We start from the raw sequence: 115343 nt of genomic DNA, 5'->3' as shown, positions 1-115343 counted from the left end.
GCAGCGCCACCCCGGCCGCGATCAGCGCGCAGGAGGCGGCGAAGGGCAGCAGCGGCCCGCTCACCCTTCCTCCCCGGCGTCCGGCTCCGCGCCCTCCCCGGCGTCGATCTGCCGGTCCAGCTCCGCGCCGAGGCCGCGCAGCACGTCCTGCACCATCCCGATGACCGACAGGTAGACGCCGATGTCGAACAGCAGCCCCGTCGACAGGTGCACGTGCCCGAGCACCGGCACCGTCACGTCGGTGTCCAGCATGTCGAGCGCCGCCCGCCCGGCCAGCAGGCCGATCAGCGCCGTCGCCGCCGAGAGGGTCAGCCCGACGCCCATGAGCACACCCGCGTGCACCGGCAGCGCCACGGCCAGCTCGTTGCGGCCGCCCGCCAGGTAGCGCACGGTGATCGCGAGCCCGGCCACGATGCCGCCGGCGAACCCGCCGCCCACCCCGCTGTGCCCGATGAACAGCAGGAACACCGACAGCAGCAGCACCGTGTGGAAGGTCAGCCTGGCCGCGATCTCGAACGGCACCATCCGCCTCTCGGCCGGCCGCGTCGAGGCCAGCCAGTGCGTACGCTCGGCGGGAGGCTGCTCGCCCCGCTCGATCGCGTACGTCCGCCGCCGCAGGAACACGAGGCTCGTCACGCCCAGCGTGAGCACGATCAGCACCGAGCTCTCGCCCAGGGTGTCCCAGGCGCGGAGGTCGAGGATGACCGCGCTGACGATGTTGGCGATGCCCGCCTCCCGCGCCGCGGCCTCCATGAGCCCGCCCACCGGCGCGGCACTGCGGGCGCTCATCGCCTCCATGCCGGCGCCGGTCGCCACCACGGCCACGGCCAGGCCGAGCGCGGCGCGCAGCGGCAGGGACAGCCGCCCTCTGACCGGGTCGATCGGCAGCCGCCGCAGCACCAGCGCGAAGATCACCAGGGCGAGCGTCTCGGCCAGGAACTGGGTGAGCGCCAGGTCGGGCGAGCCGTGCACGAGGAACAGCAGCGCCGTGCCGTACCCGGTGAAGCCCACGATGACGGCGAGGAAGATGGACGCGCGGGCGAACAGCGCCACCACCGCCGCCGCGACCGTCAGCACCGCGACGACGAGCTGCTCCGGCCGCTCCCACCAGACGACCGGCGACACCAGGCGGGGCGTGTCGCCGTAGATGACGGAGAACACGCCGACGCCGATCGTGGCCAGCAGCGCGAGCAGCAGGTAGTCCGGCACCGAACCGCGCTGGATCATGCCGGTGACCTGGAGGGCGAACCGGTCGAGGCGGCGGATCAGCGCCCAGTACGCCTGCCCGGAGTCCAGCAGGTGCAGCCGCGCGCCCATCCTCGCGACCGGCTCCCTGGCCAGGAACAGCACCACGCCGCCCGCCAGCGCCGCCGCCGACAGCAGCAGCGGCAGGCCGAACCCGCTCCACACCACCAGATGGGCGGCGTGCCCCGGGTCGCGGAAGAAGGCCGCGTAGCCGGTCTCCATCGTGTGGCCGTACCAGGACGAGAACGGCACCAGGACCAGCCCCAGCGCCGCCAGCAGCGCCGCGGGCACGAACGTCGCCGCGGCCGGCCGCTCCACTGGCCTCCCCTCGACCCCTGGTTTCGTGGCGAAGGCCCCCCACAGGAAGCGCAGCGTGTACGCCGCCGTCAGCGCCGACCCCGCCACCACGCCCGCCAGCGGCCACGGGGCGCCGCTCAGCGCCTCGAACGCCGCCTCCTTGCCGACGAACCCCGCGAGCGGCGGCACCCCCGCCATCGACGCCCCGGCCAGCACCGCCGCCGCGCACACCCACGGCATCGACCGTCCGAGCCCGCTCAGCTCGCGCAGGTCCCGGGTGCCGGCCGCGTGGTCGATCACGCCCACCAGCAGGAACAGCGCCGCCTTGAACAGCGCGTGCGCGAGCAGCATGCCCGCGCCCGCGAGCGCCGCCCCCTGCGTGCCGTACCCGAACAGCGCGGTCAGGAAGCCGAGCTGGCTGACCGTGCCGTAGGCCAGCAGCCGTTTGAGGTCGCTCTCGCGCAGCGCCCGCCAGCCGCCCAGCAGCATCGTCAGCAGCCCGAGCGCCACCGCCGGCGCCCGCCACCCCGTCAGGTCCCCGGCGGCCGGCCCGAGCCGCGCCACCAGGTACACGCCCGCCTTCACCATCGCCGCCGCGTGCAGGTACGCCGAGACCGGCGTCGGCGCGGCCATGGCCGCGGGCAGCCACGAGCTGAACGGGAAGATCGCCGACTTCGCGAGGGCGCCGGTCAGGATCAGCCCGATCGCGGCCGGCCCGATGTCGCCGGGACCGACCTCGGAGATCCGGTACGTGCCCGCCGCCGCCCCCACCAGCACGAACCCGGCCAGCATGGCCAGGCCGCCGAACGTGGTGATCGTCAGCGCCTTCATCGCCGCCTGCCGGCTCATCCGGCTCTCCGGGTCGTGGCCGATCAGCAGGTACGAGAAGACGGTGGTCAGCTCCCAGAAGACGTACAGCAGGAGCAGGTCGTCGGCCGTCACCAGCCCCAGCATCGACCCGGCGAAGGCCACCATCACGCCGCCGTAGCGGCCGAGCCCCTCGTCGCCGGCCGAGAAGTAGCGGGCGCTGTAGACCAGCACCAGCACGCCGACGCCGGTGACCAGCGCCATCATGAGCATCGCCAGCGCGTCGGCGCGGAAGGCCAGCTCCAGCCCCGTCGACGGCGCCCACCGGGTGACCTCTTCCGCCGGCACCCGCCCGCTCAGCCCCAGCCACACCGTGTACCCGAACCCCGCCGCCGGAGCCAGCGCCAGCACCGGCAGCGCGCGCCGCCCGCCGATCCGGCGGGCCAGCCAGGGAGCGCACACCGCCGCCACCGCGTGCAGGATCAGCAGCGACTCCATGGGCTCCTCGGGCGGGGGCGGGCATACCGGTCTCGTCCGCCCAATCTCGCCCACGCCGCGACCCCGGCCGCGCAGGCACGGCCGAGGTTGACCAGTCCCTCACCAGCGGGAGGGGCTGGCGGCATCAGACCTTGGCGGAAGCGTGGCAGGCTCCGCGGACCGGCGCGCGGCCGGTGATCAGGTAGCGGTCGACCTGGCGCTCCACGCAGGACGAACCGCCGTGGTAGGCCGTGTGGCCGTCGCCGTCGTTGGTCAGCAGCACGCCGTTGTCGAGCTGCGCGGCCAGCGACCTGGCCAGCGCGTACGGCGTCGCCGGGTCCCGGGTCGTGCCCACCACCACGATCGGCGGCGAGCCGGGCGCCGTGACCTTCTTGGTGAACTTCCGCCCCTTGACCGGCCAGTACGGGCACGGCGTCTCGGGGTGGTCGACGCAGGAGATGGCCAGGCGGGCCATGGACTCGTTCTTGTAGGTGCCGTCCTGGTTGCGGCCGTTGTAGAGGTCGGCGAGGACCAGCAGGGCCGTGCCGTCGCCCTTGAACGCCATCGCCAGCGAGCCGCGCAGATACTTCCAGGAGTCGGCCGAGTAGAGCGCGGCCATGATGCCGGTGCGCACGATCGACTCGGTGACCTGCCGCCCGTCCATGGTGTTGCGCAGCGGGGCGCGGTCGGCCCGCCGCAGCAGCGTGTCCAGGCGCCTGCCGGCCGCGGTCAGGGCGTGCTTCTCGAAGGGGCAGTCCGCGCGCTTGAAGCAGTCGCGCAGGAACGCGTTCATCGCCACCTGGAACCCCTGCGCCTGCGAGCGCTGGAACTCGGCCCCCGTCTGCTGCGGGTCCTCGGCGCCGTCCAGCACCATCGCCCGGATCCGCCTCGGGTAGAGGTCGGCGTACCTGGCGCCCAGGTAGGTGCCGTAGGACCAGCCCAGGTACGTCAGGCGGGCGTCGCCGAGCGCGGAGCGCATCACGTCCAGGTCGCGGGCGGCCTCGTAGGTGCCGACGTGCCGCAGCAGCTCCTTGCCGGAGCCGGCGGCGCAGGACTTGGCCAGCGCCTTGCTCCACTCCGTGATCGCGGCGCGCTCGCGCCGGTCGTCGGGGGTGGAATCGGCGGCGTGGTAGGCGTCCATGCCGAGCGTGCCGAGGCAGCGCACCGGGGCCGACCGGCCCACGCCGCGCGGATCGAACGACACCACGTCGAAGCGCTGCCGCAGCGCGGCCGACAGGACCGTCCGGTCGGCCCGCAGCAGGTCCACGCCGGACGCGCCGGGGCCGCCGAAGTTCAGGACCACGGAGCCGATCTTCTTCCCGGTGGCGGGCAGCCGGATCAGACTGATCTTGATCTGCCGGCCGCCCGGCTTCGCATAGTCAAGCGGGACCCGCAACGTGGCGCACTGGAAGCCGCCGCCGCACGACGTCCAGGCCGGTCGCCGGCCGTAGGAGGTGGGGGCGCTTGTGGCGCCGGCCGCGCCGGCGAGACCGGTCATGGCGAGCAAAGCGGTGAGGGCCGCTGAAATGACAAGGATTGAGCGTCGCATGCTCAAACGCTGAACGTGAAAGCTTGCGATGCCCTTTAATAATGCTGTATTAGATCATTTGCAAGAATAAGAGCAGTGATCGGAAAAATCCGGCGGTGCGGCGAAAACAGGGATTTCGGCGCTCAGCCGGAGCCTGGTCTGTGAGCTCAGCCGGAACCCTCGACCCGCCGGTTCACCTCGTCGGCCAGCCGGTCGAGCGAGCGGTCCAGCAGCTCGCGGACCTCCGCCGACCGCTTCCCGCCCTCGGGCTCGTCCAGCAGCGAGATGTGCACCGTGACCTCGCTCGTGCCGCTCGCGGAGTCGGACACCTGGAGCCAGCCGGCGTAGTTGGGGTGGTCGCGGCCACCCCATTCGACGCGGAGCTGGTCCTCCTGGGCGCGGAACAGCCCCTCGTGGGTCCCCTCGCCCGGCACCAGATCGCCCTCGGCCTCCACCCGGTCGGGGCCCGCGTCGGAGACGTGCAGGCCGCGCGGCAGCCAGCGGTCCATCACGGCGACGTCGGAGGCCACGCCGAACACGATCGTGCTCTCGGCGGGCATGCCGCGAGATGCCTCGAATTCCGCCATTTCGACCCTCCGATATCCGTTCCCGGGTTGTTTCCAATCTGCCGCAGTACCCGGGTGATCCGCTCGCAAACCGGGGCCTTACTCCGGCCGTTCCCCGCTACCGTTTGCGGGGTCCGGAAATCGCGCGAGGGGAGCGGGGCGATGGCTGAGCCGCCGAGGATGCCGCCGGAGCTTTTCCGGTTCGCCACGACCGAACGGGCGGACCTGCACACCGCGGTCCTCCACGCCTTCGCCGCGGCCGCCGGCCGCCTGGAGACCGCACTCACCCCGGCCGGGCTGCGTGCCCTCCTGCCCGCCGGGGCCTGCGAGGAGCGGGACCTCGCCGCCGCGCTCCGCAGACTCACCGCCTGGGGGCTGCTCGACGTCGTCTTCGACCACGCGGGCGGCTTCGGCACCGCCGAGGCGTACCAGCGCGAAAGCATCCAGTACGCCCTGACCCCGCGTGGCGAGGCCGCGCTCGCCGGGCTCCGGCACGCCACGGCGGCCCTGTCGTCGCCAGGGTCGTTCTCCGGCGCTTTGCACACCGCCGTCCTCGACGCCGTCGCCGAACGCCTGCGCGAGCTCGACGACCTGCTCCGCGACCCCGACCCCGGCCGCGACCGGCGCGTCTTCACCGCCCTGCGCGAGCTGGAGTGCCACTTCGACGATCTCCGGGCCGACGCCGGCCGCTTCACCGCCGGCCTGCGCCGTCTCCTGCGCCCCGGCGAACCCGTGCCGGACGCGGACGTCACGTACCTGCGGGAGACGGTGGCGTACCTGCAGGAGTACGTCACCGGCCTGGACCGGCGGCGGGACGCTGTCACACGGGCCCTGGAGGCCGTCGCCCGGCACGGCGCGCACCTCCTGCACACCCGCGCCCTCGCCGGCGCCGACCTGTCCCCGTCCCAGGCCGGTCGGGACCCGGTGGCTGCGTGGCTGGAGGAGCGGGCCGTGCGGTGGGAGGAGCTGCGGGGGTGGTTCGCCGCCGCGGACGGCGGGGCGCGGCGGCTGCACGACCAGGTACGGCAGGCCGTCGTCGCGCTGCTGGAGTCGCTCGACAGGATCGCCGACGCGCACCGCCGCCCGGCCGGCGCCGCCGCCGACTTCCGCGCGCTGGCCCGCTGGTTCGCCGCCGCCCCCACCGAGGAGGACGCCCACCGGCTGTGGGACGCCGCGTTCGGGCTCGGCCCCGCCCGGCACGCGCACCTCGGGCACGCCGACGCCGAGGTCGTCCCCGCCGGGGTGCCGTGGGCGCGGGCGGAGCCGGTCGAGGTGTCGGCGCTGCTGCGGGCGCGGGGGCGTACCGAGCGGGTGGGCCGTACCGGCAGGGTCCGCGACGTGACGGCCCTGCGCGCCGAGCGCCGCGCCCGCGCCGCCAGGGAACGCGCGGCCCTGGAGGCCGCCTGGTCCTCCCTGACCACCACCAGCAGCTCCACCCCACCCTCCGCCACCGCCCCCGCGTCACCGAGCCCCGACGGGCCACCATCGTCCGGGGCCGGCGCGCTGGAGGCGGCGAGAGCCGACGGGGCGGGGTCCTCCGGGATCGGTGGGTCGAGACTGTCCGGGGCCGGCGCGCTGGGGGTGGCGGGGGCCTCCGGGAGCGGTGCGATGCGGTTGTCGCGGCTGGGCGGGCTCGACCACGACGGTCTCGGGCGCCTGCTCGACCTCCTCGGCCGCGCCCTAGCCGAGCGCCCCGACTCCACCGGGTTCCGCCGCGCCGCCACCGCCGACGGCCGGATCGAGATCGTGCTGCGCGACCCGGAGGACGGCGCGACGGCGGAGCTGCGTACCCCGGAGGGCTGCTTCCGGGGCCCCGACTACCTCATCGACCTCCGCACCCCCGGCCAGGGCCGCGAGGCGACCCCGACCGTCCACGGCCGGGCGGTCGGGGCGTGAACGGCCGCGCCAACCAGCTCGTCCGGGCCGAGAAGGAGGAGATCGCACGGGCGGTCAGGACGCTGCTCGGCCGCCCCCTGGTGTCCCGGCACGCCGACCCGGCCGCGTTCGACCTGGTCAGGAAGCGCCGCAGGCCGCTCGTCCAGTGGTTCGACTACTTCTGCGGCTGGCGGCTGGTCGTCGAGCCCCGCCAGGGGTACGCCCGGCTCGCCAAGGTCTCCCCGCGCGCCGACGCCACCCGCCCGGCCCGGCGTACGCGCGGCTCCGGGGCCCCGTTCGACCGCCGCCGCTACACGCTGCTGTGCCTGTGCGCGGCCGAACTGCTCGCCGCGCCCGTCACCACGGTCGGCATGCTGGCCCGGCGGGTGGCGCGGGCCGCCGCCGCCGAACCCGGCGTGCCGCCGTTCGACCCGGTACGGGGGGAGGAGCGGGCCGCGTTCGCCGACGCGCTCGCCCTCCTCCAGCAGTACGGCGCCCTCACCCCCCTCCACGAACCCCCCACCGACGACGCCGACGTGCTCTACCGCGCCGACACCACCCTGGTGACCCGGCTGCTCACCACCCCCGTCCCGCCCTCCACCCTCCAGGCCGCCGACCTCGCCGCGCTCACCGCCGAGCCCCGTTACGGCGGGGACGACCCGACCGAGATCCAGCGCGTCCTGTGGGCCCGCCACTCCCTCGTCCGCCGCCTCCTCGACGAGCCGGTCGTCTACCACGACGACCTCACCCCCGAGCAGTACGCCTACGCCGCCTCACCCACCGGCCGCCGCACCATCCGGCGCGCCGCCGAGGAGGCCGGTTTCGTCCTGGAGGAACGCGCCGAGGGCTTCCTCCTCGTGGACCCCGACGCCATCGCCACCGACGGCCGCTTCCCCGACGACGGCAGCCCCGCCAAGGTCGCCGCCCTGCTCCTGCTCGACCCGCTGATCACCGGCGGCCCCCTGACCGCCGCGCGACTGGCGGACGAGGCCGCCGGCCTGCTGCGCCGCTTCCCCCAATGGGCCAGGTCCTACCAGTCGCGGGACGGCGCCGCCCGCCTGGCCGCCGACGCGCTGGAGGTGCTCGCGCGCTTCGGGCTGGCCCGCCGTACGGGCGACCGGGTCACCGCCCTGCCCGCCGCCGCCCGCTACCGCGTCGCCCCTGACTACCCGGAGGACGCATGACCGTCACTGAGCTGACCAGGGCGCGGGCCGCGCGCGGCGGGGAGGCCCGCTGGACGCCGGAGCGCGCCGGGATACTCAACGTCTGGCGTTACTACGACGAGGTGTTCGAGTTCCACCGTGGCCGGCTGCTGCTGCGCGGCCCCAACGGCAGCGGCAAGTCCAAGGTGCTGGAGCTGCTGCTGCCGTACGTGCTGGACGCGAGCCTCAAGCCGAGCCGGCTGTCCACGTTCGGCGGCACCGAGCGCACCATGCATTGGAACCTCATGGGCGACGGCGCGGGCGGCGTCACCCGGGCGGGCTTCGTGTGGCTGGAGTTCCGGCACGCCGACGGCCGCTGGTTCACCTGCGGCACCCGGCTCCAGGCCACCGTCCACACCAAGAACGTCACCGCCTCCTACTTCACCCTCACCGACGCCAGGATCGGCGTGCCCGGCGGGATCCGGCTGACCGGCGACGGCGGCCACCCGCTCACCCGGACCCAGCTCGCCGAGGAGCTGGGCGCGGCGGGCACGGTGTACGAATCCGCTGAGGCGTACCGGACCGTGGTGCGCCGGACCCTCTACCCGGGACTGAACGAGCAGCGCTACGACACGCTCCTGACCGCGTTGCGCCAGCTCCGTACCCCCAAGCTGTCCGAACGCCTCGACCCCGGCCTGCTGTCCGACCTGCTGTCCAGCGCGCTGCCGCCGCTCGGCGAGGACGAGCTCCGCGACCTCGCCGAGGGCTTCGAGCGGCTGGAGCGGCAGCGCGAGGAGCTGCGGCGGCTCGACCGGGATGTGACGGAGACCGACCGGCTCGCCGGCCGGCAGCGCGACTACGCCCGCCGCGTCCTGCGCGCGGCCGCCGCCGGCGTGCTGCAGAGCCGCGCCGAGCTGGACGCGCGGGCCGAGGAGACCGCGGCCCGGCGCGCGGCGCTGCGCGAGACCGAGGAGGAGCTGCGGGCGGCGACACTGCGGCTGGGGGAGGAGGAGGCGCGGGAGCTGGCGCTGGCGGCGCGGATCGACGGGCTGAAGGAGAGCGAGGCATACCGCGGCGGGAACGGCCTGCACCGGCTGCGCGAGGAGGCGCGGCGCGCCCACGAGACGGCGGCGGCGCTGCGCGACCAGGCGGGCGCGGCGGCCCGGGCGGCGGCGGCCAGGGAACGCCTCTCGCTCCGCGCCGGCACGGCCGCCCGCGCCGCGGCCGCGCTGGCCGACCGGGCCTGCGCCGAGGCCCGCGACGCCGCCCGGCGAGCCGGTCTCCTCAGCGCCCACGACCTGGACACCTGCGAAACGAGCACCAGGGAGGAGGCGTGGGCGGCGCGCGAGCTGGTACGGGTCGCGGTGAGCAGCCGGGCCGCGCAGATCCGCGAGGTCAGGGCCGCGGCGCTGGCCCACGAGGAGGCGGTCGATCGGCGTACCGCCGCCGAGCGGGACCGCGACCAGGTCAGGGACGCCCTCGACGCCGCCCGCGAGACCGGCGAACGCACCGGCCGCCTGTGCGAAGAACGCCTCAAGGACCTGGCCGCCGCCCTCGCCGAGTGGGCCGCAGGCTGCCTCCACCTCCGCCTCGACCCCGGCCGTCTCGCCGCCCTCGCCGGCGACCCCGCCGCCGCCGACGAGGCGGTGACCGAGGCCAGGATCGGCGCCGCCGTACGGATGGCGGCCCGCGAGCACCAGCTCACGACCGTACGCGACAACCTGGCGAAGGAGCGGGCCGAGCTGACCACGGAACGCCGCGGCCTCGACGAGCGGGCCGTCCTGGAGCCACGCGCCCCCCGCACCCGCGCCGGGTCCGCCCGCGAGGGACGTCCTGGTACGCCGCTGTGGCGGGCGGTCGGGTTCCGGCCGGGCGTCGATCCCGGCGTCCAGGCGGCGGTGGAGGCCGCGCTGGAGGCGTCGGGCCTGCTCGACCTGTGGCTGCTGCCGGACGGCGGGTTCGCCGCGGACGAGCACGACGCGTTCGCCGTGACCGCGCTGTCGCGTCCCGCGCCCGGCCCCAGCCTCGCCGACGTGCTGCTCGCCGAGCCGGGCTCCCCGGCCCCGGCGGAGGTGGTGCTGGCCGCGGTCGCGTACGCGCCCACCGCGCCGGGCGCCGACCATCCGGCCGTCATCGGCGCGGACGGCACCTGGCGGCTCGGCCCCGCCGCCGGCCGGTGGGCCAAGCCGGAGCCCTCGTACGTCGGCGCCGCCGCCCGCGAGCGGGCCCGCCGCCGCCGGATCGCCGAGCTGGACGAGCGGCTGGGCGACGTGGCGGGACTGATCGCCGAGTGCGGCCACCTGCTCGCCGTGCTCGCCGGCGACCGCGACGCCCTGGCCGCCGAGCTGCGGCGCAGGCCCGACCGCGAGCCGTACGACGCCGCCGCCCGCGCCCTGGACGCGGCGGTCGCGCAGGTCGCGCTGCTGGAGGACCGGCTGCGGGCGGGCGAGGAACGGCTGCGCGGGCGCGAGGCGGAGGTCGTCGGCGCGCTGCGGCGGGTCACCGAGCAGGCCGCCGCGCACGCCCTCCCGACGGCCCTGCCCGCCCTGGACGGCCTGGAGGAGGCGCTGCGCGCCGCCGAGACCGCCGCCGCCGTACGGCACGAGCGCCGCGCCGACGCCCGCGCCGCCCACGAACTGGCCGCGTACGCCGCCGAGACCGCCCGCGAGTACGAGGATTTGGCGGTACGCGCCGTCGAACGCGCGGAGGAGGCGGCGGCGTCGGCCGTCACCCTGGCCGAACGCCTGTCCGCCATCGAATCCGCCGTCGAACGCGCCGCGAGACCCGCCGGGGATTCCGCGGCCGGTTCCGCCGTCGAACGTGCGGTAAAGCCCGCCGGGGAACCCGCGTCCAGGCCCGCCGTCGGACACGCCGCGAGGCCCGCCGGGGAATCCGCCGTCGAGGCCACCACAAGACCCAGCGGGGAGTCCACCGCCGGGTCCGGGAGCGACGCCGACCGCCTTCGGGTGCTCGAACAGCTCCACGACATCCAAGCCGCGCACCGCTCCTCCCGCCGCCTCGTCAAATCGCTCAACGAGGGCCTGGCCCGCCTCAACGCCCGCCTCGGCCGCCTCCAGGGCGAGCTGGCCGCCGCCGAGGAGAAACACGCCGGGGCGGAACACGCGTACGACGCCGCCCGCGCCCGCCTCCACCGCCTCACCTCCGGCCACCTCCCGTCCGACGCCGCGCTGCCACCGGGAGCGGCCCCGGACCCGGCCGGGACATCGGTGGAGGCGGCCCGGCGCCTGGCCGAACACCTCGACGCGGTGCCGTACCAGCCGCGCCACCTCCGGGAGGCCGAAACCCGCCTGCGGGACGCCGTCCACCACGCCCGGGAGGCCCTCGCCCACCGGGCGACCCTGGAGCTGGCCTGCGACGACGACGTACAGGTGCTCACCGCGAGCACCGGCGGCGCGCGGACCGGCGTGGCCGCGCTCGCCGACACGCTCCGCGCCGAGCGGGACGCGCGCAGGTCGGGCAGCGGCCAGGCGGAACGGGACCTGTTCGACCGCATGCTTAGCGGCGGCGCCCGCCGTCACCTCGCCGACCGCATCAGGCAGGCGACCGCCCTGGTCGAGGACATGAACCGGCGCCTGGAACGGGTCCGCACCGCCTCCCGGCTCGCGGTCCGCCTGGCCTGGCAGGTGGACCCGGCTCAGCCTGCGAGCACCAGGACCGCCCGCGACCTGCTGCTGCGCGACCCGGCCGGCCTGGACGAGGCGGCCCGCGAGGCCCTGTACGCCTTCTTCCGCGACCGGGTGGAGGAGGCTCGGGCCGACGGCTCCCCGGCGAGCTGGGAGGACCAGCTCGCGACGGTGCTCGACTACACCTCCTGGCACCGGTTCACCGTCCGGCTCGACCGCGGCGACGGCCAGGGCTGGCAGGACCTCACCAGGAAGCTGCACGGCGCGCTGTCGGGCGGGGAGAAGGCGATCGCGCTGCACCTGCCGCTGTTCGCCGCCGTGGCCGCGCACTACCAGACCGACCCGGGATGCCCCCGGTTCATCCTGCTGGACGAGGTGTTCGTGGGCGTGGACCGGACGAACCGCGGCCAGGTCTTCGAGCTGCTGGTGGACCTGGGGCTGGACCTCGTGCTGACCTCCGATCACGAATGGTGCGAATATCGCGAGCTCGACGGGATCGCCATCCACCAGCTCATCACCGGCGACGGTGACGACGCCGTGACGACGGCCCGCTTCGTCTGGAACGGCCACCGCACCGCCCCCACCGATCTCAACCGGCCGTGACCTGGCGATGCAGGCGGCGGGCCTCGTACACGAGAAGGCTGGAACCCTTGCGGGCCGCCACCTCCGCCAGCCCGGGCACATCCCCGCGCCCGCCCGCCAGCTCGGCGGCGTCCGCGGCGACCTTCAGCAGGTCTCCCAGCCCGGGACGGGACCGTTCGCCGCGCGCGGGCAGCAGCGGCGGCAGCGCCGCGGCCAGGGCCGCCCACACCTCGGCGTACGCGCCCATCGCGGTCAGCTCGGCCAGCGCCCCGGTGACCCGCTGGAGCCTGACCATCCCGGCGCCGATCAGCCGGGCCAGGACGTGACCCAGCTCGGCGGCCGGGAGCTGCCCGCGTACGGCCAGGGTGACCAGCGCGTCGATCGCCGAGGCCCGCTGTCCCGGATGCTTGTGTCCCAGCCCGAGGGCGATCGTGCTCACCACGGCGCGCCCCACCGGCCCGTCGCCGTGGACCATGACAGCCACGTGCTCCACCAGGCCGTCCCTGCTGTCGAGGCGCACCGGGAGGCGGAGCAGCAGATGAGCGGCGACGAGCTCGCGGTGCGAGGGCAGCACGTACGGCAGCCACACCTCCTCCGGGGCGTGGTCGCGCAGCGGATCGATCCGGCACAACCCGCGCAGCGGCTCGGGCAGCTCTGGGTCGGGCTCGATCCGGGCGTGCACCTCCACGCGCTGCCAGGTGGCCCAGCCGGGGCCGGCGTTGTGCTCCACCGTCTCCACGCTCCACGCCACCTCCGGATCCGGCAGGCCGCCGCCGCGTACCCACGCCGCCAGCGCGCGCCCCGCCTGTACGGGCAGCCGTTCGGCCCGCGCCGCCACCTCCGGGTTCACCCGGCGGGGCAGCCGTAACAGCGCCTGCTGGAGGTCGGCCGCGAGCGGCTCCCGCTCGCCGAGCCGCGCCAGACGCTCCAGCAGGGCCTCGGGATCGACGTGGCCGGTCGGGGAAGTGGGGGTGGCCAGCAGCACGGGCACGGCCTCGGCACGCCGCTCGAACATCGCGACGACCTCCCGGAAGCGCTGCGCCACGAACCGGTCGAGCCGGGAACCGACGTACGGGGGCGTGTTCGCTCCGGCCAGCGCGGCGGTCAGCGCGAGGCTGTCGGCGGGCGAGACGATCGCCAGCCCGCAGCGGTCCAGCAGCAGGCGCCGATCCTCGTCGTAGCCGCTGACGCACAACGCGAGCTGCACCGGGTCGAACGGCTGCTTCGGCCAGCGCTTCCGACGCCAGCTCCGCAGGCCCGCGGCCACCGCGTCGCGGTCACGGCCGGCCAGCTCGACCAGCGCGGTGAGGAGCCATTCGAACTGCAGCGGCTCGTCCGGCCAGCGGCGCAGCTCCCATTCCACGACCAGCTCCGCCACGCTGCCGATCGGCGGCGCGAGCGCAATCGGCTCCGCCACCCACAGCTCGGGCACGGCTGGCCTCTCGTCCGGGGCCGCCGTGGCCGCATCCGGCCAGGAGAGGGGCGGCCGTCCGTCCGGAACCACCGTCATAGCGCTCAGCTCGGGGAGGGGCGGCTGCTCGCCCGGGACCGCCGCGGTCGCACCCGTCCGCGGGAGGGGCAACTGCTCGTCCGGGGCCGCCGTAGTCGTACCCGTCCGGGGAGGGGGCGGCTGCTCGTCCGGGACCGCCGTCGCCAGGCCGTAGGCGGCCGACATCTGCTCGCGCAGCTCGGCGGACAGCCGGGCCGCCGCCTCGCGGACGGCCTCCCGGCCCTCGTCGTCCGCGTACGGGGCGAGCCGGACCGCCAGCCGCGCCGCGCGTTCCCGCACCGCCGGCGTCTCGACGTCGAACGCCACCGCCAGCGCGTCCACCACCGCGCCGCTCCGGGCCGGGGGACCGGCCGCCAGCCAGCGCACCGCGTGCGCCACGTGCTTGCGTTCCGGCCGGAACACCAGCGCCCGTACGGCCTCCGCGAACAGCTCCGCGCTCAGCAGGCCTGCGTCGTCGGCCCGCCGCAGCTCCGCCACCGCGACCTGTACGACCGGCGAGGGCGCCGACGGCAGCAGTCGGACGAAATCGCGTACCGGCACGTCGTCGAGGCCCGGCCCCAGCAGCCGCCACAACGCCACGAACGGCGCCACCTCGGCCGCGTCGCCGCCACCGGCGAGGAAACGCCGGGCGCAACCGTCGATCAGCGTCCGCCGCGGCGCCAGGCCCGCCTCCGCCAGCTCGGCCAGCTCGGTGACGATCGTCTCGGAACGCCAGATCGACCGCCACACGCTCGCCATCCGCCCGCCCTCCGCGAGCCCCCGGAAGAGGTACGGAACGACGTGCCGGAGCAGTGGATCGGCGGGGAGGAGCGCGTAGTGGGTGAGGCCGTCCGGGGCGAGGAGCGGCGAGCCGGGGTACAGCCGCGCCCGCCGGGCCCGCCACAGCGCCCACCCGGCGGCGAACCCTTCGCCGGCCGGCTCCACGCCGGTCTCCAGCACCAGCGCTGCCGTCAGCTCCCAGTTCGGGCAGGCGTTCCACGGGTCGTCCCACGAGGCGTCGACCCCGTCCGCCAGCCTCGTCGCGAGCTCCGCGCGCCAGTGATCGGACCGGGTACGCAGCAGGGCCGCGAGCCTGGACGCGTCGGCCTTGGCCGAGAGGTAGAAGCGGCGCAGCTCCGGACGGGCCAGCCAGCCGGCCACCTCCGCAGGACTCTCCAGGCAGGCCGCGCCCGCCAGACGGTAACCGGCGGCCCTCTCCTGGCGCGCATTTCCAGGGCACGCGGCGAGATGTCCAGGCAGGCGCGTGCCCACCTCCTGGCGGTCCGCCTCGTCGAGCCGGGCCAGGACCGTGTGCAGGTGACGTTCGTCGCCCTCCTCGACCAGGTCGAAAACCCGCCGCCAACCGTCCGCTGACGTCCGCGCCCATCCGATCATGGGCCGGACCATAACAACCCCCGCCGACAATCCCGGCCTTGGTCCGGAGCAGGGGTCCCAGCCCGCGACACAGGGTCCCAGCCCGGGAGCCGGGACCCCGTGAGCGAGGACGCCGCCAGCTCGGACACCCGCCAGCCAGGACCCCCGGCCGGTGGCGGCGTTCACCCTGGGTGGTCAGGGTGGGAGGTCAGGGTGGGCGGTCCAGGGTGGGCGGCGCAGGGTGGGTGTCAGGCGGGCGGTTCACGGTGGGAGGTCAGTTGGGCGGCCCAGGGTGGGTTGGCGCCGGGGACTGAGCAGGTCAGGGCGGCCACGTGGGCTGCGAACGCCGCCGCCTCCGTCGCCGTCCCCAGGTCCAGGCCGTCCAGCCGGCCGCCGAGGTGGCCGCCGGCGTGCAGGCGGTGCAGGAGGCCGGCCGTGAAGGAGTCGCCCGCGCCGACCGTGTCCACGACCTCGACCTCGGGGGCGGGCACGGTGGCGCGCTCGCCGTCCAGCGAGACCAGCGCCCCTGCGGCCCCCCTCGTGATGACCACCAGGCGGGCCCCCGCCTCGTGCCAGGTGTCGCAGGCGTGTTCCTGGGACACCCCCGGCAGCAGGAACTCCAGGTCGTCGTCGCTGAGCCTGAGGATGTCGGCCCACGAACACCAGCGCGCCACCTGGTAGTCGTCCTTCGCGGCGAGGCTGGGGCGGACGTTCGGGTCGACCGAGATCGTGGCGTGCGCGGACGCCGCCCGCGCGAACTCCTCGACCGCCGCCCGCCCCGGCGCCCTGACCAGGGCGAGCGAGCCGGTGTGCAGGCAGGCGGCGGCGCCGAGCCTGGCCGGGGCCAGCTCGTCCCGGCTCCACTGCCAGTCGGCGGCGCCCTCGGCGTAGAAGGTGTAGTCGGCCCGTCCGTCCGCGTCGAGGGCGGCGACGGCGAGCGTGCTCGGCTCGGCGGCCTCGACGCAGCCCGACAGGTCCACGCCCGAGGCCGCCAGGTGCCCGCGGAACAGGTCACCGAAGACGTCACCGGAGAGGCGGCCGAGGAAGCGCGCCGGGGTGCCGAGCCGGGCGAGCGCCACGGCCGTGTTGGCGGGGCCGCCCCCTGGCAGCACCCGCAGCTCCAGGCCGTGCCCGCCCCTGCCGTCGCGGTCGAAGCCCCTGCTGTCGCCCCCGCTGTCAGGGGAGGCGGAGGGGCGACTGGTGAAGCCCGGGTCGGCCTCGGGCTCCGGCAGCGCGTACGACCCGCCGTCAGCGGAGGCAGAGGGGCGGGTGGTGAAGGCGTCCGCGACGCACTCACCCAGAACAGCGATCATCGGCCGCCTTCCTCACCGGCTAGTGGCGCAGGCCCGTGAACAGGTCCTCCTCGTGGGCGGGCGTCCGCACCTTGGACAGCACCCGCTCGAACGCCTCGTACGAGAACGCCCGCTGCTGGGTCTCCTCCGGCATGCGCAGCAGGAAGATGTTCTCGCCCTGGCTCTCGTGCGCCCGCAGCGCCTTGAGCTTGCGCTCGGTGTAGGGGGCCACGTCGACGACCGTGGTCACCCGCTCGTCGGGGGTGCCGAAATCGTCGGGGAGCTCGAAGTCGCCCACGTCCATGCCGCTGTCGCGCATCATCTCGAACATCTGCTTCATCGCCGAGCGTGGCATCGCGGTGTAGTAGAACTTGTCGGGGATGCCGGTCGACTCGACGGCCGCCGCGGTGATCCGGTGCGTCTGCACGTGGTCGGGGTGGCCGTAGCCGCCGCCGCCCGTCTCGTCGTACGTCACCACGACCTGCGGCCGGTAGCGCTCGATCAGGGCGGCCAGCCGGCCCGCCGCCTCCTCCACCGGGACGTTGGCGAACGCGTCGGGGTGCCCGTTGCCGGCCCATCCGTCCATGCCTGAGTCGCGGTAGCCGAGCAGCTCCAGGTGGTCGATGCCCAGGTGGGCAACCGATTCGCGCAGCTCCTCAAGGCGGCGGGCGGCCACCGCCGCGTCGTCGTGACCGTCCTCGCCCGGTTTGACGCCGCCGTCGCCGTCGCCCTGCTCGCCGTTGGTGCAGGTGACCAGGACGGTGCGGACGCCCTCCTCGGTGTAGCGGGCCAGGATGCCTCCGGTGCTGAGGCATTCGTCGTCGGGGTGGGCGTGGACGACCATGAGCGTGAGTTCCCGATCCATGAGCCGAAACCCTACCCGGCCCCACCGACATTCCCGGCTCAGAGGCCCCGCCCCGTCTCCCCCAGGCCAAGCCGGGGGAGACGGGGCGCACGGGGTTATCGGGCGTTGAGGAGGTCGGTGACGTTGGTGGCGCGGAGCATCGCCGGGGTGAGCAGGCGGGCGCGGTGCTCCGGGACGCCGCCGGCGCGGGCGGCGGCCGTGAGCGCCGTGCCCAGCCAGGCGGTGTCGAGGGCGCGGCCGTCGGGGCGGCGGATCAGCGGCTCGCCCGGCGGCCGGCTGGCGCACAGGACGCGCAGCAGCGGGCGGGCCAGCGGCGTCACCAGGAAGGCGGCGACGTCGTCCCGGCCGTGGTTGACGGTGACGACGGCCGGCTGCCCCACGGTGCCGTCGGGCACGGTGCGTACGTCCTGACGGGTCAGCCCGGCCAGGGCCTCCACGGCGGCGCCGGTCAGCTCCAGCAGCGCGACGGCCGCCGCCTCCGTGGTGCGGCCGTCCGCCGCGAGGCGGGCGACGCCCTCCCGGAGCAGCCGCCGCTCCTCCGGGGTGACCGCGTCACCGTTGCCCGAGCGGGCCGGCTTGGCCGGCGTGGCGCCGGCGACCTGGTTGTGCCGGACGACGCCGCAGCGCCAGGCGTAGGTGTAGAACGACAGCAGGGCGGCCCGCTTGCGGCTGACCGTCTTGCTGGTCAGCGGCCTGCCGGGGCTTCGGGGGATGCCGCCGGTGCGGGCGGCCTCGCAGAACGCCTCCAGATGGGCGCCGGTGACGGCCAGGAGCTCGACGCCCGGCTCGGCCGCCTGCAGCCAGCGCAGGAACGACGCCACCACCTGCAGGGCCACCTGGCGGGCGGCGGCGGACGGCTTGTCGCACAGCCAGGCGGACACCGTACGGCGGGCGAGCGGGTCGAGGGCGTCCACCAGGTCCACGTCGGCGCCGGGCACCTCGCCCCCGTCCTTGGGACGGCGGCGCGGCCGGAGCCCGGGGATCTCCCCGACGCTCCCCGGCGCGGCGTTCTCCGCCCGGCCGCGGTCAGGGGTCGCGGCCGGTAAGCGGTGGTCGTGCGGCGCGGGGCCGGCGTCCGGCGACGGAGTGACCGGCGTCACCGGCGAGGCCGGCGTGACGCGGGGGACGCCGCGTACGGTCTCCCGTCGCGGCAGGCCGCTCTCCCGGCGGACCGGGGCGTCCTGCTCGCCGGCGGGAGCGGGGGAGGGGCTGGTGAGGGGATCGCCTTCGCGCATGGTCAGCATGTGATCGGCACCGGCCGGGTACGCGCACGAAGGGCACGACCGGGTGGGGCGTCGGCGACGGCGGGCGTCCATGGGCACGGCACGAGCATCACGGGGGTGGCCGTCGCGGCGGCACGGCGAGCGCGACGACCCGAGCCTGGCAGACCGATCATGATCTCGATCTTCTCACGAACGCCGCCTCATGAAGACCTCTACGGCCCCGGCAGTCCCTTGCGAATCGGCGGTCACACGCCTTGCTCCTGAGTCATGACTCAGTCGAACCGCCCGGTCAGAGGGCGCGGGCGAGCTCGCCGGCCCGCGTCCGCGCGGCCGCCGCCGCGGCCCGGTCGCCGAACGCCTCGGCCACGGCCGCCTGCTTCAGCCAGTTGTACGGGCTGCACGGCCGCACCTCGATCCGCTCGCTCACCAGCGTCCGCGCGACGTCCCGCGCCCCGGCCCGCAGCGCCGCCTCCAGCAGCGTGCGCTGCACCGCGTCGCGCTGGGCGTGGCTGCCGCCGAACTCGTTGACCCGGTGCCGGATCGGGTACAGCAGGTCGAGCGCTGCCCGGTGGTCGCCCCGCCCGAACGCGACGAGCGCCCGGCACACCGGCAGCCCCACCCGCAGCGTCATGTCCACGTTGGTCACGCCGGGGCGCGGCGCGGCCACGTACGCCTCCCGCGAGGCGATCAGCTTCTCCGCCTCGCCCAGCCGCCCCGCGCCCACGTACGCCATGACCGCGTGCATGTCGTTGAAGGCGTAGAACGGCTCGGCCACCCGCGCCGGCCAGGCGTCGGCCAGCGCCCGCCACCGCTCGGGCTGCTCCGACCCCTCGAGATGGAGCCGCCACAGCAGGGCGGCGGCGTCCAGCAGCTCCAGGCACGACTGCCCGTCGGCCAGCGCCGCGTCGTAGATCGCCAGCACCCGCGGCACGTCCCCGGCCTCCAGCGCGAACAGGCAGTAGTGCCACCAGGCGTGCACGTTGAGGAACGTCCCAGAGGACCAGTCGGGCACCCGCGCGTCGAGATAACGCAGCCCGTCGCCGAAACGGCCGCGCATCTCGTACGTGTGCGTCACCGCGTGGATCGCCCACACGTCGCGCCGGTCGAGCTCGACCGCCCGCAGCCCGACCTCCTCCGCCCGCTCGTAGTCCCCGGCCTCCTCCAGCCCGAAGGCGTACATGCCGAGCACCTGCCCGTAGTGCGGGTCGCCGGGACCCCAGGCGGTGAGCGCGCCGCCGACGCGGTCGCGCAGCGAGCGGGCGTCGCCGGTGAAGAAGTCGACATGGTGCCCGGCGATCAGCGCCAGCGCGTCGCGCGGATGCTCGGCGGTGATCTCGGCGAGCAGCGCCCCGCAGGTCAGGAAGTCGCCGTCGAGCAGCGCCCGTACGGCCGCGAAGTGGGCCCGCTCGCGCGGCGGCAGGGACGTCTCGCCGGCGCGCCGGAGGAAGGCGTGGAAACGTACCCGCGCCGTCCGCGCGTCCTCGGCCTCGGTGGTCAGCAGCCCGAGATAGGCGGCGAGCACGTGGCCCATGGGGAAGTCGGGCGACTCCTCCAGTGCCGCGTTCGCCTCGGCGTCGACCTCGGCCCGGAAGTGCAGCAGCTCGTCGATCGCGCGGTCGTAGTGGCGGGCCGCGGCGGCGCTCGCCCCGCTCATGGCGAGTCCGTGCTGGTCGGTCCTCACCCGATCATCGTAACGACGGCGCGGCCCGGGGCCGAGGTCTGCAACGCCGTTTTCCGGGCACTTCGTAAGTCCTCCGAACACCCCTCTGGAGGGATGATGAGCACGGCGGGACAAGAGGTACGCGGCGCGGCGCGGAGAGCGGCCCGCCACCCCGTCATGGACGTCGCCACGCGGATCGGCCTGGCCTGCCGCGGCGTGCTGTACGCGCTGGTCGGCGCGGTGGCGGTGCAGATCGGCCTGGGCGAGCGGTCGAAGGAGGCCGACAAGGCGGGCGCCATCGAGGCGGTCGCCGAGCTGCCCTTCGGCGCGGGACTGCTGTGGATCATGATGGTCGGGTTCGTGGCGCTGGCGCTGTGGCAGGTCTCGGAGGCGCTGTTCGGGGGCGGGGAGACGATCGAGCGGGCCGAGGCGGTCGCCAGGGTCGCGGTGTACGCGCTGGTCATGGTCAGCCTGATCAGCGTGCTGACGAAGGGGAAGGCGTCGTCCGACGACGAGAAGTCCCGCGACATCACGGCGACGCTGCTCGGGCTGCCCGGCGGGCCGGTGATCGTGGGCGCGATCGGGCTCGGGCTGGTCGTGCTCGGCGGGTACTGGGTGCGCCAGGGGCTCACCAAGGGGTTCAGGGAGGAGCTGGACCGGGCGAGCATGCCCGCGCCCGCCCGTACCGTCATGGACCACGTCGGCCTCGGCGGGTTCGTCGCAAGGGGCGCGGTCGCCGCGCTGGCCGGGATCCTCGTCTGCCGGGCGGCGGTCACGTTCGACCCGGACGAGGCGGGCGGCATCGACGCGGCGCTGCGCGAGTTCGCCGGCACGCCCGCCGGGCCGTGGCTGCTCGTGGTGGTGGCGCTCGGGCTGCTGCTGTTCGCCGCGTACTGCTTCGGCGAGGCGCGCTGGCGTCGTACGTGAGCCGGTCAGCGCCGGCGTCGTACCTGAGCCGGTCAGCGCCGGCGTCGTACCTGAGCCGGTCAGCGCCGGCGGCGGGCCCGTTCGGCGAGCACCGCGCGGGCCGTGCCGGGGTCGTCGCAGAACGCGCCGTCGATCCCCGCGTCCAGCAGCTTGGCCAGCCAGCCCGTGACGTCGCCGGTCGCCCGCGGGTGGGCCGGGCTCGCCGGGTCGCCCGCCCGGTGGTCGGCGGGGAGCTGGGAGTTCTCGCCGCGTACCGTCCACACGTGCACGTGGAGGCCGTGGCGGTGGGCGTCGGCGACGAGCGTCGTGGGCGGCAGCGTCCGGCCGGCGGCGTCGCGCGGCACCACGAGCCGGGTGTCGACACCGATGCCGTCGGCGTACCCGGCGATCTCGCGCAGGCCGTCCGGCGTCACCAGGTCCTTGGAGGAGCGGGGGTCACCGGCGGCGATCCAGTCGTAGGGCGCGCCGTCGTACGCCACGAGCTGGATCAGCGGCAGCTCCGTCCTGCCGCGCAGCTCGCGCAGGTTCGCCGTCTCGAACGACTGGATGTACGCCGCGCGCACCCGGTGCCGGCCGAGCACCTCCAGCAGCGGCTCCTCCAGCGGCAGCCCGAGGGAGGCGAAGTACGTCGGATGCTTGGTCTCCGGGTACACGCCGACGCCCGCCCGCAGCGCGAGCCGCACGACCTCTTCGAACGTCGGGATCTCCGCCAGCCCGTCGAACGCCGTGTTGCCCGGCCGCAGGTCAGGCACCCGCTCCTTGGCGCGCAGCGTCTTCAGCTCCGCCAGCGTGAAGTCCTCGGTGAACCAGCCGGTGACCGGCCGGCCGTCGATGGTCTTGGTGGTGCGCCGGTCGGCGAACTCGGGCCGCGCGGCCACGTCCGTCGTCCCGGAGATCTCGTTCTCGTGCCTGGCCACCAGCACGTGGTCCCTGGTGGCGACCAGGTCGGGCTCGATGTAGTCGGCGCCGAGGGCGATGGCGGTCTCGTAGGACAGGAGGGTGTGCTCGGGCCGGTGGGCACTCGCGCCCCGGTGCCCGATCACGATGGGCGGTGTCTGGGTCACGAGGGCGACCGTACCGTCGCGCGGCATGCACGGTGTCAGGCGGGCAAGGGGATCTCGTCCGTGGCGCCGTCCGGCCAGGTGATCACGTCACCCTTCACCACAGGCGGCTCGCCGCCCTCTCCGAGCAGGAGCGCGGCGGTGTACCAGCGGCCGGGCCCGGCCGGGTCCGGGGTGGCGCACCACGGGACCAGCGTGCGTCCGGCGAGCGGCGTGGCCGCGACCGCGACGCCCCGCTCCGTCAGCCCGGGGCCGCCCACGACGCGGGTCGCGGGCCCGCCCTCGGGCGCGGGCCACCCACCGAGACGCAGCCGCCCGCCCGACTCGGAGGTCCGGGCGGCCGGTTCGGCGTGGAGGCGGGCGAAGCGGACCTCCCAGGCGCCGCGCACCGCCGAGACGACCTCCACCTCCGGCCCGTCGCGCAGCTCGCCGCCCGGCCGGCTGTACCCGTGGTCCGGGCCGGGGCCCTGCTCGCCCCAGCGGGCCCGCCAGCGCGACGAGCCGACCAGCGTCCCGGACGGCAGCGCGGACACCGGCCCCGCCGTGAACCCCGTCCGGTGGGAGGCCCGCCCGTCCTCGTCCAGCACCGCCACCGACTGGTCGAGCGGATCGCCGGACAGCAGCGGGAAGGTGGCCGTGGAGTAGCCGAGGCGGGCGTAGAGCGGCGCGTCGGCGAGGCGCGCGCCCGGCCGCGCGTGGTCGGTCCCGTGGTTGACGACCCGGACGATCCCGTCCGCCCGCGTCCCGCTGACCAGCCAGCCGGGGGCCCGTACCACCCGCGTGAAGTCGCCGGTCTCGACCGGCAGCGGCTCCTCGACGGCCGTCCACACCGGATGACCGGCCGGCAGCGACAGCCCCAGCAGGCCCTTCGCCGCCCAGTACGGCGAGCCGGGCCCCGAGTAGTCCTGCGCGATCCCGCGCCACGGCCCGTGCCAGCCGAGGGTGAGCACCCCGTCGCGGTCCGGCGCGCCGCGCTCGGCGAAGTGCCGCACGATGCCCGACGCGGCCCGGCGCAGCAGCCCGGGGGAGCCGACCCCGGCCCGCGCCCCCGCCCAGAACGGCGCCGCCGCGGCGAACCGGTAGGTCAGGCTGCGCCCCTGGACGAGCGGCGAGCCGTCGGCGCCCACCAGGTGCACGGCGTCGTCGAGGAAGCGCTCCAGCCGGGCCAGGTACGCGGGATCGGGGTCGCGGCCGGCCATCTCGCTCCACAGCAGCGGGTACAGGTGCAGCGCCCACCCGTTGTAGTGGTCGTAGGAGCGCTCGGGGCCGTCGGCGTACCAGCCGTCGGCGCGCTCGAACGTGCGGGCCAGGGCGAGCCCCGCCTCGATGTCCTCCTCCGCGTACGGCCCGCCCACGGAGGCCAGGAACTGTTCGGTGACGATCTGGAACCAGACCCAGTTGATCGGCGGGTAGGCGGCGCCGACCGCGGGCGCGAGCCAGTCCACCACCTGCTCGCGGACCCGCGGCGGCAGCCGGTCCCACAGCCACGGCCGGGTCAGGTGCAGCACCAGCGCGACGGAGGCGGCCTCCACCTTGGCCTGGTCGTGCTCGTCCAGCCGTGGCCACCGCTCGGGCGAGGCCGGGTCCACGCCGGCGGCCAGGCCCTCGGCGTACCACTCCATGAGGCCGAGCGGGTCGCGCCCGTCCTCGCCGGCGACGCGGAACCCGGCGGCGAGGAACGTGCGGGCGAAGCCCTCCAGGGCGTCGACGTCGGGGCCGTACCCGCCGGGCGGCCCGGGGAAGGCGACGCGCGCGTGCGCGGGGGAGGCGTGGTCGCGGGCGGCGAGGAGCAGGCGGTCGGCGAGGGCGGCCCAGTGCTCCCTGGTCCAGCCGGTGTAGGGGGAGATCACCAATCCAGCAAACACGGGTGTGCCGTTCGTCGACAAGAATTGACCGCTCGCCGTAAAGATTCGCCGCTTCCGCAATACCGCATACAGTATGTTGCGCGTGGCAGGATTCCTCAGCCGATCCCGTACCGTCGCCGACCCCTCCTGGAGCCGCTGGCTCGTGCCGCCCGCGGCGCTCTCGGTGCACCTCGCCATCGGCCAGGCGTACGCGTGGAGCGTGTTCAAACCCCCGCTGGAGTCCGCGCTCGGGCTCTCCGGCACGCAGAGCGCGCTGCCGTTCCAGCTCGGCATCGTCATGCTCGGCCTCTCGGCCGCCTTCGGCGGCACGCTGGTGGAGCGCAACGGGCCGCGCTGGGCCATGTTCGTCTCGATGACTTGCTTCTCCTCCGGCTTCCTGCTCTCCGCGCTGGGCGTGGCCACCCGGCAGTACTGGCTGGTCGTGCTCGGCTACGGCGTCGTCGGCGGGATCGGGCTCGGCATCGGCTACATTTCGCCGGTCTCCACGCTGATCAAGTGGTTCCCCGACCGCCCCGGCATGGCGACCGGCATCGCGATCATGGGGTTCGGCGGGGGAGCGCTCATCGCCTCGCCGTGGTCGGCGCAGATGCTCGGCGCGTTCGGCACGGACACCGGCGGGATCGCGCTGACGTTCCTCGTCCACGGCGTGGTCTACGCGGCGTTCATGACCATGGGCGTGCTGCTGGTCCGGGTGCCGCCCGAGGACTGGCACCCGCGCGGCTGGACCCCGTCCGCCGCGGGCCGCCGCCCGCTGGTCACCGACGCCGACGTCTCGGCCCGCAACGCCATCCGCACCCCGCAGTTCTTCTGCCTGTGGGTGGTGCTGTGCTGCAACGTCACCGCGGGCATCGGCATCCTGGAGAAGGCCGCGCCGATGATCACCGACTTCTTCGCCGGCACGCCCGCCGCCGTCGCGGCCGGGGCGGCGGCCGGGTTCGTCGCGCTGCTGTCGCTGGCGAACATGACCGGCCGCTTCGTCTGGTCCTCCACCTCCGACCTCATCGGGCGCAAGAACGTCTACCGCGTCTACCTGGGCGCCGGGGCGCTGCTGTACCTCGTCATCGCGCTCGCCGGGGCCTCGTCCAAGCCGGTGTTCATCGTGTGCGCGCTCGGCATCCTGTCCTTCTACGGCGGCGGCTTCGCGACCGTCCCCGCGTACCTGAAGGACCTGTTCGGCACCTATCAGGTGGGCGCCATCCACGGCCGGCTGCTCACGGCCTGGTCCACGGCGGGCGTGCTGGGGCCGCTCATCGTCAACGCGGTCGCCGACGCCGGCGAGGCCGCCGGCCGCTCCGGCCCCGCCCTCTACACCACCTCGCTGTACGTCATGATCGGCCTGCTCGCGGTCGGCTTCCTCGCCAACGAGCTGATCCGGCCCGTGGCGGACAAGTATCACGAGCACCCGTCCCGGGGGACGGTCACGGAGGAGAAGGGACAGACCGTATGAGCAGGCGCACCGCACTCATGACGGTGGCGTGGGCCTGGGTCGGCCTGCCCTTCGCCTACGGCATCTACAACCTGCTGCTCAAGCTCGCCCAGCTCTTCGCCTGAGCGGTCAGCCGGCCTGCCGGGCCGCCGCGAACAGCTGGGCCTCGCCGCCGGGGCGGGCGACGAGCTGCAGGCCGACCGGCAGCCCGTCCACGAGCCCGGCGGGGACGGTCAGGGCCGGACGGCCGAGGACGTTCCACGGGCTGGTCATGGCCAGCAGCGCGGCGCGCACCTGGACCTGCTCGCCGCCGAGCTCGGCCTCCCGCATGCCGATCGGCGGGGCGAGGATCGGGACGGTCGGCGTCGCCAGCACGTCGTACGGGCCGAACAGGGCCTCGGCGTGCTCCTCCAGCTCCCGCCGGGCGTCCATGGCCCGGACGTAGCGCCAGGCGGGCAGCTCGGCGGCCAGGCGGAGGCGGTCGAGCACCTCCGGGTCGAACAGGCCGGGAGCCGAGGCCAGCCGGCCGGCGTGCACGGCCGCCGTCTCGCCGCTCTGGACGGCCAGGTACGTCTCACGGAACAGCTCCAGGACCTCCGGCGCCATCCGCACCTCGCCCGCGATCTGCCCTGCGGCGGCCCGCGCCGCCCCGGCGACCCGCGGATCCGTCGGGAAGAGGCTGTCCGGCTCCAGCCACCCCACCCGGACCTCGCCCACCGGGTCCTCCGCGAGCCGGGAGGCGGTCAGGGCGTCGTGGGCGAGCAGGCAGCAGGACGCGGTGGCGGCGAGGACGCCGACGTGGTCGAGCGTGCGGGAGAGCGGGAAGACGCCGTCCGCCGGGATCGCGCCGTAGGCGGGCTTGAACCCGGCGACCCCGCACAGGGCGGCGGGGATGCGGACCGAGCCGCCGGTGTCGGTGCCGAGCGCCAGCGGGACCAGCCCCGCCGCCACGGCCGCGCCGCTGCCCGCGCTGGAGCCGCCCGTCATGCGGGAGGGGTCCCACGGGTTGCGGGCGGGCCCGCCGGCGGAGCGGTCGCCGGTCGGCCCGTACGCGAACTCGTGGGTGGTGGTCGTGCCCACGACGACCGCCCCGGCCCGCCGCAGCAGGGCCACGCAGGCGGCGTCTTCTTCCGCGACATGGTCGGCGAAGTGCCGCGACCCCATCGTCACCCGCATCCCGGCGATCATGATGAGGTCCTTCACGCCCGCCGGGATGCCGTGCAGCGGCCCCCGGTCGATCCCGGCCGCCAGCTCCTCGTCGGCCTGCCTGGCCGCCTTCGCCGCCCCGGCGGCGTCCACGGTGACGAAGGCGTTGAGCTCGGCGCCGGCGATCGCGTCGAGCGCGAGCGCGGTCAGCTCGGCGGCGGTGGTACGCCCGGAGCGCAGGTCGCGCCCCAGGCCGTCAAGGGTGCGACCGGTGAAAGGGCCGGGAGAGGGGATCGTCATGGTGCCATTGTCGTACGACCAGGTCAGCGGCCCAGCCGGTGGGCGAGGCGGTCCAGCGAGGTGTTGATGGCGATGAAGATCGCCGCGATGAGGATCGCGGCCGGGATGACGTTGGAGAAGTTCGCGGCGATGCCGTTCAGTCCCCGGTCCACGAGCTCGTCGTAGCCGACGATGAGCCCGAGCGCCGAGTCCTTCAGCAGCACGATGAACTGGCTGACCAGCGCGGGCAGCATCACCCGCACGCCCTGCGGCAGCAGCACCAGCCGCATGACCTGGTTCTTGCGCATGCCGACCGCGTACGCCGCCTCCCGCTGCCCCTTCGGCAGGCTCAGCACCCCGGCCCGGATGATCTCCGCGATAACCGACCCGTTGTAGAGCGTGAGCCCGAAGACCACCGCGGCGAACGCCGAGATGTTCACCCCGATGACCATGTACGAGCCGAAGAACGCGAAGAAGATCAGCAGCAGCAGCGGCACCGAACGGAAGAACTCCACCACCGCGGCCGCCGGCACCCGGATCCAGGCGTGCTCCGACATCCTCGCCACCGCGAAGACCAGCCCGAACAGCCCGGCCAGCAGCACCCCGGCCACCGCCGCGCCGAGCGTCCCGGCCAGGCCTGGCAGGATGAAGGTGGCCCACACGTCGCCGCGCAGCAGCGGCAGCCACTTGTCGGCGGCCCACTGGTCCTTCTCGTCGAAGCGCACGTACACGACGTAGGCGATGGCGAGCAGGACGAGCGCGACCGCCCCGGCCAGCACGCGGTTGCGGCGCACGCCGCGCGGGCCGGGAGGCTCGTAGAGGTTGGCGTAACTCATCGGGCCACCGCCATCCGCTTCGACAGCCAGCCGAACAGCAGGCCCATCGGCAGGCACAGCAGCACGAACCCGGCGGCGAAGCCGAGGAAGATCTCGATCACCTGGTCCCCGTACGTCTCGATCATCTCCCGCATCCGCACCGACGCCTCGCTCACGCCCACCACTAGGGCGATCGTGGTGTTCTTGGTCAGCGCGATGAGGATGCTGCCGAGCGGCGCCACCACCGCGCGGAACGCCTGCGGCAGCGTGATCAGCCGGAGCGTCTTGACGAAGCCGAGCCCGAGCGAGCGGGCCGCCTCGGCCTGCCCGACGGGCACCGTGTTCAGCCCGGAGCGCAGCGCCTCGCACACGAACGCCGAGGTGTAGGCGGTCAGCCCGATGCAGGCGAGCCAGAAGTTGTTCGTCGCGATGTCGTCGGACAGCTCCACGCCCAGGTTCGCGCCGACGCCGAGGCCGGTGAACAGCAGCACCAGCGTGAGCGGGGTGTTGCGGGCCACCGACACGTACGTGCCCGCCGCCGCCCGCAGCGAGGCGAGCGGCGCGACCCGCATGGCGGTCAGCAGCGTCCCCAGCACGAGGGAGCCGAGCGCGCTGACCGCCGTCAGTCTGATCGTCATCCAGAAGGCGGCGAGGATCGTCCCGCCTTCGGTCAGCAGGGCTTCCATACCGATCAGTACCGCTCCAGCTGCGGCGCCTGCGGGACGGCGAAGCCGGAGGCGCCGACGCTGGCCTGCAGAGCCTTGGTCCAGCTACCGTCGGCGAACATCTTCTCCAGCGCGTCGTTGACCGCCTTGCGGCCGGCCGTGTCGTCCTTCTTCAGCCCGATGCCGTACTTCTCGGTGCTGAACGGCTTGCCGACGACCTTGAGCTTGCCCTGGTGCTGCGCGGCGTAGCCGGCCAGGATGACGTTGTCGGTGGTGATGGCGTCGAGCTGGCCGCCGAGCACCCGGTCCACGCACGCCGAGTACGTCCGCTCCTCCTGGAGCTGCACCTCCTTGGCGTACTCCGACTTGACCTTCTGGGCGGGGGTGGAGCCGGCGACCGAGCACAGCTTCTTGCCGTTCAGCGTCTCCGGCCCGGTCAGCGAGGAGTCGTCGGCCCGCACCAGCAGGTCCTGCCCGGCCACGAAGTACGGCCCGGCGAAAGACACCTTCTGCTTGCGCGCGTCGGTGATCGAGTACGTGGCCACGACCAGGTCCACCTGGCCCTGCTCGATGAACGCCTCCCGGTTGGCCGACACCGTCTCCTTGAAGGTGATGCCGTCGGGCTCGACGCCGAGCTGCTTGGCGACGTACTTGGCGACCTCGACGTCGAAGCCGGTGAACGCGCCGTCGGGGGTGCGCAGGCCCAGCCCGGGCTGGTCCGCCTTGACCCCGATGACCAGCTTCTTCTCGCTCTTGGCCTTGTCCACCACGGAGTCGTAGCTGTCCTGACCGCCGCCGCAGGCGGTGGCGAGGACCATGACGGCGAACACCGCGTAGAGGGACCTTCCGAACATGACGTGCGCTCCTTTAGTGCGTGAGGATCTTGGCGAGGAAGGACTGGGCGCGCTCGCTGCCGGGCGCCGTGAAGAATCCGTCAGGGGTGTCCTGCTCGACGATCTCGCCGTCGGCCATGAAGACCACCCGGTCGGCGGCCCGCCGGGCGAAGCCCATCTCATGGGTGACGACGACCATGGTCATGCCGTCGCGGGCGAGCGCGGTCATGACCTCCAGGACCTCGTTGACCATCTCGGGGTCGAGCGCCGAGGTGGGCTCGTCGAAGAGGATTACCTTCGGGTCCATGGCCAGGGCCCGGGCGATCGCCACCCGCTGCTGCTGGCCGCCGGAGAGCTGGGCGGGGTACTTGGCGGCCTGGCCGCCGATCCCCACCCGGTCGAGCAGCTCGCGGGCCTTGCGCTCGGCAGCGTCCTTCGGCCTCTTCAGCACGTGCACCTGGCCCAGGACGACGTTGTCCAGGACCGTCTTGTGCGCGAAGAGGTTGAAGGACTGGAAGACCATGCCGACCTCGGCCCGCAGCCGGGCGAGGGCCTTGCCCTCGGCCGGCAGCGGAGTGCCGTCCACGCTGATCGTGCCCGAGTCGATGGTCTCCAGCCGGTTGATGGCACGGCACAGGGTGGACTTGCCCGCCCCGGACGGGCCGATGATCACCACGACCTCGCCCTTGGAGACGGTCAGGTCGACGTCCCTCAGCACGTGGTGGTCGCCGAAGCGTTTGTTGACCCGGTCCAGGACGATCAGGGCCTCCTGTGTCATGCGTCACGCTCCTTGTCTCGGTCCGCGATGGCGTAACCGTAGGAGCCGCGTGTTTTCAGGAAGGGCTTGTGATCGTTCTGCTCAGGAATCGGGCCGGATCGTGCTCAGCGGGACGACGGCTTGGAGCTCTCCGAGGTGGTCCCGGACACGCCGATGGTGTCCCGGTAGGCGCGCTCCCACTCGCCGTCGGCCAGCCAGCGGGCGATCAGGCCGTTGAGGTAGTCGCGGAAGGCAAGGTCGTCCTTGCGGATGCCGATCCCGTACGGCTCGCGCCCGAACGGCTTGCCGACCAGCCGCAGCGCGTCGGGATGCTGCGCCTGGAGGCCGAGCAGGATCGTGTCGTCGGTGCTGAGCGCGTCCACGCGCCCGGACAGCAGCGCCGGCACGCACACGCTGTAGGTGTCCACGATCTCCAGCCGGGCCCCGGACACCTCGGTGCGCAGCCGGTCCACGGAGGTGGAGCCGATCGCCGTGCAGACGGTCCTGCCGTCGAGGTCGGCCACGCCGCGGATGCGGGTGTCGGCCGCCCGGACGAGCAGGTCCTGGCCCGCGTAGTAGTACGGGTCGGTGAAGGTCACCAGGCGGGCGCGGGCGGGGGTGATCGAGTAGGTGGCGATGACCAGGTCCACGATGTGCTGGGAGATGAAGTTCTCCCGCTCGCGCGAGACGGTCTCGACGAAGCGGATGTTGCGTTCGCTGCCGGTGAGGTCGCGGGCCACCAGCCGGGCGATCTCGGCGTCGAAGCCGATGATCCGCCCGGTGGCGGGGTCCTTGTAGCCGAACATGGGCTGGTCGAACTTGATGCCGACGACCAGGACGCCGCGGTCCCTGATGCGGGCCATGGTCGAGCCCTCGGGGAACGGGTCGGCCTGCCCGCAGCCCGCCGGCACCAGGCACAGCACGAGGCACAGCAGCGCGGCGAGCGGGCGGGTGAGCGAAATCTTCGAACTGCTCATCGGGCGCGGTAACGGTGCTGGGGCCGGCCGGTGGGACCGTACCTCGGCCTGGTCTCCACCAGGCCCCGGTCGACCAGGTGCTCCAGGTAGCGGCGGGCGGTGGCGCGGCTGACGCCGATGCTGGCGGCCAGCTCGTGCGCGGAGACGTCCTCCGCGACCTCGGCGAGCGCGTCCAGCACGGCCTGCTCGGTGGCCGCGGAGATGCTCTTCGGGCGGAACGGCTGGTCGGTGTGGAGCGACCGGAAGATGCGGTCGATCTCCTGCTGCTCGGCGAAGCGGCCGCTCGCCTCCAGCTGCTCGGCGGTGGCCGCGTAGCGCAGCAGTGTCTGCTCCAGGGTGCCGGTGCGGGTGGGCTTGACCAGGTAGTACAGGGCGCCGCGCTGGATGGCGGCGCGCACGGTCGCCGACTCCTTGCGGCCGGAGATGACGATCACGTCCGCGGGCGGCTGCTCGGGGCGTCGCAGCCGGTGCGCGACCTCCAGCCCGGGCAGGTCGGGGAGGTGCAGGTCGAGCAGGACCAGGCGCGGCGCGAAACGGGCGGCGGCGGCGAGCGCCGCGTGGCCGCTGTGGGCGATGCCCACCACTCTGAACCCGAGCACCCGGTTGACCTGGGCCTGCAATGCGGCCGTCACGACCGGGTCGTCGTCCACGATGAGTACGGTGATGTCCCTGGACTGAGGCACCGCACGCTCCTCGCTCCATCTGACAGAGGTTCAGTGCAGCTTAGGTGGCTTTTGCTAATAAAGATCGACTTTAGCGCATTCTGCTCAAATTGATCCTCCCACCGGCGGCTGATCCCTCCTAGTCTGGAGCCGGGTGATCGGGAGGAGACGGACGCCGGTGAGATGGCTGCTCGCGGTGACGGCCCTGTGGACACTGCTCGGCCTGCTGCCCTTGGCGCTGCTGACCTCCTCCAGCATCAGCCTGTCCGAGCAGGCGATGAGCAACGAGGTCAGCGACCGGGTCAAGACCACCGCCTCGGTGAGCCGGGTCGTCGTGGAGCAGCAGATGGGCTCGCTCAAGCAGCTCGTCGTCGCCTTCGCCGAGCAGCCCCGTGTCCGCGAGGCCGTCAAGGACGCCGGCGCCGAGACCCTGCGCGGCTACCTCGCCGAGCTCAAACGCAGCCGCGACGACGGCGTCAGCGGCCTCATCCTCACCTCGCCCGAGGGCGAGATGCTGGGCGCCGAGCCGCCGAGCGCGCTGCCCCAGGACATCGGCAACGCCGACTGGTACCGCGCGGTGCGCGACCGCCGGCAGGCCCACGTCTCGCAGGCGTACACGCCGACCATGCGCGACGTCTCCCGCGCCGTCGCCGTCGCCGCGCCCATCCCCAGCGCCGACGGCGAACGCATGCTCGGCATCCTCACCGTCGTCTACAGCCTGGACGCCATCCAGCGCTTCGCCGAGGAGGCCGCCAAGGCCCAGAACATCCGGCTGCTCATCACCGACCGGGCCGGCGTGCTCGTCGCCGACCCCGGCAGGAAGCTGTACGCCCTCACCTCGCTGCGCGAGGATCCGCGCGTGGACGCGGCGCTGGCCGGCCGCACCTGGAACGGCAGCTTCCGCGGCATCGACGGCACCGTCCTGTCGGCCTCCGAGCCCATCCCCAGCATCGGCTGGACAGTGACCGCCGAGGTGTCGGCGTCCGAGGCGCTGGCCTCCGCCGAGCAGTTGCGCGGCACCGTCGTCACCGTCGCCGGCCTGCTCGCCCTGCTCATCCTCATCGGCCTCGGCATCCAGATCCACTCCACCCGCGGCCGCCGCCGCGCCCAGGCCACGCTCGCCCGCTACGCCGCCGAGCTGGCCGCCGCCAGGGACGAGGCGGTCAGTGCCTCCAGCGCCAAGTCCGAGTTCCTGGCCAAGATCAGCCACGAGATCCGCACCCCGATCAACGGTGTGCTCGGCATGAACTCCCTGCTCATGGGCACCCGCCTGGACGAGGAGCAGCGCCACTACGCCACCACCGCCCAGGAGTCCGCGCAGAACGTGCTGCGCCTGCTCGACGACTTCCTCGACCTGTCCAGGATCGAGGCAGGACACCTCCAGGTGGAGGACGCCCCGTTCGACCTGCCGCGCCTGTGCGACGAGGTCGTGGCGCCGCTCGCGCCGCTCGCCTACGAGCAGGGACTCTGGCTGACGCTCCGCCTCGACGAGAACGTGCCCCGCCAGGTCTCCGGCGACCCCGCCCGGCTGCGGCAGATCCTGGTGAACCTGGTCGGCAACGCGCTGAAGTTCACCGTCCAGGGCGGCGTGGACCTGCACGTCTCCCTGGAGGAGGGTGAGCCGGGCGAGCCGCGGGTGACGCTGCGCTTCGCCGTCTCCGACACCGGCGTCGGCGTCCCCCCTGACGACCGCGAGCGGGTCTTCGGCGTCTTCCGCCAGGTCGACTCGCCCATCACCCGCCGCACCGGCGGCAGCGGCCTCGGCCTCGCCATCGCCCGGCAGCTCACCGAGCTGATGGGCGGCGAGATCGGGCTCGACAGCGTGGAGGGCGTCGGCAGCCGGTTCTGGGTGCGGCTGCCGATGGACGTGCTCACCTGGTCGGAACCGGGAGCCGGGGCGCTGCAGGGGCGGCGGGCCCTCGTCGCCGACGCCCGCCCCGAGGACCGGGCGCTCGCCGGGCGCTACCTGTCCGAGGCCGGGCTCGCCGTCGAGGAGACCAGGGACGCCCGCTCGGCGCTGGTGCAACTGCGCACCGCGGCGGCCGGCGGCGGCCCGTACGAGCTGGCCGTCGTCGCGCTCGACCTCGGCGCCGAGGGGAGCGGCTCGCTCGCGCACGCCATCCTCAGCGACCCGCTGCTCCAGAGCACCAGCGTGGTCGTGGTCGTCACGCCGGGCCGGGCGCGCTTCGCCTGGCCGGCCGCCGCCGGCGAGCGGGCCGTGCAGTCGATCACCCGGCCGCTCAGCCGCCGCCGCCTGCTCGCCGCCGTCGAGAACGCCCTCGGCGTCGCCGAAGGCTGTCCCGGGGAGCCGCGCGAGCTCGTCCAGGACCCGGCGGGGGAGCCCGGCGGCGTGCGCATCCTGGTCGCCGAGGACGACGAGGTCAGCCGCCAGGTCGCGATGCTCGTCCTGCGCCAGGCCGGGCACGAGGTGGACACCGTGGACGACGGCGCGCAGGCCGTGCGGGCCGTCCTGACCGGCGGGTACGACCTGGTGTTCATGGACTGCCAGCTCCCCGTGCTCGACGGCCTCGCCGCCACCGCCGAGATCCGGCGGCGCGAGGAGACGCGCACCCCCATCATCGCCATGACCGCCGCCGCCATGCCGGACGACCGCGTCCGCTGCCTGGAGGCCGGCATGGACGACCACCTGGCCAAACCGGTGGACTGGCCCCGGGTGCTGGCCAGGATCCCCGAGTGGGCCGCCTACGGCAGCCTGCCGCCGGAGCTGGCCGGGCTGTCGCCGGAGGCGGTCGCGGACGTGGCGCAGGCGTACCTGGCGACCGCGCGGCGCACCTTCGAGGACCTGCGGGCCGCCGCGGACGCCGGCGACCACGCGCGGCTGGAGGCGCTGGCGCACCGGCTCAAGGGGAGCTGCGCCACCGTGGGCGCCACCCGGGAGGCCGAGCTGTGCCGGCGGGTCGAGGACCTGGCGCGGGCCGGCGCCGTCGAGCGGGAGGCCGTCGAGGAGCTGGACGAGCTGCTCAAGGAGACGCCCCAGTGGATGCTCGGCTGAGCGGCGATCAGTTGCCGCAGCCGTCGCAGCAGTCACAACACTTGCAGCAGTTGCCCACCTCGCAGCAGCTCCCGTCGCCGAAGTAGCAGCGGTCCTCGCACGGGCGGCCGGCCCGCCTGCTCCAGCGCGGACGCCAGATCCCGCAGGTGAAGAACGTCGCGACGCCCGCCGCGGACTTCCTGATCCAGCCGGGCCGCTCGTAGGAGGCGGTCTCGGCGAAGGCGCGGTCGACGGCCCGCCGTACCTCGCCGACCAGCAGCGCGTCCACCAGGTGCCGGTCCTCGAACGCGGCCTCGCGCAGCGCCAGCTCCAGCCCGTGGGCCGCGTCCTCGCACAGCCGCCGCGCCTCCCGCGCCGGGGTGGCGGTGACGGTCAGCGGGTTGAACGCGCCGCGCGCCTCGTCGTCCGCGCGGTCCTCGACCGCGTCCAGCAGGTGCGCGAGGCGGCCGAAGAAACGGCCCGCCTCGGCCAGCGCGGCCGCGTTTCCCGGCCGCCCGGCCAGCTCCGCGGTGTACGCGAACGCCGCCGCCACCGCCTCCTCCGTAGGAGCGGTCAGCGTGAGGATGCCGGTCGCGGGCCCGGCGGAGCGTTCCACGTCGAGCTGACGGTCCACCGTGGCGGTCAGCGCGGCGGCGTCGAAGCCCACCCCGGCGGCGAGCCTGGCCCCGCCCTCCTGCCAGCGGGCCGCCAGCCTCCGCCGGGCCGCCACCGTCCCGAACGCGGCCTCGCCGTCGGCCACGTGGTCGCGCAGCTTGCCCGCGGCCAGCACCAGCGAGACCGCCGCCGCCAGCCGGGCGCCGCCCGCCCGCGCGTCCACCACCTCGGCCGGGCGGAACCCGCGCAGCGCGCACGGCCCCGCCGTCCGGCGCGGCGCCGTGCCGGACGGGAGCTGGGCCTCGGTCAGGACGGACACGACCAGCGTGTCGTAGTTGGTGGCCGGCCGCGCGCCGTGACCCTCCCCGTCACGTAACGTCAGGCACAATCCGCACAGGTGCGCCCGCCACGCCTGCATCAAGGACGGGCAGCCGTGCGCGGCGCACGGGCGGAGAATTCCGAACACGAAGACCTCGCTCAGGGGATGAAGATTCCGGCTGGCGCGCATGGTAGGGCCTGCCGCCGCTCCCCGGCATCCCCACCATGGGGGTTTACCGCCATCGAAATCGGCGGTCCGCCACCATGGTCGCGGCCCCGCCCGCCCGCCTAGCGTGAGGCGGCGTGATCAGACTGACGGGACTGAGCAAACGGTACGGCGACCGCCTCGCCCTCGACGACCTGACCCTCGATGTGCGGCCCGGCGCGGTGACCGGCTTCCTCGGGCCGAACGGCGCGGGCAAGTCGACCACCATGCGGCTGATCCTGGGCCTCGACCGGCCCACGGCGGGCGCCGCGCTCATCGGCGGCGTCCCGTACCGGCGGATCAGGAACCCCCTGCGCGCCGTCGGCGCGCTGCTGGACGCGCGGGCGCTGCACCCGGCCCGCACCGGCCACGCCCACCTGGTGGCGCTGGCGCGCAGCAACGGGATCCCGCGCAGGCGGGTCGGCGAGGTGCTGGAGGCCGTCGGCCTGGCCGGAGCGGCCCACCGCAGGGCCGGGGCGCTGTCGCTGGGCATGAGCCAGCGGCTCGGCATCGCGGCGGCGCTGCTCGGCGACCCCGGGGTGCTGCTGTTCGACGAGCCCGTCAACGGGCTCGACCCGGACGGGGTGCGGTGGGTGCGCGGGCTCATGCGCTCGCTCGCCGCCGAGGGCCGGACGGTGTTCGTCTCCAGCCACCTCATGAGCGAGATGCAGCTCACCGCCGACCACCTGGTGGTGATCGGCAAGGGCCGGCTCATCGCCGACGCGCCGCTCGCGGAGGTCATCGCGGGCAGCTCGCTGACGGCCGTGGTGGTCCGCACCCCGCACGCGAGAGAGCTGGCCGCCCGGCTGCGCGCCGCCGGGATCGAGGTGACCCGGCCGGGCGAGAACGAGCTGGTCGCGACCGGCGCGCCCGTCGAACGGGTCGGCGACCTGGCGCACGAGGCCGGCGTCAGGCTGCACGGGCTGCGGGTCAGGGAGGCGTCACTGGAGCAGGCCTACCACGAGCTGACCGAGGGCGACGTCGAGTACGGCGCGGGAAGGAGAGGCGCATGAGCGCGACGACGGGGCGGGACGCCGGGGGCGTACGCGTCCTGTGGCAGGCGGCCGGCGCCGAATGGGCGAAGCTGTGGTCGGTGCGGTCCACGTGGTGGTGCCTGGCGGCGGCGTTCGCCCTCATGGTGCTCGCCGCCGTGACCCTCGGCGGCGCGTCCGCGACCGCCGCGCTGCGCGCGGCCGAGTCATCCGAGGCCCTGCGCGAGGCCGGGCCGTCCGCCGCGCCCGTGCCGGCCAGCGAGGCGGCCGTGTCGGCGACGTCGTTCGCCCAGTTCGCCCTGGTGGCGCTGGCCATGCTGACGATCACCGCCGAGTACGCCTCCGGCTCGATCCGCGTCACCCTCCAGGCCGTCCCCGTACGCGGGGTGATGCTGGCCGCCAAGGCGCTGGTGCTCGTGCCCGTGATGGCCGCCACGGGCGTGCTGTCGGGCGCGGCGGCGGCCGCGGCCGTGTACGCGCTGCTGTCGCTCGACGTGTTCGGCGGCCTGGTCGTGCTGCCGGCCGGCGAGGTCGTACGTGACCTGGCCGGCATCGGGGTGTACTTCGCGCTGATCGCGGTGCTCACTCTCGGCGCCGGGGCGGCCCTGCGCAGCGCGGCCGGGACGCTGACCGTCGTGTTCATGCTGCTCATGGGGCTGCCGCTGCTGCTCATGATGACCGGCAGCGGGCCGGCGGTGGCGCTGTCGCTGCGGATGCCGCTGTTCGCGGGGCTGGCGTTCATGGGCAGCACGGACAACCTGACCGGGGGGCCGATCCCGTACTCGGTGGGGGAGGGCCTGGCCTGGCTTCTGGCCTGGACGGCGGCGGCCCTCGCGGCCGGTCACGCGGTCCTGCGCCGCCGTGACGCCTAGACTGCGACGCCTGGACCGGGCCGGGGCCGGGGGCGTGGAGCGAGGGAGTGAGCAGGTGACGGAGGGCGCGAGCACGGCCGGCCGGCCTTCCTTGTGGCGGGTGCCCGTCGGGGTGCTGCTCGGCACGGTCACGGGCGTCGCCGGGCTGGCGCTGATCTGCCTGGGCTGGCCCGCGCTCCTCGTCCCCGCGGCTCGTCCCGCCGCCCGGCGGGTCGTCGCGCGGCTGGCGGCGCTGGAACGCGCGAGGCTCGCCCGCTGGTACGGCCACGAGAGCGCGGGGGAGGGCGGGCTCGGATTCGTCGCCGCGCGGGCCGCGGTGGGCGCGCTCGCCGGGTACGCCTGCTGGAACGCGCTGTTCCTCGCCGTCCTGCTGCTGCTCGGCGGGCTGTGGGACCTCGTGCTCGGCGGCTCGGAGCCGGTGCCGGTCACCCTGCCCGGCGTACGCGTCGTGACCAGCAGCGGCGTGCTCGGGCTGACCGCCGGGCTGGCCGTCCTCACCCTGACCGCCCTGCTGACCCTGGCCGCCGCCGTGCTCGACCGGGCCGTCGCGGCCCGCTTCCTCGGCCCCGACCGCCAGGAACGGCTGCGCCGGCGCGTGGCCGAGCTGACCGAGTCCCGTACCGGCATCGTCAGAGCGGTGGACGACGAGCGCCGCCGCATCGAGCGGGACCTGCACGACGGCGTCCAGCAGCGCGGCGTGGCCCTCGCCATGCTCCTCGGCCGCGCCCGCCACCAGATCGCCCCGGACGGGGCCGCCCCGGACGAGGCCGGCCGGGCCCGAGCCGCCGAGCTGATCGACCAGGCCTACACCGAGTCGCGCCGGCTCCTCGACGAGCTGCGCGGCGTGGCCTGGCGCATCTACCCGACCGCCCTGGACGAGCTGGGGCTGCGGGCCGCGCTCGACGGCGCCGCCGAGCGGGCCGGCGTGCCGGTCACCGTCCACTACGGGCTGGCCGGGCGGCCGGTCTCCGAGGTCGAGACCGCGCTGTACTTCGTGGCCCGCGAGGCGATCACCAACGCGGTCAAGCACGCCGCCGCTCATGACATCCTGGTGGTGCTGAGCGAGGACGAGCGGACGGTGAGCGTGGCCATCTCTGACGACGGCAGGGGCGGCGCCGACCCGGCGGGCGGCGGGCTGTCCGGCCTGGCCCGGCGGGTGCGGGCCCTCGACGGCGAGCTGAGCGTGCACAGTCCGCCCGGCGGCCCGACGAGGATCACCGCCACGCTGCCCAAGGCGCCCGCGTGCGGCTGATCCTGGCCGACGACTCCGTGCTGCTGCGCGAAGGGCTGACCCGGCTGCTCGACGAGGCGGGCCACGAGGTGGTCGCCGCTGTGGCCGACGCGCCCGCGCTGCTCGACGCCGTCGAGCGGCACCGTCCCGACGTGGCCGTGGTCGACGTGCGCATGCCGCCCACCCACCGCGACGAGGGGCTGCGGGCCGCCCTGGAGATCCGCGAGCGCCACCCGGAGATCGGCGTGCTGGTCCTGTCCCAGTACGTCGAGCAGCACTACGCCGCCCGGCTCCTCGCCGGCTCCACCGAAGGGCTGGGCTACCTGCTGAAGGACAGGGTCTCCGAGGTGGCCGAGTTCCTCGGCGCGCTGGAGCGGGTCCGGGCGGGCGGCACGGCACTGGACCCGGAGGTGGTCCGTAGCCTCCTGGCCCGCGCGACCCGCGCCGACCCGCTGAGCCGGCTCAGCCCGCGCGAGGCCGAGGTGCTGCGCCACCTCGCCCAGGGCCTGACCAACGCCGCCGTCGCCGAGCGCCTGCACGTGTCGCTCAGCACCGTCGAGAAGCACGTCAACGCCGTCATGGACAAGCTCGACCTGCCCCGCGACCCCGGCTACAGCCGCCGGGTGCTCGCCATCCTGCGCTACCTCGGCGCCTGAGCGGCCCGCCGCTTGTAACATCCGGTGCCGCCCGGCGAAACATGCCTCTCCTACCCTCCGCCGCATGGCGGGCAACAGAGAGGCGATGGCATGGGCTGGCGCTTGAAGGTCTCGCACGTCACGCACGTGGAGTACGACGGCGAGGCGCACTCCTCCTACAACGAGGTCAGGATGACCCCGGCGCACAATGTGCTCTCCAGCCGGGTCACCGTGACCCCGTCCGTCCCCGTCTTCACCTACGAGGACTACTGGGGAACGAAGGTGACCTCGTTCGACGTGATGGAGCCGCACACGTCGCTGACGGTCGAGGCCGTCAGCAGGGTCGAGACGGGCGGGCCGCCCCGGCGCGTGGCGGCCGGTTACGACCCGTCGCTGAAGGAGCTGCTGCGCTCCACCCCGATGACTTCGGTCGGCCCCGAACTGGAGGAGCTGGCCCGGGTCCAGGCGCTGGGACGCGACCCCCGCGCGACGGCCGGGGCGATCTGCGAGATGGTGACGGCACGGGTGGCGTGCCTGCCGGGTTCGGGCGGCGTGCGGGCCTCCGCGCAGGAGGCGTGGGACCTCGGCAAGGGCGCCTGCCAGGACCTGGCGCACCTGACGGCGGGCCTGCTGCGCGCCGCAGGGCTGCCCGCCCGCTACGTCTCCGGCTACCGGCACCCGCGGCCCGCAGCCGAGGTCGGCGAGCCGGTGGACGGGCAGAGCCACGCCTGGGTGGAATACTGGGCCGGGGAGTGGCTGCCGCTCGACCCGGCCGGCCGCGGCCACGTCGGCGAGGCGCACGTCGTGGTCGCCCGCGGCCGTGACTACTCCGACGTGCCGCCGCTCAAGGGCGTCCACCGGGGCCCGTCCGGCAGCCGCCAGGAGATCACGGTGACCCTCACCCGGCTCGCGCCCGCCTGACTGCGCACCGGCTCAACGTCTTCTCAACACCGTTCCCCGCATGCTGGCCTCAGCCCCGCCGGCAGCGGGGAGCGGAGACGAGGAGGCCACCATGACCGGCAGGATCGCGAACGGACCGGCGAACGAGATCGCGTGCGGACTCACGGGCGGGCTCACGGGCGGGCTCGCGGCGGAGTTGCGGCGCTGCCTGGCCGAGTGGTCGCGGCGGACGGGGATCGCCGTCGAGACGTGGGCCCTGCCGGCGGGCGAGGTCCCGCCGCGGGCCGCCCGCGCCGTGCCGGCCGCGCTCCGCGAGGCCCTGACGCTGGCCGGACGCGAGGCGGCGGCGGTCTCGCTCGTGTCCGTCGCGGTGACCTGCGGCGACCGGGGCCTGCGCGTGACGGTCAGCGACAACGGCGCGGGCCTGCCCGTGGACGAGAGCGGGCCGGAGGTCACGGCCATGCGGGCCGCCTTCGCCGCGGCGGGCGGCACGATCTCGGTGCGCGCGGTGCCCGGCGAGGGCACGACCGTCACCGGCGTGCTGCCTCCGCGGTAACCCGGCCGCGGCCGTCCGCGAGCGCCGTGGCGCGGGCGCGGCCGCTGGTGAGGACGACGGCGAGGGCGGCGAGCAGGAGCCAGGCCGTGGTCAGCGCGATGAGCCACGGCCAGCCCGCGCGGCCGTACACCACGCTGCCCACGGTGCCACCCGCGCCGCTGCCCAGGTAGTAGCAGAGGGTGTAGAGCCCGGCGGCCCGCCCCCGCGTGCGGGGCGACGCCTGCGCGGTCACCCAGGCGTTCGCGATGGCGTGCGCCGCGAAGAACCCGGCCGTCAGCACGGCGAACCCCAGGGCGATCACCGGCAGCGACGGGTGCAGGGTCAGCGCCGACCCCGCGACGGTGACGAGCAGCGCGGTCACCAGCGCCGCCGTCCGCCCGAAGCGCCCCGCCAGCCGCCCGGCCGCCGCCGACGACATGGTGCCCATCGCGTATGACAGGAACACGAGGGACGCCGCGGCCGGGGCGAGCGCCAGCGGCGGCGCCGCCAGCCGGAACCCGGCCGCGTTGTAGAGCGCCACGAAAGCCCCCATCGCCAGCGCCCCCACCGCGCAGGGCACCCACACCCCGGCCCCGAGCGGCCCCCGAGGCTCGCCCGCCGCGCGCTCCGGCGGGGCGGCGGGCGTACCCGCGCCCGTCCTCGGGAGGGTCAGGGCCGCGAACAGGGCGCACGCCAGCGCCACCGCGGCCACCACGGCCAGGGACCCGTGCCAGCCCAGGGGCGCGGCGGCGAAACCGGTGCCGAGCCGGCCGAGCATGCCGCCCACCGAGTTCCCGGCGATCATCGCGCCGACCGCCGCCGCGAGCCGCTTCGTCCCCAGCGCGTCCGCCAGGTACGCCGCCGCCACCCCCGCGAACCCGGCGATCGCCACCCCCTGCACGGCCCGCATGCCGAGCAGCACGGGGAAGGTCGGCGCGAGCGGCAGCAGCAGCCCGAGCACCGCCGACACGAGCACCGACCACACGATCACCCGCCGCCGCCCGACCCGCTCGGCCAGCGCCGCGACCGGCAGCACCGCGACGGCGAGCGCCCCCGTGGCCACGCCGACGGCCAGCGACGCGCTCCCGGGGTCCAGCCGGAACCCCTCGGCGAGCTGCGGCAGCACCGCCTGCGGCGCGTAGAGCAGCGCGAACGACGACAGCCCGCCGGCCGCGACGGCCGCGCTGACCCGCCGCGTCCCGCGTGGCGTGCTGTCGCCGGGCGCGTTCCGAACCTGCTGCCGCTCGTGGAGGACCATGCCGTCAACGCTAAGCAAAGCTAATAAATGCGTCCAATACCGCGATGACCGATAATTCATACCGTGACGTATGAATCGGCCGACGCCGCCGACGACCGGCTGGCCGCCCGCCTGGCGCCCGCCCTCGCCCTGCTCGCCGCCGTCGGCGAGACCGGCCACGTGACCCGCGCCGCCGAGCAGCTCGGCATCCCGCAGCCCACCGCCAGCCGCCGCCTCGCCGCCCTGTCCGACCTGGTCGGCGCGCCGCTGGTGCTCCCGTCCGGCCGCGGCATCCGGCTGACCAGGACGGGCCGTACGCTGGCCGCCGCCTCCGGCCGCGCGCTCGGCGCGCTCGCCACGGCCGCCCGCGAGGTGCGGGAGGAGATCGACCCGGCCAGCGGGCGCGTCGTCCTCGGCTTCCTGCACCTGCTCGGCCGCACGCTCGTGCCGTCGCTCATCCGGCGCTTCCGCGAGCGCAACCCCGGCGTGCGCTTCAGCCTGGCGCAGGGCTCGCGCCAGGACATGCTGCGCGCCCTCCGCGAGGGTGACATCGACCTGGTCTTCGTCGCCCCCATGCCGCTCGGCGACCCGGACCTCGCCGGGCGGCCGCTCGCCGACCAGGAGCTGGTGCTGGCCGTCCCCCCGGGCCACCGTCTCGCCGGGCGGGCGCGGGTGCGGGCCGCGGAGCTGGAGGGGGAGGAGCTGGTGACGCTGGAGCACGGGTACGGGCTCCGGCAGATCACCGACGACCTGTGCGCGGCGGCCGGGTTCGAGCCGCGCATCGCCTTCGAGGGCCAGGAGTCGGAGACCGTCCGCGGCCTGGTGGCGGCGGGCCTCGGCGTGGCCGTCCTCCCCCGCACCGACCCCGCGCCGGCCGTCGCCGGGGTCGTGGAGGTTCCTCTGTCACCGCCGCTGTCCCGGACCATCGGGATGTGCTGGGTGGCGGGGGAGCGCCTGACCCCCGCCGCCCGCGCCTTCCGCGACCACGCCTGTGCCGCGCCCCTGGACCTCGGCCCGGGGTTCCGCCCGCCCACCGTCCCGGGCACGGCAGACTGATCACATGACGCACGACGGGGACGCGGGCGTGCCGGGCTCGCTGGCGAGGGTGCTCGCCGACGTGACCGCCGAGCGGGCCGCGCAGGACGCCAGGTTCGGCATGCAGAAGCTGCCAGACGGCACCGGCGGCGCCGACGCGGCCGGCCGCGCGGCCGCGGCCTGCGACGAGACGGACGCCGCGGACCGCGCCGGCACGCTCACCTGGCGGCACATCCTGGCCGAGGAGGTGCTGGAGGCGTTCGCCGAGACTGATCCCGCCCGGCTGCGCGCCGAGCTGGTCCAGGTCGCGGCGGTCGCCGTCAAGTGGGTGCAGGCCCTCGACCGCCGCCCGTGACGGGGGCGGGCCTCAGAACGCCTCGCGCAGCTCCCGCTTGAGCACCTTGCCCGAGGCGTTCTTGGGCAGCGCCGCCACGAACGTCACCCGCTTCGGCGTCTTGAACGGCGCCAGCCGCTCCCGCAGGAACGCGACCAGCTCCTCCTCGGTGACCGAGGCCCCGTCGCGCACCACCACGGCGGCCGTCACCGCCTCGATCCACCGCTCGTCCGGCACCCCGAACACGGCCGCCTCCGCCACCGCCGGATGCTGGTAGATGGCCTCCTCGACCTCCCGGCTCGCCACGTTCTCGCCGCCGGTCTTGATCATGTCCTTCTTGCGGTCCACCACGGACAGGTAGCCGTCGGCGTCCATGACGCCGAGGTCGCCGCTGTGGAACCAGCCGCCGCGGAACGCCTCGGCGGTCTTGTCCGGGTCGTTCCAGTAGCCGAGCATGGCGTGCGGGCTGCGGTGCACGATCTCGCCCACCACGCCGGGCGGCACCGGCCGGTCCTCGTCGTCGACGATCCTCGTCTCGACGTTCAGCGCGGGCCGGCCCGCCGAGCCGAGCCGGGTGAGCTGCTCGTCGGGGCCGAGGATCGTGGCGACCGGCGCCATCTCGGTCTGGCCGTAGAAGTTGAACAGCCGCACCTGGGGCAGCCGGGCCGCGATCTCCTTCAGCACCTCCACCGGCATGATGGAGGCGCCGTAGTAGCCCTTGCGCAGCGACGACAGGTCGCGCCGGTCGAAGTCGGGGTGGCGCAGCAGGCCGATCCAGACCGTCGGCGGGCAGAACAGCTTGGTCGCCCGCTCGGCCTCCACGGCGGCCAGGATCGCGCCGGGGTCGGCGCCGGGCAGCACGATGTTGGTAGCCCCGAGGTAGATGCCGGGCGTCAGGAAGCAGTGGAGCTGGGCGCAGTGGTAGAGCGGCAGGGCGTGCACCTCGACGTCGTCCTGGCGCATCTCGCCGTCCACGACGCAGGTGACGTACTGGGCGATGAGGCCGCGGCTGGACAACGTCGCGCCCTTGGGCCGCGACTCGGTGCCGCTGGTGTACATGAGCTGGATCGGGTCGTCGTCGGCGATCTCGGCGGACGGCTCGCCGTCGTCGTCGTGCGCCGCCCACTCGGCGAAGGGCTCCCACCCCGCGTACGAGCCGATGACCCCGCGCACCCGCACCGCCTCGCCCGCCGCCGCGGCGGCCACCGGGGCCAGAGCCTCCTCCACGAGCAGCCCGATCGCGCCGGAGTGCTCCAGGATGTAGCCGACCTCGTCGGACTTCAGCATGAAGTTGATCGGCACGGAGACGGCCCCCAGCCGGGCCAGCGCGAAGTACGCCATCACGAACGCGTCGTTGTTGTGGCTGAGCACGGCGAACCTGTCGCCCTTGCCGACGCCGCGCGCGGCCAGGGCGTTGGCCACCCGGTTCACGGCCCGGTCGAGGTCGGCGTAGCTGTGCCGCCGGTCGCCGTGCACGAGCGCGGTCTTGGCGGGGTGACGGGCGGCGGAGCGCCGCAACAGGTCACCGATGGCATGCTGGCGAGTGGTCAAGGGGCACCCCTCAATGAGCAGAACGATGTTCGGTGATCCTAACCCCGCGTCACGGTGAACGGCGCGAGCTCGCCCAGCCCCCGCACCGACAGCCGGTTGACCTCCCGCAACCGGAAGGCCCGGTCGCCCTCCAGCTCCTCGGCCGTCTCCGGCCCGGCCAGGATCGTTCCAGGGAGCGCCAGCGCGGTCAGCCGGCTGGCCAGGTTGACCGTGGTGCCGAACACGTCGCCCATCCGCCAGATCACCGGCCCGGTGGCGAGCCCCACCCGCAGCTCCGGCATGCCCTTGGCACGCGGGTGCTCCACCAGCCGCAGCGCGATCTCGGCCACCACGTGCGCCTTGTCGGCCACGAACAGCACCGAGTCGCCGAGCGTCTTCACCACTCGCCCGCCGCCGGAGGTGACGATGTCGGCCGAGGTGCCCTCGAACCTGTCGATCAGCCGGGCCAGCTCGCTGCCGGTGATCTGCCGGCTCAGCCGGGTGAAGGCCACCAGGTCGGCGAAGCCCACCGACAGCCGCACCGCGCTCATGTCCTGCTCGGCGATGCGGCCGGCGGCCGCCGCGAGCTGCCGCTGCCAGGCGTAGACCAGCAGCCGTGCGAGCTCCGGCACCACCTTCTCGGCCCGCCGCCGCCAGGCCCGCGGCCGGTCGGCGAGCGGCACCCCGGCCTGGTCCAGCTCCTCCACGCCCAGCTCGGCCTGCGACTCGGCGAGGCGCGCCGTGGCCCGGCCGAGCGAGCGGGCCATCAGCAGCATGTGCTCCTCGTCGTAGAGGCCGGAGCTGACCATGCCGATCATGGTCTTCAGCGCCTCGACGTCGGAGTCGGTGAACTCGACGGCGTCGTCGGCCACGTTCGCGAAGCCGAGGGCGCGCCAGAACCGCCGCGCGCGATAGACCGGAACCCCCGCCATCTCGGCGACCTGGTGGCTGGTGTATCGGCGCGGCTCGCGCAGAAACGCCTCGATCAGCCCGTCCCCATCCGCGCGCCCCACGGGGGAAACATAACACCCTGTGGGGCAAATCACTCCAGAAGCGCCCTTAGGGCGGCGCGTTCCTCGGCCGGGAGGTGGCCCGCGTAGTAGTCGTACATCGACTGCCGGGTCAGCCGGGCGGCCAGCGGGCCGTCGCCGGCGCGCAGGGCGGCGATGACGTCCTCGTGGTGGGCGACGCTGCGGCGCATCAGCGCCTCCCGGTCCGGCGCCCGCGCGAGCCGGTCCTCGACGAGGCCGACCATGACGGCGCGGACCACGTCCGTGCAGACCTGGATGAGCTTGTTGCCGCCGGCCCGCGCCACCGCGTCGTGGAAGGCGGCGTCGGCCGCGCCGAAACCGGCGGCATCGGCCGCCTTCATGTCGTCCACCGCCGCCGCCATCTCCGCCAGGTGCTCCTCGGTGCGCAGGCGCGCGGCGAGCAGCACCGCCGCCGCGTCCAGCACCATCCGGAACTGCACCAGCTCGCCCAGCGACAGCTCCGACACCCGGGCCAGCGTGGTCATCGACTTCTTCAGCACGACGGGGGAGAACGGCAGCACCTCCGCGCCGTTGGGGTCGCCGGGGCGCGAGCGGACCAGGCCGCGCGCCTGCAGCACCCGCAGCGCCTCGCGCACCGTGGAGCGGCCGACCGAGAACTGCACCATCAGCTCCCGCTCGCTCGGCAGCCGCTCGCCCGGGGTCAGCGCCCCGCTCTCCACGGCCTCCTCGATCTGCTCCACGACCCGCTCGTACGCCCGCACGGCGCGCACCGGCTCGAACCGCGGACCACCCATGGACGCCCCCTTGACCCGAACCGCCGCACACTGGCAGTGTGCGTAGCCTACTGGTCAGACCAGTGCACTAGCCAGGAGGCTGCAAGACATGAGGCGCATCGGGATCTGGATCGCCGTGGGCGGTCTCCTGCTGGGCACCGCCGCGTGCGGCGGCGGCTCCGGAGGCGGTCCGGACGCCGGGGGCACGCCCAAGGCCGCGTCGCTGTCGGTCGGCGCCGTCGCCGAGCCCGCGAACCTGGACTTCACCTCCACCGAAGGCGCCGCGATCCCGCAGGCGCTGCTCGTCAACGTCTACGAGGGCCTGGTCAAACTCGACCAGAACGGCAGGATCGTCCCCCTGCTGGCCGAGAAGTGGGACGTCTCCGGCGACCGCAGGACCTACACCTTCACCCTGCGCCCCGGCGTGAAGTTCAGCAGCGGCGCCCCGTTCACCGCCGACGACGTGGTCTTCTCCCTCGACCGGGTCAAAAGCGACTGGAAGCTCAAGATCAAGGCCCAGCTCGACGTCGTCGACAAGGTCGAGAAGAAGGACGACACGACCGCCGTCGTCACGCTCAAGCGCCCCAGCAACGGCTTCCTGTACGCGATGGCGACCAGGCTCGGCGCGATGTTCAGCCGCACCGGCGTCGCCGACCTGCCGAACAAGCCCGTCGGCACCGGCCCGTACGTGCTCGGCTCCTGGCGGCGCGGCGACTCGATCCGGCTCGACGCCAACCCCGCATACTGGGGGACGAAGCCGGCCCTGTCGTCGGTCACGCTGAAATACTTCAAGGACGCCACGGCGATGAACAACGCGCTGCTCACCGGCGGCATCGACGTCATCTCCAGCGTCCAGGCCCCCGAGTCGCTGCAGCAGTTCGCCGACCCCGGCCGCTTCCAGGTCATCGAGGGCACCACCAACGGCGAGGTCGTGCTGTCGATGAACAACGGCCGCCCGCCCTTCGACGACAAGAACGTGCGCCAGGCCGTCCGGCACGCCATCGACCACAAGGCGCTGCTCGACACCGCCTGGGCCGGGCGCGGCCAGCTCATCGGCTCGATGACGCCGCCCACCGACCCCTGGTACGAGGACCGCACCGGCGACTACCCCTACGACCCGGCCAAGGCCAGGCAACTGCTCGGCGGCAAGACCTACACCGTCAAGATGCGCATCCCCAACCTGCCGTACGCGGTGGCGAGCGCCCAGGTCGTCAAGTCGCAGCTCGCGCAGGTCGGCATCACGGCCGACATCGAGCCGCTGGAGTTCCCCGCCCGCTGGCTCGACCAGGTGTTCACCAAGGGTGACTACGACCTGTCGATCATCAACCACGTCGAGCCCCGCGACATGGGCATCTTCGCCGACAAGTCCTACTACTTCCGCTACGACAACCCCGAGTTCGGCAAGCTCCTCGCCGCCGCCGACGAGGGCACCGAGCAGGAGCAGACCGACGCACTCAAGCAGGCCGCCAAGCTGCTGTCCGACGACGCCGCCGCCGACTGGCTCTTCCTGTTCCCCAACCTGATCGTGGCCAAGAAGGGCGTCACCGGCCTGCCGCAGAACGCCATCGCCGAGTCCTTCGACTTCACCGCGCTCGCCAAGCAGTGACCCCCGCATGACCCTCTACCTGGTCAAACGCCTGGCGGTGCTGGTGGCGAGCACCGCCGTGGCGGGGGTCGTCGTCTTCGCCTTCATGGCGCTGCTGCCCGGCGACCCGGCCGAGATCGCCCTCGGCGTCAACGCCACCCCGGAGGCCGTCGCCGAGCTGCGCGCGCAGTTCGGCACCGACCGGCCCCCGGTCACGCAGTTCCTCGACTGGTTCGGCGGCCTCGCCCAGGGCGACTTCGGCACCTCCTACGTCACCAGCGCCCCCATCGGCCCGCAGATCACCGACCGGCTCGGCGTCACGGCCGTGCTCGTGCTCGGCGGCATGGCCGTCGCGCTGGCCGTGGCGGTGCCGCTCGGCACGTACGCCGCCGTCCACCACCGCGACCCGCTGGGCGCGGCCGTCAGCGCGCTCAGCCAGGTCGGCATCGCCGTCCCGGCGTTCCTCGCCGGCATCCTGCTGGTGTTCGTCTTCGCCGTGAAGGCCCAGGCGCTGCCCTCCGGCGGCTACGTCCCGTTCGCCGAGGACCCGGGGGAGTGGCTGCGCGGCCTGCTGCTGCCGTGGCTGTCGCTCGGCCTGGTGCAGGGCGCCGTACTGACCCGATATGTGCGCAGCGCCGTCCTCGACGTCCTGCGCGAGGACTACCTGCGCACCGCCCGCGCCAAGGGCCGCGGCCGCACCGGCGCGCTGTGGCGGCACGGCCTGCGCAACGCCTCCGTCCCCGTCGTCACCGTGCTCGGGCTGCAACTGGCCACGCTGCTGATCGGCGCGGTCGTGGTCGAGCGCGTCTTCGTCATCCCCGGGCTCGGCGACCTGCTGCTCAACGGCGTCGCCGGGCGCGACCTGCTGCTCGTCCAGGGCGTGGTGATGGTGCTGGTGGCGGCCGTGCTGCTGATCAACTTCGTGGTGGACGTCGCCTACCACCTGCTCGACCCGAGGCTGCGATGAGAGGGCTGCGATGAGAGGCCGGCTCAACGCGGGGCTCGTCACCGGCGGCGCGCTCGTCGCCGTCGTGGTGCTGGCCGCGCTGGTGTCGTTCGTGTGGACGCCGTACGACCCCACCCTCGTCGACGCCACGGCCAAGCTGCACGAGCCCGGCGGCGGCCACCTCCTCGGCGCCGACAAGTTCGGCCGCGACACGCTCAGCCAGCTCATGGTCGGCGCCCGCACCACCCTCTACGTCGGCGTCGTCGCCGTCGGCATCGCCGCGCTGCTCGGCACCCCGCTCGGCGTGCTCGCCGGCATGACGCCGCGCGGCTGGCTGTCCGAGCTGGTCATGCGGGTCAACGACCTCGTCTTCGCCTTCCCCGCGCTGCTGCTGGCCGTCATGCTCGGCGCGGTCTACGGGGCAGGGACGCTCACCGCGATGATCGCCATCGGGGTGGCCACGGTGCCCGCCTTCGCCCGGGTGGCCCGCGCCGCCACGCTCCAGGTCATGGTCACCGACTACGTGCTCGCCGCCCGCGCCGCCGGCCGCCGCGCCGGCGCGGTCGCGCTGCGGCACGTACTGCCCAACATCTCCTCCGTGCTCATCGTCCAGGCGTCGGTGTCGTTCGCCATCGCCATCCTGGCCGAGGCGGCGCTGTCGTTCCTCGGCTTCGGCACCCGCCCGCCCACCCCCTCCTGGGGACGGATGCTCCAGGAGTCGCAGGAGCTGCTGTTCTCCACCCCGCGCCTCGCGCTGTGGCCCGGCCTGGCCATCGCGCTCGCCGTGCTCGGCTTCAACCTGCTCGGCGACGGCCTGCGCGACTTCCTCGACCCCAAGCTGAGGGGGATCCGTGCTGACGGTTGACGGGCTCACGGTTGACGGGCTCACGGTTGATGGGCTCGGCGTACGGGCCGGCGACACCGAGCTGGTGCGCGAGGTGTCGTTCACGATCGGTCCTGGCGAGCGGGTCGGGCTGATCGGCGAGTCCGGCTCCGGCAAGTCGCTGACCGCGCTGTCGCTCATGGGCCTGCTGCCCGAGGGCGTCACCGCCACGGGGCGGGCCACGCTCGCCGGCCACGACCTGATCGGCGTGCCGGAGAGCCGGCTCAAGCGGCTGCGCGGCCGGGACGTGTCGATGGTCTTCCAGGAGCCCATGACCGCGCTCAACCCGCTCATGCGGGTCGGCGCCCAGGTCGCCGAGGTCATGACCCTGCACGGACGGAGCCGCCGCGAGGCCCGCGCCCGCGCCGTCGAGCTGCTCGAACGGGTGCGGCTGCCCGAGCCCGCCCACCTCGCCCGCGCCTACCCCCACCAGCTCTCCGGCGGGCAGCGCCAGCGCGTCATGCTCGCCATCGCCCTCGCCAACGAGCCCGCGCTGCTCATCTGCGACGAGCCCACCACCGCGCTCGACGTCACCGTGCAGAAGCGCATGCTCGACCTCATCGCCGAGGTCGCGCCCGCGCTGCTGTTCATCACCCACGACCTCGCCGTGGTCGCCGCCGTCTGCGAACGGGTCCTCGTCATGTACGGCGGCCGCGTCGTCGAGTCGGGCCCCATCCGCGAGGTGTTCACCCGGCCCCGCCACCGCTACACCGAAGGGCTGCTGGCCGCCTCCCGGCTCACCCCGCGCGGCACCCGCCTGCCCACCATCAGTGGCGGCGTCCCCGCGGCCGGGCACTTCCCCGACGGCTGCGTGTTCAGGAACCGCTGCCCGCACGCCGACGCGCTCTGCGAGACGGTCCCCGCGCTGACAGGAGAAGGCCATGCCCACGCATGCCGGCACCCCGCGGGCTGACGGCCCCGGCGAGCCCCTGATCGAGGTCCGCGGGCTGAGCCGCGTCTACCGCCGCCCCCGCACCTCGCTGCTGCGGCCGGGCACCGCCGTCCACGCGCTGCGCGACGTCTCGCTGACCGTCGCCAGGGGCGAGCGGTACGGCATCGTCGGCGAGTCCGGCTCCGGCAAGTCCACGCTGCTGCGCCTGCTGTGCGCGCTCGACCGGCCCACCTCCGGCACCATCGCCTTCGACGGGCGGCCGGTCACCGGCCGCCCCGAGCGCGACCTGCGCTTCCTGCGGGAGAACCTGCAGATCGTCTTCCAGGACCCGATGAGCTCGCTCGACCCCCGGATGCGGGTGCGCGACCTTGTCGCCGAGCCGCTCGTCGCCCTCGGCCTGCCCGTCGGCGGGCGGGTCGCCGAGCTGCTGGACGCGGTCGGCCTGCCCGCCGGGGCCGCCGACCGCTACCCGCACCAGTTCTCCGGCGGGCAGCGCCAGCGCATCGCCATCGCCCGCGCCCTCGCGCCCCGTCCGAAGGCGCTGGTCGCCGACGAGCCCGTCAGCGCACTGGACGTCTCCGTACGCGGGCAGATACTCAACCTGCTGGCCGACCTCGTCGACGAACTCGGGCTGACGCTCGTGTTCGTCTCGCACGACCTGTCCGTGGTGCGCCACGTGTGCGAGACGGTCGCGGTCATGCACCACGGCGAGATCGTCGAGAGCGGGCCGGTGGACGACGTGTGGGCCGCGCCGGCGCACCCCTACACGCGGGCGCTGCTGGAGGCCGTACCGACGCTGGAGGATCTGACCGAACTCGAAGGGCGCAAGGCCTGGCCTTCAGACCGGGGTTAGCCCGGGCGTGGGTGCCCGCTAGGGCGCGAGTGTGCCCTGACCCGCACGTTCTCGCTGTTCGGCCCACCACGTGTAGGGGACGAGGACAGCTTGGGTTTCGCCGTATTTCTCCACGATGGTGTGTTCCCCAGCCAGGTGTGCGGCCTCGACGCGGCGGCCCAGATTGTTGCGGAGTTCTCGAATGCTCATACGCTCGACCATGATTGTACATGGTACCATTAGAGATCTTGAGCGGCTCTGTGAGGGGAGGTGTTTCATGCTGTCCGGCCGCAAGTGCCGGGTCGAGTTCACCCCGGCACAGGTCGAGTTCGCCGAGCGGGTCGGAGGTATCTGCCGGTCGGTGTGGAACACCGGCCTGGAACAGCGCCGCGTCTACCGCAAGCGCGGCGCGTTCATCGGCTACGCCGAGCAGTGCAAGCAACTCGCCGACGCCAAGCAGGATTTCGGATGGCTGGCAGACGCGCCGTCCCACGTGCTCCAGCAGACGCTCAAGGACCTGGACCAGGCGGTCAGAACCCACGGGACATGGAAGGTCCGGTGGCGGTCGCACCGCGGGTGGTCGCCATCGTTCCGGTTCCCCGACGCCAAGCAGATCATCGTGGAACGGATCGGCCGCAAGTGGGGCCGGGTGAAGCTGCCGAAGTTCGGGTGGGTGCGGTTCCGCTGGTCACGCCCGCTCGGTGGAGCCGTGCGTTCAGCCACGATCGCCCGCGACGGCAGGCACTGGTTCGTGTCGTTCCTCGTCGAGGACGGTCGGGTCACCCCCGAGACGCATCCAGGTCCGGCTGTGGGGATCGATCGGGGAGTGGTGGTCGCCGCTACCACGAGCGACGGGGATTTTTACGATCGGCCGTTCATCAGCGGCGGCGAGACGCAGCGGTATCGCCGTCTCCAGCAGCAACTCGCCCGCACCCGTAAGGGCGGCAACCGGCGTGAGCGCGTGGTGGCCAAGCTGGCAACGATCATGCGGCGGGTCCGGTCCCGTCGCGCGGACTTCAACGCCCGGCTCGCCGCGCAGCTCACCAGGCGGTACGGCACGGTCGTGCTGGAAGACCTCAAGACGAAGAACATGACGGCCGGCGCGAAGGGCACCGTTGAGCGGCCCGGCTCGCGGGTCGCTCAGAAGTCCGGCCTCAACAAGGCGATCTTGGAAAAGGGCTGGTACGGGCTCGAACGCGCAGTCAACAACGCGGCCCGGTACACCGGCAGCAGAGTGATCAAGGTCCCGGCGGCGTACACGTCCCAGACGTGCTCGGCGTGCAGGGTGGTGGATGCGGCATCGCGTGAGAGCCAAGCGCGGTTCGCCTGCACCTCCTGCGGCCATGTCGAGCGCGCCGATGTGAACGCCGCCAAGAACATCAAGGCCGCCGGGCAGGCGGTCTCAGGGCGTGGAGACCTCGCCACCAGGCGGTCTGTGAAGCGTCAACCACTCCGGCCACGAGCGCGGCGGCCTGCCGCGTCAGCGGCACGGGGAATCCCGGTCCTTTAGTCTTTAGGGCCGGGAGGAAGTCAAGTGATCGAGGTCGACGCCGCCGGAGTGGTGGAGTTCACGCGGGAGCTGGTGCGCGTCCCCAGCACCAACGACCCCGGGCGGCGCGAGCGCGCCGCCGCCGAGCTGGTCGCGGACCGGATGCGTTCGTGGGGCTGGAAGCCCGCCTGGTACGAGGTGGAGCCCGACCGGCCCAACGTCGTGGCCGTGGTCGAGGGGGGCGGCGGTGACGGGCCGACGCTGATGTTCGAGGGCCACACCGACGTCGTCACCGAGGGCGACCTGTCGGAGTGGACCGTCGACCCGTTCGGCGGCGAGCTCCGCGACGGCCGGCTGTGGGGGAGGGGCAGCGCCGACATGAAGTCCGGCCTGGCCGCCACCCTGTACGCCACCCGCGCCCTGCAGCTCGCCGGCCCGTTCCCCGGCCGGATCAAGGTGTGCGCGCTGGCCGACGAGGAAGGGCTCATGATCGGCGCCCACCACTTCGTCGCCGAGGGGCTCGCCGCCGACGTGGACGGCGCCATCGTCGCCGAGCCCGAGGCCGGCGAGATCTGCGCCGTCGCCAAGGGCGCGCTGCGGCTGCGCGTGGACCTCACCGGCAAGATGGCGCACGGCGCGATGCCGCAGCACGGCCGCAACCCGATCGCCGCCGCGGGGCCGCTGCTCGTGGGGCTCGCCGAGCTGCAGGAGGAGCTGCAGCGCCGGCATCCGGCCCACGAGCACCTCGGCGAGGTGTACGTCACGCCGACCGTGCTGCGGGCCGGCTCGCACGAGCAGGTCAACGTCATCCCCGCCACCGCGTCCGTCTTCGTGGACGTGCGCACGGTGCCCGGCGTCGAGCACCAGGACGTCGCCGACCGGGTGGCCGCGCTCGCCGCCCGCGCCGCCCGCGACGGGATCGCCGCCGAGGTGTCGGTGCTGGTGGACCGGCCGCCCGTGGACGTGCCCGTGACCGACCCGGTGGTGGCCGCGCTGGCCGCCGCCCACCGGACGGTCACCGGCGAGGAGCCCGTGTACGGCGGGGTGCCCGGCTCGACCGACGGCACCGTGCTCACGCACTGGGGCGGCATCCCGTCGGTCGTCTACGGACCGGGCGGCAAGTGGATCGCCCACCAGGCCGACGAGTACGTGGAGATCGAGGAGATCGTCCGCTGCACCCGCGTCTTCGCCGAGGCCGCCCGCCGCTTCCTCACGGGCGACCACTGACGGGCCTTCCGGGGCCGGCAGGGCGGCTCAGTTGGGCGGGTCGAAGCGGCCGTCCACGGCGGTCCAGCCGCCGTCCACGTACAGCACCGAGCCAGTGACGAAGCTGGCCGCGTCGCCGGCCAGGTACACCACGGCCCCGGCGATCTCCTCCGCCGACGCCCATCGGCCGAGCGCGGACTTGGCGGCGTAGGCGGCGTACCAGTCGGGGTGGTCCTTGATCTGGCGGGTCAGCGGCGTCTCGACGACGCCGGGCGCGACGGCGTTGACGCGCACGCCGTACGGGCCGAACTCGGCGGCGGCCGTCCGCAGCAGCTGCACCAGGCCCGCCTTCGTGGCCGCGTACGCGCTCTGCCCCGGCTCGGTCACCGACGCCCGGATGGACGCGAACCCGATGATCGAGCCGCGCCGCCGCTCCACCATGCCCGCGCCGAAGGCCCGTACGACGTCGAACGACCCCCGCAGGTTGAGCCCCACCACCCGGTCGAACTCCTCGCCGGTGTAGTCGAGCAGCCGCTTGCGCACGTTCGTGGCGGCGGTGAACACCAGCACGTCGGCGGGCTCCTCGGCGGCGGCCGACCGTACGGCGTCGGGGTCGAGCACGTCCAGCAGCCGCGCGGCGCCCCCGCAGGCGGCGGCGCTCTCCTGGGCGGCGTCCAGGTCGCGGTCCGCGCAGACGACGGACGCGCCGTGCGCGGCCAGCGCCAGCGCCGCCTCCCTGCCGATGCCGCTGCCCGCCCCGATCACCACGGCACGCCGCCCGTCCAGGCGGAACAGCCCCTCATATCCCATGAGGGCACCTTAACCACTGGTCTGACCAGTGCACCAGGTTGTGCAGCGGTCGCGTGGCGGAAACTGTCGGTGCCGCCCGGCAGGATGACCCGCATGCGACACCCTGACACTCACCCCGGCACCGCGGCGTTCTGGGACGCCGCCGCCGACACGTTCGACGACGAGGCGGATCACGGCCTGCGCGACCCCCGCGTCCGGGCCGCCTGGGCCGCTCGCCTGGCCGCCTGGCTGCCGCCGGGGGACGGGCGGCTCGACGCGCTCGACCTCGGGTGCGGCACGGGGTCACTGTCGCTGCTGCTGGCCGAGGCGGGTCACCGCGTCACGGGCGTCGATCTCGCGCCGCGCATGGTGGAACGGGCGCGGGCCAAACTCGCGGGCACCGGCGCCGTCGTGACGGTCGGCGACGCCGCCGCGCCTCCGGTGGGGGAGCGGCGCTTCGACGTGGTGCTGTCCCGTCACCTCGTCTGGGCCCTGCCCCGGCCGGAGGAGGCGCTGGCCCGCTGGGCGGGCCTGCTGCGCCCCGGCGGCCGGCTCGTCCTCGTCGAGGGCCGCTGGAGCACGGTCCCCCGCCGCGAGGGCACGCCCTGGGACGGCGGGGTCGCGGCGGCCGACCTGGTGGCCGCGCTGCGACGGCTCCCCGTCCCACTGACGGACGTCCACGTCGAGCCGCTCACCGACCCGCTGCTGTGGGGCAAGGAGATCACCGACGAGCGCTACACGGTGACGGCGACCCGACCGGACGCGTAGGTCAGGGGGAGGCGGGGTGCCGGTGTTCGAGGCGGAGCTCATACTCGACCTCGCCCTGCTCCGCGCCCTCGATCGGGTCCGGCCAGTCCTCGGAGAACGTCCGCACGAGCCGCATCCCGCACTTCTCCATGACCCGCCGCGACCGCAGGTTGACCGCCATCGTCTGCGCGAACACCCGCCGCGCCCCCAGCTCGCCGAACGCCTTGTCGATGAGCGCCAGCGAGCCCTCCGTCGCGTACCCCTTCCCCCAGGCGGCGCGGTGCAGCCGGTAGCCCAGCTCAAGCTCGTCGGCCGGCCCGCCCTTGGGCGGGCGCAGGTGGAACCAGCCGATGAAGCCGCCCGACGACTTCTCGACGGCCGCGTGGAAGCCGCCGCGGACGAACCGCGGCAGGGTCTCCCCGAGGATCCGCTCGCGCGGGACCGGCTTGCCGCCGTTGAGGTACCGCATGACCTCGGCGTCGTTGTGCAGGGCGATCAACTGGTCGGCGTCGGCGGCCGTGAAGGGGCGCAGGACCAGCCGCGGGGTCTCAAGAGGGTTGTCCACTGGGCACACGCTAGCCATCGCTATGTCTGGTTCTCGACCGGTTTTCGCATGGGTGCGAGCCGTGTCGCCCGCCTTTCCCGGACGGCCGCGCTAGCGCGCTATTGAGAGCAGGCGCGTGCACGGCAATGTCGTCGGCCAGGCCGGCCGCAAGGCCGTGATCGTGGAGGTACGCGGCCCCGACGGCGCGCCGCCCCACGTCGTACGCTTCGGCGACGGCCACCCGCTGTTCGTCTACCCGGGCCCCGACGCGGTGGTGCTGCCAGGAGAGCCGTCCGGCTGACCCGGCGGCGGCCCGGCGAGGGAGCGCAGCGCCTGCGCGGCGTCGCGTCCCGACCCGGCCGCGACCTGCGTGCCGTCGGCGTCGCGGGCGATGGCGACGATCAGCCCGCCCACCGGGTCGCGGGCCAGCGTGACCGTGTGGCCGCCGGCGAGCAGCGCGTCGGCGTCCGGGCGGCGCGGCGCGGCGGGCGGCTCCAGCAGCAGGCGGGCCGCGACCAGCGCCGCGACGGGGGTGCGGTGGCGGGTGAGGAGCACGGGCTCGTCGTCGTACGGGCCGGCCACCTGGCGGACGAGGTCGCCGAGCTTCGAGCGGGCCGTCGACAGCGACACGACCGGCAGCCCGGTCAGCACTCCGGCCACCCGCGACAGCGGCACCAGCGCCGCCCACTCCCAGCGCTCGCGGGTGATCAGGCTGACCTGGCCGTTCCTGGCGGCGTCGACGAGCGAGCCCCAGCGGGCGCGCGCGTCCTCGACGGCGACCGGCGTGCCGAGGCGGGCCACGAGCTCCTCGTACGAGGGCCGCTCCATGTTGATCACCGGTGAATCGTAAGGCTCCTTACAGAAGTTCGCCAACCCGCCAGGGCGTTGACGGCGCCGGAGCCTGCCGCCTAAACTCATCAAACAGTGAATTCTGGGTGAGGAGCACCCTATGCGCAGGAATCCCGCCGCGGTCGTCAGCGCACTCTTCTTCGCCGCCGCACCCGGCACCGTCGCCGCCCTCGGGCCTTACCTCGTCGGCGGCTGGCGGACGCACGAGCCGTTCCCCGTACAGATCATGGTCCCGCTCCGGGTGGCGGGGGCGATCCTGGTCGCGGCCGGGCTGGTGGTGCTGGTGCACGCCTTCGTCCGCTTCGTCGTGGAGGGGCTCGGCACGCCGATGCCGGTCGCGCCGCCCGAGCAGCTGGTCGTCGGCGGGCTGTACCGGTACGTCCGCAACCCGATGTACGTCGCGATCCTGACCGCGATCATCGGCCAGGCCATGGTCTTCGGCGATCGCGGCCTGCTGTTCTACGCCGTCGCCGTGGCCCTGGCCGTGTGGTCCTTCGTGCACTGGTACGAGGAGCCGGACCTGCGCAGGCGATTCGGGGCTGCGTACGACGACTATCGCGCGCAGGTGCCAGGCTGGTGGCCGCGGCTGCGCCCGTTCCGTCCCTGAGGCCGGCTCAGGGGAGGGACCGGCCGATGCGGAGGCGGAGCCGGTCGCCGTGGCGGGCGGCCTCGCGCACGCTCCACAGCTGCTCGTCGACCACCGTCCCCTGGGACGTCATGTAGCCGCCCACCCGCAGCACCGGGCGTCCGGCGTCGTCGTGCAGGAGTTGCGCCCGCGACTCGGTGTCGTCGCCGAAGACGACGAGGAAGTCGTCGGTGCCCGCGGGGGCGTCCAGGATGAGGTCGGGAGACAGATGGGAGTGGGGGACCGCGATGACGTACTGGCTGGCGTATTCGCTCACGAGGAGAGCCACTACCCACGCGGGCGTGGACAAGGCGTCTCACTAGCCGGGGGCGGGATACCGCTTTCCTGGCTTATGGGGTGAAATATCACCATCGTTCCGTCAGCTAGGGGAGCATCCGTGCCACTGTTCGATCTGCCGCTCGACGAGCTTCGCGCCTACCGTCCCGACCGCGACGAGCCCGCCGACTTCGACGACTTCTGGGCCCGCACGCTGGCCGAGGCCAGGCAGCACGACCTGGCGGCCACCTACACGCCCTACGACCTGCCTCTCACCGGCGTCGAGGTGTACGACGTGTCGTTCGCGGGCTGGGGCGGCCACCGCATCAACGGCTGGTTCCTGCTGCCGCGCGGTGCCGAGGGCCCGGTGCCGTGCGTCATGCACTACATCGGCTACAGCGGCGGGCGCGGCTTCCCCAAGGACCACCTGCTGTGGCCCTCGGCGGGGTACGCGGTGTTCGTCATGGAGACCCGCGGCCACGGCGGCGCCAACGTCGGCAGCCCCGGCACCACGCCCGACCCGCACGGCGGCGCGAACCCGCAGGCCCCCGGCATGATGACCCGGGGCATCCTCGACCCCGAGGACTACTACTACCGGCGGGTGTTCACCGACGCGGTCCGGGCCGTGGACGCCGCCCTGGAGCACCCGGCGGTGGACGGGAGCCGTCTCGTCGTCTCGGGCGGCAGCCAGGGCGGCGGCATCGCGCAGGCCACGGCCGCGCTGCACCCGGCGGTCAAGGCGGCGCTGGTCGACGTGCCGTTCCTGACCCACTTCCGGCGGGCGGTCGAGATCACCGGGAAGGATCCGTACCAGGAGCTGGTCCGCTTCATGGCCACCCGCAGGGACAGTGCCGAGCAGGTCTTCCGCACGCTGGCGTACTTCGACGGGATGAACTTCGCGGCGCGGGGCCAGGTGCCCGCGCTCTACTCGGTGGCGCTGATGGACGACGTGTGCCCGCCGTCCACGGTCTTCGCCGCCTACAACCACTGGCAGGGCCCGAAGGAGATCGTCGTGTGGCCCTGGAACAACCACGAGGGCGGCGGCGGATATCAGAGCGAGGAGCAGGTGCGCTACCTCCACAAGCTGCTCACCGCCGGCTGAGCCGGCTTCAGCGATGCGCCGGCTGAGCCGGCGCGGTGGGACGCCCCCCGCCGGGCCGCGGCTCAAGGAGCCCGGCGGGGGCGCGCCTCACACGGCCTGCTCGGTGACCAGGAACGACACACTGCCCTGGTCGTCGGCTCCGGCGTCGAGAGATTTGTCGTCCAGCACGGTCGCGGCCACGGGGTCGAGGTAGACCCGGGCGCCCTCGGACTCCACGACCGCGTCCGCCGGCTCCGGCGCGGTGGCCAGTGACAGGGTGAGCGCGTTGGCGCCCTCACCCTCCGACGAGATGCGGATCCCGCTCTGTGCGGGCTCCGGCGCGGTCGCGGTGAGATCGCGGATCGCCTGGGCTGCGTTGGCTGTCAGGGTGAGCACTACGGCTCCTCCTCACGGTCGACGTTCAGGAGTCAGCCACCCTTCCCCCTCTGTCCGGGCTCAACCATCGCGGCCCGCTTCTTTACCCGGAACCTGCCGCGGCGGCGCGGACGACGAGCCGTGAGCCGCGAGAGTAAAGCGACGCACCTGCCCTGTCCCCCCTTGGTTGAAGGCAGAGCGTCATAGAAGCCCGAAAAGCGGGTCAAAGTTTCAACCGAAGGTTCAACGATACCGTTGAAGTCATGACAACTGGCATCAAGGACGTCGTCCGCCCCCTCGACGCGGCCTCCGTCATGGCCCTGCTCCCGAACCGCCCCCGCGTGCTCGCCGTCGGCGAGCCCACCCACCTGGAGGAGACCCTCCTCGACGTACGCAACGAGCTGTTCCGGCAGCTCGTCGAGCGGGAGGGCTACCGCGCGATCGCGCTGGAGAGCGACTGCCTGCGTGGCCTGGTCGTGGACGACCACGTCACCTCGGGCGCCGGCACCTTCGACGAGGTCATGGAGCGCGGCTTCAGCCACGAGTGGGGCGCCCTGGCGGGCAACCGCGAGCTGGTCCGCTGGATGCGCGACCACAACGCCGGCCGGCCGGCGGCCGAGCAGGTGCGTTTCACCGCCTTCGACAGCCCGACGGAGATCACCCACGCGGAGAGCCCCCGGCAGGCGCTCATGGCGCTGCACGGCTATCTCGCGTCCCACGTGGAGGCCGTCCTGCTCCCGTGCACGGCCGACACCCTCGACCGGCTGCTCGGGGCGGACGAGCGCTGGAGCGATCAGGCCGCCATGCGCGACCCTTCGCGGTCCGTGGGCCGCTCGGCCGAGGCCGCGGAGCTGCGGCTGCTGGCCGACGACCTGGTGGCGTTGCTCGACGCGCAGACGCCGCACCTGCTCGCCGCGACCGCGCAGGACGACTGGGACCGGGCCCGCCTGTACGGCAGGGCTGCCGTCGGCCTGCTGCGCTACCACGCGCACCTGGCCGGCACGGGATCGGGAAGGATGGCGGGGCTGCTGGCCACGCGGTCCGCCGTGATGGCCGCCAACCTCCTCGCCTTCGCCGAGCGCCGCCCCACCTTCGTCTTCTCCCACAACCTGCACCTCACGCCGACGTCGGGCACGATGCGGATGGAGCAGGGCCCGGTGCGGTGGTGGAGCGCGGGCGCGCTCGTCCGCGCCCGCCTCGGCGCCGAGTACGCCGTCCTCGCCACCGCCGTCGGCACGATCCACCACCGGGGCGTGGACACTCCGCCGGCCGGCACGGTCGAAGGGCTGCTGCACGCCGTGCCGGAGGACCACTTCCTGGTGGACCCGCGCGGCCTGGCCGCCGCCCTCGCCGGCGAGCCGCCCGCGGTCAGGGAGTCTCCGTACTTCGGCTACTTCCCCCTGGACCCGGCCCATCTGGACCTGATCGACGGGCTCGTCTTCGTCAGGGACCTGCCTGGGGAGTGACGCCGGGGACGCGCCGGGCGGCGCAATGCGGGGACTCGATGGCCTTGACGGTTACTGTGCGTAGTGGATCAGTGTCGCCATCGTCATAGGAATGCTCATGCGTACTCGCCGCCTGACCCTTTTGCTGGCCGCCGCCGCCCTCGCGGGGTGCGCGACCGCGCCCACGAACACCGCGGGGGTGGCGCCGCAGACCAGCGCCCCGCCGTCCGAACTGGACAAGACCTGGTTGCGTACCATCCACCAGGGCAACATGGCCGAGATCCAGGCCGGCCGCCTGGCGGAGGGCAAGGGCACCACCAAGCAGATCAAGTCGATCGGCAAGACGCTGGTCGACGACCACACCGCGTTCGACGAGAAGGTCACCCAGCTCGCCGGCCGGCTCGGCGTCGACCTGCCGGGCTCGCCCACCGCCGCCCAGAAGGAGCTGTCGAACAAGCTGCGCGCGGACACCGGCTCCGACTTCGACCAGGACTTCGTGGCCGGGATGACGAAGGCTCACGTCGCCGCGATCAGGATCACCAAGCAGGAGATCGACAAGGGCACCTCGCCGGAGGTCGTGGCGCTGGCGAAGGAGGCCGATCCCCAGCTCAAGAAGCACCTGGAGGCGCTGCGCAAGGCGCACGGCGGCTGATCCGCCGGCGCTCCTGGAAAGGCCGCGGGGCCGGGCGCGACGCGCCCGGCCCCGCGGCGTGGAACCGGACAGGAAACCATAGCCCGCTAAGTGTGGTTTTGTGGAGATATGGGGTATCTGTCCAGTTTGACGCAAGGGGTGCCACATCAGGGGGTAGGTCGTGGCCACGCAGACGGAGATCCGCACGCTGCTGGAGTGCCACGTCGTCGGTTGTGACGGCGAGCAACTCGGCAGGGTGGGACAGGTCTATCTCAACGACCGCACCGGCCGCGCGGAGTGGGTGACCGTGTGCTCCGGATTTCTCGGCATGCGGCAGACTTTCGTGCCGCTCGCCGGCAGCAGCCGTACGGGTGACGAAATCACCGTCGCTTTCGACGGCGCGAAAGTCAGGGCGGCGCCGCACGTCGCCGTGGACGGTCTGCTGACCGCCGGGGAGGAAATCCTGCTGCACCGCCATTACGGAATGGGCATGGCCGTTCCCGCGCCGCGAACGGGCGATCACGACCGGCTCGACCTGGACACCTGACCATCGCGCCGACCATTCGAAAAAGGCCGGGAAAAGGTCAGGTCGCCGCGTAGAGCTCGATTTCGTTGAGCATCGCGCACGACGGCCCGATTTCCCGATCGCAATCGTCGGAACGCGCCACCACGATTTTCACGTGCCGGCCTTTGGCGTCGATCGGCTGATGACGCAGCGCGTAATCCGTACGGTCATTGATGGTGAGCACCGGCTTGCCCCACGTGCGTCCGTCGCGCGAGACGTACACGCGGGCTCCGGCCGGATGCCCCGGGCGCAGGCTCAGTCCGGCCATGGTGAAGCGGTACTGCCGGTTCAGGTGCAGCACGTACTCGCCGGAGGCGCCCGCGGCGACCGCGCTCGACCAGTAGGCGGTGCTGCCGTCCAGTGCGGCCGCCGGCCGGGTGTGCGGCCGGCCGCGGGCGGTCCAGCGCATCGTGGTGGAGATCGTCAGGTCGCCGCGCCGGAGCAGCCCGGCCAGGTCCAGGCGGCCGGGCGCGGGCGGGGCGAGGTCGTACAGGCCGCGCTTGATCGCGTACCAGCCGCCCTGCTCGAAGCGGCCGTGCGCGGGGCAGGCCGTCTCGTCGAGCGAGTGGTCCGGCCGCACCCCGGCGATCTTGCAGTTGTCGAACACCTGGATCAGCCGGTGCGGCCCGATCGCCGCGACGCCGGTGTAGCCGGACGAGCCGTGGGCGTCCCACACGCCGTCCCGGTTGTGGTAGGTCACGCGCGGCTGCAGCCACTCGTGCCCGAGGCCGTCGCGGCTGACGGCCAGCCAGTTGTCCGGCCGGCCCGCGCTCAGCACGAGCGTCCCGCCCGGCATGAGCAGCAGCCGCGGCGCGACGCCGCGCACCACGCAGTCCGTCCCGGCGAAGCGCAGCCCGGTCGGTGGAGTCCAGGTCCGGCCGCCGTCGGCCGAGCGGGCCTGGCTCAGCGTCGCGTACGCGCCGCCGTCGCGGCGGATCACCGCCACCAGGCTGCCGTCCATGGCCTGCGCCAGCGCGGCCTCGGTGTAGCCGTACCCGGCCTCCTCCGGGCGGGCGATCACGCCGCGCCGCTCGAAGGTGCGGCCGCCGTCGGCGCTGGCGTACACCTCGGCCTGGTATGCCCCGGTGTCCCGGTAGCGGGCGTAGACCGTGATCAGGATCGTGCCGTCGGCGAGCTGCACCGGCGTGCCGTGCGCGGCCCCGCCGGACAGCAGCTCGTCCGGGGTGCGCAGGGTCGCCACCGAGCGCAGCCAGTCCTCGCCGTCGTCGGCGGCGTCCGAGGTCAGCACCCCCAGCCGCGCCGTGTGCGGCCCGGTCCGCTTCTGGTAGTACTCGGTGGCGAAGTAGCGCCCGTCCAGCAGCTCGATCGGCGACTCGCGCAGCGGCGTGGCCGCCGACGGGCCGAACGTGACGCCGCCGTCGGTGGAGACGGCGGCCTCGCTGGTGAGGGTGACGACCTTGTCGACGTTCGTGGTGAACGTGGTGATCACCTTCTGCGCGGGCCGGCCGTCCGGCCCGGCGACGTCGAGGACGGACACGTTCGGGAAACCCGCGAAGTCCAGCCGCTCCAGCTCGTTCGGCTCCCGCCTGGCGGGCGGCGGATTGGGATGAATCCAGCCGAGTGAGGAAGCAGTGGCGATCAGGTTAGGGGGGGACAGCTGGGAGTCGTCGGGCAGCGCGCAGTAGCTGCCCCCCGCCTGCGGCGAGCCCGTCGTGACGGGCAACGCCGAGGTGGCGACCACGGCCGCGACCACGGCTCTGGGCACCGGCATTTTTGCGCTCCTCGTCCTGTTGTCCTCGCTTGCGCACTGGTTCGGACTCTAGATCACCGATCATCGGCAACCCGGGATTCACCTGCGGGAAGTCGCCGTCGCGTCGCGCTATCCGCGTCCGCGCCGCCGCAAACATACTGGATGCGTAAAGTGCCAGTTGACAGAAAAGCTCGCCATGCCCACGATCAGAGCGGCACTATTAAGTGTGAATTTACAGAGCTTCGAATCGGCCCGCGGGTCAGGAGGTGGCCTCAGATGAGCGTCGAGCCAAGGGCGGAAGTGGCCCCCCAGCGAATGCCGCCTCTCTGGGACGGCACGGCGCCCCTGGCGCCCGAGACGGCGGCGCAGCAACGCGTCGTCCACCGCATCTGCGCCCGGGTCGTCCCCGAGGGCGTGGAGATCGGCGTCGGCGAGCTGCCGCCCGGCGGCCTCCAGGTGTGGATTGACACCCCGGTGCCGCCCGCCGAGCAGGAGGCGTGGGTGCTGCACCACCGCATGGCCCGCGAGGTGTCGCTGGTCGGCTGGCACTGCGACGCCGACCAGGACCGGCTGCTGGTGCTCGGCTGGAGCGCCGCCTGCCTGCACAACCGGGTACGCCTGCTGCAGAGCGGCCTGCGCCGCCTGACCGGCTTCGAGCAGACCGCCCAGCGGGCCGTCCAGCTCGAAGGCCGCGACCCCGGCGACGGGCCCGCCGCCGAGATCGTCGCCGCCACCTGCGCCTCGATCGAGCGCCGGCTGCGCTGGCCCGAGCGGCTGGCCGAGCTCCACGGCTACGAGCGCAGCTCCGGCCTGCCCCACCTGCAGCTCCTGCTGGCCCAGGTCATCGGCCTGGAGGCCAAGGTCGCCGCCGCCTGCGAGGAACACCTCGTCATGGCGCGCGTGCTCGCCGGCGCGGTGTGCGAGCACCACGCCCGCCACGGCGACCTGCGCCGCGCCCAGCGCGAGGTGCTGGCCGAGACCCGCCGCTGGGTGCACGCCAGCTCCATGATCCGCGGCTCGGCCGCCCGGCCGGCCACTCCCGGCGCCGGCCGTCCCCACATGGGGCTGGCGGAGCGCCGCATCGCCGCGAGCGTCATCAACCACGGCGTCATCGACAGCGTCATCGACGGCGTCATCGACAACGGCGCACCGCGGGCCACCCCCGCGGCCGTCGCCGCCGCTCCCCTGGCCGGATACGCCGGCCAGGAGGAGGGCGCAGGCTGACCCAGACGCCGCTCGACGGCGAGCGGCCACCCCGGAAGAAACCCCGCCCCCATCCGGTAGGAAAGGCCCCGTCATGCGAACCCCCCCGCACCTGCCCGGACCCGCCAGGCCCGACAACCACGACCCCCGCGACACCCACGACTTCCGTGACTCCCGCGACTTCCGTGACGACTCCGGTCACGGCGTCCCGCGCCCCCGGCGTCACCCGTACGCGCTGCGCGAGTTCCCCGTGCAGGCGCCGCAGCCGGCGCTGATCCCCGCGCCCGACCTGTTCGCCGAGCAGCGCCTGCTCGAGATCAGGGACATGTCCCACCAGGCCATCGGCTCCATCGACGACCTGCTCCAGCACACCGCCTGAGAGGAACGGAAGGACGACCATGCAGGAGCTAACGCGAGTCGAGCTGATGCCGCGTGACGTCGGAGGTCACCAGCCACGCTCCATCACCGGCACCGAGTCCCCGCGCACCCTCGACCAGGTCCGCGCCCTCGTCCGCGCCGCCGGCGCCACCCGGCACCGCCTGTACCCGATCAGCACCGGCCGCAACTGGGGCATGGGCTCGGGGATGCCGGTCACCGACGACAACGTCGTGGTCGACCTCAGCGGCATGAACCGCATCCGCGGCATCGACCTGGAGACCGGCTTCGCGGTCATCGAGCCCGGCGTGACGCAGCGGCAGCTCGCCGAGGCGCTGCGCGACACCCCGTGGATGCTGAACGTCACCAACTCCTGTGCCGACACCTCCGTGGTGGGCAACGCCCTCGACCGCGGCGACGGCACCTTCCGCTCCCGCGTCCACGACGTGGCCGGGCTCGAAGCCGTCCTCGCCGACGGCAGCGTGGTCACCACCGGCGGGCTCGACCCGGCCGGCCGCTACCACGGCAGGGTCGCCGGGCCCGACCTCACCGCCGCGTTCGTCCAGCACAACCTCGGCATCGTCACCGCCATGGCGATCGCCCTGGTGCCCCGGCCCGAGTCCATCGGCATGGTGTACGGCCGGCTGCCGCGCCACCAGGCCGCGGTCGCGCTGGAGGCGGTGGCCGGGTTCGTCCGCCGCGGCAACCCCGCCGACGGCATGCTCCGCGTACGGGAGCTGGCGCTCACCCCGTCCCACGGCGACTGGACGCTGCCCGCCGGCGTCGATCTGGACCGCTTCGCCGTCATGGGGCCGCTGCTCGGCACCACCGCCGCGGTCGAGCTGGCCGAGGAATTGCTGCGCAAGGCGCTCGCGGAGGTCGAGGGCTCCGAGGAACTGCTCGTGGTGGACCCGACCGAGGTCAAGCCGGACGACCCGCTCTACGCCCGGGCCCTCATGTCGCAGGGCATCCCCACCTGCGCGGGCGTGCGCAAGGCGCTCGGCGTCGCCTCCTGCGAGCAGGTCGACGCGACCGGGCTCGGCTTCCTCGCCCTGATGCCGCTGATGCCGACCGACGCCCGCAGGATCGGCCACATCCTGGACGCCCTGCAGAGCGCCGTGGACGCCCACTCCACCGCCCTCATGGCCGAGTGGAACGTCGTCGGCCGGCACATGGCCAACGGCGTCATCCAGATCTTCTTCGACCGCTCCCGCCCGGACGGCGCCTACCGCGCCCACCAGCTCCGCAACGACGGCAACTGCGTGCTGCGTGGCAACGGCTGCGCCATCTACCGCTCCGACATCGACCACGCCGCCGCCGACGTCTGGTCCGAGACCAGCACCGCCAGCCTCGGCATGCTCCACCGGCTGAAGACGGCGCTCGACCCCGACGGCCTGCTCTCGCCCGGCCGCTACGGCGCCTGAACCGCACGAACCCGCACATACCCGTACGAAAAACCCGCCCATCCCGCCGGCCCGCGCGGCCGGCGAGGACCACTGATAGTAAGTTGGAGGTGACCACGTGCGTTCGTCACCGGCACGGGGGACGAGCACGGCCGTCCTGAGCCGCCGTCAGGGAGTCATGCTGCGCCTGGTCGGCGCGGGCGTCATGCTGACCGTGATGGCCGACACCACGGCCACCACCCTGGCCGTCGGCGTGCTGCGCTACACACCGGCAGGGGCCGGCATGCCCCTCGGCGACCTCGTCTGGCTGACCAGCGCGGCGTTCATCCCGATCGCGGCGCTGCTGGCCACGGCCGGCCGCTGGGCCGACCTGTTCGGCCGCCGCCGGGTGCTGGCCGTCGGGCTGGTGGTGTTCGTGCTGGGCGGCATCGCCACGGTGACCGCCGACTCCTGGTCGTTCGTCCTCGCGGCGCGGGCCGTCCAGGGCGCGGGCGCCGCCGCGATGATCCCGGCCAGCCTCGGGCTGCTGCTCGGCGAGCTGCCGGAGAACGAGCGGCGCGGCGCGATCGCGCTGTGGAGCTCGGCCTCCGGGCTGGGCTGCCTGCTCATGCAGGCGGGCGGCGGCTGGCTGGCCGCCGCCGTGGACTGGCGGATGTTGTTCGTGCCCGACGTCGTCATCGGCGTCGTGCTCCTCGTCGCCTGCCTCGCGCTGCCTCCCGGCAAGCGGGCCGGCGCGCGCGGCCTGCCGGACGTGCTCGGCGCGTGGCTGCTGGCGGCCGGCATCGCGGTCATCGTCCTCGCCATCTCCAAGGCCATGGCCTGGGGCACGGACGTGGCGTGGCTGGGGCTGGCCGCTCTCCTGCTGATCGGCGGGGCGCTCGCCCAGGCCCGCCACCACCGGCTGCCCGCCATCGACCTCGCGCTGTGGCGCCGGCCCAGGTTCGTCTGGGGCTGGCTGGCCACCTGGGGGTTCGGCGCGCTGTCGTACGGGCTGCTGACCGTGCAGCCGCTGTACCTGCTCCACCTCGGCTATCCCATGCTGGAGGTGGCCATGTGGCTGACGCCCACGTCCGTCGCGGTCGTCGTGACGAGCTATCTGGCCGGAAAGCTCGTCAAGCACATCGGCCCCTACGGGCTCATCTACGCCGGGTCGCTGCTCTGCGGTGGCGCGTGCGTGCTCGTCCTGACCCAGGTCGGCCCCACCGTCTGGGGCCTGATCGCCAGCGTGGTCGTGGGCATGGGCGTGGGCGCGCTCGCGCCCGGCACCTCGGTGGCCACCACCCTGGCCGCCCGCCCCCACCAGTACGCCTCCGCCGTCGGCGCGGCCACCATGGCCCGCATGGTCGGCGGGGCCGTCGGCGTCGCCGTGGTCTCGCTCGTCATCGACCACCCGGCGCTGATCGGCGGGTTCGGCGGCCTGGCCGGCGCGATCGCGATCTGCGTCGCCATCTCGGTGCTCACCGGCGCCCTCGCCCTCACCAAGATCACCCGGGTCCGGACCGACCCCGGCGACGTCATGGTGAAGGTGCCGCGCCGGATGCTGCTGGAGCTGCGCATGACCCTCGCCACCGTGGCGGCGGAGGCCGACGCGCTGCTGCCCGCCGAGACCCGCGCCCTGCCCATGGACCCGCACGCGGGCCAGCACGTCGGTACGCCCGCCGGCGCGCCCGCCGGCCAGCACGTCAACTCACCCGCCAACCCGCCCGTCCACCCGCCCGTCCACGCCGTCCCGCGGCCACGCGCGGCCGACTCCGGCCCGCTCGCGAGCACCCGCGGGAATCCGAACTAGATCCAGAACCACCGAAAGGGCTCCTCGTCATGGCAACCACATCGTGCGACGTAGCCATCGTCGGCGCCGGGCTCGGCGGCTGTTTCCTCGCCATGCTCCTCCGCCGCCGCGGGCAGAACGTCGTCGTCATCGAACAGGGACCGTCGATCCCCAGCGCGGGCGCGGACTTCCTCAAGCCCCCGGGACTGCGGGTGCTGGCCCGGCACGGGCTGGCGGACCTCGTCGGGCGCCATGGCCTCAGGCGCGACCACATCCGCTACTACCACGACGGCGACCCGATCCAGGAGTGCCGCTTCCCCGACGGCGGCTTCCTCATCCGCCCCTACCGGGAGCTGGTCGAGCTCATCTACACCTGCTGCGCGATGGAGGGCGTGGAGTTCTGGTTCGGCGCCGAGATCGGCCACATCGCCGTCGGCGGGGGAGGGGTGGAGGAGCTGACGCTCGCCGACGGTCGCCGGCTGCGGGCCGGGGTCGTCGTGGGCGCGGACGGCACCAAATCCCTGGTACGCCAGGCGCTCGGCATCGAGCAGGTCACGCTGCCGTACGAGCGGCTCATCATGCGCGTGGCCACGGTGCCGCTGACCGAGAGCGTCGCCCGGCTCAACCGGCTCTACTTCAGCTCCGGCGGCTGGCTCGCCTACTTCTACCCGCTCGGCCCCGAGCAGACCAGGGTGTTCGTCGGCCTGCCGCCCGAGCGCGACGAGGAGGTCTTCCAGGACGGCATCCCCACCCTGGTGGACGAGCTGAAGAAGTTCGTCTCCGAGAGCTCCGACGCCTTCGACAGCCTCCAGTCCGCCGCGTGGCAGCGGATCAAGGTCTCGGCCATGCGGGTCGCCGCCTACCACCGCGGCAACGCCGCCCTGCTGGGCTCGGCCGCGTTCGCCTGCCACCCCATGACCGGGATGGGCATGAGTTACACCCTGCGCGACGCGGAGATCCTGGCCGACGTCATCTGCGCGGCCGGCGGCGACCCCGTCCTGCTGGACCGGCTGATGCACGAACGCTACGAGCCGCGCGGGAACGCCCACCGCATGCTCATCGACTACGGCGACGCCCTCGCCGCCACCTTCCACGACCGCGACGCCTATCTCGCCGCCTTCCGCGAGGACCTGCACACCCGGGGTGAGGCCGCCGAGCCCGCGCTCCAGCTCATCTGACGTCCAGAGCCACGCCCCCGCCGTCCGCCATTCCCACAACCGATGAAGGCCGCCCGACCATGGGCAGCCCGATCACCCAGGCGGCGGGGGCGTCGTCATGCCCGCACCGCTCCTGACCTCAGGAGGTGATGACCAGCTCGGTGCCGTCGAGGTCCTCGCGCACCTCGTGCCCGGCGCGGACCAGGACGGCGCGCAGCGCGAGCCGGACCGCCGTGCGGACCGTGGCGTACTTCACCAGGCGGTCGGCGGCGCCGCCCCACGTCACGATCACCCCGCGCGCCGGATCATGCCAGACGCCGAGCCCGCCGTCCGCCGACAGCAGGGACGGCTCGACGGTGAAACCGGCCTCCGCCAGCTCCCGGCGGACCAGGAGCTCCAGGTCCGGGCCCGCGTTCGAGGCGTCGTTCATGAGCAAGCGCTGCCCCCTCCGCCCGGCCGCGAACGCGCGAAAAGGCCACTGTTCCCGGGAGAATGCGGGTTGTGTCTCCCACGTCATCATCGGAGGAGACCGGCGGGGACGGAGAGAGGGGATGGGGATGCGGGTCGCGGCGGCCAGGCGGCTGGCGCGCAGGTGGGTGCGTGAGGAGGGAGCCGCGCTGCCGGGGTTCGGGGGCGCGTTCCTGACCGGCTCCGCGTTGTGGGCGGACCCGTCCGACGAGCTCCCCGCGACCTCCGACGTGGACGTCATGGTGATCGCCGATCCGCCTGTGAAGATCGGCAAGTTCCGCTACGAGGGCGTCCTGCTGGAGGTCTCCGCCATCCCCGGGATCGGCGGCGCCCGCGAGGTGCTCGGCGACTACCACCTGGCCGGCAACCTGCACCTGCCCGGCGTCCTGGCCGACCCCACCGGGCGACTGGAACGGCTGCACCGGCTGGTCGCCCGCGGCTTCGCCGAGCGCCGATGGGTCCTCGCCCGCTGCGAGGACGCCCTGGCCAGGATCCGCGACCGGCTCGGCGGCCTCGACGCCGCCGCGCCGCTGCCCGCCCAGGTCATGGCGTGGCTGTTCGGCACCGGGGTGACCGCGCACGTGCCGCTGGTGGCCGCGCTGCGCAACCCCACCGTACGCAGGCGGTACGCCGCCGTGCGCGACCTGCTCGCCGCGCACGGCCGCCTCGGCCTGCACGAGGAGCTGCTGGAACTGCTGGGCTGCGCCGCGCTGAGCCCGGCGAGGGTGTCGTGGCACCTGACCGTGCTGGAGGACGTCTTCGACGCGGCCGCTGAGGCGGACGCCCCTGACTACCCGTTCGCCTCCGACCTCACGCCCGCCGCCCGGCCGGTGGCCATCGACGGCGGCCGGGAGCTCGTCGCCCGCGGCCTGCACCGCGAGGCGGTCTTCTGGCTGGCCGCCACCTACGCCCGCTGCCTGGCCAAGCGGGCCGCCGCCGGGCTGGACGGGTATGAGGACGGGCTGCTGGAGCTGCTGGACGACCTGGGCGCGGGCACGCCCGCCGACCGCCGCCGCCGTGCCGACCGCGTCCTCGCCGCCCTGCCCGCCCTGCGGCAGGCGGCCGTCTCCCTGATCCCGCCGAGCGTCCCGGCCTGACGGCCCGGGAGCGTCAGGGGCGGACGACCAGGCCCAGCGCCGTGGCGACGGCCGTCGCCTGCACCGGGTCGATGATCGCGCCCTTGAGCGTGACGTCGGCGGGGTCGAGCCCGCCGAGGTCGCTGCCGCGCAGGTCGCACTTGGTGAGGTCGGCCCCGCGCAGCCACGCGCCCGACAGGTCGCAGCGCCGCAGCGCCGCGCCCTCCAGCCGGGCGCCGCCGAGGTCGGCCTCGCGCAGCCGTACCCCGTCGATGGTGCTGCGGCGCAGGTCCGCGCCCTGGAGCTGCACGTACGACCAGTCGCCGCCGTTGATCTTCAGCAGCCCGAAGGTGCAGCCGTCGAAGACGCTGCCGGTCATCTTGCAGCCGGTGAACGTCGCGTCGAAGAACGAGCAGCCGGCGAACAGGCAGGTCAGGAAGCGCGCGTCGGTGTGCTCGGAGACGTTGAAGCGTACGTTGCCGAACGTGCACTCCTCGAAGGAGGAGCCGCGGTCGATCAGCTCCGTCAGATCCACGTCCTGGAACAGGACGCGCCGGAAATCAGCTCCCGTGATTTCCGGCGCGTCCCAGTCGTCCGCGCCGATCGTGCGTTCGATGGGGAACGCCGCTCGTCTGGTGCCCATGCGGACAAAGCTAGCCGATCAGGCTCGTTTCGCGATCGCCGTGATGAACGGCTGCACGAGCTTGGCCGCCAGCGGGCCGAACGCCGCCAGGATGAGCACGTACGCCGCCGCCAGCGCTCCCAGGTCGGGATGCGCGCCCGCGCCGACCGCGAGGCCGGCGATGACGATGTTGAACTCACCGCGCGGGATGAGCGCGATGCCCGCCCGCGCCTGGCCGGCCTTGCCGATGCCCGCCCGGCGGGCCGCGTAGATGCCGGTGAGCAGCTTGGTGATCATGCTGACCAGCGCCAGCAGCGCGGCCAGCCCGGCCACCGGCAGGATCTTCGCCGGGTCGGTCTGGAGCCCGAAGAAGACGAAGAACACCGCGGCGAACAGGTCGCGCAGCGGCGCCAGCAGTGCCTGCGCGTCCTCGGCCAGCTCGCCCGACAGCGCGATCCCGACGAGGAACGCGCCCACCGCCGCCGACACCTGGAGCTGCTGGGCCAGACCGGCCACCAGCAGCGCCAGCCCGACCACCTTCAGCAGCAGCACCTCGGAGTTCGGGCTGGAGACGAACGCCTCGATGAGCCGCCCGAACTTCAGCGCCACGATGAGCACGACGCTGACGGTGATCAGCGCGATGCCCACCGCGATGGCGCCGTTGAGCAGGCTGAGACCGGCCAGCATGGTGGTCAGCACCGGCAGGTAGATCGCCATCGTCAGGTCCTCGAAGACCAGCAGCGACAGCACCGTCGGTGTCTCGCGGTTACCGATCCAGCCGAGGTCCGACAGCACCTTCGCGGTGATGCCGGAGGAGGTGGCGTAGGTGACGCCGGCCATCGCCACCGCGGCGACCGGCCCCCAGCCGAGCAGCAGCGCGCAGATCGCGCCCGGCGCCGCGTTGAGCACCAGGTCCACGATGCCGGCGCGGGCGTTGCCGGTGAGGCTGGTCATCAACTCGTCGGCGTTGTACTCCAGGCCCAGCGTGAGCAGCAGGAGCACCACGCCGAGCTCGGCGCCGACGGAGATGAACTCCTCGCTCGTCGCGAGGGGCAGCACGCCGCCGGTGCCGAACGCCACACCGGCGATCAGATAGAGGGGAATGGGGGAGATGCCGACCCGCAACGCCAGCGCGCCGAGGACGCCGAGACCAAGAAGGACCGCTCCGAACTCGAGAAAGAGGATCGCGGTTTCGTGCAACCCGCGCCCCTACCCTCGGGCCAGGATGTCGGCCACCTCGGCGGTGCTGTCCTCGCTGCCCACGACCACCACGACGTCACCCGTGCCGAACACGAAGTCCGGTCCGGGGCTGGCGAACACCTGGCCGCTGCGGACCACGGCCACGATGGAGGCGCTGGTACGGGTGCGCACCCGGGCGTCTCCCATGGGCCGGCCCGCGTACGGGGAGCCGTCCGGGATCGGGAGCTGGACGCTGACCAGGCCCTCCACCTGCTGGTGCAGGGCGTTGAGCCGCTGCACGATGCGCGGGGCGCCGAGCAGCTCGGCCAGGGCGTCGGCCTCCTCGTCGTTCAGCTTCACCGTCTGACAGGCGCGGTCGGGGTCGTCCTTGTCGTAGATCACCAGGTCCCGGCGCCCGGTGCGATGGGAGACGACTCCCACGCGCTGGCCGGCCCGGGTGGTGAAGTCGTGTCTGAGTCCGATCCCCGGCAGCGCTGTTTGCTCGACCTCCACCTGTCCCACCCGTTCGAAAGCGTAAAATTTCCGGACAACCTTACCAGTGGCACGTTACCTGTCCTTCACCCCCTTATGGACCGCCCACCTGCGACAGCCCTCCGTACGCCCGCCGGTGGCAGGAGGCGGGGGCGGCATGGAAAACTGGGAGTGACCGCCCGAACACCGTGATCACGCCGCACGACCGGCCGGACCGCGCCGAAGCCGGACCGCCCGGAACCGGACTGCGCCGACGCAACCGAGAGAGCCGACGCCCATGCCGACCACCTCCCCCCTGATCCGGCTGGTGCTGGTCGAGGATCACGCCATGGTCGCGGAGGCCATCACCCTGGCCCTGGCCCGCGCCGCCGGCATCGCCGTGGTCGCCCACGCCGGCACGATCGCCGCCGCCCTCACCGAGACGGCCAGGACGCAGCCCGACGTGGTGGTGCTCGACCGCCGGCTGCCCGACGGCGACGGCATCTCGGTCGTCGGCCGCCTCGCCGCCGCCGCGCCGGGGGTCCGGGTGCTGGTGCTGACCGGCGAGGCCACCGCCTCCGTGGCCGTCCGCGTGGTGCAGTCCGGCGCCGCCGGGCTGCTGGTGAAGTCCTCGCGGCTGGACGAGCTGGAGTCGGCGGTACGCGAGGTCGCCGCGGGCCGGGCGGTGTTCCCGCCGGGCCTGCTGCCCGGCCTGCTCGACCGGCTCACCGGGCGGTCCGGCCACCTGGAGGCCCGGCTCACCGCCCGCGAACGCGAGACGCTGCTGCTCCTGGCCGAGGGCGCCGGCACCGGCGAGATCAGCGAACGCCTCGGCGTGGCCAGGAACACCGCCCGCAACCACGTCCAGCACGTGCTGGAGAAACTGGGCGCCCGCTCCAAGCTGGAGGCGGTCGCCGTCGCCCGCCGCGAAGGGCTGCTGGACTGACGCGATGGTGCTGCCGTCGTGTAGTGGCGGGGGCGGTAAAGTCGTTCGGTACGAGCGGGCGGCGCACGCCGTCCCGCCGCTGGGCCCGTCCCGCCGGTGCCTGACCCCGACCCCCCTGAGCCCCGCCCCCTGATCCCGCGCCGGCCGCGGGTGATCGGTCCTGGCTCCTGACCGGCCGTGGGAGGCTGCCTTCTCATGCCCGAGCGCGACCGCCCCGCCGAGGACATGCGGCTGCTCGTCCAGAGCATCCGCGACTGCGCCATCTTCATGCTCGACCCACTGGGCCGCATCGTCAGCTGGAACGCCGGCGCCCAGCGCATCAAGGGCTACGCCGCCGAGGAGATCATCGGCAGGCACTTCTCGGTCTTCTACCCCTCCGAGGACGTCGCGGCGGGCCATCCCGCCACCGAGCTGGCGGTCGCGGCCGCCGACGGTCAGTGGGAGGAGGAGGGCTGGCGCGTCCGCAAGGACGGCACCCGCTTCTGGGCCCGCGTCGTCATCACCGCCCTGCACGACGAGCACGGCGGCCTGCGCGGCTTCGGCAAGGTCACCCGCGACCTCACCGAGCGGCGCAGCATGGCCCGCGCCCTGGACGAGCGCGGCGTGCTGCTGGCCCGCCTCATCGAGGCCCAGGAACGGGAGCGCCGCCGCATCGCCAACGACGTGCACGGCGACACCATCCAGTCCATGGTCGCCGTCGGCATGCGGCTACGCCTGCTGGAGTCCCGGCTGCGGGACTCGCCGCTGCCCGCCGAGTACGCCGACGCGGTGCACGGCATCGACGAGGCGGTCGACGCCGCCGCGGACCGGCTGCGCGAGCTGGCCTTCCGGCTGCGCCCGCCGGAGGAGGGCCTGGTGGCGAGCCTGGCCGCGTACATGGAGACGGTCATGGCGGGCACCGGCGTGCGGTGCGAGCTGGCGCACGACCTCGACGCCGAGCCGCCGGCCGAGGCCGCCATCACCGTCTTCCGCGTCTGCCAGGAGGCGCTGACGAACGTGGCCAGGCACGCCGGGGCGTCCTCCGTCACGGTGTCGCTGGTCTCGCTCGACCGGGGCGTGCACGTACGGGTGCGTGACGACGGCGTGGGCCTGGCCAGGCCCGGCGGTCAGACCGGGCACTTCGGGCTGGTGGAGATGCGCGAGCGCGCCGAGACGGCCGGCGGCTGGTGGGACATCAAGGGCGAGCGGGGGGCGGGCACGACGGTCGAGTTCTGGGTGCCCGCGGTGCCCCGCCGGCTGCCCTGAGCGGCCGGAGGCTCAGCGGGCGTTCGCGGCGCACCAGCCGGCCCACGTGGTGGCGCCCTTGTGGAGCTGCTTGGTGTGGAAGGAGCTCCAGGAGTTCTCGCTGGCGCCCGGCGCGCTGGGGGTGCTCCGGTAGAGCGGGTGGTTCTGGTCGACCTCGGCGCGGATCCACGGCTCGATGTCGGCGTAGGAGTCGAGCGACCAGCTCCGGGCGTGGTAGGTGAGCTGGCCGCGCACCTCGCTCTCGGCCAGGCACATGAACGGCGCCCACGGGCTCGTCCGGCTCCAGGCGATCTTCGTCTTCATCGCGCCCGAGGGCACCTTGCCCGGTACGGCGCGGGTGGCCACCTCGCGGTCGTCGACGAAGAAGTCGAACATCTCCTGGGCCGCGTACACGCCGCCGACCAGGCCGAACTTCTCGCCGAGCGTGCTGCCGAAGTCGGTGCGCACCGGGATGTCGCTGGTCCAGACGGTCTCGTCGTGCAGGCGGCGGGTGGGCGGGCCGGCGTAGGACGGGGTGACGTCGAACGGGCCGAAGTTCACCGTGTCGTTGTTGATGGGGACGACCGGATAGGTCTTGAGGTCGACCGGGTTCTTCCACTCCCGCAGGATCTTCGTCGGGTCGGCGGGGTCGGTGTAGAAGACGATCTCACGGGAGAGCTGGTAGAGCTTGGTGGTGCCGGGCTCCCGGTAGAGGCGGCGGATGTTGTAGCCCTCGATGCCGAACAGCTTCTGGCCGTGCCGCAGCCCCGGCTCCAGGGCGTTGCCCTCGACGTTGGCGTAGACGCTGCCGGAGATCCGGAAGACCATGTCCTTGCCGTCCGGGCGGCCGAACGTCTGGAGGGACAGCAGCGCGTTCTTGTCGGTGACCGTCTTGAAGACCGGGCCCGGCAGCGTCGGGTCGGTCGTCCTGCCCTCCGCGGCCGCCGACGCGGGGGCGGTGAGGGCGAGGAACAGCGCGGCCAGGGCGACCGGCGCGGTCAGACGGCGTTTCGGCATGGGGGTGCTCCGCTGATAGGGGGTTCGGACCGCCAATTGTGATCACGAACGCGCCGACGCTGTCCACCCGCGCCGGCGTTTTCATGATCACAATGCCGCCCGGACCCCCGTGGCGGGATCAGCCCTGCGAGGAGATCAGGGTGAGCGCCTGGCTGGCGATCTCCCACTCCTCGTCCGTCGGCACGACCAGCACCGGCACCTCCGCGCCCGCGGCGGACACGGCCCGCTCGCCGTCACCGGCCGCGTTGAGCACCGGGTCCACGGCGATGCCGAGCCGGTCGAGCCCGGCCAGCGCCTCCGCGCGGGTGGCGGCGTCGTGCTCGCCCACCCCGCCGGTGAACACGACGGCGTCCACCCGGCCGAGCAGCGCGTAGTAGGCGCCGACGTACTTGCGGATGCGCCGGGTGTAGATCCGCAGCGCCAGGCGGGCCTCGTCGTCGTCGCGGGCGCGTACTTCCCGCATGTCGAGGGTGCCGGTCAGCGCGAGCAGGCCGCCGCGGCGGCTGAGGTCCTGCTCGACCTGCTGCGGGTCGGCGCCGGAGGTGCGGGCGAGGTAGCCGGCGAGCCCCGGGTCCACGTCGCCGGAGCGGGTGCCCATGACCAGCCCCTCCAGCGGGGTCAGGCCCATGGAGGTGTCGACGCTGCGCCCGCCGGAGATCGCGGTGGCGCTGGCGCCGTTGCCCAGGTGCAGCACGATCAGGTTGAGCTCGGCGAGGTCGCGGCCGAGCACGGCGGCGGCGCGGCGCGAGACGTAGGCGCAGGAGGTGCCGTGGAAGCCGAAGCGCCGCACGCCCAGCTCCTCGCGCCAGTCGCGCGGCACCGCGTACGTGTACGCCTCCGGCGGCAGCGTCCGGTGGAAGGCCGTGTCGAACACCGCCACCTGTGGCACCGAGGGGAACGCCTTGCGCGCCAGCCGGATGCCGGCCAGGTTGACCGGGTTGTGCAGCGGCGCGAGCGGGGCCAGCTCCTCGATCACGGACACCACCTCGTCGTCCACGAGCACCGGCCCGTCGAAGCGTACGCCGCCGTGCACGACGCGGTGCCCGACCGCGACCGGGTCCAGCTCGGGACCGGCCGCGGCGAAGGCCGCCATCATCGCCTCCAGGCCGTCGCCGTGGTCGGGGAAGGGCCGCTCCCGCACGTACGGCGGCCCGTCCCCGGCGTGGTGGGTGAGCCGTCCGGCCCGCTCGCCGATGCGCTCGATCAGCCCTCTGGCCGGGCGCTCGTGGGTCCGGACGTCCACCAGTTCGTACTTGATCGATGAGGATCCCGTGTTCAGGACGAGAATGTGGCCGGCCATGTCCAGGAGCTTATTTCGCCGGGGTCCTCGCCGTGCTCGCGGGTGTAGGCACGGGCCCGCAGCCGGGCGTCGCTCATCCGCTGGCGCAGGTGGGCGGCTTTGGAGCCGAGTCCGGGGACGCGGTCGATGACGTCCATGACGAGGTGGTAGCGGTCGATGTCGTTGAGCATCGCCATGTCGAACGGGGTGGTGGTGGTGCCCTCCTCCTTGTAGCCGCGCACGTGGATGTTGTCGTGGCCGTTGCGGCGGTAGGTGAGCTGGTGGATCAGCGACGGGTAGCCGTGGAAGTCGAAGATGATCGGTTTGTCCACGGTGAACAGGGTGTCGAACTCGGCGTCGGTCATGCCGTGCGGGTGTTCCGACGGCGGCTGGAGCCGCATGAGGTCCACGACGTTGATGACGCGGACCCTGAGCTGGGGCAGGTGCTCGCGCAGCAGCGCGGCGGCGGCCAGGGTCTCCTGCGTGGGGACGTCGCCGGCGCAGGCGAGCACGACGTCGGGCTCGCTGCCGTCGTCGGTGGAGGCCCACGGCAGGATGCCGAGGCCGCGCGTGTTGTGGGCGATGGCCTCGTCCATGGTGAACAGGTCGAGCACGGGCTGCTTGCCGGCCACGATGACGTTGACGTAGTCGCGTGAGCGCAGGCAGTGGTCGGCGACGGAGAGCAGCGTGTTGGCGTCCGGCGGCAGGTAGACCCGCACCACCGACGCCTTCTTGTTGACCACCACGTCGAGGAAGCCGGGGTCCTGGTGGCTGAAGCCGTTGTGGTCCTGCCGCCACACGTGCGACGACAGCAGGTACGTCAGCGACGCCACGGGACGCCGCCACGGGATCTTGTGCGTGGTCTCCAGCCATTTGGCGTGCTGGTTGAACATGGCGTCCACGATGTGGATGAACGCCTCGTAGCAGTTGAACAGCCCGTGCCGGCCGGTCAGCAGGTAGCCCTCCAGCCAGCCCTGGCACAGGTGCTCCGACAGCACCTCCATCACCCGGCCGCCCGCGCCCAGGTTCTCGTCGGTGGGCAGCAGCTCGGCGTCCCAGGCCCGGTCGGTGACCTCGAAGACGGCCTGCAGCCGGTTGGAGGCGGTCTCGTCCGGGCCCATGAGCCGGAACGTGCTCGGGTTCGCGGCGATCACGTCGCGCAGGAACGTCCCGAGGACGCGGGTCGGCTCGGTCAGCTGGGCGGCGGGCGCCTTGACCTCGACCGCGTACTTGCGGAAGTCGGGCAGGCGCAGGGGCTTCAGCAGCTCGCCGCCGTTGGTGTGCGGGTTGGCGCTCATCCGGCGGGGCCCTTCGGGAACCGTCTCGACGATCTTCTCGACCGGCCGGCCGTCCGGCCCGAACAGCTCCTCGGGCCGGTAGGAGCGCATCCACTCCTCCAGCATGGCGAGGTGCGCCGGGTTGTCCCGTACGGCGGCGAGCGGCACCTGGTGGGCCCGCCAGGTGCCCTCGACGGGCTTGCCGTCCACCTCCTTCGGCCCGGTCCAGCCCTTCGGCGTGCGCAGGATGATCATCGGCAGCCGCGGGGCGTCGCCGGCCTTGTAGGCGGCGATCTCGTCCCAGCAGCGGTCCAGGGTGGCGGCCATCTCCTCGTGGTCGGGGCCGACCAGGTGGGGGCGGTAGCCGTAGCCCTCCATGAGCTTGGTCAGCTCGTTGTGGGGGATGCGGGCGAGGATCGTCGGGTTGGCGATCTTGTAGCCGTTGAGGTGCAGGATGGGCAGGACGACGCCGTCGCGGCGGCGGTCCATGAACTTGTTGGAGTGCCAGCTCGCCGCGAGGGGGCCGGTCTCGGCCTCGCCGTCGCCGATCACGCACGCCACCACCAGGTCAGGGTTGTCGAAGGCGGCGCCGTAGGCGTGGGCCAGCGCGTAGCCCAGCTCGCCGCCCTCGTGGATCGAGCCCGGCGTCTCGGGCGCGACATGGCTGGGGACGCCGCCGGGGAAGGAGAACTGCCGGAACAGCGCCTTCATGCCCCGTACGTCCTGGGTGATGTCGGGGTAGCGCTCGGTGTACGTCCCCTCCAGCCAGGCGTGGGCCACCGCCGCCGGGCCGCCGTGCCCCGGGCCGACGATGTAGATCATGTCCTGGTCCCGCTCCTTGATCACCCGGTTCAGGTGGGCGAAGCAGAAGTTCAGGCCCGGCGTGGTGCCCCAGTGGCCGAGCAGGCGGGGCTTGATGTGCTCCGGCCGCAGGGATTCGGCGAGCAGGGGATTGTCCAGCAGGTAGATCTGCCCGACCGACAGGTAGTTGGCCGCGCGCCAGTACGCGTCGATGTGCTCCATGCCCTTCCCCCTTCCTCCGTGGACGGCGCTGAACCCCGGCACGGGGAGTTTCCACTGAGGACGCAAAGACACGGCTCCGCCGTGCGCGGAATCAACCTCGATGGGTACGGGGTTGCGGGACGATGGACCAGAACCTGATCGTTTCGCCGCTTAGCGGTGCGAGGAGGAGACACGTGGACGGCGACATCACCCAGAGCCAGGAGTGGGCGGCGCTGGGCAAGCACCAGGAGGAGCTGGCCGGCAGGCACCTGCGCGAGCTGTTCGCGGAGGATCCCGGCCGGGCCGAGCGCATGACGGTGACCGCCGGCGACCTCTACCTCGACTACGCCAAGCACCGCGCCACCGGGCGGACCGTCGAGCTGCTGGCGGCCCTGGCCGAGCGGGCGGGCCTGCGCGACCGGATCGAGGCGATGTTCGGCGGCGAGCACATCAACGTCAGCGAGGACCGCGCCGTGCTGCACGTCGCGCTGCGGATGCCGCGCGAGGCCGAGCTGGTGGTCGACGGCCAGGACGTCCCGGCCGACGTGCACGCCGTGCTCGACAGGATGAGCGCCTTCGCCGGCCGGGTGCGGGACAAGGAGTGGAAGGGCGCCACGGGCAAGCCCATCGAGACCGTCGTCAACATCGGCATCGGCGGTTCCGACCTCGGCCCCGCGATGGCCTACGAGGCGCTGCGCGACTACGCCGACGCCGGCGTCGCCGCCCGCTTCGTCTCCAACATCGACCCCGCCGACATCGTCGGCAACCTGCGCGACCTCGACCCCGAGACCACGCTGTTCGTGGTCAGCTCCAAGACCTTCACCACCCTGGAGACCCTCACCAACGCCCGCGTCGCGCGGAGCTGGCTGGTCGGCGCGCTCGGCGACGACGCGGTGGCCAAGCACTTCGTCGCCGTCTCCACCAACGCCGCCAAGGTGGCCGAGTTCGGCATCGACACCGCCAACATGTTCGGCTTCTGGGACTGGGTGGGCGGCCGCTACTCCTACGACGGGGCCATCGGGCTGTCGCTCATGATCGCGATCGGGCCGGAGCGCTTCCGCGAGATGCTCGCCGGGTTCCGCACCATGGACGAGCACTTCCGCACCGCGCCCTTCGACCGGAACATGCCGGTGATCATGGGCATGCTCGGCATCTGGTACACCGACTTCTTCGGCGCCGAGACCCACGCGGTCCTGCCCTACAGCCAGCGCCTGCACCGCTTCCCCGCCTACCTCCAGCAGCTCACCATGGAGTCCAACGGCAAGTCGGTGCGGGCCGACGGCACCCCGGTCACCGTGCCGACCGGCGAGATCTTCTGGGGCGAGCCCGGCACCAACGGCCAGCACGCCTTCTACCAGCTCCTCCACCAGGGCACCCGGCTCGTGCCCGCCGACTTCATCGGCTTCGCCGAGCCCTACGAGGATCGCGAGGGCATGCACGACCAGCTCACCGCCAACCTGCTGGCGCAGACCTCGGCGCTGGCGTTCGGCAAGACGGCCGAGGAGATCGCGGCCGAGGGCACCGCGCCGGAGATCGTCCCGCACAAGGTCATGCCGGGCAACCGGCCCACCTCCACGATCCTCGCGCCGAAGCTCACCCCGTCCACGCTGGGGCAGCTCGTCGCCCTCTACGAGCACATCGTGTTCGTCGAGGGCACCGTCTGGGGCATCGACTCCTTCGACCAGTGGGGCGTCGAGCTGGGCAAGAAGATGGCCTCCGACCTCGCCCCCGCCCTCACCTCCGAGGAGCCGCCGACCAGCTTCCCCGACCCCTCGACCGAGCGCCTGGTCCGCCGCTACCGCGAGCTGCGCGGCCGGCGCGCGTAGTCGCCCGGCGGCTTCTGGGCGAGGATGTCCCCATGGACATCATGGAGTTGGTCGAACGGTCCAAGGACGCCGCCACCGTCCGGCGCGTCTTCGGCGAGCCGATCCAGCACGGCGACGTCGTCGTCATCCCCGTCGCCCGGGTCGTCCAGGGCGGCGGGGCCGGCCAGGGGCAGGGCAAGAACGACAAGGAGGAGGGCGGCGGGAGCGGCCTCGGCTTCGGCCACGGCGCCACGCCCTCCGGGGTCTACGTCATCAAGAACGGCGAGGTGAAGTGGCATCCCGCCGTGGACGTCAACCGGATCGTCCTCGGCGGCCAGCTCGTCGCCGTCGTGCTGCTGCTGACCGTGCGCGCCATACTCAAACCCCTCCTCCGCCGCGGCCGCCGACGCTGACCCCTCGCCCCGCACGGCGCTTACGCGCGTGCCGGGGGCCGACGTGGGGCTGCACGTGCCGGACCGCCCGCCGCACCTCCCGCCCGGCCGCAGGGCGCGGGGGTTAAGGGCGCGGCGGCTGTGCGGAGACGGGGCCTGAGGGGCGCGGCGGCTGAGTGACGAGTGGCTCAGGGGCGCGGGGGTCAGGTCAGGGTGACGCCGAGGAGGTGGCCGAGGCCGAAGGTGACGGTGGCCGCGCCGACGCCGAGCGCGAGCTGCCGCAGGCCGCCCACCCACCAGGGCCGCGCCGTCATCGCCGCCACCGCCGAGCCGAACCCGAACAGCCCGAGCACGCTCAGCACCACGGCCGGCGTCAGCCCCGAGGCCCCGAACAGGAACGGCGCCAGCGGCACCAGCGCCCCCAAGGAGAAGGCGAGGAACGACGAGGCCGCCGCCAGGTACGGCGAGGGCAGGTCGTCGGGGTCCACCCCCAGTTCCTCACGGACGTGCACGCGCAGGGCCTGCTCGGGGTCGGCCGACAGGCCGTCGGCCACCCGGCGGGCGAGGTCGGGGTCGAGGCCGCGCGACTCGTACAGCGCGGCCAGCTCGGCGCGCTCGCCCTCGGGGTTGCGGGCCAGCTCACGCCGCTCCACGGCGATCTCCGCCCGCATCAGCTCGGTCTGCGACTTCACGGAGGTGTACTCCCCGGCCGCCATGGAGAACGCCCCGGCGGCCAGCCCGGCGAACCCGGCCAGCACCGCGGCCTTCCCGCCGGTGCCCGCCGCGCCCACTACGCCGGCGATCAGCGCGAAGTTGGACACCAGCCCGTCCATCGCCCCGAACACCGCCGGTCGCAGCCAGCCACCGGTCACGTCGCGGTGCGTGTGGTGCTGCTCGGGGGAGCGCGGCTCGGCGAGCTCGATGGTCATGGAAATCCTCCACTTACGGATGCTCTTGTCCAAAAATCTAAAGTTCTTCGACAAGATCCGCAACGAAGGAAAGGCTAGCCTGACCTGCGGAAAAACCGCTCTGCCAGGTGTTCGTCACACCATGTGACCGGCCGGATGCGTGAAGATCCCCGCGGTACGGGACCGCGGGGATGACGTTCGAAGGGCTCTTCGGCGGATCAGACGCGAACCGCCGCCTCCGGAGCGGCCCCGACCCCCGCAGGCCCATCGGCCGGTGGCGCGGCCGTCGAGCCATGGGCGGTCATCGCCTCGTGGGCCGGCGTGGTGCCGTGCATCATGGCCGCGCAGTCCGCGATCGTCTCCTCCAGCAGCCGCCGCAGCAGCGCGTCAGGGTCGTTGACGCACGCCTGCACGATGCCCACGACCGCGAGCTGGACCGCGTTCGGGGCGGCGTACCTGCGGAAGCCCTTCTCGGTGATCTTGGCGGCCCGGCTGAAGCGCCTGGCCTGCTCGCTGGCGTGCGGGACCTCGTCCAGCGCCCGCCGGCTCGCCTCGCTCAGCCGGCCGGGCGGCGCGCCGTCCAGCCTGGCGAGCATCTCCTCGGCCGCCAGCACCGACACCGCCAGCGCGAGCTGGCGCTCGGCCGCGGCCACCGGCAGCGCCGTCGTGGCGCAGCGCAGCGCGATCCGCGCGTCCACGCGCAGGTCGTCGCCGGTCAGCCCGATGATCGACGGGACGAGGGGGACCAGCGCGGCCCGGTTCTCGTCGTTGACGTTGTCGTTGACCAGACGCGCGAGTGCGGCCAGCAACGGGTGCGTGCAGGCCGGATGGTCGCTCCAGCGTTCCCCGGCAAGGTAGGAGGCCAGTTCCATGAAGCAGGCACCGCGTTTCGGGTTGCGATGTCTGCCGCGGGACAGGACCGGCATGTGCTCAAGGTGTTTGTCCACGGGTGCTCCACTGCTCCACGCGATCGCCGTCTTTCCAGTCTGCGCCGTGAGTCCCGGCATTTCCAGCGATCTGTATAGGACGTGTGCCTTTCGTCCGTTCATGCGCCCGCTGCCCGGAGCCGGAACGGCGAAACGTTCTCAGGGCGTGACGAAGACGGCCACCGTACGTCCGGCCACGGTGAGCGTCCCGCTCGCCCGGTCGAACGCCGATCCGCGGACCACCGGATCCGCCGAGGCCGCCAGCACCGGATGCAGCGCGGGCTCCTGCCCGGCCGGCGCCGTGACCGGCAGCGCCAGCTCGTCCGGGGTCGCGTTGAGCACCGCCGTCACCGCGCTCCAGCGCGGATCGATCCCGGCCGTGTCCACGTGCATGACGATGACGCCGTCCGGCGCGGCGGGGAACGACAGCCGCCGCCGCACCTCCTCGCCCGACCCCAGCGCGAACGCCGGCGTCGAGGAGCGGATCCGCAGCAGCTCCCCGAACCGGGCGCGGGCCGCGCCGATCGCCTCGCAGCCCGGCCGCAGCGCCGGATCGGCCAGCAGCGGCCGGGCGTACGGCCAGCGCACCTCGTTGTCGGCCCGCGGCGGCAGGCCGCCGCCGAACCCGTTGCCCAGCGAGCAGTCCCACAGCAGCCGGTTGAACCAGTCGCCGGAGTCGTAGGAGTTGCGGTCGAAGGACTTCGAGCGCAACCGCTCGCTGCCCGCGTGCACGAACGCCGCCCCCTGCGACAGCAGCGGCACGGCCAGCGACAGCACCTGCATGCGCACCCGGTCCGCCATGGACGTCCCCGGCGCCAGCTTGTACGCCAGCGCGTCGAACAGCGTCTCGTTGTCGTGCGCGTCCACGTACACCACGCTCTCGCCGGGGTCGCGGGCGTACCCGGCGGGGGCGCCGTTGTGATGGATCTCCCCGCCGGTACGGCCGGACGGCAGCACGTAGTCGCGCAGGCTGCCCGTCAGGCCGATCCTGATGAGGTCGGCGCAGTGGGCCAGCCGCGCCCGCTGCTGCTCCGGGTCGCCGTTGGCGGGACTGCCGTTGGGCGCGCCGGCCAGCCCGGAGCCGAAGCCCTGCGCCCGCGGGTCGGCGTCGAACGGCCCGCCGCCCCGTACCGCGTCCCGCGGGGCGTCGGCGAACGTGGCGACGCCGGTGCCGGCCATGCCCTCCTTCGTGGCCTGCGGGAAGCGGGCGCCGTCGGCGACCTCGCCGAAGTTCCAGCCCTCGCCGTACAGGATGATCGAACGGCCGTCCACGCCGTCGGCCTCGGGAGTGAGCGCGTCGAGCGCGCGGCGTACGGCCAGGATGTTGTCCTTCGGATGGTGGCCCATGAGGTCGAACCTGAACCCGTCGATCTTGTACTGCCTGGCCCAGGTGACGACGGAGTCCACCACGAGCCGGCCCGTCATCCGGTGCTCGGGGGCGGTGTTGGCGCAGCAGGTGGAGGTGGCCACCGAGCCGTCGGCGAGCAGGCGGTGGTAGTAGCCGGGCACGATCGGGCCGAGCACCGACTCCGTGTGGGTGTGGTTGTAGACCACGTCCATGACCACGCGCAGCCCGGCCCGGTTGAGCGCGGCGACCATCGCGCGGAACTGCCGGATCCGGTCGTCGGGGTCGCTCGCGTACGAGCCCTCCGGCACGGTGTAGTGCAGCGGGTCGTAGCCCCAGTTGAAGGAGTCGGTGGCCGCGGTGCGGGCCACGCATTCCTGCTGCCGCTCGGAGTCGGGCGGCATGGCGGCCAGGTCGCAGTCCGGCTCGACGCGGTCCTCGCGGCGCTCGGGCACCGTGGCCAGGTCGAAGACCGGCAGCAGGTGCACGTGGGTGACGCCGTCGGCGGCGAGGGCCCGCAGCTCCCGCGTCCCGTCCGAGTCGCGGGTGAAGGCCGTGTACGTGCCGCGCAGCTCCTCGGGGACCGTGGCGTCGGAGGCGGAGAAGTCGCGCACGTGCAGCTCGTAGATCACGGCCCGGTGCGGCGGCACGGGGGCGGGCTTGGCCAGGGCGTCCCAGCCGGGCGGTTTGCAGGCGGTGGCGTCGAGCCGGACGAGGCGGCTCCGCACGCCGTCCGGGGCCGTGGCCAGGCTGTACGGGTCCGTGACCTCGCTGGTGACGATCCGGCCGGCGGCGGGGGAGTAGACGGTGACGAGGAAGGTGTAGTCGCGGCCCATCCACGACGGCCGGCCGTGCGTGGACCACACGCCGGTCGCGTCGTCGCGGCGCATGCGGTGGACGGTGCGCCTGCCGTCCTTGCCGTACAGGGCCAGCTCGACCTTCCTGGCGGTGGGCGCCCACAGGGCGAGACGCGGGCGCAGGCGGCCGGAAGGGCCGAGCGGGGCGGTGGCGGCGGCGGCGTACAGGTCGTCGAGGACGCCGGGGAGCTGCACGCCCGTCGCCGCGACCAGCCTGCCCTCCTCGTCCCTGGCCACCGCCGCCACCTGGCCGCGCAGGGCCTCGGGGACGAGGGCGGCGTCGCGCGGGTCCACCTTGAGCGCGGTGTACCCGGCCAGATGCGGCCAGGCGCGGCGCTGCTCACCGGTCAGCTCGCCCGGCGAGAGCCGCAGGACCCCGGCCGCGCCTGCGTGGCCGGGGTCGTCGAAGGCGAGGGTGGCGCCGGGGCTGAAGACCAGGGCGTGGCGGAGCGAACCGGGCACCTGCCAGAGGACGGTCTCGCGGTCGATCCAGTGCGCCAGGCAGCGCCGCAGGTCGACGTCCGGCGCCGGAGCCCGCGGCAGGACATGCCCTGCCACCCCCGCCACCCGCCACACCTCATGCCCGAGAAGCCCCGTCTCCACCGTCCACCACCCACCCGCACCGTCGCCACTGGCGGCCTCATGGAAAGAGGGCTGGTTGCCACCCGCCCCGCGTCCGCCACTTTGTGCGGGCTCACCAGAGGGGAAGCGGTCGTGGTTCGGCTCGCGCCCGTCGCCTGTGACGGCAGAGTTGGACGGGGGGTGGTTGTGGTCCGGCTCGCGCCTGTCGGCTCGCGCGGCCTCGCTGGAAGAGAGGTGGTCGTGGTCGGGTCCGGTCCCGCCGCCTGGCGCGGCCTGGTCGGACGGGAGGTGGACGCCGTCCCGCCCCTGTCCGCCGCCTGGCGCGGCCTCATCGGAAAGGCAATGCACCGTGTAGCGGAGGCTGCGGGTGTCGGGCGGGAGCGGGACGTGGAAGATGGCGCCGAAGGAGTCCCAGCCCGAGGGGTGTACGGGGTCGCCGTCCGCCGGACGCAGCGTCAGCCCGTCGTGGTCGCCGCCCTGCACGCGGTAGTGGAGCACGACCACGCCGTCCGCGGCGGCCCGGGTCGGGTGGAGGAGCGGCGAGCCCGCGTCCACGTACGCCTCCGGCTGCTCCGCCGGGACGATCCGCTGGTCGGGCCCGGGATCCTTGACGGGGCCCGCGTGCACCACGAAGTGCAGGGCGGCGGCCGGGTCCCGCAGCGGCACCCGCCACCAAGCCCCGAAGGAGTCCACGCCGTCCGGGGGACGGGGCCGCGCCCAGTCGGTGAGCGCCGGTTCGGCGACCGCGTCGCCCCACAGGTGCAGGCCCCAGCCGTCGTACGAGCCGTCCGGCCGCCGGTAGTGGATCACGGCGTGCCCGTCGGCGGCGGCCCGCGAGCCGAACACCTCGTCCCGGCCCTCGTCCAGCCAGATCTCGGGATGCCACGCCGGATCGACGAGGTGCCCGCCGCCGTCGGCGGTGTCGCCGCGGTGAGGGAGCACGCCGACGCGGCGGGCGCCCGGCCGCAGCGGGATCCAGGCGAAGCGCCCGTAGGCGTCCTCGCCCGCCAGCGGGACCGGCGCGTCCCACGCGACCGGCTCCGCCACGTCGCCCCACACGTGCAGCCCCCAGCCGTCGGGCTCCGCGCGTCGGTAGTGCACCACCAGCAGGTCCTTCATCCCTGACTTGCTTACGCGATTTCCGCCCCGCCGGCCAGGCTCCCCACGCCACCACCTCTGCAAATCTTTCGGGAAATTTCAGAAATGTAGGGCCCAGCCGATGTAACAACTTGCAGAATCCTGACGAACGCCCCTACCCGAGCGCCTCACGTCGGCGTAACCTCCGGCTGACTCCACCTCCGATCGACCTGTGAGGAGAAGGACATGCGACGACCCTTACCTGCCGTGACCGTCCTTGCGAGCCTGACGCTGGCGGTCGCCGCGTGCGGCGGCGGCGGGGGAGGGGGCGAGCCGGCCGCCCCCGCAGCCTCCGTGGCCGACCCCGCGAAGATCACCGGCGAGGTGACCTGGTGGGACACGACCCGTCCCGACAGTGAGGGCCCCACGTTCCAGGCCCTCATCAAGGAGTTCGAGGCCGCCTACCCCGGCATCAAGGTCAAATATGTGAACGTGCCGTCGGACCAGGCGCAGAACCAGTTCCAGACCGCCGCCCAGGCGGGCAGCGGGGCGCCCGACGTGATCCGCTCCGAGGTGGCCTGGACCTCGCAGTTCGCCTCGCTCGGCTACCTGCAGCCGCTGGACGGCAGCCGGGCGGTGGACCAGCCCGGCGACTTCCTGCCGGGCCCGTTGAGCAGCACCAAGTACAACGGCAAGACCTACGCCGTCCCCCAAGTGACCGACACCCTCGCGCTCATCTACAACAAGCGGCTGCTCAAGGAGGCCGGCCACGAGGAGCCGCCGAAGACCGTCGCCGAGCTGAAGCAGACCGCGCTCGACGTCAAGGCCAAGACGGGCGCGCAGGGGCTCGCGCTCAACGTCGACTCCTACTTCCTGCTGCCCTTCATGTACGGCGAGGGCGGCGACCTGCTCGACGTCCAGAACAAGAAGATCGTCGTCGACTCCCCGGCGAACGTGCAGGCCATGCAGACCGTCGCCGACCTCATCAGCTCCGGCGCCGCCCCGAAGCCCGCGACCACGGAGAGCTACGCCAACGCCATGACCGCCCTGAAAGAGGGCAAGGCCGCGATGATCTACAACGGCCCGTGGGCGCTGTCGGAGATCTACCAGGGCAAGGAGTTCCAGGACAAGGCGAACCTCGGCATCGCCCCCGTGCCGGCCGGCTCGGTCAAGGCCGGGGCCCCCACGGGCGGCTGGAACCTGGCGATCTACGCGGGCTCGAAGAACATCCCGGCGGCCTACGAGTTCGTCCGCTTCATGACGACGGCGAAGGCCCAGGCGAAGATCGCCAAGGAGATCAGCCTGCTGCCGACCCGTACCTCCGCCTACGCCGACCCGGACGTCCAGGGCAACCAGGACGTGGCCGTGTTCAAGCCGATCATGGACACCGCGGTGCCGCGGCCGTGGATCCCGGAGGGCGGCCAGCTCTTCCAGCCGCTGCTCGAGGGCTACCAGGACCTCGTCGGCGGCAAGTCGGCCCCCGCGGACATGCTCAAGAAGGTGAGCGAGCAGTACCACGGGATCATGAAGGACTGGAGCTGACCGGTGGCGGTCTCCACCGGGAACGCGACGGCCGCGGGCGCCCGCGGCCGCCGCCGTGCCGGTCCCGGCCGGCTGCGGCGCTCCTTCGGGACCCACTGGTACGCCTGGGCGATGGTCGCGCCGGTGCTGGCCGTGATGCTGGTGCTGATCGGCTGGCCGCTCGCGCGCGGGGTGTACCTGTCGCTGACCGACGCCACCGAGGCCAACATCGGCCGCACCATCGGCGTCAACGTCATCCCGTCCACGTACGAGTTCGTCGGCCTGGACAACTACCTGCGCATCCTCACCAGCGACCTGTTCTGGGACAAGCTCCTCTGGACGGTGATCTGGACGGTCGCCTGCGTCGCCCTGCACTACGGCGTCGGCCTGGCCCTCGCCGTCATGCTCAACAGGAAGCTGCGCTTCCGTTCCGTCTACCGGGTGCTGCTGATCCTGCCGTGGGCGGTGCCGGCGTTCGTGGCCGCCTTCGTCTGGCGCTACCTCTACAACAGCGACTACGGCGTGATCAACGGCATGCTGAAGCTCGCCGGGTTCGGCCCGGTCGGCTGGCTCGACGACCCGTTCACGGCGAAGGTCGCGGTGATCGCCGTGAACGTGTGGATCGGCGTGCCGTTCATGATGGTGGCCCTGCTCGGCGGCCTGCAGTCGATCCCGGCCGAGCTGTACGAGGCCGCCGAGGTGGACGGCGCGGGGCCCTGGCAGCGCTTCCGCGCGATCACGCTGCCCGGCCTGCGCCAGGTGTCGTCCACGGTGATCCTGCTCGGGACCATCTGGACGTTCAACATGTTCCCCATCATCTTCCTCGTCACCCGGGGCGGCCCCGGCAGCGAGACGGAGATCCTCGTCACCTACGCCTTCCGCGAGGCGTTCACCGGGATCCGCGACTACTCCGGCTCGGCCGCCTGGGGCGTGATCATCCTGCTCATGCTGGTCGTGCTCGCCGCCGGCTACAGAAGGACGCTGCGTTCACAAGGAGATCCCTGGTGACCACGTACGGATCCGGGGGCCGCCCGCGCGGCGAGCGCGGCCCCCTCGCCTCGATCGGCCTGCACGCGGGCCTGCTGATCGCGGTGGCGATCAGCCTGTTCCCCGTCGTGTGGCTGGTGCTGACCTCGCTGAAGCCGCGCGACGGCTGGCTGTCGAGCGAGCTGCGCCTGTTCGACGACTCCTCGCTGGACAACTACGCGCGGGTGCTGACCGCGACCGAGTTCCCGCGCTGGCTGCTCAACAGCGTGCTGACCGCCGGCCTCACGATGGTGGCCGGGGTCCTGCTGGCCGCCACCACCGGGTACGCCGTCAGCCGCTTCCGCTTCCCCGGCCACCGGGGCGTGATGTGGCTGCTGCTGGTCACCCAGATGTTCCCCGTCGCCATCCTCATCGTCCCGCTGTACAACCTGATGGCCGGGCTCGGCCTGCTCAACCAGATCCCGGGGCTGGTCATCGCGTACATGACGATCGCGGTGCCGTTCTGCGCCTGGATGATGAAGAGCTACTTCGACACCGTGCCGATCGAGATCGACCAGGCGGGGCTCGTGGACGGGCTGACGCCGTTCGGGGTGTTCCGGCGGGTGGTGCTGCCGCTGGCCAGGCCCGGCATCGCGGTCACGGCGTTCTACTGCTTCATGACCGCCTGGGGCGAGGTCGGCTACGCCACGGTGTTCATGTCGCAGGAGGACAAGCGCACGCTCGGCGTGGGCCTGCAGCAGTTCGTCGGCCAGCACTGGTCGGACTGGGGGCTGATGACCGCCTCGGCGGTGCTCATCGCCATCCCGGCCGGCGCGGTCTTCCTGCTGGTGCAGCGGCACCTCGTCACCGGCCTCACGGCCGGCGCCACCAAGTCGTAAACCCTCCTTGCATAACGTCATGGAATAGTCACTGTACGTGAAAGCGCCAGTACAGGATGCTGGTGCCATGGACGGCTTCCTCGACGACACCTGCGGCGGCCTCACCGAGCTGCGCGTGCACGGCGTGCACGGCACGCCGCCGCAGACCACCCTGCACCACCCCCATCCCTGGCGGGTGGCCGGCGACGGCGTGACGGGCTTCTACCGCCGCTGGTGGCCCGAGGGCCGCCCGGCCGGCGGCGACGCCGACGTGCCCGGCGTGCGCCGCCGGGAGGCCTACGCCTGGGGCGGGCTCACCTCCGGCGGCCGGGCGCTCGCCCTGTGGCTGCCGCTGCTGCCGTTCTCGCTGGTCAACCTGGCCTACTTCATGCTGCCCAGGCCGTCGCGCGGCAGGTGGCTGCGCCGCCTGGCCGAGGCCGCGCTGCGGCTGTTCGCGCTGCTGCTGACCGGCACGCTGGTCGGCGCGGTCACCCGGGCGAGCGTCGACCTGTTCGGCTGGCAGTGCACCGCGCCCGGCCGCGCCTGCACCCTCGACGGCGCGCCCGCCTTCGCGCGCTGGCTGGCCGAGACGCAAGCCGGGGAGCCGTCGCGGCGGCTGGCCGTCGCCGCGCTCGCGCCGCTGCTGGTCCTCGCGCTGCTGTGGTGGCTCGGGCGGCGCACCTGGCGGCGCGACGAGCAGACCGTCGTCCCGCCCGGCGGCGGGCCGCACTCCCGGATCCCCCTGGCCCGGCCCCGCCTGTGGCACGGCGCCGCGCCGGTGTGGCGGCTGCGCGTGGTGCACGTCTCCTTCGCGGCCGCCTCGGTCGGGCTCGCGGTGGCCGGGCCGTTCGCCGCCACCCGGGCCGGGCTCGCGCTGACCGTCGCCAACGCCGCCGTCCAGGCCGCCGCCGCGGTGCTGGTCGTGCTGCCGTCGATCGCCCGCCGCCTCGACCCGCACACCGGCGCCGCCGCGCCGGCCTGGCTCACCTGGTCGTGCCAGGGGCTGCGGGTGGCCGCCGCGCTGACGCTGGCCGCCACCGGCTGCGCGGCCCTGGCCGGGCTCGGGCCGGGCACGGCCGGGCGGCAGCTCCCCGGCGTCGGCGCCGGCGCGCTCCAGCAGGCGCTCGTCCTCGGGCTCGGCCTGGTCCTGCTGGTCGTCGTCGGCGCGCTCGCCGTGATGGACCGGCCGCGCGGCCACGACCCCGCCGAGCGGCGCGCGCTCGGCGGGCTGGGCGCCTGGGTCGCCCTCATGCTCGCCGCGGGCATGGCCAACGTCCTGGCGCTCGGCCTGCTGTTCGGGACCGCCGACTACCTCGGCGAGCCGGGCGTGCCCGCCGCGCCCGAGCCGCCGGCGGTCACGCTCTTCCTCGACGACGCGATCTGGTGGAGGGCCGCGCTGGTGCCGCTGCTCGCGCTCGCCGCGCTCGCCGTCGCCGCCGTCCTGTGGCGGGCCCGCCGCACCGGGAGCGTCCGGCTGGCGAAGCGGCTGGCCCACTACTACGGCGAGCGCAACGCGCCGGCGGTGGCCGATGTCTGGAGCTGCGCCGCGCTCACCGACCGCGCCGGGCTCGTGCTGGGCGTGCTGACGGGCGCCGGGGTGGCCGGGGTCGCGGCGGCGACCGCGCTCGGCCAGTTCGGGCTGATCGCACCGGTGGGCGGGCTCGCCGGGGCGCTGTCGTCGGTGGGGAGCTGGGCGCTGGTCGCCGTCGGGGCGGGGCTGGTGCTGGTCGGGCGGCGCGCCTACCGCGACGGCCGGCTGCGCAGGACGGTCGGCATCCTGTGGGACGTCTCGACCTTCTGGCCGCGCGCCGTCCATCCGCTCGGCCCGCCCTGCTACGCCGAACGGGTCGTCCCCGAGCTGGTGGCGCGGGTGGGCCGGCTGGCCCGCACCGACCACGACCAGGTGATCGTCTCCGGCCACAGCCAGGGCAGCGTCATCGCCGCCGCGCTGGTGCTGCAGCTCAAGCCCGAGCTGCGGCGGCGGGTCGCGCTGCTCACCCACGGCTCGCCGCTGCGCCGCCTGTACGCGGCCTTCTTCCCCGCCTGGTTCGGCGCCGAGGGGCTGGCGGCGGTCCGGGCCGCGGTGCCCTGGCACAACCTCTACCGGCTGAGCGACCCCATCGGCGGGCCGGTCTTCCGGCGGCTCGACCCGTTCGCCGCCGCCTCCCACGGCCCGGCGAGCGACGATCCGGTGGACCGCCACTGCTGGGACCCGCGCCGGCCGGTGCTCGGCGAGCCGCTGCCGGAGGCCCGCCGGCACTCCGACTACTGGCTCGAACCCTCCTACGACGTGGCCTTCGACCGGCTGGTCCGGATCAAGACGCCCGCCTGAGGGGGCATCCCAAGATCTGAAATTTTCTTTTAGTTCACCCTTCGGTCTTGAAAGTTATATCCGCGAGCGATTGAGTTCGGTCGTGCAGACCCTCCGAATGCTGGCCGCCGCCGCGCTCGCGTTAAGCCCTCTGGCCTTAACCGCCGCGCCCGCGCAGGCCGACCCCGCGCCACCCGCAGAGGACGCCATCCAGGCGTCGTCCTATCCGCCGCCGTCCACGCTGCTGTCCCGGGCCGCCGCCGGGCAGCGGCGGCTGGAGACCGCCAAGCGCACCCGCCCGGTCGCGCCCGGCATCTCGCTCACCTCGTTCGACACCTACGACGAGCTCGGCTGGCTGCGTGCCGACGCCATCACCGCCGAACTCGGCGGCGGCACCGGCGGCAACCGGGCCGACTACGTCTTCTCCGGCGAGGTGACCAAGACCGAGCCGCTGTCCGGCCCCGCCGGCCGCACCCACGCCGTCGCCGCCGTCAACGGCGACTTCTTCGACATCAACAACTCCGGCGCCGCCCAGGGCATCGGCGTCCAGAACGGCACGCTCGTCCAGTCGCCCGTCGCTGGGCACGAGAACGCGGTCGCCGTCACCGGCGACGGTGTCGGCCGCGTGCTGAAGATGTACTTCGAGGGCACCGCGACCCCGGCCGGCGGCTCGCCGATCAAGCTCACCCAGTTCAACCAGCTCGTGCAGCGCGACGGGACCGGGCTGTTCACGCCGCTGTGGGGCTCCTACACGCGGGCCCGCGCCGTCGAGGGCGCCACCGCCGTCGCCGAGGCCGTCCTGGTGGACGGCGTCGTCACCGAGGTACGGAACGCCGCCGGCTCCGGGCCGATCCCCGCCGGCACCACCGTCCTGCTCGGCCGCGACGCCGGGGCCGCCGCCGTGGCCGCGCTCAAGGCCGGAGACCGTGTGGACGTCACGTACCGGCCCAAGCCGGACGACGATGGCGCCGTCCAGGCCGCCGTCGGCGGCAACTGGGTGCTGGTCAAGAACGGCGTCGTGCAGAACAGCACCGACCCGGCCGCCCACCCGCGCACCGCCGTCGGCTTCTCCGCCGACGGCCGCACGATGCACCTGCTCACCGTGGACGGCCGGCAGGCCGACAGCCGCGGCGTCACGCTCAACGAGCTGGCCGCCATGATGGCCGACCTCGGCGCCGCGAACGCGCTCAACCTCGACGGCGGCGGCTCCTCCACCCTGCTCGCCCGCGAGCCGGGCTCCGACGCCGTGCAGGTCGAGAACAGCCCCTCCGACGGCGGCGAGCGGCACGTGCCGAACGGCCTGGCCCTGTACGCGCCCGAGGGCAGCGGCAAGCTCAAGGGCTTCTGGCTGGAGACCGCGAGCGACCCGGCCAAGGCGCCCGGCGTCGGCCCCGTCGCGGGCGGCCGCCCCGACCGCGTCTTCCCCGGCCTCACCAGGAAGCTCACCGCCGCCGGCTACGACGAGACCTACGGCCCCGCCGCCGGCGCCCCGTCCTGGCGGGCCCAGCCCGCCGTGCACGGCGTCGTCCGTGACGGCAGGTTCCACGCCCTCGTGCCCGGCCAGACCACCGTCACCGCCGCGCGCGGCGCCGCCAAGGGCACCATCGAGCTGACCGTGCTCCAGCCGCTGGAACGGCTCGGCGCCACCGCCGACCGGCTCGGCATCTCCGGCGCCGACGGCACCGCCACCTTCGGCGTCGTCGGCTACGACCGCAACGGCAACTCCGCCCCGATCGAGCCCGCCGACCTCGCCCTCGACTACGACCGCGCCCTGCTGGAGGTCACCCCCGCCGAGCACGGCTACTTCACCGTCAAGGCGAAGAAGACCACCGGCTCCGGGCTGATCACCGCCAAGGTCGGCAAGATCACCACCGCCGTGCCGGTGACCGTCGGGTTCGAGGAGAAGCCGGTCGCCGACTTCGAGGACGCCGCCACGTGGACGTTCGCCGCGGCCCGCGCCACCGGCTCGCTGTCGGCCGCCCCCGGGCGGAGCGGCAACGCGCTGAAGCTGTCCTACGACTTCACCACCTCCACCGCCACCCGCGCCGCCTACGCCAGCCCGCCGCAGCAGATCGTGGTGGACGGGCAGCCCCAGGCGTTCGGGCTGTGGATCCACTCCACCGGCAAGGGGGAGTGGCCGAGCCTGGAGTTCTACGACGCGCTCGGGCAGTCGCAGATCCTGCGCGGTCCGTACATGACGTGGACCGGCTGGCAGTACGTCGAGTTCGCCGTGCCCGCGGGCGTCAACTACCCGCTCAAGCTGCGGCGCTTCTACGTCGCCGAGACCAAGGCGGACGCCAAGTACACCAACGAGATCCTCATCGACGGGCTCGTCGCCAAGGTGCCGCCGACCGTGACCGCGCCGGCCGCGCCCAAGGTCGCCGACCCCGTGGTCAAGGCGTCGGTGGCGGAGATGCCGTGGCGCTTCGCGGTCATGTCCGACGCGCAGTTCGTCGCCAGGGACCCCGACAGCGACATCGTCAAGAACGCCCGCCGCACGCTGCGCGAGATCAAGGCCGCCCGGCCGGACTTCCTCGTCATCAACGGCGACCTGGTGGACGAGGCGTCGCCGGAGGACTTCGCGCTGGCCAAGCGGGTGCTGGACGAGGAGCTGGGCGGCGAGCTGCCCTACTACTACGTCCCCGGCAACCACGAGGTCATGGGCGGCGACATCGCCAACTTCACGAAGGCGTTCGGGGCGACGTACCGGACGTTCGACCACAAGGGCACCCGGTTCGTCACGCTGGACACCTCCCGGCTCAACCTGCGGGGCGGCGGCTACGACCAGGTGGCGGCGCTGCGCGCCGAGCTGGACAAGGCCGCGAAGGACGGCTCCGTGGGCTCGGTCGCGGTGCTGTTCCACGTGCCGCCGCGCGACCCCACGCCCGGCAAGGGCAGCCAGCTCGGCGACCGCAAGGAGGCCGCGCTGGTCGAGGGCTGGCTCGCCGACTTCCAGCGCGAGACCGGCAAGGGAGCCGCCTACATCGGGGGACACGTGGGCACCTTCCACGCCTCGCACGTGGACGCGGTCCCGTACTTCATCAACGGCAACTCCGGCAAGAACCCCGCCACCGCGGCCGACGACGGCGGGTTCACCGGCTGGTCGCTGTGGGGCGTCGACCCGGTCACCCCGGCCGAGGCCGAGCACGTGCGGCGCAACTGGTTCGTCGACGCGCCCGCCTGGATCGGCACGCAGGTCCAGCCGCACGTGGACGAGCTCGTCCTCACCGCGCCCGGCAGCGTCGCGGTCGGCACGCCCGCGCCGGTGAGCGCCGTGGTCAAGCAGGGGACGCGGACCGTGCCCGCCGCCTACCCGGCGTCGGCGTCGTGGTCCGGCTCGCCGAACCTGCACGTCGGGGCGCGCAGCGCGGCCAAGCCGTGGCACGTCGCCGTCCTCGACCCGGCCACCGGGACGCTGACCGCGCTGCGCAAGGGACAGGTGACGGTCGCCGTCACGGTCAACGGCGTCACCCGCCAGGCCACGGTGTCCCTCACCGCCAGGGCCGCCGCCTGACGCGACGGTTCCCGTTCACGGAGCCCCCGCCCTCCCGGGCGGGGGCTCCTCGCGGGCAAAGTGGCATCTGCCCGGAACGACCGTGACGATCTAGGCTCGCGTCGATGGATCTCGTGACTTTCGCCCCCGGTTCCGGGCTGCTCGCCCCTCGCGCGGCCCTCCGCTCCGACGCCCCCTCCCTCGACCTCAACGGCACGTGGCGCTTCCGCCTGTCGCCCACGGCCGACGCGCCCGAGGACTTCGCCGGCCCCGGCTACGACGACTCCGGCTGGGCCGAGCTGCCGGTGCCGTCGCACTGGCCGCTCCACGGCCACGGCGCACCCGCCTACACCAACGTCGTCTATCCGTTCCCCGTCGATCCGCCGTACGTGCCGGACGAGAACCCGACCGGCGACCACCGCCGCGTCTTCGACCTGCCCGAGGGCTGGAGCGGCGGCCGGCTGCGGTTCGAGGGTGCCGACTCCTTCGCCAGGGTCTGGCTCAACGGGCACGAGCTGGGCTTCTGGACCGGCAGCCGGCTGCCGGCCGAGTTCGACGCGGGCCCGTGGCTGCGTCCCGGCCGCAACGTGCTGGCCGTGCGGGTGCACCAGTGGTCGGCCGCCAGCTACCTGGAGGACCAGGACATGTGGTGGCTGCCCGGCATCTTCCGCGACGTCACGCTCACCCGCTCGGCGGCCGACGTGTTCGTGCACGCCACGCACGACGGGCGGCTCAGCTTCGACGGGCCCGGCGGCCGGCTCGACCTGCCGGAGCTCGGCGTCGCCGGGCTGGAGCCCGGCGTCGAGGTCCGGGTCGACGCCGAGCCGTGGACGGCCGAGACCCCGCGCCTGTACGACGCGACCGTCACCTTCCCCGAGGAGACCGTACGGCTGCGCGTCGGCTTCCGCACCGTCTCCATCGAGGACGGCGTGCTCCTCGCCAACGGCCGCCCGCTGCTGCTCAAGGGCGTCAACCGGCACGAGTTCGACCCCCGGGCGGGCCGCGCGGTCACCCCCGGGACCACGCGCGAGGACGTGCTGCTGATGAAACGGCACAACGTCAACGCCGTCCGCACCAGCCACTACCCGCCCCACCCCGCCTTCCTCGACCTGTGCGACGAGCTGGGCCTGTGGGTGATCGACGAGTGCGACCTGGAGACGCACGGCTTCGAACGGATCGGCTGGCGCGGCAACCCCACCGACGACCCCCGCTACGAGGCCGCCCTGCTCGACCGCATGCGCCGCATGGTCGAACGGGACAAGAACCACCCGAGCGTCGTCATGTGGTCGCTCGGCAACGAGGCCGGCGTCGGCCGCAACCTCGGCGTCATGGCCGCCTGGACGCGCGAGCGCGACCCGTCCAGGCCCCTCCACTACGAGGGCGACCGCTCGTGCGCCCACACCGACGTGTACTCCCGCATGTACGCCTCCCACGCCGAGGTCGAGGCCATCGGCCGGCGCGAGGAGGACCCGCTCGACGACCCCGGGCTGGACGCGCGGCGGCGCGCGATGCCGTTCCTGCAGTGCGAGTACGCCCACGCCATGGGCAACGGGCCCGGCGGGCTGGCGGAGTACCAGGAGCTGTTCGAGCGCTACCCGAGGCTCGCGGGCGGGTTCGTGTGGGAGTGGATCGACCACGGGATCGCGCATCCCGCCCACGGGTACGCCTACGGCGGCGACTTCGGGGAGCCCCTGCACGACGGCAACTTCGTCATCGACGGGCTGGTCTTCCCCGACCGTACGCCCTCGCCGGGGCTGCTCGACCTGAAGAAGGCGTTCGAGCCGGTCAGGATCACCTTCGCGGCGGAGGGAGGGGTGGCGCGGATCGTCAACGGGCACGGCTTCCGCGACCTGTCCCACCTGCGGTTCACCGCCACCGTGGAAGTGGAGGGGGAGGTCGTCGCCGAGCACCCGCTGGAGGTGCCGCCGGACGGCGGCGAGGTACGGCTGCCCGGCGCGGCGGCGGGACCGGGGGAGCGGTGGCTGACCGTCCGCGCCCTGCTCGCCGCCGACCAGCCTTGGGCCGCCGCCGGTCATGAGGTCGCCTGGTCCCAGACCCGCCTTCCCGCGGAGACGCCCCCGCCGGCCGGACGGACCGCCCCCGCGCTCTCCGGCGCAGAGTTCGCGGATCGCGGCGGGCGGCTGACGCGGCTGTTCGGGGTGGAGGTGGAGGGGCCGCGGCTCGACCTGTGGCGGGCGCCCACCGACAACGACCGCTACAGCGGCCTCGAAGCCCGCTGGCGGGAACTGGGCCTGCACCGCCTCACCCACCGTACGGACGCCGTCGAACGGGACGGCGGCGCCCTGATCGTACGCACCCGCGTCGCCCCCGCCGCCCGCGACCTCGGGATGCGGGCGACCTACCGGTGGACCGCCACCGACGGCGGCGCGCTGCTGCTGCGCGTGGACGTCGAGCCCGAGGGCGACTGGAGCGACCCGATCCCGCGCCTCGGCCTCACCATGACCCTGCCCGGCGAGGCCGTGGACCGGATCACCTGGTTCGGCCGCGGCCCCGGCGAGGCGTACCCCGACACCGGGCTCGCCGCCCGCGTCGGCCGCTGGAGCGCCACGGTCGAGGAGCTGCAGACCCCGTACGTCCGCCCGCAGGAGAACGGCCACCGCGCCGACGTCCGCTGGGCCGACCTCGGCCCGTTCCGCGTCTCCGGCGAGCCGGTCTTCGGGCTGACCGCCCGCCGCTGGAGCGCCGCCGAGCTGGCCGCCGCCCGGCACCGCCCCGACCTGACGCCCGGCGACCGCGTCCACCTGCACCTGGACCTCGCCCACCAGGGCATCGGCACGGCCACCTGCGGCCCCGGCCCGCTGCCGCACTACGACCTGTACGCCCGCCCGGCGACGTTCACGCTCCGCTTCACCCCGGCCTGACCACGCCAAGGGGCCGGGCCCCGCCATGAACGGCGGGACCCGGCCCCGGGACCCCGGCGGGAGTCAGACGGCGAGGATCGTGCCCGCGCCGACCGTCAGCCCGCCCTCGCGGACGGCGAACCCGAGCCCCGGCTCCAGCGCGACCGGCCGGCCCAGCTCGACCGCGACCTCGACGGTCTCGCCCGGCTCGGCGGGCCCGTCCAGGAGCAGCTCGCCGGGCACGTCCGTGGTCCGCAGGTAGAACTGCGGCCGGTACCCGGAGGCGATCGGCCGCCGCCGCCCGCCCTCCTCCGGCGTCAGGAGGTAGACGCGGGCACGGAACGACGTCCGCTCGCGCTGGCTGCCCGGCTCGGCCAGCACCATGCCGCGCCGCACCTGCTCGCGGCGGACCCCGCGCAGCAGCACGGCCGCGTTGTCGCCGGCCTCGCCCCGCTCCATCGTCTTGCCGAACGTCTCGACGCCCGTCACGACCGCCGTGAACCCGTCACCGAACCCGACGGCCTCCACCGTGTCGCCGACCCGCACCGAGCCGCGCTCGATGGCGCCGGTGACGACCGTGCCGCGGCCGGTGACCGTCAGCACGTTCTCGACCGGCATGAGGAACGGCGCGTCCACGTACCGGACCGGCACGGGGATGTGCTCGTCCACGGCCCGGAGCAGCGCGTCGATGGACGCGGTCCAGACCGGGTCGCCCTCCAGCGCCCGCAGCCCGGACACCCGGACCATCGGCACGTCACGGTAGCCGTGCCCGGCCAGCAGGTCCTGCAGCTCCAGCTCGACCAGGTCGGTGAGCTCCGGGTCGGCGCCGTCGGCCTTGTTGACGGCCACGACCAGGTGCTCGACGCCGACCCGGCGGGCCAGCAGCACGTGCTCGCGGGTCTGCGGCATGATGCCGTCGTGCGCGGACACGACGAGGATCGCGCCGTCGAGCTGCGCCGCCCCCGTGATCATGTTCTTCACGTAGTCGGCGTGGCCCGGCATGTCCACGTGGGCGTAGTGGCGGGTGTCGGTCTCGTACTCGACGTGCGAGATGTTGATCGTGATGCCCCTGGAGGACTCCTCCGGGGTGCGGTCGATCCGCTCGAACGGCGTGTACGTCGCCTGCCCGCGCTCGGCCAGCACCTTCGTGATGGCCGCGGTCAGCGTGGTCTTGCCGTGGTCGACGTGCCCCATCGTGCCGATGTTGAGATGCGGCTTGTTGCGTACGTAGGCCTGCTTGGCCATGGTTCCTTCCTCGACTGCCCGGTGTGGTGTGTGACCCGTCTCAGGGGCTCGACCTCCCCCCGCCGGGTCACCTCGGACTCACGGGAAGAGGTCAGCGCTCCAGGCCGCCGCGGGCACGCTCGCAGGCGCCCGGCAGAGCGGGCGTCAGGGGGCGAACGTGCGGGAACATGAAGACCATGGTGCGGTGATCAGCACGTGACCGCAACGCATTATTCCCCCGAGGAGAGGACTCCCGAGTGGCCGACGTCATGGACCGCCGACGGCTCGCCGAACTGATCGCCGCGTACGAGGTGCCCGGGTCGGCGCTGGCCTACCTGCACGGCGGCGAGCTGACCGAGCTGGCGGCCGGCACGCTCAACGCCGCCACCGGCGTCGAGGCGACCCCGGACTCGCTCTTCCAGATCGGCTCGGTCACCAAGGTGTGGACCGCGACCCTGCTCATGCTCCAGACCGAGCGCGGCCGGCTCACCCTGGACACGCCGGTGCGCGAGGTGCTGCCGGACTTCCGGGTGGCCGACGAGGAGGTCAGCGGGGCGGTCACCGTCCGCCACCTGCTCACCCACACCAGCGGCATCGACGGCGACCTGTTCCTCGACACCGGCCGCGGCGACGACTGCGTGGCGAAGTACGTCGCCGCCTGCGCCGGCCTGCCCCAGAACCACCCGCTCGGCGCCACCCAGTCCTACTGCAACGCCGGGTTCGTGATCGCCGGCCGGATGCTGGAGCGGCTGACCGGCAAGCGCTGGGACGACCTGGTCAGGGAGGAGCTCGCCGAACCGCTCGGCCTCACCCACACCTGGACGCTGCCGGAGGACGTGCTCCGCTTCCGCGCCGCGACCGGCCACCTCGACGGCGGCGCGCCCGCCCCGCGCTGGGGCCTGATGCGGGCGATGGGCCCGGCCGGGCTCATCTGCGCCCGCCCCGCCGACGTCGTCGCCTTCGCCCGCGCCCACCTGGAGGGCGGCCTGCTCGCCGACCCGGCCGCGATGTGGGAGCCGCAGGTGGACATCCCCAACCCCCACACGCTGGGCCGCCATTGGGGGATCGGCTGGGTCCTCGACGAGTGGGACGGCCAGCGGGTGATCTCCCACGGCGGCAACACGATCGGCCAGCACGCCATGCTCTGGGCCGTCCCCGGCACCGGCACGGTCGTGTGCGTCACCGCCAACGGCGGTTACTCCGGCGCGTTCACCCGGGCCGTCGCGACGGAGCTGTTCGCCCAGCTCGACGGCCTCACCGTGCGGCCCGCGCTCGAACCGCCGGCCACGCCGGTCGAGGTGGACGCCGCCCGCCACGCCGGCGTGTACGAGCGGACCGGCTACCGCATGACGGTGACCGTCCGCGACGGCGGCCTGCGGCTGCGCCTCGAGACCACGGGGGAGCTGGCCGACCTGGACGAGCCCCAGGAGTTCGACCTGGTGGCGGTGGACGAGGTGACGTTCGTGGGCCGGCCGCGCGGCGGCCCCTCCTGGGTGTCCGCCGTCTTCTACGAGCTGCCGGACGGCTCCCCGTACGTGCACTTCGGCGCCCGCGCCACCCCCAGGACGGCCTGAGCGCTCAGAGGGCGATCCACTCGGTGGAGGTGGTGACCTCCTTCAGCACCTCCGGCAGCGGCTCGACGCCGAGCCCCGGCCCGGCGGGCACCTCCAGATGCCCGTCCACCAGCTCGAACGGCTCGGTCACGTCGGTCGCGAAGTAGCGCCGCGACCCGGAGGTGTCGCCCGGCAGCGTGAAGCCCGGCAGCGCGGCGAGCGCCACGTTCGCCGCCCGGCCGAGGCCGGTCTCCAGCATGCCGCCGCACCACACCGCGACCCCGTGCGCCCGGCACAGGTCGTGCACCCGCCGCGCCTCCAGATAGCCGCCGAGCCGGCCCGGCTTGATGTTGACGATCGAGCACGAGCCGAGTTCGATCGCGGCGGCGGCGTGCTCGGCCGACTCGATCGACTCGTCCAGGCAGATCGGCGTGCGCAGCCGGCGGGCCAGCCTGGCGTGCTGCACCAGGTCGTCGTTGGCCAGGGGCTGCTCGATGAGCAGCAGGTCGAAGGCGTCCAGCTTGGCCAGGCGGGGCGCGTCGGCCAGGGTGTAGGCGGCGTTGGCGTCGACCTGGAGCAGCACGTCGTCGCCGAAGCGCTCGCGCACCGCGCGCACCGGCTCGACGTCCCAGCCGGGCTCGATCTTCAGCTTGATCCGGACATATCCCTCGTCCAGGTAGCCCGCGACGGCGTCGAGCAGCCGCGGGATCGTGTCCATGATGCCGACCGACACCCCGCACGGCACCCGCGTGCGGGAGGCGCCGAGGAACCCGGCGAACGACTCGCCCGACGCCCTGAGCTGCGCGTCGAGCACGGCGGTCTCCAGGGCCGCCTTGGCCATCCGGTGCCCCTTGATCGGGTGGAGGGCGCGGCCGACGGCGTTGGCGTCCACGTTCGCCGGCAGGGCGGGCAGCAGGAAGCGGCGGATCACGTCGGCGGCGCCGTCGACGTACTCGGGGGAGTAGAGCGGGTCGGACATGGCCACGCACTCGCCCCAGCCCTCGGCCTCCGGCGTGACGACCCGCACGAGCAGGACGTCGCGGGAGGTCTCGGTGCCGAACGAGGTACGGAACGGCGCCACCAGCGGCATCGCGATGCGCCGCAGCTCGACTCCAGTGATCTTCACGCTCTCTCCACAACGTAGTAGGTCCTGCCGCGGAACCCGGTCACGGCGCGGCCCTCGGCCATGAGCCCGCCGAGCACGTCGCGCACCGCGTGCCGCCACGACTTGGCGGCGCCCGGGTCGGCGCCGCGCAGCCGCTCGATGTCGGCCGGCACCGCCACCAGCACCGTATCGGCGTCCGCGGACCCGGTGACGGGCCGCCCGCCCTCGTCGGCCAGCGCCACCACCGCGCCCCCCGTGTCACGGGCCGGGGGAGCGGACCCGGCGACCCGCCACTCGGTCAGCAGCCGGTCGGACTCGTCGCCGCGGTTGATCGCGTCGGCCATGACGCCGTAGAAGTCCGGCAGGTACGCGATCGGCCGCGCCCCCAGCTTGGCCAGGTTGAAGTGGGCGTTGCGGCGTACGAGGGGGTCGTAGGTCCAGGTGACGCGCTCCAGCCCGTGCTCGGCGGCCCAGCGCCGCTGGTGCAGCTTGAGCGCGTACCCCGCGCCGGGCGCGACCGTGCCGGTGACGTGCGAGTGCAGCGCGGCCCCCGCAGCGAGGAACCCGACCGACGCGCCCACCAGCCGCTCGCCGTCGAACGCGCCGGCGGCGTACCCGCCGGCGTGCGTCAGCGCCCGCATCAACTCGACCGTGACCGGCGGAGCCGCCGGCCCGAACCGCCAGATGGCCTCGAACAGCGCGTCGACCCGCTCGAACTCCGCGATCTCCCGCAGCTCCCTGACCTCGAACACCCGCAGCCGCCCCTTCCCGCGCGGACCAGCCCACCTGGGCTTTCATGGCGACGTTACGCCATGGGCGCGATGCGGACCCGGCGCGGGGCCTCCTGGCTGAGGCGGACCGCGTCGAGCGGCACCGTCACCTGCGGCGTGCGGTAACGGCCGCCGGCGAAGCGGTCGGCGAGCGCCGCCCGCACCGCCGCGGCCGTCACGTGGCCGTCGAGCGAGCTGCGGCCGTCGCGGCCGATCTCGACCGCGCACGGGCCCGGCTGCGCGGCCAGCGCCAGCCCCGCCACCGCCGCCCCGGCGAGGGCGCCGAGATCGTCGCCCGTCCAGCCGTAGTGCCACATCCCGGCCGCCATCACCGGCGCGGCCGGGCAGGAGCCCGGCTCGATGAGCACGACGTCCATGCCGCGGAAGAGCTGCCCGGCGATCTCCTCGGCGCCCCGGGCGACGCGGGTGCCGGCGCGCAGCCCCGGGAAGTGCGGCACCTGGCCGCCGACCGAGAAGATGAGCTTGATGCCCGGCTCCGACGGGCCGGGGCCGCTGTCGCGCCACCCGCAGGCGACGAGGTCGGCGGTGCCGGCCGACCTCCAGGTGCCGATGCGCAACATGAAGATTGACTACCCTTCGGAACGGCCGGTGACACACGGTCACGCCTAACGCAGGCTCCACACGTCGAGCCTGCGCAGCACCCGCGACACCACGGCCGGATCGGCGCGCGGGTCGCGGCGGGCCTCCAGCACCTCCTGGCGGGCGGCCGACAACATCTCGCCCTGCACCCGGCGGACGAGCCGGACGTGCTGCGCCCGCGCCTCGTACGCCTCCCGCCGCTCCTCCTCGCCCGCCTCCGGGCTGATCCGCGGCCCGAACCCCAGCACGCGCCGGTTGAGCTGCTCCAGCACGTCCTCGGGAAGGTCCTCGGCCTCGTCGATCTCCCGCAGCCGCCGCTTGGCCGCCTTGGCCGCGGCGAGCGCCAGCCGTTTCTCCAGCGCCCGCTCGGCCGCGGTGTCGGCCTGGACGCCGAGCCGCGACACCAGCCACGGCAGCGTCAGCCCCTGCACGACGAGCGTCACCAGGATGACCGCGAACGAGATGAACACGATCGCCGACCGTTCGGGGAACGGCGAGCCGTCGGCCAGCGTGAGCGGGATGGCCAGCGCGAGCGCCACCGACGCCACCCCGCGCATGCCCGCCCACCACATGACGACGGTCTCGCGCCAGCTCAGCGGGATCTCGCTGTCCTCGTGCCGCCGCCTCGCCGTCTTCTTCGCCACCCAGGCCGCCGGCAGCAGCCACAGCAGCCGGACCAGCACCACGGCCGCCACGACGGCGGCGCTCCAGCCCAGCAGCGGGCCGAGCCGGTTCGCCTCGATGCCGAGCACGGTGTGCAGCTCCAGCCCGATCAGCCCGAACGCCACGCCCGTCACCAGCGTCTCCACGACCTGCCAGAACGTACGGGCGGCGAACCTGCCCATCACGTCGTCGGCGTCGATCGTGCGGTCGGCGAGGAAGAAGGCGCTGGTCAGCACGGCCAGCACGCCGGACCCGTGCAGCTCGTCGGCCAGCGCGTAGCTGATGAACGGCACCAGCAGCGACAGCCCCACCTGCAGCGTGGCGTCGCCGAGCAGGTCCATCAGCTTCGAGCTCAGCCAGCCGAGCCCGAGCCCCACCAGCACGGCCACCACCGCCGACAGCGCGAACTCCGCCAGCGCCCCCGGCCAGGAGAAGGTGCCGGTCACCGCGGCCGCGATCGCCACGTGGTAGAGCACGATGGCGGTCACGTCGTTGAACAGGCCCTCGCCCTCCAGCAGCGCCACCATGCGCCGGGGCAGCCCGAGCCGGCCGGCCACCGCCGTCGCGGCGACCGGGTCGGGCGGCGCGACCAGCGCCCCGAGGGCCACGGCGGCGGCCAGCGGCAGGCCGGGCACGAGGGCGTGCGCGACCGCCGCCACCACGGCCGTCGTCACGAAGACCAGCGCCACGGCCAGCAGGAAGATCGGCCGCCACTGGGCCGCGAACTGCCGCCAGGACGTGCCCCGCGAGGCCGCGTACAGCAGCGGCGGCAGCAGCAGGGGCAGCACGATGCCGGGCGGCACGTCCACGTTGGGCACGAAGGGCAGGACGGCCATGAGGATGCCGAGCAGCGTCATCAGCACGGGGGCGGGCAGCCCCAGCCGGTCGCCGAGCGGGACGGTGATCAGCGCGCCCAGCAACACGAGCATGAGCAGCACGAACTGGTCCACCGCCACCCCCATGTGATCGACCGCGAACCAGCGTAGCCGAGCAGGGTCAGGCGAACAGGGCGGGCCCGTACCGCAGCACGATCAGCAGCGCCAGCGCGAGGAGCCAGATCGTCACGGCCAGCGCGTCGAGGTCGGCGTCGACGGCCCGGCGCAGCGCCCCCTGCGCGCGGCGGGGCAGGTACAGGTTGCCGTCGCGGATGTTGACGTGCGTCAGCGTGGACCAGACCAGCGTCGTCGAGACGGTCACCAGCAGGCACCACGGGCACAGCGCGCCGATGACGTACATCGACTGCGACAGCAGCCAGTACGCGAAGACCAGCCCGAGCGTGTAGACCACCTGCGCCGCGAACATGAACCAGCGCGGGAAGCGCGCCCCGCCGAGCGCGGCCGTCGCGATCGTGATGACGACCGGCTCGCAGATCAGCCCGAGGAAGGCGTTGGGGAAGCCGAACAGGTGGGCCTGCCACGAGCTGCCGACCGTGCCGCAGCTCACCACGCTGTTGATGTCGCAGGACAGGTCGGCGGCCGGGTCGGCGGCCAGCCGCAGCGCGTCCACCGACAGCACGAACGACGCGGTCAGGCTGAGGCACGCCGACAGGAGCATGGTGCCGTAGAGCCAGCCGTTCGAGTGCCGTAAGACGTGCAGCCGGGGGAGCACCCCGGTCACGGACCGGCTCATCCGGCCGCCGCCGTGAGCGCCTGGGTCAGGGGGCCGGCGGTGTAGAGATCGCCCTGGAACGCCTTCCCGCCGATCCGCACGGTCGGCGTGCCGGTGACGCCGGACGCGAACGCCGCCTGCGTCGCGGAGGCCGCCCACGCCTCGAAGTCCCGCCGCGCGAAGGCGGTCACCACGTCCGCGGGAACCCCGGCCCCGCGCGCCAGCTCGGCGATCCGCTCGTTGGTGAGCCCCTTGCCGCCCTCGGCCGGCTGGTACGCGAACAGGGCCGCGCTGAACGCCAGGACCTTGTCCGGCGCGCGGTCGGCGACGGTGGCGACGGCGTTCGCGGCCCGCGTGGAGTAGCGGGTGCCGCTGCTCGCCTGGTCGAGGAAGGCCAGCGGGTGCAGCTCCAGCCGTACGGTGCCGGCCTCGACCAGCCGCGCCACCTCGGCGCCGTTGGCCGTCTCGAAGCGCCCGCAGAACGGGCACATGTAGTCGAGGTAGACCTCCAGCTTCACCGGCGCGTCCGCGCGGCCGAGGGCGAGCGCGCCGCCCGCCGTCGCGATGGCCGGGGCCGGGCCGGACCCCGCGGCGGGGGAGGACTTGCTCCCCGCCGCGTTCACGAGGGCGATCACGATCGCCACCACCAGTCCCGCGATGATCAGACCGCCGCCGATCGCGACCAGGTGGATCCGTTTCCTCCTGCGCCGCCCGGCGGCGGCGCGGGCCTCGCGCAGCTCGCGCGACCTGCTCCGTGCCTCGGTGCTCATGGCTGCCAGCCTGGGGCATCGGGGCGGGCGCGCACCTGGGCCGAAGGGTCCCGATCTTGAGGCCGTTGGTCCCGGATCGGGCGATCCGCGCTACCCCGTCACCGGTCGAGCACCTGGAGCGGCGGCGGCCCGCCGCTCAGCACCAGCGGCCCGGACTCCGTGCAGGCCACGACGTCCGCCACCCGCGCGCCGAACAGGTCGGGCACGTAGATCGCCGGCTCCAGGCAGAGCGTCATGCCGGCCGAGAGGGGCACGTCCTCGCCCAGCCAGGGCCCCTCCTCGGGGCCGAGGCCGACGCCGCGCCCGGCGTGCGCGGCGGCGAAGCGGCCGTAGCCGCTGGCGTCGATGACCTCGCCGACGGCCCCGGCGACGGCGCTGGCGGGCGCGGCCGGCCGGGCCGCCGCCAGACCGGCCCGGTGGGCGGCCACCACCACCGTGTACATGGCCTCGAAGTCCTCCGGCGGCTCGGCGACCGCGAACACCCGCGCGACCTCCGCGCAGTAGCCGCCCCACCGGCCGCACAACGACACCGCCAGCGCGTCCCCGGGATTGATCACCCGGCCGCCCGGCAGGTGCCCCGGCCTGGCCGTGTGCTCGCCGGCCGCCACGCGCAGCCCCAGCACCTCCTCGCAGCCCGACTCCAGCGCCAGCAGCCGCAGCCGGGCGGCCATCGCCCGCTCGGTCGCGCCGAACCAGGCCAGCTCGCGCGCCTGCCGCAGCACCTCCTCGGCCCGCAGCGCCGCCCGCTCGACGGCGGCCACCTCGTGCGGCTCCTTGCGCAGCCGCAGCGGCGCGAGCACCGCCGACGCGGGCACCAGCTCGGCCTCGATCGTCATGCCGAACAGCTCGCGCACCCGCATCTCCGGGTCCACCCCGACGCGCCGCGCGCCCGGGGGCACCAGCGCGGCCGGGTCGCCGGTCTCGACGGCGGCGTCCCCGGTCACGACGAGGAAGCCGGCCCCGTCCCGGCCGCCGAGGAAGCGGAAGTCCGGCGAGGGCCGCAGCACTAACGCGTCCACCCCGGCCGCGGCCATCGCGGCGCGGGCGGCGGCCAGCCGGACCGCCCGCCCGGCCTCCGGCAGCGGCGTCACTTCGGCTCGTGCAGCCAGCAGGCGACCGGCCCGAACGCCGGGTCCTCCTCCCGGCACCGGTCCATGACCAGCGGGCAGCGCGGATGGAAGCGGCATCCGGCGGGCGGCGCGGCCGGGTCGGGCACGTCGCCGGGCAGCTCCGCGGGCAGCACGCCCATCCCGTCGGGACGCGGGATGGCCGCGAGCAGCGCCTTCGTGTACGGGTGCCGCGGCTCGGCCCACACCTCCTCGGTCCGCCCCACCTCGACGATCCGCCCCAGGTACATGACGGCCACCCGGTCGGCGATCAGCCTCACCACGGACAGGTCGTGGCTGATGAACAGCAGCCCCGCGCCCGACTCCACGGCGAGGTCGCGCATGAGCCTGGCCACCTGCGCCTGCGCGGAGGCGTCCAGCGCCGAGATCGGCTCGTCGCCGATCAGCAGCCGCGGCCGGGCGGCCAGCGCCCGCGCGATCGCCACCCGCTGCCGCTGCCCGCCGGAGAACTCGTGCGGGTGCCGCCCGGCGAACTCGCGCGGCAGCCCCACCCGTTCCAGCAGGTCGGCGGGGGAGGTGGTGGTGTCGCCCGCGGTCCGCAGCCCGTCGGCGATCTGGTCGCCGACCCGGCGGCGCGGGTTCAGCGACGTGTACGGATCCTGGAACACCATCTGGACGCCGGTGTGCCGCCGCCGGCGCAGCCCGAGCGGCGTGACCGGCTCCCCCTCGAAGGTGATCGACCCGCCGCTGACCGGGCCGAGCCCGCACACCGCCCGCGCCAGCGTGGACTTGCCGCACCCGGACTCGCCGACCAGCCCCACGACCTCGCCGGGGCCGACCCGCAGGCTCGCGCCCGCCACGGCCCGCACGGGAGGCCGGCCGGAGGTGCGGTGCTCGACGACCAGATCGTCCACCGCCAGCAGGGGAGCTGTCGTCGTGGGCAGGGGGGTCATCGCACCTCCGCGTCGGGCAGGGACTCCAGCAGGGACCGGGTGTACGGGTGCTCCGGCCTGCGCAGCACCCGGACGCGCGGCCCGGACTCCACGACCAGGCCGTCCTTCATCACGCTCACCTCGTCGGCGACCGCCGACATCACGCCGAGGTCGTGGGTGACCAGCAGCACCGCGAGGCCCAGCTCGTCGCACAGGCCGCGCAGCAGGCGCAGCACGCCGGCCTGCACGGTCACGTCGAGCGCGGTCGTCGGCTCGTCGGCGATCAGCACCTTCGGCGAGCAGGCCAGCGCCACGGCGATGGCGATGCGCTGCCGCATGCCCCCGGAGAACTGGTGGGGATAGCGCCGGTACGCCTCCTCGGCGCCCGGGATGCGTACCTTGCCGAGCAGCTCCACGGCCCGCGCCCGCGCCTCGGCCTTGCCGAGCCCGAGGTGGTGGCGCATGTGCTCGGTGAGCTGCCGGCCGACGGTCAGCATGGGGTGCAGGCTGGTGGCCGGGTCCTGGAAGACCATGGCGACCTCGCCGCCGCGTACCTTGTTGAGCTCCTTGGGCGGCAGCGTCAGCAGGTCGCGCCCGCCGAGCCGGATCGCCCCGGTGGCGCGCGAGCCGTGCGGCAGCAGCCCCAGCACCGCGAGGCCCGTCATGGTCTTGCCCGACCCGCTCTCGCCGGCCAGGCCGTGCACCTTGCCGGGCTCCAGCCGCAGGTCCACGCCGCGCAGCACGTCCCGTCCCGCGATCGTCACCTTGAGCCCGGCGATGTCGAGTGCGGTCACAGCGCACGCTCCTTGATCGCACGGGCGGTACGCGGGTCGAGCGCGTCACGCAGGGTGTCGCCGAGGAAGTTGAACGCCAGCACCACGGTCAGGATCGCCAGGCCGGGGAAGGTCGCCACCCACCAGCTGTCGAACACCTCGACGCCGGAGGCCACCATCGCCCCCCACTCGGGGGACGGCGGCTTGGCGCCGAGCCCCAGGAACGACAGGCCCGACAGCAGCAGCAGCGCGGTGCCGATGTCCAGGGTGGCCAGCACCAGGACGGGGCCGGTGATGTTGGGCAGCACGTCCACCCGCAGCGAGCGCCACACCGAGAAGCCCAGCAGCCGCCCGCTCAGCACGAACTCCCGCTCGCGGATCCCCAGCACCAGCCCGCGCGTGACGCGGGCGTAGGAGGGCCAGGCGACGACGAGCACCGCCAGCACCGCGTTGGCGAGGCTCGCGCCGAGCGCGGCCGCCACCACCATGGCGAGGATCACCGTCGGGAACGCGAACACCAGGTCCGCCACCCGCATGATCGTCTCGTCGGCCCAGCGGCCGAAGTACCCCGCGCAGGCGCCCAGCAGGCCGCCGATCGCCACCGACAGCATCACCAGCAGCAGCGTCAGCGGGATCGACACCCGCGCGCCGTAGAGGACGCGGCTGAGGATGTCGCGGCCGAGCTGGTCGGTGCCGAACCAGTGCCCGGGTCCCGGCGGAGCCAGCCTGGGCAGGTCCTGGGCGAGCGGGTCGTGCGGGGCCAGCAGCGGCGCGGCCAGCACCACGACCAGCCAGATCGCCGCCAGCACCGCGCCGCTCACGGCCAGCGGCTGCCGCCACGCCTCGGGCAGCCTCGCGAGGAGGCTCGCGCGTCTCATTGCAACCTCACTCGGGGGTCGATGACGCCGTACAGGACGTCCACGACCAGGTTGATGGCCAGGTAGACGACGCCCACGACCAGGCCGACGCCCATGACGGCGGGCAGGTCGAGGGTGGTCGCGCTCTTGTACGCGTACTGGCCGATGCCGGGCCAGGCGAAGATCGCCTCCACCAGCACCGTGCCGGACAGCAGGGAGCCGAAGGCGAGGCCCGCCACCGTGATGACCGGCACCAGGGCCGAGCGCAGCACGTAACGGAAGAGGATCACTCGGCCGGGCAGGCCCTTCGCGCGCGCGGCCCGCACGTAGTCCTGTCCCAGCACCTCCAGCACCGCCGAGCGGGTGAAGCGGGTGAGCAGGCCGATCGTGTAGAGCGCCAGCACCAGGGCGGGGGTGACCAGGTGCCCGGCGGCGGAGGCGAAGATGTCCCACCGGCCGGCGATCAGCGCGTCCACCGTCTGCAGCCCGGTCACCGGCGGGGCCGAGCCGAGCGCCACGTCCACGCGGCCGCTGCCGGGGGTGATCTGCAGGCGGTAGAAGAACACGTAGAACGCCATCAGCGCCAGCCAGAACGTCGGCACCGAGATGCCGATGAGGCTGACCACGCGCAGCGTGTGGTCGGCGAGGCGGTCCCTGCGCAGCGCGGCGATCACGCCGAAGGCCACGCCCAGCACCAGCGACACCAGGATCGCCGCGCCGGCCAGCTCCAGCGTCGCCGGCACGAACTCGGCGAGGTCGGCGGCGACCGGCCGGTGGCTCTGCTGGCTGGTGCCGAAGTCGCCGTGCAGCAGGCCCTGCAGGTGCAGGAGGTACTGCTGCCAGAGCGGCTTGTCCAGGCCGTGCTCGGCCCGCCACTGCGCCACGATGGCCGGGTCGCCGAGCGCCCGCTGGCCCAGGTTGGCGGCCACGGGGTCGCCGGGCACCAGGTTCGTCAGCACGAACGTGACGAGCGTGATGCCCCAGGCCATGAGCACGGCGAGCAGCACCCGGCGCACGAGGAACCGGGCGAGCGGGGGAACCCGCCGCCCGGTCCGCTCGCGCGTCGCGTCCGGCTTCATCTACTTCGCGCCGAGGTCGGCGACGTCGACCGTCCACACCGGGTGGTACTCCAGCCCGGTCACCGACGCGGCGGTGACGATGTTCTGGCTCGCCTGGATGAGCGGGACGAACGGGCCGGCCGCGTTGAGCTTGTTCTGCATGTCGGCGTAGGCGCTCTTGCGGGCGTCGTCGCCGACCGCCTCGGCGGCCTTCACGCCGGCGGCCTCGATCTCCTTGGCCGCGCCCTCCTTCCAGCCGGCGCGCAGGCCGACCGTATTGCCGGGCAGGAAGGCCAGGTAGTCGCTCGGGTCCGGGTAGTCAGGGCCCCAGTACCACAGGCCCATCTCCTCCTTGCCGTTGCGGTAGTTGTCGAGCGCGGTCGTCACCGGCGCGGGCTGCAGGTCCACCGTGATGCCGACCTCCTTGAGGTTGGCCTGGATGCGCTCGGCGAGCGGCTGGAACGACAGGCCGTTCACGGTCAGCTCGCTCGGGTACTCCAGCTTCACCGTGGGGTTCGACAGGCCGCTCGCGGCCAGCGCCGCCTTCGCGCCCTCGACGTCCCGCTTGGGCGCCTGCTCGGGCGGCAGCGCGCCGAGCAGCTGCGACGGGATGATGCCCGGCGCCTGCGTGGCGCCCTCGCCGGCCAGCTCCAGCAGACCCGCGTAGTCGACGCCCTTGCGCACGGCCTCGACGAACTTGGCGTTCGGCGTGGTCTTGCTGATCGAGGAGTCCTGGTTGGCCAGCAGGAACAGCACGTTCGCCGAGGCGGTCTTCTTCACCTGCAGCGTCGAGGGCATGCCGGTGACCTGGTCGCCGGACAGGTTGAGCGCGATCTGGCTGTCGCCGCGCTGGACGTTCAGCTTCTGCGTGGAGGCCTCGACGTTGCGCAGCACGACCTTGTCGTAGGCGGGCTTGGTCCCGTAGTACTTGGGGTTCGCCTTGAGCGTGACCTGGCTGCTGACGTTGAACGACTCGATCGTGTACGGGCCCGACCCGGCGGAGCTGGAGTTCAGCCACTGCTCGGCCTTGTCCTGCGCGTCCGCGGTCGCGCCGTGCTCCTTGGCGAGCTTGCTGTTGAGGATGCCGAGCGCCGGGTTCGGCAGGATGTACGGCAGCGCCGGGTTGGCCGTCTTCGACGTCAGCGTGACCGTCGTGTCGTCGGTCTTGGCCACCTCGACGCCGTCCAGCAGGAACGACGGGGTGCCCTTCATGTCACGCACGCGGGTCAGCGAGAACACCACGTCGTCGGCGGTGACCGGCGAGCCGTCGGCGAAGGTCGAGCCCTGCTTGAGCTTCAGCGTCAGCGTCTTGCCGTCCTCGCTCAGCTCGTACGACTCGGCGAGCGCGGGCACCGGCTTGGTCACGTCGGCGCCGTCGAAGGTGAGCAGCGTCTCGTAGACGGCCTTGCCGACGATCAGGCCGGTCGGCTCGTACGTGCGGCCGGGGTCGGCGGTCTTCAGGTCGAAGGACGTGTCGATGACGAGCGTCTTGCCGCCACCGCCGCCGTTCGCGGGGGCCTGCGACGACGTGCCGCCGCTACCGCAGGCGGCGAGGGTCAGCGCACCGGCGAGCAGCACGGCCGCCTTCTGCGAGCGGGTCGCCATGGAGGTCCTCCAAGATCTGGACGTTCAGGTGAGAGATGCCGAGGATTGTGCGGCAGATCGTCCAGGTACTGTGCGGTCACTGAGACGTATATAAAGGTCAGTGAGGTAATGATGAGTGAAATTTCCAGAAATGGGCACAGCGGGAGCGGTCAGCCTGGACGGATCGGCATCGGTCTGGAGCTGGACGACATCCATTTGAAGATCCTTGAGATCCTGCGCGAGA

At 73.7% G+C, this 115343-nt stretch carries 100 protein-coding genes (2 of these 100 running past the window's edge); 47 read left to right on the top strand and 53 right to left on the bottom strand.

From position 1 onward, the window contains the following. The 4 genes from SMD20_RS11740 to SMD20_RS11725 all read right to left on the bottom strand — a co-directional run. Positions 1–64: the 5' portion of a Na(+)/H(+) antiporter subunit C gene (locus tag SMD20_RS11740; protein WP_329579008.1), read on the bottom strand. The gene continues 743 nt to the left of window position 1, outside the view; only the first 64 of its 807 coding nucleotides appear in the window; the start codon lies at positions 62–64; the stop codon falls past the left edge of the window. Then, positions 61–2847: a Na+/H+ antiporter subunit A gene (locus tag SMD20_RS11735; RefSeq protein WP_329579005.1), complete on the bottom strand. Its 2787-nt coding sequence runs from the start codon at positions 2845–2847 to the stop codon at positions 61–63. Before SMD20_RS11735 ends, SMD20_RS11740 begins: the two co-directional genes overlap by 4 nt. A 124-nt stretch (positions 2848–2971) precedes the next feature. Continuing rightward, positions 2972–4324, bottom strand: a complete 1353-nt coding sequence (locus tag SMD20_RS11730; protein WP_329579002.1) for an alpha/beta hydrolase — start codon at positions 4322–4324, stop codon at positions 2972–2974. Between the two features lie 197 nt (positions 4325–4521). Further along, positions 4522–4941, bottom strand: a complete 420-nt coding sequence (locus SMD20_RS11725; RefSeq protein WP_329578999.1) for an SRPBCC family protein — start codon at positions 4939–4941, stop codon at positions 4522–4524. Between the two features lie 141 nt (positions 4942–5082). Between SMD20_RS11725 and SMD20_RS11720 the strand changes: the two genes are divergently transcribed. The 3 genes from SMD20_RS11720 to SMD20_RS11710 are packed head-to-tail and all read left to right on the top strand — an operon-like array spanning position 5083 to position 12184. Continuing rightward, positions 5083–6816, top strand: a complete 1734-nt coding sequence (locus tag SMD20_RS11720; RefSeq protein ID WP_329578996.1) for a TIGR02677 family protein — start codon at positions 5083–5085, stop codon at positions 6814–6816. After that, positions 6813–7979 (top strand): TIGR02678 family protein, encoded by a 1167-nt coding sequence (locus tag SMD20_RS11715; protein WP_329578993.1) that lies wholly within the window; start codon positions 6813–6815, stop codon positions 7977–7979. Before SMD20_RS11720 ends, SMD20_RS11715 begins: the two co-directional genes overlap by 4 nt. Beyond that, the gene (locus tag SMD20_RS11710) at positions 7976–12184 is read left to right on the top strand and encodes a TIGR02680 family protein (RefSeq protein ID WP_329578990.1); all 4209 of its coding nucleotides are present in this window, start codon (positions 7976–7978) and stop codon (positions 12182–12184) included. Before SMD20_RS11715 ends, SMD20_RS11710 begins: the two co-directional genes overlap by 4 nt. Here SMD20_RS11710 and SMD20_RS11705 read toward each other — a convergent pair. The 5 genes from SMD20_RS11705 to SMD20_RS11685 form a co-directional block, all read right to left on the bottom strand. Further along, positions 12171–15047: a hypothetical protein gene (locus tag SMD20_RS11705; RefSeq protein ID WP_329578987.1), complete on the bottom strand. Its 2877-nt coding sequence runs from the start codon at positions 15045–15047 to the stop codon at positions 12171–12173. The genes SMD20_RS11710 and SMD20_RS11705 overlap by 14 nt on opposite strands. 227 nt (positions 15048–15274) lie before the next feature. After that, entirely contained in the window at positions 15275–16339 is a 1065-nt protein-coding gene (locus SMD20_RS11700) for a carbohydrate kinase family protein (protein ID WP_329578985.1), read from the bottom strand. Positions 16340–16358: 19 nt separating this feature from the next. After that, positions 16359–17183 carry a PIG-L family deacetylase gene (locus tag SMD20_RS11695; RefSeq protein ID WP_329578982.1) on the bottom strand — a complete coding sequence of 275 codons (825 nt, stop codon included), beginning with the start codon at positions 17181–17183 and terminating at the stop codon, positions 16359–16361. Between the two features lie 95 nt (positions 17184–17278). Then, positions 17279–18418 (bottom strand): tyrosine-type recombinase/integrase, encoded by a 1140-nt coding sequence (locus SMD20_RS11690; protein ID WP_329578979.1) that lies wholly within the window; start codon positions 18416–18418, stop codon positions 17279–17281. A 277-nt stretch (positions 18419–18695) separates the two neighbouring features. Beyond that, a complete protein-coding gene (locus tag SMD20_RS11685) occupies positions 18696–20087 on the bottom strand; it encodes a tetratricopeptide repeat protein (protein WP_329578976.1) in 1392 nt (463 codons plus the stop codon). 96 nt (positions 20088–20183) lie between these two features. Here SMD20_RS11685 and SMD20_RS11680 point away from each other — a divergent pair, with 96 nt between their 5' ends. After that, positions 20184–20993 carry a DUF1206 domain-containing protein gene (locus tag SMD20_RS11680; RefSeq protein ID WP_329578973.1) on the top strand — a complete coding sequence of 270 codons (810 nt, stop codon included), beginning with the start codon at positions 20184–20186 and terminating at the stop codon, positions 20991–20993. Between the two features lie 59 nt (positions 20994–21052). Here the strand turns inward: SMD20_RS11680 and SMD20_RS11675 are convergent, their stop codons facing one another. Both SMD20_RS11675 and SMD20_RS11670 read right to left on the bottom strand, forming a co-directional pair. Then, on the bottom strand, positions 21053–22057 hold the full coding sequence (locus SMD20_RS11675; RefSeq protein WP_329578971.1) for a glycerophosphodiester phosphodiesterase family protein: 1005 nt from the start codon (positions 22055–22057) through the stop codon (positions 21053–21055). Between the two features lie 35 nt (positions 22058–22092). Next, complete coding sequence (locus SMD20_RS11670) at positions 22093–23904, bottom strand: DUF2264 domain-containing protein (protein ID WP_329578968.1); 1812 nt, start codon at positions 23902–23904, stop codon at positions 22093–22095. 97 nt (positions 23905–24001) lie between these two features. Between SMD20_RS11670 and SMD20_RS11665 the strand changes: the two genes are divergently transcribed. Together SMD20_RS11665 and SMD20_RS48340 are read left to right on the top strand one after the other, a co-directional pair. Next, positions 24002–25366, top strand: coding sequence for an L-lactate MFS transporter (locus SMD20_RS11665; RefSeq protein WP_442942473.1), 1365 nt, complete (start codon positions 24002–24004; stop codon positions 25364–25366). Further along, positions 25363–25470, top strand: a complete 108-nt coding sequence (locus SMD20_RS48340; protein WP_442942472.1) for an MFS transporter small subunit — start codon at positions 25363–25365, stop codon at positions 25468–25470. Before SMD20_RS11665 ends, SMD20_RS48340 begins: the two co-directional genes overlap by 4 nt. A 4-nt stretch (positions 25471–25474) precedes the next feature. Here SMD20_RS48340 and SMD20_RS11660 read toward each other — a convergent pair whose 3' ends face one another. The 7 genes from SMD20_RS11660 to SMD20_RS11630 all read right to left on the bottom strand — a co-directional run bounded on the left by SMD20_RS11660 (position 25475) and on the right by SMD20_RS11630 (position 31500). Continuing rightward, entirely contained in the window at positions 25475–26791 is a 1317-nt protein-coding gene (locus SMD20_RS11660) for an amidase (protein ID WP_329578962.1), read from the bottom strand. A 23-nt stretch (positions 26792–26814) separates the two neighbouring features. Then, positions 26815–27606 (bottom strand): amino acid ABC transporter permease, encoded by a 792-nt coding sequence (locus SMD20_RS11655; protein ID WP_329578959.1) that lies wholly within the window; start codon positions 27604–27606, stop codon positions 26815–26817. After that, on the bottom strand, positions 27603–28271 hold the full coding sequence (locus tag SMD20_RS11650) for an amino acid ABC transporter permease (RefSeq protein ID WP_329578956.1): 669 nt from the start codon (positions 28269–28271) through the stop codon (positions 27603–27605). Before SMD20_RS11650 ends, SMD20_RS11655 begins: the two co-directional genes overlap by 4 nt. 5 nt (positions 28272–28276) lie before the next feature. Beyond that, positions 28277–29104, bottom strand: coding sequence for a glutamate ABC transporter substrate-binding protein (locus SMD20_RS11645; RefSeq protein WP_329578953.1), 828 nt, complete (start codon positions 29102–29104; stop codon positions 28277–28279). A gap of 13 nt (positions 29105–29117) precedes the next feature. Next, positions 29118–29861, bottom strand: coding sequence for an amino acid ABC transporter ATP-binding protein (locus SMD20_RS11640; protein ID WP_329578950.1), 744 nt, complete (start codon positions 29859–29861; stop codon positions 29118–29120). 104 nt (positions 29862–29965) lie between these two features. Then, on the bottom strand, positions 29966–30817 hold the full coding sequence (locus SMD20_RS11635) for a glutamate ABC transporter substrate-binding protein (RefSeq protein WP_329578947.1): 852 nt from the start codon (positions 30815–30817) through the stop codon (positions 29966–29968). Further along, positions 30814–31500: a response regulator gene (locus tag SMD20_RS11630; RefSeq protein ID WP_329578944.1), complete on the bottom strand. Its 687-nt coding sequence runs from the start codon at positions 31498–31500 to the stop codon at positions 30814–30816. The genes SMD20_RS11635 and SMD20_RS11630 overlap by 4 nt, the downstream gene beginning before the upstream one ends. A 157-nt stretch (positions 31501–31657) precedes the next feature. Here SMD20_RS11630 and SMD20_RS11625 point away from each other — a divergent pair, with 157 nt between their 5' ends. Beyond that, positions 31658–34492, top strand: coding sequence for a hybrid sensor histidine kinase/response regulator (locus SMD20_RS11625; protein ID WP_329578941.1), 2835 nt, complete (start codon positions 31658–31660; stop codon positions 34490–34492). A gap of 7 nt (positions 34493–34499) precedes the next feature. Here SMD20_RS11625 and SMD20_RS11620 read toward each other — a convergent pair whose 3' ends face one another. Continuing rightward, a complete protein-coding gene (locus SMD20_RS11620; RefSeq protein WP_329578938.1) occupies positions 34500–35552 on the bottom strand; it encodes a DUF5685 family protein in 1053 nt (350 codons plus the stop codon). A gap of 155 nt (positions 35553–35707) precedes the next feature. On the opposite strand from SMD20_RS11620, the gene SMD20_RS11615 reads away from it, so the two are divergent. From SMD20_RS11615 to SMD20_RS11590, 6 genes are all read left to right on the top strand, one after another. Next, positions 35708–36622: an ATP-binding cassette domain-containing protein gene (locus SMD20_RS11615; RefSeq protein WP_329578936.1), complete on the top strand. Its 915-nt coding sequence runs from the start codon at positions 35708–35710 to the stop codon at positions 36620–36622. Next, a complete protein-coding gene (locus SMD20_RS11610; protein WP_329578932.1) occupies positions 36619–37473 on the top strand; it encodes an ABC transporter permease in 855 nt (284 codons plus the stop codon). Before SMD20_RS11615 ends, SMD20_RS11610 begins: the two co-directional genes overlap by 4 nt. A gap of 55 nt (positions 37474–37528) precedes the next feature. Then, positions 37529–38725 (top strand): sensor histidine kinase, encoded by a 1197-nt coding sequence (locus SMD20_RS11605; protein WP_329578930.1) that lies wholly within the window; start codon positions 37529–37531, stop codon positions 38723–38725. Then, positions 38716–39360: a response regulator transcription factor gene (locus SMD20_RS11600; protein WP_329578926.1), complete on the top strand. Its 645-nt coding sequence runs from the start codon at positions 38716–38718 to the stop codon at positions 39358–39360. The genes SMD20_RS11605 and SMD20_RS11600 overlap by 10 nt, the downstream gene beginning before the upstream one ends. A 90-nt stretch (positions 39361–39450) precedes the next feature. After that, a complete protein-coding gene (locus SMD20_RS11595) occupies positions 39451–40260 on the top strand; it encodes a transglutaminase family protein (protein WP_329578923.1) in 810 nt (269 codons plus the stop codon). A 91-nt stretch (positions 40261–40351) separates the two neighbouring features. Continuing rightward, positions 40352–40795 (top strand): ATP-binding protein, encoded by a 444-nt coding sequence (locus SMD20_RS11590; RefSeq protein WP_329578919.1) that lies wholly within the window; start codon positions 40352–40354, stop codon positions 40793–40795. Here SMD20_RS11590 and SMD20_RS11585 read toward each other — a convergent pair. Continuing rightward, positions 40770–42032 carry an MFS transporter gene (locus SMD20_RS11585; protein WP_329578916.1) on the bottom strand — a complete coding sequence of 421 codons (1263 nt, stop codon included), beginning with the start codon at positions 42030–42032 and terminating at the stop codon, positions 40770–40772. The two genes, SMD20_RS11590 and SMD20_RS11585, sit on opposite strands and share 26 nt — an antisense overlap. Positions 42033–42095: 63 nt before the next feature. On the opposite strand from SMD20_RS11585, the gene SMD20_RS11580 reads away from it, so the two are divergent. Both SMD20_RS11580 and SMD20_RS11575 read left to right on the top strand, forming a co-directional pair. Then, positions 42096–43067, top strand: a complete 972-nt coding sequence (locus SMD20_RS11580) for a LysR family transcriptional regulator (RefSeq protein ID WP_329578913.1) — start codon at positions 42096–42098, stop codon at positions 43065–43067. A gap of 4 nt (positions 43068–43071) precedes the next feature. Continuing rightward, entirely contained in the window at positions 43072–43401 is a 330-nt protein-coding gene (locus SMD20_RS11575; RefSeq protein ID WP_329578910.1) for a hypothetical protein, read from the top strand. A gap of 12 nt (positions 43402–43413) precedes the next feature. Here SMD20_RS11575 and SMD20_RS11570 read toward each other — a convergent pair whose 3' ends face one another. From SMD20_RS11570 to SMD20_RS11560, 3 genes are read right to left on the bottom strand one after another with little or no spacing between them, the layout of a single operon-like run. After that, entirely contained in the window at positions 43414–44931 is a 1518-nt protein-coding gene (locus SMD20_RS11570; protein ID WP_329578907.1) for an acyl-CoA synthetase, read from the bottom strand. Between the two features lie 38 nt (positions 44932–44969). Further along, positions 44970–45923, bottom strand: a complete 954-nt coding sequence (locus tag SMD20_RS11565; RefSeq protein WP_329578904.1) for an adenylate/guanylate cyclase domain-containing protein — start codon at positions 45921–45923, stop codon at positions 44970–44972. A 29-nt stretch (positions 45924–45952) separates the two neighbouring features. Beyond that, positions 45953–46696 (bottom strand): FadR/GntR family transcriptional regulator, encoded by a 744-nt coding sequence (locus tag SMD20_RS11560; RefSeq protein ID WP_329578902.1) that lies wholly within the window; start codon positions 46694–46696, stop codon positions 45953–45955. 88 nt (positions 46697–46784) lie between these two features. Here SMD20_RS11560 and SMD20_RS11555 point away from each other — a divergent pair, with 88 nt between their 5' ends. The 5 genes from SMD20_RS11555 to SMD20_RS11535 are packed head-to-tail and all read left to right on the top strand — an operon-like array spanning position 46785 to position 51834. After that, entirely contained in the window at positions 46785–48281 is a 1497-nt protein-coding gene (locus SMD20_RS11555; RefSeq protein ID WP_329578899.1) for an ABC transporter substrate-binding protein, read from the top strand. A 7-nt stretch (positions 48282–48288) separates the two neighbouring features. Beyond that, on the top strand, positions 48289–49227 hold the full coding sequence (locus tag SMD20_RS11550) for an ABC transporter permease (RefSeq protein WP_329578896.1): 939 nt from the start codon (positions 48289–48291) through the stop codon (positions 49225–49227). Positions 49228–49237: 10 nt separating this feature from the next. Further along, positions 49238–50071, top strand: coding sequence for an ABC transporter permease (locus tag SMD20_RS11545; RefSeq protein ID WP_329578893.1), 834 nt, complete (start codon positions 49238–49240; stop codon positions 50069–50071). Continuing rightward, positions 50058–51002, top strand: a complete 945-nt coding sequence (locus SMD20_RS11540) for an ABC transporter ATP-binding protein (RefSeq protein ID WP_329578889.1) — start codon at positions 50058–50060, stop codon at positions 51000–51002. The genes SMD20_RS11545 and SMD20_RS11540 overlap by 14 nt, the downstream gene beginning before the upstream one ends. Beyond that, positions 50971–51834 (top strand): ATP-binding cassette domain-containing protein, encoded by an 864-nt coding sequence (locus SMD20_RS11535; protein WP_329578887.1) that lies wholly within the window; start codon positions 50971–50973, stop codon positions 51832–51834. The genes SMD20_RS11540 and SMD20_RS11535 overlap by 32 nt, the downstream gene beginning before the upstream one ends. A gap of 18 nt (positions 51835–51852) precedes the next feature. On the opposite strand, the gene SMD20_RS11530 is transcribed toward SMD20_RS11535, so the two are convergent. Then, a complete protein-coding gene (locus SMD20_RS11530; protein WP_329578884.1) occupies positions 51853–52035 on the bottom strand; it encodes a hypothetical protein in 183 nt (60 codons plus the stop codon). 55 nt (positions 52036–52090) lie between these two features. Here SMD20_RS11530 and SMD20_RS11525 point away from each other — a divergent pair, with 55 nt between their 5' ends. Further along, complete coding sequence (locus tag SMD20_RS11525; RefSeq protein ID WP_329578881.1) at positions 52091–53323, top strand: RNA-guided endonuclease InsQ/TnpB family protein; 1233 nt, start codon at positions 52091–52093, stop codon at positions 53321–53323. A gap of 24 nt (positions 53324–53347) precedes the next feature. Further along, entirely contained in the window at positions 53348–54529 is a 1182-nt protein-coding gene (locus SMD20_RS11520; protein WP_329578878.1) for a M20 family metallopeptidase, read from the top strand. Positions 54530–54556: 27 nt separating this feature from the next. On the opposite strand, the gene SMD20_RS11515 is transcribed toward SMD20_RS11520, so the two are convergent. Next, positions 54557–55318, bottom strand: coding sequence for an SDR family NAD(P)-dependent oxidoreductase (locus tag SMD20_RS11515; protein WP_329578875.1), 762 nt, complete (start codon positions 55316–55318; stop codon positions 54557–54559). 93 nt (positions 55319–55411) lie between these two features. On the opposite strand from SMD20_RS11515, the gene SMD20_RS11510 reads away from it, so the two are divergent. After that, a complete protein-coding gene (locus SMD20_RS11510) occupies positions 55412–56065 on the top strand; it encodes a class I SAM-dependent methyltransferase (RefSeq protein ID WP_329578872.1) in 654 nt (217 codons plus the stop codon). Position 56066: 1 nt separating this feature from the next. On the opposite strand, the gene SMD20_RS11505 is transcribed toward SMD20_RS11510, so the two are convergent. Then, on the bottom strand, positions 56067–56609 hold the full coding sequence (locus tag SMD20_RS11505; RefSeq protein WP_329578869.1) for a GNAT family N-acetyltransferase: 543 nt from the start codon (positions 56607–56609) through the stop codon (positions 56067–56069). Positions 56610–56724: 115 nt separating this feature from the next. Here SMD20_RS11505 and SMD20_RS11500 point away from each other — a divergent pair, with 115 nt between their 5' ends. Then, positions 56725–56889, top strand: a complete 165-nt coding sequence (locus SMD20_RS11500) for a DUF1918 domain-containing protein (protein ID WP_329578866.1) — start codon at positions 56725–56727, stop codon at positions 56887–56889. Here the strand turns inward: SMD20_RS11500 and SMD20_RS11495 are convergent. Continuing rightward, complete coding sequence (locus SMD20_RS11495; RefSeq protein WP_329592509.1) at positions 56841–57416, bottom strand: type II toxin-antitoxin system prevent-host-death family antitoxin; 576 nt, start codon at positions 57414–57416, stop codon at positions 56841–56843. The genes SMD20_RS11500 and SMD20_RS11495 overlap by 49 nt on opposite strands. Before the next feature lie 121 nt (positions 57417–57537). On the opposite strand from SMD20_RS11495, the gene SMD20_RS11490 reads away from it, so the two are divergent. Continuing rightward, positions 57538–58044 carry a methyltransferase family protein gene (locus SMD20_RS11490; RefSeq protein ID WP_329578863.1) on the top strand — a complete coding sequence of 169 codons (507 nt, stop codon included), beginning with the start codon at positions 57538–57540 and terminating at the stop codon, positions 58042–58044. Between the two features lie 7 nt (positions 58045–58051). Here SMD20_RS11490 and SMD20_RS11485 read toward each other — a convergent pair whose 3' ends face one another. After that, positions 58052–58339, bottom strand: a complete 288-nt coding sequence (locus tag SMD20_RS11485; RefSeq protein ID WP_329578860.1) for a hypothetical protein — start codon at positions 58337–58339, stop codon at positions 58052–58054. Between the two features lie 120 nt (positions 58340–58459). Here SMD20_RS11485 and SMD20_RS11480 point away from each other — a divergent pair, with 120 nt between their 5' ends. After that, positions 58460–59440, top strand: a complete 981-nt coding sequence (locus SMD20_RS11480) for an acetylxylan esterase (protein ID WP_329578858.1) — start codon at positions 58460–58462, stop codon at positions 59438–59440. An 87-nt stretch (positions 59441–59527) separates the two neighbouring features. On the opposite strand, the gene SMD20_RS11475 is transcribed toward SMD20_RS11480, so the two are convergent. Then, positions 59528–59815 (bottom strand): HesB/IscA family protein, encoded by a 288-nt coding sequence (locus SMD20_RS11475; RefSeq protein WP_329578855.1) that lies wholly within the window; start codon positions 59813–59815, stop codon positions 59528–59530. A gap of 242 nt (positions 59816–60057) precedes the next feature. On the opposite strand from SMD20_RS11475, the gene SMD20_RS11470 reads away from it, so the two are divergent. From SMD20_RS11470 to SMD20_RS11460, 3 genes are all read left to right on the top strand, one after another. Next, a complete protein-coding gene (locus tag SMD20_RS11470) occupies positions 60058–61260 on the top strand; it encodes an erythromycin esterase family protein (RefSeq protein ID WP_329578852.1) in 1203 nt (400 codons plus the stop codon). 97 nt (positions 61261–61357) lie between these two features. After that, entirely contained in the window at positions 61358–61891 is a 534-nt protein-coding gene (locus tag SMD20_RS11465) for a DUF4142 domain-containing protein (protein WP_329578849.1), read from the top strand. A 160-nt stretch (positions 61892–62051) separates the two neighbouring features. Next, positions 62052–62417, top strand: coding sequence for a PRC-barrel domain-containing protein (locus tag SMD20_RS11460; protein WP_329578847.1), 366 nt, complete (start codon positions 62052–62054; stop codon positions 62415–62417). 37 nt (positions 62418–62454) lie between these two features. Here the strand turns inward: SMD20_RS11460 and SMD20_RS11455 are convergent, their stop codons facing one another. Continuing rightward, a complete protein-coding gene (locus SMD20_RS11455; protein WP_329578844.1) occupies positions 62455–64167 on the bottom strand; it encodes an exo-alpha-sialidase in 1713 nt (570 codons plus the stop codon). 255 nt (positions 64168–64422) lie between these two features. Here SMD20_RS11455 and SMD20_RS11450 point away from each other — a divergent pair, with 255 nt between their 5' ends. The 5 genes from SMD20_RS11450 (at position 64423) to SMD20_RS11430 (ending at position 70073) form a co-directional block, all read left to right on the top strand. Then, complete coding sequence (locus tag SMD20_RS11450) at positions 64423–65370, top strand: hypothetical protein (protein WP_329578842.1); 948 nt, start codon at positions 64423–64425, stop codon at positions 65368–65370. Between the two features lie 73 nt (positions 65371–65443). Then, complete coding sequence (locus SMD20_RS11445; RefSeq protein ID WP_329578840.1) at positions 65444–65728, top strand: hypothetical protein; 285 nt, start codon at positions 65444–65446, stop codon at positions 65726–65728. A gap of 19 nt (positions 65729–65747) precedes the next feature. Further along, positions 65748–67148 (top strand): FAD-binding oxidoreductase, encoded by a 1401-nt coding sequence (locus SMD20_RS11440; protein WP_329578837.1) that lies wholly within the window; start codon positions 65748–65750, stop codon positions 67146–67148. A 157-nt stretch (positions 67149–67305) separates the two neighbouring features. Then, positions 67306–68916, top strand: a complete 1611-nt coding sequence (locus tag SMD20_RS11435) for an MFS transporter (RefSeq protein WP_329578834.1) — start codon at positions 67306–67308, stop codon at positions 68914–68916. 29 nt (positions 68917–68945) lie between these two features. Continuing rightward, entirely contained in the window at positions 68946–70073 is a 1128-nt protein-coding gene (locus SMD20_RS11430; protein WP_329578831.1) for an FAD-dependent monooxygenase, read from the top strand. A gap of 118 nt (positions 70074–70191) precedes the next feature. On the opposite strand, the gene SMD20_RS11425 is transcribed toward SMD20_RS11430, so the two are convergent. After that, positions 70192–70482 (bottom strand): hypothetical protein, encoded by a 291-nt coding sequence (locus SMD20_RS11425; protein ID WP_329578828.1) that lies wholly within the window; start codon positions 70480–70482, stop codon positions 70192–70194. Between the two features lie 121 nt (positions 70483–70603). Here SMD20_RS11425 and SMD20_RS11420 point away from each other — a divergent pair, with 121 nt between their 5' ends. Next, complete coding sequence (locus SMD20_RS11420) at positions 70604–71617, top strand: hypothetical protein (protein ID WP_329578824.1); 1014 nt, start codon at positions 70604–70606, stop codon at positions 71615–71617. Between the two features lie 13 nt (positions 71618–71630). Here SMD20_RS11420 and SMD20_RS11415 read toward each other — a convergent pair whose 3' ends face one another. Genes SMD20_RS11415 through SMD20_RS11405 form a run of 3 tightly spaced genes read right to left on the bottom strand, consistent with a single transcriptional unit; the run spans position 71631 to position 73919 of the window. After that, a complete protein-coding gene (locus SMD20_RS11415; protein ID WP_329578821.1) occupies positions 71631–72239 on the bottom strand; it encodes a pentapeptide repeat-containing protein in 609 nt (202 codons plus the stop codon). An 18-nt stretch (positions 72240–72257) separates the two neighbouring features. Continuing rightward, positions 72258–73418 (bottom strand): cation:proton antiporter, encoded by a 1161-nt coding sequence (locus tag SMD20_RS11410; RefSeq protein WP_329578818.1) that lies wholly within the window; start codon positions 73416–73418, stop codon positions 72258–72260. Between the two features lie 9 nt (positions 73419–73427). Continuing rightward, positions 73428–73919, bottom strand: a complete 492-nt coding sequence (locus tag SMD20_RS11405) for a cation:proton antiporter regulatory subunit (RefSeq protein ID WP_442942471.1) — start codon at positions 73917–73919, stop codon at positions 73428–73430. Between the two features lie 247 nt (positions 73920–74166). Here SMD20_RS11405 and SMD20_RS11400 point away from each other — a divergent pair, with 247 nt between their 5' ends. Both SMD20_RS11400 and SMD20_RS11395 read left to right on the top strand, forming a co-directional pair. Beyond that, positions 74167–74814, top strand: a complete 648-nt coding sequence (locus tag SMD20_RS11400; protein WP_329578815.1) for a response regulator transcription factor — start codon at positions 74167–74169, stop codon at positions 74812–74814. A 195-nt stretch (positions 74815–75009) separates the two neighbouring features. Continuing rightward, a complete protein-coding gene (locus SMD20_RS11395) occupies positions 75010–76059 on the top strand; it encodes a PAS domain-containing sensor histidine kinase (protein WP_329578812.1) in 1050 nt (349 codons plus the stop codon). Between the two features lie 12 nt (positions 76060–76071). Here the strand turns inward: SMD20_RS11395 and SMD20_RS11390 are convergent, their stop codons facing one another. From SMD20_RS11390 to SMD20_RS11380, 3 genes are all read right to left on the bottom strand, one after another. After that, entirely contained in the window at positions 76072–77055 is a 984-nt protein-coding gene (locus tag SMD20_RS11390) for a DUF1838 family protein (protein ID WP_329578809.1), read from the bottom strand. A 118-nt stretch (positions 77056–77173) separates the two neighbouring features. Beyond that, entirely contained in the window at positions 77174–78355 is a 1182-nt protein-coding gene (locus SMD20_RS11385; protein WP_329578807.1) for an acetate/propionate family kinase, read from the bottom strand. Further along, positions 78331–80634 (bottom strand): phosphoketolase family protein, encoded by a 2304-nt coding sequence (locus SMD20_RS11380; protein ID WP_329578804.1) that lies wholly within the window; start codon positions 80632–80634, stop codon positions 78331–78333. The genes SMD20_RS11385 and SMD20_RS11380 overlap by 25 nt, the downstream gene beginning before the upstream one ends. A 173-nt stretch (positions 80635–80807) precedes the next feature. Between SMD20_RS11380 and pgi the strand changes: the two genes are divergently transcribed. Next, positions 80808–82439: a glucose-6-phosphate isomerase gene (pgi, locus tag SMD20_RS11375; RefSeq protein WP_329578803.1), complete on the top strand. Its 1632-nt coding sequence runs from the start codon at positions 80808–80810 to the stop codon at positions 82437–82439. Between the two features lie 32 nt (positions 82440–82471). Next, positions 82472–82831, top strand: a complete 360-nt coding sequence (locus SMD20_RS11370) for a spore germination protein GerW family protein (protein ID WP_329578801.1) — start codon at positions 82472–82474, stop codon at positions 82829–82831. Between the two features lie 182 nt (positions 82832–83013). On the opposite strand, the gene SMD20_RS11365 is transcribed toward SMD20_RS11370, so the two are convergent. The 3 genes from SMD20_RS11365 to pulA all read right to left on the bottom strand — a co-directional run bounded on the left by SMD20_RS11365 (position 83014) and on the right by pulA (position 88547). After that, positions 83014–83739, bottom strand: coding sequence for a VIT1/CCC1 transporter family protein (locus SMD20_RS11365; protein WP_329578798.1), 726 nt, complete (start codon positions 83737–83739; stop codon positions 83014–83016). 197 nt (positions 83740–83936) lie between these two features. Continuing rightward, a complete protein-coding gene (locus tag SMD20_RS11360) occupies positions 83937–84665 on the bottom strand; it encodes a hypothetical protein (RefSeq protein WP_329578796.1) in 729 nt (242 codons plus the stop codon). A 138-nt stretch (positions 84666–84803) separates the two neighbouring features. Then, a complete protein-coding gene (gene pulA, locus SMD20_RS11355; protein WP_329578792.1) occupies positions 84804–88547 on the bottom strand; it encodes a pullulanase-type alpha-1,6-glucosidase in 3744 nt (1247 codons plus the stop codon). A 204-nt stretch (positions 88548–88751) separates the two neighbouring features. On the opposite strand from pulA, the gene SMD20_RS11350 reads away from it, so the two are divergent. From SMD20_RS11350 to SMD20_RS11325, 6 genes are all read left to right on the top strand, one after another. Continuing rightward, complete coding sequence (locus tag SMD20_RS11350) at positions 88752–90047, top strand: extracellular solute-binding protein (protein ID WP_329578789.1); 1296 nt, start codon at positions 88752–88754, stop codon at positions 90045–90047. Between the two features lie 3 nt (positions 90048–90050). Next, positions 90051–91034 carry a carbohydrate ABC transporter permease gene (locus SMD20_RS11345; protein ID WP_329578786.1) on the top strand — a complete coding sequence of 328 codons (984 nt, stop codon included), beginning with the start codon at positions 90051–90053 and terminating at the stop codon, positions 91032–91034. Next, the gene (locus SMD20_RS11340; RefSeq protein ID WP_329578785.1) at positions 91031–91891 is read left to right on the top strand and encodes a sugar ABC transporter permease; all 861 of its coding nucleotides are present in this window, start codon (positions 91031–91033) and stop codon (positions 91889–91891) included. Before SMD20_RS11345 ends, SMD20_RS11340 begins: the two co-directional genes overlap by 4 nt. Before the next feature lie 67 nt (positions 91892–91958). Continuing rightward, the gene (locus SMD20_RS11335; protein ID WP_329578782.1) at positions 91959–94202 is read left to right on the top strand and encodes a hypothetical protein; all 2244 of its coding nucleotides are present in this window, start codon (positions 91959–91961) and stop codon (positions 94200–94202) included. A gap of 82 nt (positions 94203–94284) precedes the next feature. After that, positions 94285–97695, top strand: coding sequence for a phosphodiester glycosidase family protein (locus SMD20_RS11330; protein WP_329578779.1), 3411 nt, complete (start codon positions 94285–94287; stop codon positions 97693–97695). A gap of 104 nt (positions 97696–97799) precedes the next feature. Further along, a complete protein-coding gene (locus SMD20_RS11325) occupies positions 97800–100556 on the top strand; it encodes a glycoside hydrolase family 2 TIM barrel-domain containing protein (RefSeq protein ID WP_329578776.1) in 2757 nt (918 codons plus the stop codon). Between the two features lie 63 nt (positions 100557–100619). Here the strand turns inward: SMD20_RS11325 and tuf are convergent, their stop codons facing one another. Next, the gene (gene tuf / locus SMD20_RS11320; RefSeq protein ID WP_329578774.1) at positions 100620–101780 is read right to left on the bottom strand and encodes an elongation factor Tu; all 1161 of its coding nucleotides are present in this window, start codon (positions 101778–101780) and stop codon (positions 100620–100622) included. 236 nt (positions 101781–102016) lie between these two features. On the opposite strand from tuf, the gene SMD20_RS11315 reads away from it, so the two are divergent. After that, complete coding sequence (locus tag SMD20_RS11315; RefSeq protein WP_329578771.1) at positions 102017–103333, top strand: serine hydrolase; 1317 nt, start codon at positions 102017–102019, stop codon at positions 103331–103333. A 4-nt stretch (positions 103334–103337) separates the two neighbouring features. Here SMD20_RS11315 and menC read toward each other — a convergent pair whose 3' ends face one another. The 12 genes from menC to SMD20_RS11255 form a co-directional block, all read right to left on the bottom strand. After that, positions 103338–104438, bottom strand: a complete 1101-nt coding sequence (gene menC / locus SMD20_RS11310) for an o-succinylbenzoate synthase (protein ID WP_329578768.1) — start codon at positions 104436–104438, stop codon at positions 103338–103340. Then, on the bottom strand, positions 104435–105169 hold the full coding sequence (locus tag SMD20_RS11305; protein WP_329578766.1) for a GNAT family N-acetyltransferase: 735 nt from the start codon (positions 105167–105169) through the stop codon (positions 104435–104437). Before SMD20_RS11305 ends, menC begins: the two co-directional genes overlap by 4 nt. Positions 105170–105222: 53 nt before the next feature. Beyond that, on the bottom strand, positions 105223–105768 hold the full coding sequence (locus SMD20_RS11300; RefSeq protein ID WP_329578763.1) for an acyclic terpene utilization AtuA family protein: 546 nt from the start codon (positions 105766–105768) through the stop codon (positions 105223–105225). Between the two features lie 45 nt (positions 105769–105813). Continuing rightward, complete coding sequence (locus tag SMD20_RS11295; RefSeq protein WP_329578760.1) at positions 105814–107400, bottom strand: Na+/H+ antiporter; 1587 nt, start codon at positions 107398–107400, stop codon at positions 105814–105816. A 46-nt stretch (positions 107401–107446) separates the two neighbouring features. Beyond that, positions 107447–108067, bottom strand: coding sequence for a vitamin K epoxide reductase family protein (locus SMD20_RS11290; RefSeq protein WP_329578757.1), 621 nt, complete (start codon positions 108065–108067; stop codon positions 107447–107449). A gap of 8 nt (positions 108068–108075) precedes the next feature. Next, positions 108076–108828 carry a DsbA family protein gene (locus SMD20_RS11285; protein ID WP_329578754.1) on the bottom strand — a complete coding sequence of 251 codons (753 nt, stop codon included), beginning with the start codon at positions 108826–108828 and terminating at the stop codon, positions 108076–108078. Between the two features lie 98 nt (positions 108829–108926). Then, on the bottom strand, positions 108927–109919 hold the full coding sequence (locus tag SMD20_RS11280; RefSeq protein ID WP_329578751.1) for a M24 family metallopeptidase: 993 nt from the start codon (positions 109917–109919) through the stop codon (positions 108927–108929). Further along, the gene (locus SMD20_RS11275) at positions 109916–110848 is read right to left on the bottom strand and encodes an ABC transporter ATP-binding protein (protein WP_329578748.1); all 933 of its coding nucleotides are present in this window, start codon (positions 110846–110848) and stop codon (positions 109916–109918) included. The genes SMD20_RS11280 and SMD20_RS11275 overlap by 4 nt, the downstream gene beginning before the upstream one ends. Then, complete coding sequence (locus SMD20_RS11270) at positions 110845–111621, bottom strand: ABC transporter ATP-binding protein (RefSeq protein ID WP_329578745.1); 777 nt, start codon at positions 111619–111621, stop codon at positions 110845–110847. The genes SMD20_RS11275 and SMD20_RS11270 overlap by 4 nt, the downstream gene beginning before the upstream one ends. Then, entirely contained in the window at positions 111618–112478 is an 861-nt protein-coding gene (locus SMD20_RS11265; protein WP_329578742.1) for an ABC transporter permease, read from the bottom strand. Before SMD20_RS11265 ends, SMD20_RS11270 begins: the two co-directional genes overlap by 4 nt. Continuing rightward, positions 112475–113536, bottom strand: a complete 1062-nt coding sequence (locus tag SMD20_RS11260) for an ABC transporter permease (RefSeq protein WP_329578739.1) — start codon at positions 113534–113536, stop codon at positions 112475–112477. Before SMD20_RS11260 ends, SMD20_RS11265 begins: the two co-directional genes overlap by 4 nt. Continuing rightward, complete coding sequence (locus SMD20_RS11255) at positions 113537–115120, bottom strand: ABC transporter substrate-binding protein (protein ID WP_329578736.1); 1584 nt, start codon at positions 115118–115120, stop codon at positions 113537–113539. A 108-nt stretch (positions 115121–115228) separates the two neighbouring features. Between SMD20_RS11255 and SMD20_RS11250 the strand changes: the two genes are divergently transcribed. Next, positions 115229–115343, top strand: partial view of an Lrp/AsnC family transcriptional regulator gene (locus tag SMD20_RS11250; protein ID WP_329578733.1) — the start only. 527 nt of this gene lie beyond the right edge of the window; the window shows 115 of its 642 coding nt (coding positions 1–115); it begins with the start codon at positions 115229–115231; the stop codon falls past the right edge of the window.

This window comes from Nonomuraea sp. LP-02, assembly GCF_036289125.1.
GTDB lineage: Bacteria > Actinomycetota > Actinomycetes > Streptosporangiales > Streptosporangiaceae > Nonomuraea > Nonomuraea bangladeshensis.
This window is presented reverse-complemented; position numbering and strand designations above follow the sequence as displayed.

What these genes read in the sequence shown, in the direction of transcription:
- SMD20_RS11545 (WP_329578893.1), top strand. Translation starts at nt 49,238, where the DNA reads ATGAGAGGCCGGCTCAACGCGGGGCTCGTCACCGGCGGCGCGCTCGTC.
- SMD20_RS11660 (WP_329578962.1), bottom strand. Translation starts at nt 26,791, where the DNA reads ATGACGATCCCCTCTCCCGGCCCTTTCACCGGTCGCACCCTTGACGGC.
- SMD20_RS11515 (WP_329578875.1), bottom strand. Translation starts at nt 55,318, where the DNA reads ATGGGATATGAGGGGCTGTTCCGCCTGGACGGGCGGCGTGCCGTGGTG.
- SMD20_RS11535 (WP_329578887.1), top strand. Translation starts at nt 50,971, where the DNA reads ATGCCCACGCATGCCGGCACCCCGCGGGCTGACGGCCCCGGCGAGCCC.
- SMD20_RS11445 (WP_329578840.1), top strand. Translation starts at nt 65,444, where the DNA reads ATGCGAACCCCCCCGCACCTGCCCGGACCCGCCAGGCCCGACAACCAC.
- SMD20_RS11555 (WP_329578899.1), top strand. Translation starts at nt 46,785, where the DNA reads ATGAGGCGCATCGGGATCTGGATCGCCGTGGGCGGTCTCCTGCTGGGC.
- SMD20_RS11380 (WP_329578804.1), bottom strand. Translation starts at nt 80,634, where the DNA reads ATGGAGCACATCGACGCGTACTGGCGCGCGGCCAACTACCTGTCGGTC.
- SMD20_RS11585 (WP_329578916.1), bottom strand. Translation starts at nt 42,032, where the DNA reads ATGGTCCTCCACGAGCGGCAGCAGGTTCGGAACGCGCCCGGCGACAGC.
- tuf (WP_329578774.1), bottom strand. Translation starts at nt 101,780, where the DNA reads ATGGCCAAGCAGGCCTACGTACGCAACAAGCCGCATCTCAACATCGGC.
- SMD20_RS11430 (WP_329578831.1), top strand. Translation starts at nt 68,946, where the DNA reads ATGGCAACCACATCGTGCGACGTAGCCATCGTCGGCGCCGGGCTCGGC.
- SMD20_RS11635 (WP_329578947.1), bottom strand. Translation starts at nt 30,817, where the DNA reads ATGAGCAGTTCGAAGATTTCGCTCACCCGCCCGCTCGCCGCGCTGCTG.
- SMD20_RS11335 (WP_329578782.1), top strand. Translation starts at nt 91,959, where the DNA reads ATGGACGGCTTCCTCGACGACACCTGCGGCGGCCTCACCGAGCTGCGC.
- SMD20_RS11385 (WP_329578807.1), bottom strand. Translation starts at nt 78,355, where the DNA reads ATGGCCGGCCACATTCTCGTCCTGAACACGGGATCCTCATCGATCAAG.
- SMD20_RS11325 (WP_329578776.1), top strand. Translation starts at nt 97,800, where the DNA reads ATGGATCTCGTGACTTTCGCCCCCGGTTCCGGGCTGCTCGCCCCTCGC.
- SMD20_RS11655 (WP_329578959.1), bottom strand. Translation starts at nt 27,606, where the DNA reads ATGAGTTACGCCAACCTCTACGAGCCTCCCGGCCCGCGCGGCGTGCGC.
- SMD20_RS11640 (WP_329578950.1), bottom strand. Translation starts at nt 29,861, where the DNA reads ATGACACAGGAGGCCCTGATCGTCCTGGACCGGGTCAACAAACGCTTC.
- SMD20_RS11285 (WP_329578754.1), bottom strand. Translation starts at nt 108,828, where the DNA reads ATGAGCACCGAGGCACGGAGCAGGTCGCGCGAGCTGCGCGAGGCCCGC.
- SMD20_RS11440 (WP_329578837.1), top strand. Translation starts at nt 65,748, where the DNA reads ATGCAGGAGCTAACGCGAGTCGAGCTGATGCCGCGTGACGTCGGAGGT.
- SMD20_RS11395 (WP_329578812.1), top strand. Translation starts at nt 75,010, where the DNA reads ATGCCCGAGCGCGACCGCCCCGCCGAGGACATGCGGCTGCTCGTCCAG.
- SMD20_RS11425 (WP_329578828.1), bottom strand. Translation starts at nt 70,482, where the DNA reads ATGAACGACGCCTCGAACGCGGGCCCGGACCTGGAGCTCCTGGTCCGC.
- SMD20_RS11730 (WP_329579002.1), bottom strand. Translation starts at nt 4,324, where the DNA reads ATGACCGGTCTCGCCGGCGCGGCCGGCGCCACAAGCGCCCCCACCTCC.
- SMD20_RS11495 (WP_329592509.1), bottom strand. Translation starts at nt 57,416, where the DNA reads ATGGAGCGGCCCTCGTACGAGGAGCTCGTGGCCCGCCTCGGCACGCCG.
- SMD20_RS11525 (WP_329578881.1), top strand. Translation starts at nt 52,091, where the DNA reads ATGCTGTCCGGCCGCAAGTGCCGGGTCGAGTTCACCCCGGCACAGGTC.
- SMD20_RS11400 (WP_329578815.1), top strand. Translation starts at nt 74,167, where the DNA reads ATGCCGACCACCTCCCCCCTGATCCGGCTGGTGCTGGTCGAGGATCAC.
- SMD20_RS11260 (WP_329578739.1), bottom strand. Translation starts at nt 113,536, where the DNA reads ATGAAGCCGGACGCGACGCGCGAGCGGACCGGGCGGCGGGTTCCCCCG.
- SMD20_RS11710 (WP_329578990.1), top strand. Translation starts at nt 7,976, where the DNA reads ATGACCGTCACTGAGCTGACCAGGGCGCGGGCCGCGCGCGGCGGGGAG.
- SMD20_RS11695 (WP_329578982.1), bottom strand. Translation starts at nt 17,183, where the DNA reads ATGGATCGGGAACTCACGCTCATGGTCGTCCACGCCCACCCCGACGAC.
- SMD20_RS11725 (WP_329578999.1), bottom strand. Translation starts at nt 4,941, where the DNA reads ATGGCGGAATTCGAGGCATCTCGCGGCATGCCCGCCGAGAGCACGATC.
- SMD20_RS11255 (WP_329578736.1), bottom strand. Translation starts at nt 115,120, where the DNA reads ATGGCGACCCGCTCGCAGAAGGCGGCCGTGCTGCTCGCCGGTGCGCTG.
- SMD20_RS11350 (WP_329578789.1), top strand. Translation starts at nt 88,752, where the DNA reads ATGCGACGACCCTTACCTGCCGTGACCGTCCTTGCGAGCCTGACGCTG.
- SMD20_RS11510 (WP_329578872.1), top strand. Translation starts at nt 55,412, where the DNA reads ATGCGACACCCTGACACTCACCCCGGCACCGCGGCGTTCTGGGACGCC.
- SMD20_RS11560 (WP_329578902.1), bottom strand. Translation starts at nt 46,696, where the DNA reads ATGGGTGGTCCGCGGTTCGAGCCGGTGCGCGCCGTGCGGGCGTACGAG.
- SMD20_RS11450 (WP_329578842.1), top strand. Translation starts at nt 64,423, where the DNA reads ATGAGCGTCGAGCCAAGGGCGGAAGTGGCCCCCCAGCGAATGCCGCCT.
- SMD20_RS11370 (WP_329578801.1), top strand. Translation starts at nt 82,472, where the DNA reads ATGGACATCATGGAGTTGGTCGAACGGTCCAAGGACGCCGCCACCGTC.
- pulA (WP_329578792.1), bottom strand. Translation starts at nt 88,547, where the DNA reads ATGAAGGACCTGCTGGTGGTGCACTACCGACGCGCGGAGCCCGACGGC.
- SMD20_RS11705 (WP_329578987.1), bottom strand. Translation starts at nt 15,047, where the DNA reads ATGATCGGATGGGCGCGGACGTCAGCGGACGGTTGGCGGCGGGTTTTC.
- SMD20_RS11720 (WP_329578996.1), top strand. Translation starts at nt 5,083, where the DNA reads ATGGCTGAGCCGCCGAGGATGCCGCCGGAGCTTTTCCGGTTCGCCACG.
- SMD20_RS11415 (WP_329578821.1), bottom strand. Translation starts at nt 72,239, where the DNA reads ATGGGCACCAGACGAGCGGCGTTCCCCATCGAACGCACGATCGGCGCG.
- SMD20_RS11420 (WP_329578824.1), top strand. Translation starts at nt 70,604, where the DNA reads ATGGGGATGCGGGTCGCGGCGGCCAGGCGGCTGGCGCGCAGGTGGGTG.
- SMD20_RS11365 (WP_329578798.1), bottom strand. Translation starts at nt 83,739, where the DNA reads ATGACCATCGAGCTCGCCGAGCCGCGCTCCCCCGAGCAGCACCACACG.
- SMD20_RS11455 (WP_329578844.1), bottom strand. Translation starts at nt 64,167, where the DNA reads ATGCCGGTGCCCAGAGCCGTGGTCGCGGCCGTGGTCGCCACCTCGGCG.
- SMD20_RS11700 (WP_329578985.1), bottom strand. Translation starts at nt 16,339, where the DNA reads ATGATCGCTGTTCTGGGTGAGTGCGTCGCGGACGCCTTCACCACCCGC.
- SMD20_RS11490 (WP_329578863.1), top strand. Translation starts at nt 57,538, where the DNA reads ATGCGCAGGAATCCCGCCGCGGTCGTCAGCGCACTCTTCTTCGCCGCC.
- SMD20_RS48340 (WP_442942472.1), top strand. Translation starts at nt 25,363, where the DNA reads ATGAGCAGGCGCACCGCACTCATGACGGTGGCGTGGGCCTGGGTCGGC.
- SMD20_RS11610 (WP_329578932.1), top strand. Translation starts at nt 36,619, where the DNA reads ATGAGCGCGACGACGGGGCGGGACGCCGGGGGCGTACGCGTCCTGTGG.
- SMD20_RS11465 (WP_329578849.1), top strand. Translation starts at nt 61,358, where the DNA reads ATGCGTACTCGCCGCCTGACCCTTTTGCTGGCCGCCGCCGCCCTCGCG.
- SMD20_RS11390 (WP_329578809.1), bottom strand. Translation starts at nt 77,055, where the DNA reads ATGCCGAAACGCCGTCTGACCGCGCCGGTCGCCCTGGCCGCGCTGTTC.
- SMD20_RS11265 (WP_329578742.1), bottom strand. Translation starts at nt 112,478, where the DNA reads ATGAGACGCGCGAGCCTCCTCGCGAGGCTGCCCGAGGCGTGGCGGCAG.
- SMD20_RS11275 (WP_329578748.1), bottom strand. Translation starts at nt 110,848, where the DNA reads ATGACCCCCCTGCCCACGACGACAGCTCCCCTGCTGGCGGTGGACGAT.
- SMD20_RS11735 (WP_329579005.1), bottom strand. Translation starts at nt 2,847, where the DNA reads ATGGAGTCGCTGCTGATCCTGCACGCGGTGGCGGCGGTGTGCGCTCCC.
- SMD20_RS11300 (WP_329578763.1), bottom strand. Translation starts at nt 105,768, where the DNA reads ATGTTGCGCATCGGCACCTGGAGGTCGGCCGGCACCGCCGACCTCGTC.
- SMD20_RS11650 (WP_329578956.1), bottom strand. Translation starts at nt 28,271, where the DNA reads ATGGAAGCCCTGCTGACCGAAGGCGGGACGATCCTCGCCGCCTTCTGG.
- SMD20_RS11680 (WP_329578973.1), top strand. Translation starts at nt 20,184, where the DNA reads ATGAGCACGGCGGGACAAGAGGTACGCGGCGCGGCGCGGAGAGCGGCC.
- SMD20_RS11435 (WP_329578834.1), top strand. Translation starts at nt 67,306, where the DNA reads ATGCTGCGCCTGGTCGGCGCGGGCGTCATGCTGACCGTGATGGCCGAC.
- SMD20_RS11645 (WP_329578953.1), bottom strand. Translation starts at nt 29,104, where the DNA reads ATGTTCGGAAGGTCCCTCTACGCGGTGTTCGCCGTCATGGTCCTCGCC.
- SMD20_RS11590 (WP_329578919.1), top strand. Translation starts at nt 40,352, where the DNA reads ATGACCGGCAGGATCGCGAACGGACCGGCGAACGAGATCGCGTGCGGA.
- SMD20_RS11550 (WP_329578896.1), top strand. Translation starts at nt 48,289, where the DNA reads ATGACCCTCTACCTGGTCAAACGCCTGGCGGTGCTGGTGGCGAGCACC.
- SMD20_RS11530 (WP_329578884.1), bottom strand. Translation starts at nt 52,035, where the DNA reads ATGGTCGAGCGTATGAGCATTCGAGAACTCCGCAACAATCTGGGCCGC.
- SMD20_RS11575 (WP_329578910.1), top strand. Translation starts at nt 43,072, where the DNA reads ATGACGCACGACGGGGACGCGGGCGTGCCGGGCTCGCTGGCGAGGGTG.
- SMD20_RS11470 (WP_329578852.1), top strand. Translation starts at nt 60,058, where the DNA reads ATGACAACTGGCATCAAGGACGTCGTCCGCCCCCTCGACGCGGCCTCC.
- SMD20_RS11595 (WP_329578923.1), top strand. Translation starts at nt 39,451, where the DNA reads ATGGGCTGGCGCTTGAAGGTCTCGCACGTCACGCACGTGGAGTACGAC.
- SMD20_RS11690 (WP_329578979.1), bottom strand. Translation starts at nt 18,418, where the DNA reads ATGCGCGAAGGCGATCCCCTCACCAGCCCCTCCCCCGCTCCCGCCGGC.